The following is a 115,343-nucleotide window of genomic DNA, read 5'->3' on the forward strand; positions in this document are numbered from 1 at the left end:
GCTCGCTCACGCCACCGCTCACGCCACCGCTCCGCTTCGCTCCGCGCCGGCGCGAGCCGCCTCGCTGCTGAGCTTGATGGTTCGCTCGCTTCGCTCGCTCACGCCACGTCGGCGGGGGCGCCGGAGGTGATCCGCAGCAGCTCCGCGTACGTGGTGGGGAAGACCGCCTGCGGCACGCCGCCGGCCGCCCACACCTCGTCGTACGCCTGCAGGGCGGTGTCGACCAGGGTGCGCAGCGGCCGGGGGTGGCCGACCGGGGCGACCCCGCCGATCACCTGACCGGTGTGCCGCTTGACGAACTCCGGGGTGGCCCGGCGCAGCCGGGTGACCCCGAGGGACGCGGCCAGCCCGGCGGTGTCCACCCGGTGCGCGCCCGAGGTGAGTACCAGCAGCGGCTCTTCGTCCGCGTCGAAGATGAGCGAGTTGGCGATGGCGCCGACGCCGACGCCGAGCGCCTCGGCCGCCGCCGCGGCGGTGTGCACCGCCTCGGGGAGCAGGCGAACCTGGCTCGGTCCGCCGGAGCCGTCGCGGGCGCCCGCGTCGTCGAGCGTCCGCTGCACCGTCTGCACGTTCGGGTGTGGCTGCATGCCGGTCATTCTCCCTGCCGCGTCCCCTCAGGTGCCCTCGCCCCAGCCGTGCGGGTGGTGATGAGGGCCTGGATGCCGTCGAGGATGCGGGCGAGGCCGAAGTCGAGGGCCTGGTCGCCGGCGGCCTCGGCGGCGGCCGAGCGGAGCGCGACGTCCAGCGCCGGGAAGCGTTCCGCCCGGCCCTGCAGCAGCGTGGCGAACCCGGCCTCCCACGCCCGTCCGGGCGTCTCGGCGGTGCTCGCCGCCGAGTGCTGGGCCAGGTTGCGGGCGTGTCCGATCAGGAGCACCGCGACGTCGAGCTGTTCGCCGCCGGTCAGCCCGGTGCCGGTCAGGGCGGCGACCACCCGTTCCAGCCAGGCCAGCTCGTTGGGGCCGGGCAGCCGGGGGCCGATGGTCGCCGCGTTGGCCCAGGGGTGGTGGCGGAATCGGTCGAACATCTGCCGGGTCCAGTCGTCGAGCTGGCCGCGCCAGTCCACGCCCGCCCGGGGCGGGGGCGGCTCGCCCATCGCCGCCTCCAGCATCAGGGCGACCAGCTCCGCCTTACCGGGCACGTACCGGTAGAGCGCCATCTTGGTGACGTCCAGCGACTCGGCGACCCGCTGCATGGTCAGCCCGTCGAGCCCGTCGGCGTCGGCGATGGCGATGCCGGCCCGGGCGATCGCGGCCAGCGTGAGGGTGGGGCGGGGCCCGCGCCGGGGCCCGCTGGGCGTGACCCAGAGCAGCTCGTACAGCCGCCGCATGTCGGCGGTACCGGTTTCCACGGGGCATCCCTCCGAGCGGTCTTGTCCGGGACGGAAAACTGTGTCTACTATACTCTGTATCCGACGGACACAGTTTTGAATGCGGGGAACCCATGTCCCACACCCTTCCGTTGCGCGGTTTGCGCGTGCTCGTCTCCGGCGCCGGAGTGGCCGGCCCGGCCGTGGCCTGGTGGCTGGCCCGCTACGGGGCCGAGGTCACCGTCGTCGAGGCCGCCCCGGCGCTGCGGACCAGCGGCTTCGCGGTCGACTTCCGGGGGCCGACCCACCTCGGCGTGCTGGCCGCCATGGGCGTGCTCGACGAACTGCGCGCGGTGCAGACCCACGCCGGGGCGATGAGCCGGGTGGACGAGCAGGGCCGGGAAATCTTCCGGCTGCCGGCCGAGTTCGCGGGCGGCGAGCTGGAGGTGCTCCGCCGGGACCTGTCCCGGATCCTGTTCGAACACGGCGCCGACCGGGTGGAGTACCTGTTCGGCGACCGGATCACCGCGCTCACCGAGACCGCCGACGGAGTGCACGTCGAACTCGCCCGGGCCGGCTCCCGCACCGTCGACCTGGTGGTCGGCGCCGACGGGCTGCACTCGGGCGTACGCCGGCTCGTCCTCGGCCCGGAGTCGGCGTACGTCACCCACCTCGGCTACCACCTGGCCGGCTGGGACCTGCCCAACGACCGCGGCTTCGACGCCGTACCCCGGCACTACAACGTGCCAGGGCGGATGGCCAGCGTCGCCGCCGACCAGCGCGACCCGCACCGGGCAGGCGCCTTCGTCGTCTTCGCCTCGCCCCGGCTGGACCAGGACCGGCTCGACCTGGACCGGCAGAAGGCGGTGATCGCCGACGCCTTCGCCGGACTGGGCTGGCACGTGCCGCACCTGCTGGCCGGCCTGCGCGCCGCGCCGGAGCTCTACTTCGACGCCATCGCCAAGGTACGCGTACCCCACTGGCACACCGACCGGACCGTGCTGCTCGGCGACGCGGCGTGGGGGGTCACCCTCGGCGGGATGGGGGTCGGCACCGGCGTGGTCGGGGCGTACGTGCTCGCCGGCGAGCTGGCCCTGGCCGGCGGGGATCCCCGGGTGGCCCTGCCCGCGTACGAGCGGCAGATGCGCGGGTACGCCTCCCGCTGGCAGCGCGGCGCCAGCCCCGGCCACTTCCTCGCCCCGGCCACCGGGTGGGGACTGTGGCTGCGCGACCGGCTGCTGTCCGCCCGCCCGGTCCAGGCGATGCTGGTCCGCAGCACCGGCTCGCTAGCCACCGACGCGGGCCTGCCCGACTACGCGGCGCGGGTCTGAGTCCCCGCTCGGGTGCCGGGCCAGTTCGAGGTGGCCCGGACCCGACCGGCGGCGTCCACCACCAGGGCCGCGTAGCCGTCCAGGGTGGCCAGCCAGTCGAGCGCGTCCGCGCCCCGGGCGGCGGCCGCGGTCGCGTACACGTCGGCCCAGAGCAGCTCGGGGCCGACCACGGTGACCGACCGGACGGCCTCGGCGGGCCGGCCGGTGTGCGGGTCCAGGATGTGCGCCCCGCGCCGCGCGGTGCCCGAGGTGGCGACCGCGCCGCCCGCCCGCTCGACCACGTCGAGCATCCGTTCGGGGCGGTCGGGGTCCTCGATCCCGACCAGCCAGGCCGGCCGGCCCGGGGCGGTGCGCAGCAGCACGTCCCCGCCGGCGTTGAGGCAGAGGTCGTGCTCGGGCAGGTCGGCGAGGTGGCGCGCGGCCCGCTCCACCGCCCACCCCTTGACCAGGCCGGACGGGTCGAAGCCGGTGCCGCCGCCGGGCAGCGGCAGGTGCCGGGCGTCGAACCACCCGCCGGTGCGGGCGCGGGCCAGCTCGCAGAGCTCCACCACCTCGCGCACCACGGGCGCGGCGGTGGCCGGGTCGGGCACGGCGCCGCCGAGCCGGCCCAGCACGCTCTCCGGCCGGTACGTGCTGAACACCGCGTCCATCTCGCCCAGCTCGGCGAAGACCCGCTCCACCCGCTCCGCCACCGTGTCGGTGTGCACCTCCGGCCCGCGCAGGTGGACGCTGACCGGCAGCCCCATCACCTGCACCACCCAGGCCCGCCGGTCCAGTTCCGTCGTCAGGTTCATCGTCGCCACCCCGTTCACTTCAGGTGCGCCGCGTCGATCGCGGACTGGAGGGACTCGCGGTAGCCGTCGCTGGTGACGGTGGCCCCGGAGACGGTGTCGATCCGGGCGCTCTGCGCGGCCAGGGCCTCCTGCCGCAGGACCGGCACCGCGTAGTCGTTGATCTCCTGGTCCCGGTGGTTGCCGTCCGGCACCTGCACCGCGGTGACGTCGGTGATCTTCCCGCCGGAGACGGTGATCCGGACCTGCACCGGCCCCCACCGGGTCTGGGCCACCGCCCCGGTGGCCGTGCCGTTGCCGCTGCCGCTCGACGTGCCGCCACTGCCGCCCGACGTGCCGCCACTGCCGCCCGACGTGCCGCCACTGCCGCCCGACGTGTCGCCGCTCGACAAGCCCGAACCGGTGGAGCCGGCGTCCGTGCCGCTCCAGGAACTGCCGGTCGAGCCGTCCGAGCCGGAGGCGATCGCGCTGGTGTCCCCGCCCGCGCCCATGGTGCTGGTCTTGTAGCTGAACAGCAGCACCACGGTGGCCACCGTGGCGAGCAGCCAGAGGGTGATCCGTCGCACGGATCCTCCTTTCGCGCCTGTCACCAGGCGAAACGTTCGTGATGGGTGTGCGCGTCGGGGACCCCCGCCGCACGGGTCGCGGCGCGGGCGGCGTCGACCCAGCCGTCCGGTCCGCAGAGGAAGACGTCGTGACCGGCGATGCCGGGGGAGAGCCGGCGCAGCGCCTCCGCGTCGGACAGCCCCTCGGCGTACCCGGGCAGCCACGCCGGGCGCGCCGCCCGCGGGCCGATCAGGTAGTGCACCACCAACCCGCGCTCGGTGGCGAGTTGCTCCAGCTCCGCCCGGAAGGCCAGGTCGTCCGGGGTACGCGCGCGGTAGAGCAGCACCGCCTCGCCGGGGGCGTACGGCAGCTCCCAGAGCAGCGCCAGCAGCGGGGTGATCCCGACCCCGCAGGCGAACATGGTGATCCCGCCGCCGCGCCAGTGCTCCCCGGTCAGCCGCCCGTACGGCCCCTCGACCAGCACCCTGGTGCCGGGGCGCAGGGTGGCCACCCGGGCGGTGTCGTCACCCAGGTCCTTGACCGTGATCCGCATCAGGCCCCCGTTCGGCGGCGCCGACAGCGAGTACGGGTGCGCCCGGGACCAGCCGGGGCCGCCCAGGAACCGCCAGAGGAGGAACTGCCCGGCCCGGACGGGCAGCCGGTGCAGCTCGCGTCCGCGCAGCCAGACCGAGGTGACTCCGGGCGCCTCGGGGACCACCGCGGCCACCTCGATCCGGTGCCGCAGCGAGCGCCAGGCGGGCAGCCCGAGCCGGTAGACCAGCACGCTGGCCAGCGCCAGCAGGTAGACCGTCCACCAGTAGCCGCGGGCCGTCGCCGAGCCGACGAAGTCGGCGCCGGCCCAGAGCTGGTGCGGCAGCGCCAGCGCGATGCCGAGGTACGCGTACAGGTGCAGCAGGTGCCAGGACTCGTAGCGCAGCCGGCGCCGGGCCGCCCGGACCGAGGTCACCACCACCAGCACCAGCAGGGCCAGCGCCGCGGTGGCCAGCAGCATCCCCGGGTACGTGACGACCAGCTCCCAGGTCTCGGCCAGCACGCCCCGCCGGGCGGTGCCGGCGTACCCCAGGGTGGTCAGCACCACGTGGGCGAGCAGCAGGTGGAAGGAGGTGAAGCCGGCGAGCCGGTGCCAGCGGGCGATCCGGTCCTGACCGAAGCGCCGCTCGATCAGCGGTACCCGGGCCATCAGCACCACCTGGATGAGCATCAGGTCGGCGCTGACCAGACCGGCGAGCCGGCCGAGCGAGGTGAGACCGGTGGCGAGGCCGCCGAGCAGCTCCTGCACCCCGCGGCCGGCGGTCCAGAGGGCGGTGACGACCAGCAGGCTGAGCACCGCGGCGGTGCCGGCGACGTCGGCCCACCAGGCGGGGACCGCCGGCAGGGTACGGCGCGCGCTCCGCCGGTCGGCGACGGCGGCGGTCATGAGTGAGTTTCTTCGGTCCGGCTCACGTTCATGGGTCAACTCTGGGCCGGGGAACTCGGCGCGCCCTTTGCCGATGCTGTGGGCCGGCTGAGAATCCGGCTCGCCTCCGCGTGTCCCGGGCGACGCGCCGGGCCGGGAGGCGATCGGCACGCCGGGCGCGCACACGTTGCATTTTTGTCGGAGGGGAGGTGTACTGTCAGGGCAGTTAGAACGAATGTTCGATTCGCTCGTACGCTCGTTCCAACGCCCGGGAGAGGTGTTTCGCGGCGCCGGCTCCCGGGAGGTGCGGTTCCGCGGACCGCACCGGGCTCCGGACAGTCGCGAGTCCGGACCCGTCAGGCAGGATCGTCGCCCGCCGCCCACGACCCCCGGGCGGCGGGCGACGGACCCGCCGGTACGCCGGCCGGGTGTGGTGTGGGGAAGCGTCCACACCCGGCCGGCCCCCACCTGGTGCGTCTTCCTCCGCACCGCCTGCTCCGGGCGTCCCGCCGGCGGATCCGATCCGTCGCGTGACCGCCCGCCCCGGCCCACGCGGAGGAGAGACCATGCCGACCAGTCCGGCCCAGGCCCCGACGGTGCCCGCGCACGTGCTGCCGCACCGCACCCCCGCCCAGTTGCTCGCGGTGGCCCGCCACGGGCTGGCCGAGGCCGCCCGGACCCGCCCCGACGGCCTCCGGTACGCCGCCGCCCACCTCGCGGCGCTGCGCGCCGCCGCCGCGCTGCTGGCCGCCCGCGCCCGTCCCGCGCCCACCCGGCGCAACCGGATCACCAGCGTCTGGATCCTGCTCTCCACCGTCGCCCCCGAGCTCGACGAGTGGGCCGGCTACTTCGCCGCCGGGGCGAGCAAGCGGGCCGCCGCCGAGGCCGGCATCCCCCGGGTGGTCACCGCCCGGGAGGCCGACGACCTGCTCCGCGCCGCCGAGGAGTTCGTGGCCGTGGTGGAGACCGCGCTCGGCCTGGCGCACCAGCCGGCGCTCGACGGTCCGCACCGGCCACTCCGGCTCGGCGTGTCCGACGCCGCGCCGCGACCCGGAGCAGCCGCCGCCTGAGCCGGCGACGTCCGGCCACCCGACGGGGAGGCGGGTGGCCGGACGCCGCCGTGCCCGGTCCGGCGGCGTTGGCCGCAGTGGGAGATCCAGCACCACCACCACGGGTCCTATCCGTGGGCGACACACGACAGGGGGTAGGGCCGATGGCGGGCCGCATGGTGGTCGGTTCCGCCGCGCTGGCCGAGCTGGTGCGCCCGGCGAGCGCGCCCGACCCGGCGGGCGGCCACCGGGTGCTGCCCGTCCGGCCCGAACTCACCGGGCTGCTGCCCAACCGTGGGCTGCGCCGTGGCAGCACCATCGCGGTCGGCGTCGGGCAGCCCCGGCGCAGCGGCGGGACGTCGCTGATCCTCGCCCTGCTGGCCGAGGCGTCCCGGGCCGGCTCCTGGTGCGCCGTGGTCGGCGTGCCCACCTTCGGGGCCGGCGCGGCGGCCGAGGCCGGGATCGCCCTGGACCGGCTCGCTCTGGTGCCGCACCCCGGGCCCGAGTGGCCCACCGTGGTCGCCGCGCTCATCGACGGGGTCGACGTGGTGGTCACCGCCGTGCCGGCCACGGTCTCCGCCTCCGTCGCCAACCGGCTGGCCGCCCGGGCCCGGCAGCGCGGCAGCGTGCTCGTCCCGTACGGCCGGTGGGACGGCGCGGACGTCACGCTCCAGGTGGTCCGGGGGGTCTGGGAGGGGCTCGGCCCGGGCCGGGGGCGGCTGCGCCGCCGGGAGGTGACCGTCTCGGCCCGCGGGCGGGGCGCGGCCGCCCGCCCCAAGGAGATCAAGGTCTGGCTGCCCGGCGACGAGCTGACCCGGGTCATCCCGCGGGCGACCGGTGTCGCCGCCCGCACCGTCCCGCCCCGGCTCCGCGTGGTGGCGCCGCCCGCACCGACCGCCCGGTCCCTCACCGTGGTCGGCTCGGCATGAGCGAGCGCAGCGAGGCGGCCGCATGAGCGTTACGCCGGTGCGGACCCTGCTGCTCTGGTGCCCGGACTGGCCGGTCCTCGCCGCCGAGATCGTCGACGGGGTGCCCGCCACCGACCCGGTCGCGGTGCTGCACGCCAACCGGGTGGTCGCCTGCTCCGAGCGGGCCCGCGCCGAGGGCGTACGCCGGGGGCTGCGCAAGCGGGAGGCGCAGGGGCGCTGCCCGCAGCTCACCGTCGTCGAGCACGATCCCGGCCGGGACGCCCGGGCGTTCGAGTCGGTGGTGTCCGCCGTCGAGGAGGTGGCCGCCGGGGTCGAGGTGACCCGCCCCGGGGCCTGCGCGCTGGCCGCCCGGGGGCCGAGCCGCTACCTCGGCGGGGAGGAGGCGGCGGCCGAGCGGATCGTCGAGCACGTCGCCCAGACCTGCGCGGTGGAGAGCCAGGTCGGCATCGCCGACGGGGTATTCGCCGCCGGGCTGGCCGCCCGGGACGGGCGCATCGTGCCGCCCGGCGGGACCCCGGAGTTCCTGGCCGCCCTGCCCGTCGAGGCGCTCGGCCGGCCGGTCCTGGCCGATCTGCTGCGCCGGCTGGGAGTGCGTACCCTCGGGGACTTCGCCGCGCTGCCCGCCGGTGACGTGCTGGCCCGGTTCGGCTTCGACGGGGCGCTGGCCCACCGGCTCGCCGCCGGCCGGGACCACCGGCCGCTCGCGGTCCGGCAGCCGCCGGCCGACCTGGCCGTCACCGCCGAGTACGACGAGCCGATCGACCGGGTCGACGCCGCGGCGTTCGCCGCCCGGATGCTGGCCGAGCAGCTGCACGAGCGGCTCGCGGCGTACGGGCTGGCCTGCACCCGGCTCGGCATCGAGGCGGTCACCGCGCACGGCCAGGAGCTGCATCGGGTCTGGCGGCACGACGGGCTGCTCACCGCCGCGGCCATCGCCGATCGGGTCCGCTGGCAGTTGGACGGCTGGCTCTCCGGCAGCAACGGGCGGGGCGGGGCCCGTCCGGCCCGCCCCACTGCCGGCATCATCCGGCTGCGGCTGGTGCCGGACGGGGTGCTCGCCCAGGCCGGCCTGCAGCCCGGGCTGTGGGGGGAGACCGGCGAGGAGCGGGAGCGGGCGCACCGCGCGCTGAGCCGGGTGCAGGGCATCCTCGGCCCCGAGGCGGTGGTCACCCCGGTGCTCGGCGGCGGGCGCTCCCCGGCCGACCAGGTACGCCTGGTCCCGTGGGGCGACGAACGACTGCCCGCCCGCCCCGGCGAGCCACCCCTGCCGGCCGACCCGGCGGGCGGGCCGCCGCCAACCGGGGCGACGCGCTCCGGTGGGGCGACGCGGCCTGGTGGGACGGCACACTCCGGCGGGGCGGCGCGGTCGGGTGGGGCGGCGCACTCCGGCGGGGTGGCGCGGTCGGGTGGGGTGGCGCGGTCGGGTGGGGCGCCCGTCCCGCCGTGGCCGGGGCGGCTGCCGCCGCCCGCGCCGGCCGTGGTGCTGCCTACCCCGCTCCTCGCCACCGTGCACGACGCCGCCGGGGAGCCGGTCGTGGTCAGCGCCCGGCTGGCGGTGAGCGCCGCGCCGGCCCGGCTGGTCGTCGGCACCGGCCGGCCGGCCGAGATCGTCGGCTGGGCCGGTCCGTGGCCGGTGGACGAGCGCTGGTGGGCGCCGGCCGAGGCCCGGCGCCGGGCCCGGTTCCAGGTCTGCCTGGCCGACGGTGGCGCCCTGCTGCTCGCGGTCGAGGGCGGCCAGTGGCTGGTGGAGGCGATCTATGACTGAGCGCCGCGTGGTTGTGCCGTCCCGGGCCCGGCTTGTCGGGCGCCGCGTGGCTGTGCCGTCCCGGGCCCGGCTCGTCGGGCGCCGCGTGGCTGTGCCGTCCCGGGCCCGGCTCCTCGGGCGCTACGAACTTGATGACGTGAACGAATCGCCGCTCGGCCCCGCCCCTGGCCTCGGCCACCTGATTCATCTGCGTCATCAAGTTCGTAGGCGCCCACTGGCCATTCGCCCTGCGGTTCGAACGGCCAGGGCCGGATCGGATCTTGGAAGATTGCGGCCCCTGGAGGGGCCCGATCCTGCCAAGATCTCGGCGCCCTCCTGGCGCCGGCGAGGGAGCAGGCGAGGGAGCGGGCGAGGGGTGGAGCCGTGAGCTTCCACAACCCGAAGATGCCCTGGTCGGAGCTGGAACAGGTGCTCTCCGGGCGGCCCGGCGACGGTGGCGGGCGGTCCGGCAGGGGACGGTCCCGGGACGGACGGTCCCGGGACGAGCGGCACCTGCACGTGGTGGACCCGCTGGCGGTCGACGCCGACGGCGGCGACTCCCCGGCGTGGAGCCGCAAGCGGCAGCATTACGAGCCGCCCGAGCTGCCCCGCCCGGACGATCCGGTGCCCTACGCGGAGCTGCACGCGCACTCCAACTTCAGCTTCCTCGACGGCGCGAGCCACCCCGAGGAGCTGGCCGAGGAGGCCGCCCGGCTGGGGCTCACCGCGCTCGCCGTCACCGACCACGACGGTTTCTACGGCGTGGTGCGGTTCGCCGAGGCGGCCCGCGCGCTGCACCTGCCGACGGTCTTCGGCGCGGAGCTCTCCCTCGGGCTGCCCGGCCCGCAGAACGGCGAGCCCGACCCGCACGGGTCGCACCTGCTGGTGCTCGCCCACGGCCACGAGGGGTACGCCCGGCTGGCGACCGTCATCTCCCGCGCCCAGCTGCGCGGCGGCGAGAAGGGCCGCCCGGTCTATGGCGAGTTGGAGGAGGTCGCGGACGAGCTGCGCGACCACGTGCTGGTGCTCACCGGCTGCCGCAAGGGGCACGTGCCCGGCGCCCTGCTCACCGAGGGCGTCGACGCCGCCGCCCGGGAGCTGGACCGGCTCACCCAGCTCTTCGGGGCCGAGACGGTGGCGGTGGAGCTGACCGACCACGGCCACCCGGTCGACGCCGACCGCAACGACGCCCTGGCCGAGCTGGCCGCCGCGGCGGGGCTGCCCACGGTCGCCACGAACAACGTGCACTACGCCACCCCGGGGCGGCGTCGGCTGGCCACCACCCTGGCCGCGGTGCGCGCCCGGCGCAGCCTGGACGAGATCGACGGCTGGCTGCCCGCCGCCGCCACCGCCCACCTGCGCAGCGGCGCCGAGATGGCCGCGCGGTTCGCCGCGTACCCGGGCGCGGTGGCCCGGGCCGCCGAGTTCGGCGCGGAACTCGCCTTCGACCTGCAACTGGTCGCGCCGAAGCTGCCGGCGTACCCGGTGCCGCCCGGGCACACCGAGATGAGCTGGCTGCGCCGGCTGACCATGGACGGCGCCCGGGAACGCTACGGCCCGCCCGAGGCGCACCCGGAGGCGTACGCGCAGCTGGAGCACGAGCTGCGGATGATCGAGGACCTGGGCTTCCCCGGCTACTTCCTGGTGGTCTACGACATCGTCGCGTTCTGCCGCGAGCAGGACATCTACTGCCAGGGCCGGGGCTCGGCGGCCAACTCGGCGGTCTGCTACGCGCTGCGGATCACCAACGTGGACGCGGTGCGGCACCGGCTGCTCTTCGAGCGCTTCCTCGCCCCGGAACGCGACGGCCCACCCGACATCGACGTGGACATCGAGTCCGACCGCCGGGAGGAGGTGATCCAGCACGTCTACGCCCGGTACGGCCGGGAGCACACCGCCCAGGTCGCCAACGTCATCTCGTACCGGCCCCGGTCGGCGGTGCGGGACGTGGCCAAGGCGTTCGGCTTCTCGCCCGGGCAGCAGGACGCCTGGAGCAAGCAGATCGACCGGTGGGGCTCGGTCGCCGCGGTCGACGTGGCGGACATCCCCGAGCAGGTCATCGAGTACGCCAACGAGCTGCAGACCTTCCCCCGGCACCTGGGCATCCACTCCGGCGGCATGGTGATCTGCGACCGGCCGGTGATCGAGGTCTGCCCGGTCGAGTGGGGGCGGATGCCCGGCCGCAGCGTCCTGCAGTGGGACAAGGACGACTGCGCGGCGGTCAGCCTGGTCAAGTTCGACCTGCTCGGCCTCGGCATGCTCTCCGCGCTGCACTACGGCTACGACATGATCGGGATGAGCCTCGACCTGGGCGACATGACCCTGGAGGACCCCGAGGTCTACGACATGCTCTGCCGGGCCGACTCGGTCGGGGTGTTCCAGGTGGAGAGCCGGGCCCAGATGGCCACCCTGCCCCGGCTCAAGCCCCGCGCCTTCTACGACCTGGTGGTGGAGGTGGCGCTGATCCGTCCCGGCCCGATCCAGGGCGGCTCGGTGCACCCGTACATCCGGCGCAAGAACGGCCAGGAGCCGGTGACGTTCCCACATCCGCTGATGCGCAACGCGCTGGAGAAGACCCTCGGCGTGCCGCTGTTCCAGGAGCAGCTCATGCAGCTCGCCATCGACCTGGCCGGCTTCGACGCGGCCGGGGCCGACCAGCTGCGCCGAGCGATGGGGGCGAAGCGCTCGGCGGAACGAATGGCGCAGATCGCCGACCGGCTGTACGCCGGAATGGCCGAGCGGGGCATCACGGGGGAGTTGGCCGACGACGTCTACCGCAAGCTCACCGCCTTCGCCAGCTACGGCTTCCCGGAGAGCCACGCGATGAGCTTCGCCTACCTGGTGTACGCCAGCTCCTGGCTCAAGCGCTACCACCCGGGCCCGTTCCTGGCCGCCCTGCTCAACGCCCAGCCGATGGGCTTCTACTCGCCGCAGACCCTGGTCGACGACGCCCGGCGGCACGGCGTCGAGGTACGCCGGCCGGACATCAACGCCAGCGGCGCCAAGGCGGTGCTGGAGTCCACGCCGGAGACCCGGTGGGGGAGCCAGCCGGGGGAGCCGCCGCACACCTGGGGGCTGGGCGGCCCGGCGGTCCGGCTCGGGCTGGGCAGCGTACGCACCCTCGGTGACGACGTGGCCGAGCGGATCGAGGCGGAGCGGGCGGCGCACGGGCCGTACCGGGACATGCCCGACCTGGCCCGCCGGGTCGGGCTCACCGCCGCGCAGCTGGAGGCGCTGGCCACCGCGGACGCCTTCGCCTGCTTCGGGCTGACCCGGCGGCAGGCCCTCTGGGCCGCCGGTGCGGCGGCCCAGGACCGGCCGGGCCGGCTGCCCGGCACGGTGACCGGCGCGACCCCGCCCACCCTGCCCGGGATGGAGGCGGTGGACCGGCTGGTCGCCGACGTCTGGGCCACCGGCCTGTCCCCGGAGAGCCACCCGGCCCGGTTCATCCGGGACCGGCTGGACGCCCTGGGCGCGGTGCCGATCGCCCGGCTCGGCCGGGTGGAGCCCGGCCAGCGGATCCGGGTCGGCGGGATCGTCACCCACCGGCAGCGGCCGGCGACCGCGGGCGGGGTCACCTTCCTCAACCTCGAGGACGAGACCGGGATGCTCAACGTCACCTGCTCGCACGGGCTCTGGCAGCGCTACCGGCGGGTCGCCCGCACCAGCGGGGCGCTGGTGGTGCGGGGCCGGCTGCAGCGGCACGAGGGCGTCACCAGCCTCACCGCGGCCCGGCTGGACGCGATCGACCCGCCGGTCACCCCGGCCTCCCGCGACTTCCGCTGACGCGGTCAGGACCTGGCTGATGCCGGGCGCGGCCGGCGGACGACCGGCTCAGCCGGCGAGGGCGGCGAGGGCGGCGCCGGCGCTGCCGAGCAGCCCGACCAGCACGATCCGCCGGAACACCACCGGGTCGATCCGGTGGAACAGCCGGTTCCCCAGCCACCAGCCGAGCGGTACGGCGGGGAGCGCCACGAGGGCGATCCGCACCAGGTCGGCGTGCACCTGACCGGCGAGCAGGAACCCCACCAGCCCGACGAGCCCGGTGCCGGAGAAGGTCGCGGCGAGCGTCGCCCGGAAGGTACGCGGGTCGTAGCCGAGCGAGTGGAACGCGGCGACCAGCGGCGGCCCGTTGGTGCCGGTGGCCGCCGTGAGCACGCCGACCAGCACGCCGATCGCGCCGAGCCCGACCCGGCCGGTGCGGATCCGGGCACCGCGGGCGACCAGCGCGACGCAGCCGAGCACCACCACCGCGATCAGCCCGTTGAGCAGCCGGTCCGGCGCGTACGCGAGCACCAGCAGGCCGGCCGGCAGACCGAGCAGGGCGGTCGCGTTGAGCGCCGCCGCCACCCGCCACCGGGCGTACCCGCGCTCCCGGACCGCCACCGTGAGGGTCAGCCCGATGCCGGTCAGCGCGGAGAGCACGACCGCGCTGCGGGGGTCGATCGCGGCGGCCAGCAGCGGCACGGTCAGCAGCGCGTACCCGAAGCCGCTCACCGCCTGCGCGAACGCCCCGAGCAGCACGATGCCGAAGGCGCAGAGCAGGACGACCATCTGGTCAGCCTGATCCGGTCGGCGGTGGGTCGGCAACAGGCCCACGCCGTGGAGATCTTCGCCACACCGGCCCGGCAGCGGGCATGGCGTCGGCCACATCCCCGTTTCACGGACCGACGGGCCGGAGATACGGTCCGCCGGCGTGGGCAGAGCGGCCCACGCAGGAAAGGTGGAGAACGATGACGGGGAGCAACTCCTACCGCGGCGTCGCGAACGCCCGACGGACCCGACTCGGCGCGGACTGGGTCCCGGCGCACGACACCGAGGTGCACGAATACCCGGTGACCGACGGGCCGGTGGCCAACGCCCACCGCTCCCGCGCCGAGGAGGACCCGGCCGGAGGCGGCGAGTCCTGACCCCGCTGGCGCGGGTGACTAGGCTCGGCGGGGTGGAGCAGACCCGAACCCAGACCCCCCGTACCGCCGTGATCTGGGCGGTGCTCCGGGCCGAGCTGGATCGCCGCGCCGGCGAGCGGCTCACCGTGCTCGACGTCGGCGGCGGCACCGGCGGCTTCGCCGTCCCGCTCGCCGAGGCCGGCCACCACGTCACGGTGGTCGACGCCAGCCCCGACGCGCTCGCCGCGCTGACCCGCCGGGCCGCCGAGGCCGGGGTCGCCGATCGGGTACGCGCGGTGCAGGGCGACGGCGACGCGCTCTCGGCGTTGGTCCCGCCGGCCAGCATGGACCTGGTGCTCTGCCACTCCGTGCTGGAGGTCGTCGACGAACCGGCGTCGGTGATGTCGGCGCTGGTGGGCGCGCTGCGCCGGGGCGGCGCCGCCAGCGTCCTGGTCGCCGGGCGGGCCGCCGCCGTGCTCGGCCGCGCGATGAACGGCCACCTCGACGTCGCCGCCGCGCTCGCCGCCGACCCGGACGGCAGCGCCGGCCCGCGGGACACCCTGCGCCGGCGGTACGACGCCGACGGGGCGGCCGCCCTGCTTACGGCCGCTGGCCTCACCGTCGAGGAGATCCACGGCGTACGCGTCCTGGCCGACCTGCTGCCCGCCGCCGTGGCGGACGGTGGGTCGGCCGCGCTGGTCGAGCTGGAGCGGGCCCTGGCGGCCCGGCCGCCGTACCGGGACATCGCCGCCCAGCTGCACCTGTTCGCCCGCCGCCCGGCATGACCGACCCGGCGGTGGATCCGCTCGCCCCGGTCGCCCCCCGCTACGGCGGCGGCAGCCTCGCCGACGTGCTGCCCAGCGCGCTCGCGGTGCTCGGCGTGCCCGGCGCGGCCGACCTGCTCGGCCTGGCGCCCCGGCTGGCCGGGGTACGCCGGATCGCCGTCCTGCTCGTCGACGGGCTCGGCTGGCACCAGCTCCCCACCGCCGCCCCGTACGCGCCGACCCTGGCCGGGCTGGTCGCCACCGTCGGCACCCCGCTTACCTCCGGGTTTCCCTCCACCACCCCGACCAGCCTGGTCACCCTCGGCACCGGCGCGGCCGCCGGGGCGCACGGGGTGCTCGGCTTCAAGGTCCGGGTGCCGGACACCGACCGGGTGCTCAGCCACATCGAGTGGGCCGGCGACCCCGAGCCGCTGCGCTGGCAGCCCGTCCCCACCCAGTACGAGCGGGCCCGTGCCGCCGGGGTCGCGGTGACCGTGGTCAGCCGCCCCGAGTACGCCGGCAGCGGGCTGACCCTGGCCGCGAACCGGGGCGGCGACTACCGGGGCGCCTCCGACGTCGACGCGCTCGCCGGGCAGATGCTCGCCGCCCTCGCGTCCGGCGCCGGGCCGACCCTGGTCTCCGGGTACCACCCCGACCTGGACCGGCACGGGCACCTGAGCGGCGTCGACTCCGTGCCCTGGCGGCTGGCCGCCGCCGAGGTGGACCGGCTCCTCGTCCGGCTGGTCGACGGGCTGCCGCCGGACGCCGCGCTGCTGGTCACCGCCGACCACGGGCAGCTCAACGTGCCGGCGGACCACCGGATCGACCTGGACACCGATCCCCGGCTGCGGGCCGGGGTGCGGGTGGTCGCCGGTGAGCCCCGGGTCCGCTACCTGCACGTCGAGCCGGGCGCCACCGCCGACGTGGTGGCCGCCTGGTCGGCGGTGCTGGACGGCGCCGCGTGGGTGACCACCCGGGACGAGGCGGTGGCCACCGGCTGGTTCGGGCCGGTGGCCGAGGAGCACCTGCAGCGGATCGGCGACGTGGTGGTGGTCTGCCGGGGCACGTACGCCGTGGTCGCCACCCGATCGGAGAAGCCGATGGAGTCGCGGCTGGTGGCGTACCACGGCGCCGACACGGCCGCCGAGATGACCATCCCGCTCCTGCTCATCCGCGGCTGACCTGCCGTCCGCGCCCGCCCGAGCGGCGGGTTGTCGGACCGGGCGGTTAGCGTGCGGGGATGGGCCGCAGCCAGTCGTTGCCCCGAGGCGGTGATCCGCGTTTCGGGCCGGACGCCGACGACACCGGCTGTCCGATCCTGCACGTCGACATGGACGCGTTCTTCGCCTCCGTCGAGGTGCGCCGCCGGCCCGAGCTGCGCGGCCGGCCGGTCGTGGTGGGCGGGGTCGGGCCGCGCGGGGTGGTCAGCTCGGCCAGCTACGAGGCCCGCCGGTACGGCGTCCGCAGCGCCATGCCGACCGCACGGGCCCGGGCGCTCTGCCCGGACGCGGTCTACCTGCCGCCCGACTTCGCGCAATACTCGGCGGCCTCCCAGGCGGTGATGCGGGTCTTCCGGGATGTCACCCCGCTGGTCGAGCCGCTCTCCCTGGACGAGGCGTTCCTCGACGTCGCCGGCGCCCGCCGGCTCTTCGGCTCGCCGGCCGGGATCGCCCGGCTGATCCGCCGCCGGGTCGCCGAGGAGCAGGGGCTGACCTGCTCGGTCGGGGTGGCGCCGAGCAAGTTCGTGGCGAAGCTCGGCTCCACCCGGGCCAAGCCGGACGGGCTGCTCGTGGTGCCCGCCGCCCGGGTGCTCGACTTCCTGCACCCGCTGCCGGTGGGGGCGCTGTGGGGGGTGGGGGAGCGCTCCGCCGAGACGTTGCGCCGGCTCGGCCTGAACACCGTGGGCGACCTGGCCGAGGCGCCGCTCGGCCTGCTCCGGCGGGCAGTCGGCGAGGCGGCGGCGACCCACCTGCACGAGCTGGCCTGGGGGCGGGACCCACGCCGGGTCTCCCCGGAGCAGGTGGAGAAGTCGATCGGCGCGGAGGCCACCTTCGACGTCGACGTCACCGACCCGGCGCAGATCCGTCGCGCCCTGCTGGCCCTCGCCGAGAAGGTCGGCGCCCGGCTGCGCGCCGCCGGTCAGGTGGGCCGGACCGTGTCGCTCAAGGTCCGGCTGGCCGACTTCCGCACGGTCAGCCGGTCGCGCACCCTCACCGTGCCGACCGACACCGCCCGGGAGATGTTCGACACGGTCTGGGCCCTCTGGACCGCCCTCGCCGCCGGCGAGCCGGTCCGCCTGGTCGGCGTACGCATGGAGGGGCTCGCCGCCGCGGCGGAGACCCCGCGACAGCTCACCCTCGGCGCCCCGGAACGTGGCTGGCGGGAGGCGGAGGCGGCCGCCGACGCGGCCGCTGCCCGATTCGGGCGGTCCGTCATAGGTCCGGCCAGTCTGCTCGGGAAGCGTGATCAGCGACGAATCGAAAAACCGGCCCGGCCGTAGGTCGTCCCGCTTTCCGACGCGCGAGCCCCCTCGTAGACTTGCGGGTAAGCAGCCGGTTGGCTGCCACGGTCTGTCGGCCCGACCGGGCCGACCAACGTGACCGGGGAGGAGTGCCGTGCCGCTCTCGGAGCACGAGCAGCGGCTGTTCGAGCAGATCGAGCGGTCGCTTGCCGAGGACCCCAAATTCGCCTCGGCCGTGCGCGCCAGCGACCCGCGTTTCCACGCGCGGCGTCGCGTGCTCGTCGCTGCCGGCGTGGTCATCGCTGGTCTGGCCCTGTTGATCTACGGAGCCGTGATCAAGGCGCCCCCGGTGGCCGTGGCGGGCTTCGTCGTCATGCTGGCCTCACTCGGCTACGCGGTGCAGTCGCACCGGAGGTCCCAGTCGCCCGACCTGCACGTGGTGGGCGGCACGACGAGCCGGCGCCGTCCCCGGGGCCGGACCGGCCGGCGGGGATCCTTCCTCGACCGGATGGAGGACCGCTGGCGGCAGCGCCCGGAGGGGCACCGCTGACCGGCGTGCAACGACGCTGAGGACAGGCCCACCGGCGCGGCGTGCCGCCGGTCTCATTCTGGTGGCGCGCCGCGTCGCGGAAGTGGTGGCATCCGGTGAACCCGGACACCACCACTTCCAGGACGCAACGCGGTCGTGCCGCGGTGCCGGTCACCGGGCCGGGCGGCCCGCCAGCAGCCGGCGCGGGCTCCACCGGAGCAGCCGCTGCCGCACCTGCCCGCTCACGGTGACCAGTTGGGCGGAACGCTCCGACATCGTGGTCCGCCAGCGCAGCAGCACCGACGGCGGCAGCAGGGCCGCCATGATCCGGGTACGCCGGTCGGCCCGGGCGGCCAGCGCCCCGCGTACCGACCGCAGGGCCGGATGCAGCTCCTCGCCGGCCAGTGGGTCGCGGGCGTAGCGGGCCCGCTCCTCCGCCCGGCCGAGCAGCCGGGCGCCGGTCACCGCGCCGGCGTCCTCGACGAGGGTCTCCCGGACCAGCCGCTCGGCGGTCGCCCGGGGAGTCTCCGTCCGGTCCACGCGGACCTGGAAGTCCACCAGGGTGTCGAGCAGTTCGTCCCAGGCGGCGTGCGCGTCCGCGCGGGCGCGGTCGGCGTCCACCCCGACCACGATGTCGCGTACCTCACCGCGCGGGCCGGGAATGGTGGCCAGCGCGGTGGCCACCGGGGCCGCGACCCGGACCCGCCGGCGCCGGCGCAGCGCGGAGCGGCGCAGCGCCGGCACCGCGAGCAGCGCCAGCAGGGCGAGGGCCCCGGCCGCCCACCACGGCCAGACCGGCGACTGCCGGGCCGGGCCGCCGGCGCCGACGGAGAGGCCCTGGTCGGCGTCCTTGTCGAGCCGGTCCGGACTGTTCGGGCCGGCCGAGGGCTCGACCCCGCCCGGGGCGGCGGTGCTCCCCGGCGACGGGGTGGGCTCGTCGAGGGCCTCCGTGTCGGGGGCCCAGGCGGACCGGACCGACCCGGGGACGCTGGCCGCCGGGGTGGCGTCGAACGGCACCCAGCCGATCCCGCCGAAGTAGACCTCCGTCCAGGCGTGCAGGTTCTGGTTGGTCAGCACGTACGTGCCGCCGCCGGAGTTGTTGCCGTTGGTGAAGCCGAACGCCACCCGGGCCGGGATGCCGGCTTCCCGGACCAGCCAGGCCATCGCGCTGGCGTACTGCTGGCAGAAGCCCGCCTTGGTGGACAGGAAGTCGGTGATGTCGTCCCCGCTGGTGCCGCCCTTGGTCGAGAGCGAGTAGGTGAACCCGTTCTCCACCGAGAAGTAGTCGTAGATCGCCCGGACCTTGTCGTAGTCGGTCTGCTTGCCCTTAATCAGCCGATCGACCAGCTTGCGGACCGCCGGCACCTGCGGCGTGAAGACCTGCTTGCCCAGCACCTGGTCGTCGGCCGGCCGGGACGGCGCCGCGCGCAGCGCGGCCGGGCTGTACGTCGAGCGGACGTAGTCGAACGAGTAGCGCTTGCCCCGCGAGTTCTCCCGGTCCGAGAAGAGGACCTGCAGGTTCGGGTCGTAGCGCCAGCTGCGGCTGAGGTCCTCGGTCTTCACCGGCTCGGCGTAGACCGGCAGCAGCGGCATGTTGAGGTTCTTCGTCACCTCGACCGTGGCCCGGTAGCGCTGCCGCTCGACGTTGCGGCCGGCGCGCCCCGACGGGTCGGGCAGGTCCTGGTTCACCGCCTTCCCGACGGGGACCCGGTCCCGGAAGCCGCTCGGGGTCAGCTCGTCGGCCACGCCGAAGCGCAGGTAGAACGGGTTCGGCTCGTTGGTGGTGACCTTGACCAGCTCGGTCACCTCGGTCCGGTTGAGCTGACCGCTGAGCGCGGCGAACAGGTCGACCCGGCCGCCGCCGTGGCCCGACCGCCCGTTGCCGTCGCCCGTGCCGTTGCCGACGCTGTTCATCAGCCCGCTGGTCATCCCGGGCACAGCCAGCGGCAGCGCCACCGCGAGGGCGACCCCGACCACGGCCAGCCGGCGACCCGCCGCGGCCAGCGGCGAGGCCTCCCAGACGTCGACGTCGCGGCCCTCCCCGGTGAACCGGCGGCCGAACCGGCGTACCCGGTCGACGTTGTCGGTGACCAGCAGCCACAGGTAGCCGCAGGCGCCCACCACGAACGGGGTGGCGGGGACGTTGTCCACGTAGACCGCCACCGGCACCGAGTAGATGGCCAGCATGGGCAGCCCGGCCAGCGCCGGCCGGCGCAGCCCGACGGACAGCACGTCCACCACCACGGCGACGGCACCGATGCCCAGCACGGCGAGGAAGAGCAGCGAGTCGACGTCGTCGACCTTCACGCTGTACGTCCGCATGTCCTGCACCGAGGCACCCAGCAGCTCGCCGAAGTGGGCGAAGGTGCCCGGGGTGGGCAGGAACGCCAGCAACTCGGTGCCGCCCGGGAAGACCCAGGTCAGGCCCAGCGTGAGACCGGCGAGCATGGCGATGATCTGGCCCCACAGGGGTGCCCGGGCCAGCCGGCTCAGCGCGGCGGCGCCGGCCACCACGGCGACCACGATGGCCGCCTCGACCAGCCACGTCCAGTGCTGGAAGATCGCGGACAGCGGGGCCGCCGCCAGCAGGGTCGCCGCGGCGGCGACGAAGCCGAGGTTGCGGTGCGCGGTCACGCCACCGCCTCGCTTCGCTCGCCGGCGGCGCGACGCGCCCCGGTGCTGAGCCAAATGGTTCGCTTGCTCCGCTCCCTCACGAGACCACCCTTCCGGTCATCGCACGCCTCCGGCCACCGTCTCGGCCAGCGCCGCCCGCAGCGCGAAGCCCTGGGAGCCGCGGGCCGCCTGCGGCCAGAGCACGGGCAGCCGGTTGCCGTGCGCCACGCCGATCACCCGCCACCCGCTCTGCAGCAGGGCGAGCGCGGCGCTGCCGTGCGCGTGCTCCGCCTCGCTGCGGGCCTTCGCCGGCAGGTTGAGCCAGGTGGTGCTGTCGAGCAGGAAACCGACGCAGGTCGCGCCGTTGCCGCGCAGCCCGGCCAGCAGCTCCGCCTCGGCGGTGCTCAGCGTGCCGAACAGCGCGATGATCAGCCCGCCGTCGGCGCGCTGCCGGACCTGCTCCACCAGCGTGGTGATCTCGCCGCGCTTGTCGAGGCGTACCTCGGCGAGATGGTCGAGGAGCAGGCCGTCACCGGCCGCCTCGGTGGCGCCGACGTCCGCGCCGGAGCCGGTGACCAGGCGCAGCTTGTAGCCGGCCTGGCGCAGGTGCACGGCGATGCTGGCGGCGGCGGAGACGGACCACTCGAAGCTCGCCGTCGGGCCGTCGCCCCGGTGGCCGGCGGCGCGGGTGTCCAGGACCACCGTGGCGCGGCTCTCCCAGGGCTGCTCCTCCCGGCGCACCATCAGCTCGCCGGTGCGCGCGGTCGACTTCCAGTGCACCCGGCGCAGGTCGTCGCCGACCCGGTACTCCCGGGTGGCCGCGTCGTCCTCGCCGTGCACCGCGACCGAGCGGGCCCGGCTGTCGCCGCTGCCGGCGTATTCGCCGGGGAGGCGGACCGGGGGCAGCGGGGTGACCTGCGGGATCACGGTGAGGTGGTCGATGCTGGGAAAGGCCCGGCTGAGCTCGCAGAGCCCGAACGGGTCGGTCAGCCGGACCACCAGCGGACCCACCTCGTACCGGCCGCGCACGTCGGCCCGCACGGTGTAGGCCACCGAGCTGGCCTGGTGCGCGCCGAGCCGCTCCAGCACCACCCGGGGCCGGCTGCCCAGCGCGTACGGCAGCCGATCCTCCAGCAGCAGGGTGCCGGTCGGCAGGCGGGACAAATTCTGCAGCCGCAGCACCACCCGGGAACTGGCCCCGACCGGCACCCGGTGCGGTTCGAGGGACCGGCTGCAGGCCAGCTTGTAGCGGCTGCGACCCACGTACGCCGCCGCGAGCAGCGGCAGGACGGCGAGCAGGACGGCCACCCGGAGCAGGTCCTTCTCGCCGAGGATGCCGGCGGAGATCGCGGCGGCGACCGCGGCCGCCAGGAACGAGCGGCCGCGGGTGGTCAGCCCGCGCAGCCCGTCGCGCACCTCACGGCCTCCGCGGCTCGAACGGCCCGCGACCGGTGCCACCGGGGCGGGTGTCGTACGGGGAGCGCTTGCGGTCGTGCGGCAGCGGCAGCCGGTGCACCAGCTCGGCGACGATCGCGTCGGTGGTACGCCGGGCGAGCTGCGCGTCGGCGGTCGGGATGATCCGGTGCGCCAGCACCGGCACCGCGAGGGCCTGCAGGTCGTCGGGGAGGACGTAGTCCCGGCCCTCCAGGGCGGCCACCGCGCGGGCGGTGCGCAGCAGCTGGAGGGTGGCCCGCGGGGACGCGCCGAGCCGCAGGTCGGGGGCCTCGCGGGTGGCGGTGACCAGGTCGATCGCGTACTGCTTGACCGCGTCGGCGACGTGCACCTGCCGGACGTGGCCGATGAGCTGGCGGACGGTCGCCGCGTCGGAGACCGGGCGCAGCTCGGTCAGCGGGTCGGTGGCTCCGTGGCCGTCCAGCATGGCCAGCTCGGCGCCGGCGTCCGGGTAGCCCATCGCGATGCGGGCGGTGAACCGGTCGCGCTGCGCCTCGGGCAGCGGGTAGGTCCCCTCCATCTCGATCGGGTTCTGCGTCGCGATCACCATGAACGGCGTCTGCAGCTGGTAGGTGACCCCGTCGACGGTGACCTGCCGCTCCTCCATGCACTCCAGCAGGGCCGACTGGGTCTTCGGCGAGGCCCGGTTGATCTCGTCACCCACCACCAGGTTGGCGAAGACCGCGCCCGGCCGGAACTCGAAGTCGTGCGTCTCCTGGTTGTAGACGCTGACCCCGGTGACGTCGCTGGGCAGCAGGTCGGGGGTGAACTGGATCCGGCGCACCGAGCAGTCGATCGAACGGGCCAGGGCCTTGGCGAGCTTGGTCTTGCCGACGCCGGGCACGTCCTCGATGAGCAGGTGGCCCTCGGCGAGCAGCACGGCCAGGGCGAGCCGGACCGTGGCGGTCTTGCCCTCGATCACCTGCTCGATGTTGGCCACGATGGCCTCGCTGGCCGCGCGGAACTCGTCGTGCGGCAGCAGACCGCCCACCTCGTCCCAGGTCTGTTGTGTCACGGGCCTCCTCCTCGTCGCCTGGACGGCAGCGCTGAATAGAGCACCTGGACCCGCCGTTTGGTTCGCGACGTCGAGCCACGTCTGCCGCAGAAATCTCACTGGTCTCTCAGGCTAACCATGTTTGTCGTTGTCGCCGACCCCCGCAGCCGGTCGGTCGGTTACGCCCCAAATATTCGCCGAACCGGGGGATGAGTCCCCTCCCGTGGAGCGGGCGAGATAGTCGCTGGGCAGGCGGGGTACACTGCCGGACATGGCCGGAGTCTTCCTGCTTCTTACCGGGCCGTGCTGATGCGCTGACGCGCGACAGCACGGCGGCCCCTCCTGCGCGAGGGGCTTTTTTGTGCCCGCAGCAGACCTCCCCATCACCCGATCTGACCCGCGCCGAGGAGACGCCATGAGTGAGGCAGCCGCACCGGCGATCGACATCCCCCCGTTCCGGTACACCGCGGCCCTGGCCGAGGAGATCGAGCACCGCTGGCAGGACACCTGGGAGCGGGAGGGCACCTTCCACGCGCCGAACCCGACCGGGCCGCTGGCCGACCCCGACCACCCGCGGGCGGGCGCGGAGAAGCTGTACGTGCTGGACATGTTCCCCTACCCGTCGGGCGCCGGCCTGCACGTCGGCCACCCGCTGGGCTACATCGGCACCGACTGCTTCGCCCGCTACCAGCGGATGGCCGGGCGCAACGTGCTGCACGCCATGGGCTTCGACGCGTTCGGCCTGCCCGCCGAGCAGTACGCGGTGCAGACCGGCACCCACCCGCGGACCACCACCGTGGCGAACATCGAGCGGTACAAGGCGCAGCTGCGCCGGCTGGGGCTGGCCCACGACGAGCGGCGCTCGGTGGCCACCATCGACACCGACTTCTACCGCTGGACCCAGTGGATCTTCCTGCAGATCTTCAACTCCTGGTACGACCCGCAGGCGCGCAAGGCCCGCCCGATCGCCGAGCTGATCGCCGAGTTCGAGGGGGGCAACCGGCCCACCCCGGACGGCCGGTCGTGGGCCGAGCTGACCGTGGCCGAGCGGCGGAAGATCGTCGACGACCACCGGCTGGCGTACGTCTCGGAGGCGCCGGTCAACTGGTGCCCGGGGCTGGGCACCGTGCTGGCCAACGAGGAGGTCACCGCCGACGGCCGCTCCGAGCGGGGCAACTTCCCGGTCTTCAAGCGGAACCTGAAGCAGTGGATGATGCGGATCACCGCGTACGGCGACCGGCTGCTGGACGACCTGGACAAGCTGGACTGGCCGGAGCCGATCAAGCTGATGCAGCGCAACTGGATCGGCCGCTCGCAGGGCGCACACATCGACTTCCCCGCCGGCCGGGAGTCCATCCGGGTGTTCACGACCCGGCCGGACACCGTCTTCGGGGCCACCTACCTGGTGCTGGCACCCGAGCACGAGCTGGTCGACGGGCTGGTGCCGGCGACCTGGCCGGAGGGGACGAAGGAGGCCTGGACCGGCGGGCACGCCAGCCCGCGGGCGGCCGTCGAGGCGTACCGGAAGGCCGCCGCGGCGAAGACGGACGTGGAGCGGCAGGCGGAGACCCGGGAGAAGACCGGCGTCTTCGTCGGCGAGTACGCGATCAACCCGGTGAACGGGGCACGTGTCCCGATCTTCATCGCCGACTACGTGCTGGCCGGCTACGGCACCGGCGCGATCATGGCGGTGCCCGCCCAGGACGAGCGGGACTGGGACTTCGCCGAGGTGTTCGACCTGCCGATCGTGCGTACCGTGCAGCCGCCGGAGGGCTTCGCCGGCAAGGCGTACACCGGGGACGGCCCGGCGATCAACAGCGCCGCGCCCGACCGCGGCCTGGACCTGAACGGCCTGGGGGTGGCCGACGCCAAGGCCCGGATCATCGAGTGGCTGGAGGCGAACGGACACGGCACCGGCGCGGTGACCTGGCGGCTGCGGGACTGGCTGTTCAGCCGGCAGCGCTACTGGGGCGAGCCGTTCCCGATCGTGTACGACGAGACCGGCACGCCGATCGCGCTGCCCGAGTCGATGCTGCCGGTCGAGCTGCCCGAGGTGGACGACTTCTCCCCGCGGACCTACGACCCGGAGGACGCCGACAGCGACCCGGAGACCCCGCTGTCCCGGCGCCGGGACTGGGTGGAGGTGGAGCTGGACCTGGGTGACGGGCCGAAGCGCTACACCCGGGAGACCAACGTGATGCCGCAGTGGGCCGGCTCCTGCTGGTACGAGCTGCGCTACCTGGACCCGACCGACGGCGAGCGCTTCGTCGACCCGGAGAACGAGCGGTACTGGATGGGGCCGCGCGGCGCGGGCGACTGCGGCGGCACCGACCTGTACGTCGGCGGTGCCGAGCACGCCGTGCTGCACCTGCTGTACGCCCGGTTCTGGCACAAGGTCCTGTACGACCTGGGCCATGTCTCCAGCTTCGAGCCGTTCCGGAAGCTGTTCAACCAGGGCTACATCCAGGCATACGCCTACACCGACGCCCGCGGCGCGTACGTGCCCGCCGCCGACGTGGTGGACCGCGACGGCGGCTTCTACCTGGGCGACGTCCAGGTCAAGCGCGAGTACGGCAAGATGGGCAAGTCGCTGAAGAACGTGGTCACCCCGGACGAGATGTGCGCCGCGTACGGCGCGGACACCTTCCGGGTCTACGAGATGTCAATGGGCCCGCTGGAGGTGTCCCGGCCCTGGGAGACCCGGGCGGTGGTCGGCTCGTACCGGTTCCTGCAGCGGGTCTGGCGGGCGATCGTGGACGAGCAGACCGGCGAGGTGCGGGTCACCGACGCGCCGGCTGACGAGGAGACCCGCCGACTGCTGCACCGGGTCGTCGACGGTGTCCGCGGCGACATGGAGGGGATGCGGTTCAACACCGCGATCGCCAAGCTGATCGAGCTGACCAACGGGCTGACCCGGCTGTCCGCCACGCCTCGCGAGGTGGCCGAGCCGCTGGCGCTGATGCTGGCGCCGTTCGCCCCGCACGTCGCCGAGGAGCTGTGGCAGCGGCTGGGCCACGACACCTCCCTGGCGTACGCGGACTTCCCGACCGCCGACCCGGCGCTGCTGGTCGCCGAGACGGTGACCTACCCGGTGCAGGTCAACGGCAAGGTGCGGGGCCGGATCGAGGTCCCCGCCGACGCGTCCGAGGACGACGTCCGGGCGGCCGCGCTGGAGGCGGTGGCCGGTTCGCTGGCCGGCAAGGAACCCCGCAAGGTCATCGTGGTCAAGGGCCGGATGGTCTCCGTCGTCGCCTGACCCGCGCCGGGGCGCCCGCCCGGCGCGCAGCTTCCCGGAAAGCGTGGCCATCCCGCTGCGGATGGCCACTCTTTCCGGGAACGAGTGCGGATCGTGGCCGGTCAGCGGGCACGACCCGGCTCAGCTTGGGGCCACGCGGCGCCGCCGCTCGGCGCGCCACCAGCGGTGGACGATCACCACGGTGGCGATCAGCCCCAGGCCGGACGGGGCGGCGGCGTACCAGTTGACGGCGCCGGGGGAGCTGACCGCCGCGCCGAGCACCGCGTACCCGACGGCGGTCGGGGCGGCGGCGATCACGCTGCCCGCCAGGAACGGCAGCACCCGGGCACCGGTGGTGCCGTAGCCGTAGCTGACCAGCCCGAAGCCGGCGATCGGCAGCAGCCGGACGGTGATCACCCCGAGCACGCTCTGCCGGGCGAACCAGCCGTCCAGCCGGGCCAGCCGGCCCCGGACCCGCTCGGCCACGAACTCCCGGCCGAGCAGGCGGCCGACCGCGAAGCCGATCGCCGCCCCCAGCAGCGCCGCCCCGAGGGCGTACGCGGCACCCGCCACCGGGCCGAAGATCGCGCCCGCGGCGAGCGTCACGAAGGTACGCGGGACCAGCGCCACCAGCAGCAGCGCGCCACCCAGGACCGCCGCCACCGGGGCGTACCCGCCGAGGGAGTCGGCGAGCCGGGGCAGCTGGGCCGGGGCGGGCCGGGGCACCAGCAGCAGCGCCACGCCGAACCCGGCGAGCAGCAGGAGCAGCAGCCCGAACCGGCGCGTGGAGGGCTGCCGGAGCAACCGCGCCGACCGCGCGGACAGCCGCCGGAGCAGCCGCCGGGCGGCGGGGATCATGCCCGGGCGGCGGCGACCGCGGCGCGGCGCTCGGACCGGAGCCGCTCGGCCCAGGTGTCGTCCAGCGCGGGGAGCTGGTGGGCGCCGGTCGCCCAGCGCAGCAGCAGGTCGGCCAGGGCCGGGTTGCGGGCCAGGGCCGGGCCGTGCGAGTAGGTGCCGAGCAGCTTGCCCCGCCAGGCGCCCTCGGTCATCCCGTCGTTGCCGATTCCGGCGGTCACCCGGGCCAGCGGCGACACCCCGGGACCCAGATGGGTGCGCCCGCCGTGGTTCTCGAAGCCGGTCAGGTACGGGATGCCCAGTCGCGCGTCGACCTCGCCGGCCAGCTCGCCGACCGCCCGGGTGGGCCCCCGGTCGGAGGCGATGTCCAGCAGCTCCAGGCCGGCGTACTGGGCGCCCTTGGCGTAGAAGGAGGTGCCCAGGAGCTGGTAGCCGGCGCAGACGCCGAACACCACCGAGCCCTGCGCCACCGCCCGGTGCAGGCCGCCGTCGGCGATCAGCCGCTGGGCGCCCAGCGCCTGCGGGCCGTCCTCGCCGCCGCCGATCAGGTAGATGTCGGCGGTGGCGGGCAGCCTCTGGTCGGAGCGCACCTCCAGCACCTCGACCGGCATGCCGCGCAGCTGGGCCCGGCGGGCCAGGATCAGCGCGTTGCCCCGGTCTCCATAGGTGGAGAGCAGGTCGGGGTAGATCCAGACGATGCGCAGGCTCTCAGTTGACACGGTCCAGCTCCGCTCGGATGTCCTGGAAGGCGGTGTAGTTGGCGATGACCTCCAGCCGGCCTGGCGGCACCGACCGGACCGCCTCGTCGAAGCTGCGCACGTGCTGGAACGGCACGCCGTTGACGTCGAGCCGGACGGCGAGGTCGTACGCCCGGTCGCCGGTGATCAGCACCTGCCGGCCGCGCAGCGGGGCGAAGTCGACGTCGAAGAGCCAGGAGGTGTCCAGCCCGTCGGGGTCGCGCGCGTTGATGGAGAGCAGGGTCGGCGCCTCGTCGGCCATGTCGAACGCCTCCAGCCAACTGGCCGGGTTCTTCGCCAGCAGCAGCCGGATGTTGCGCCCGTCCCGGTCGACCTGGGCGTAGCGGCCGGCCACCGAGGTGACCGAGCCGAGCCGGGAGACCGCGTCCACCGGTCGTACGCCGAACTCGGCGGCGACCGCCAGGGCGGTGGCCGCGTTGCCCAGGTTGACCTTGCCGGGGAGCTGGAGCTGGATCTTGTGCCAGGCGCCGGTGGGGTCGAGCACCCCGTCGTCCTCGACGGTCCACTGCGGCTCGGGCCGGCGCAGCGGGCAGCCGGTGCACCACCACTGCTCACCTGAGCGCTGGATGGTGGCGCCGCACTCGGGGCAGACCCACGAGTCGTCGTGCCAGCGCTGGCCGGCGCTGAACCAGGTGACCTTGGGCGGGATGTGGCCCTGGGCCGGGTCGGCCGGCGGGGTGGCGGCCCAGACCACCATCGGGTCGTCGGCGTTGGCGACCACCCGGACGTCGGGGTGCCGGACCAGCGCGGCGCGCCAGAGCTGCGCCATCATGGCGACCTCCTTGGCCCGGTCGAGCTGGTCGCGGGAGAGGTTCAGCAGGGCCACCACGTGCGGCTCGGTGGCCTCCAGCACCTGGGCGAGGTAGTGCTCGTCGACCTCGAGCACCGCGTACGGGGTGCTGCCGGCCTTGGCCAGCGCCGAGGTGTGGCCGGTGGGCATGTTCGCGCCGAAGGAGTTGGTGGCGACCCGGCCGAGCACGCCGACGGCGGCGGTGGTGAGCCGGGTGGTGGTGGTCTTGCCGTTGGTGCCGGACACGAGCGCGATGGCGCGACCCGCCGACAGGTGCGCGAGCAGGTCAGGGTCGATCTTGAGGCCGATCCAGCCGCCGATCACCGAGCCGTCGCCGCGACCCGCGGCCCGCGACAGTGCCGCGGCGGTCCGCGACACGGAGCTGGCCACCTTCGCCCGCAGGGGCATCTTCGCGTCCGTCACCCGAGCGAGGTTACCGGACCCCGGGGCCCGCCAGATCGCCGCCGACCGCGATCCGTTCGGCCGGGGACGTCCGGCGGACGGCCAGCGGACGCTCGGCCGGATGGAGTCGATCAATGTCGGGTAGCGGACCCGCGCCCGGGGCCGCTCCCGCCCTCCACTCTGCCCCACCCCGTTTGACGTGCTCTTTTGCGCGTGGGCGCGACGCGCCACGCGGGCGATTCTGGTTGCAGGTGGAGGGAAGTGGAGTAGAGTGGGGCGCGATGGTGAGGCCGGGAGGGCCACACCGGCCCGGGGGGTCAGCGGCGCCGCGAACGCCGCTCAGGGCGAGGGGGTTGGGCCGATGTTCCTCGGCACCCACACCCCGCGCCTGGACGACAAAGGCCGGTTGATCCTGCCGGCGAAGTTCCGGGATGAGCTGGCGGGGGGTGTCGTGATCACCAAAGGGCAGGAGCGCTGCCTCTACGTCTTCCCGATGCCCGAGTTCCAGCGGATCGCCGATCAGTTGCGCGCGCAGCCGATGACCAGCAAGACGGCCCGGGCCTACAGCCGGGTCTTCTTCGCCAGCGCGCACGACGAGGTGCCGGACAAGCAGGGACGGGTCACCATCCCCGGGCATCTGCGCTCGTACGCGGCCCTCGACCGGGATCTGGTCGTGATCGGCGCGAGCACCCGGGTGGAGATCTGGGACAAGGCGGCCTGGGAGGCCTACCTCGCGGAGAGCGAAGACGACTTCGCCGACATCGAGGAGGGGGTGCTGCCCGGCGGTCTGTAGGGCGTGACGGCGCCCGACGTACTGCGAGATCTCCAGCCGCTTTCGAGTTCCTGGCACCCCTTCCCCGGTGCCAGGCGCACGATCCGTACCGGGGGACCACGGCCTCCGGCGGGCGAGAGCGGATGGGGATCTGGCGGTATGACGAGGCGTCGTGGCGACGACGGACGCGAGACGGACGGAAGGTTTCAACCAGTGGGGGTCGACATGGGGGAGCTACGCGGCACGCACGTGCCGGTGCTGCTCGAGCGGTGTCTCGAGTTGCTGGCCCCCGCGCTCGGGCGGACCGGCCGCACCGTGCACGTCGACGCCACGCTGGGGTTGGCCGGGCACGCCGAGGCGGTGCTGGCGGCGCACCCGAACACGGTGCTGATCGGCCTGGACCGGGACACCGAGGCCCTCGCCCACGCGCGGGTCCGGCTGGCCCGGTTCGCCGACCGGATCCACCTCGAACACGCCGTCTACGACGAGCTGCCCGAGGTGCTCGACCGGCTCGGCTACCCGGCGATCGACGGGGTCCTGTTCGATCTCGGCGTCTCGTCCCTGCAACTCGACGCGCCCGACCGCGGGTTCGCGTACGCGCAGGACGCGCCGCTGGACATGCGGATGGACCAGACCCGGGGGATGACCGCCGAGGAGGTGGTCAACACCTACGCCCATCCGGAGCTGGCCCGGGTGCTGCGGGTGTACGGCGAGGAGAAGTTCGCCGGGAAGATCGCCTCGGCGATCATCCGGGAGCGCGAGCGCGCCCCGATCACCTCTTCGGCGCGACTGGCCGAACTGGTCCGGGAGAGCATTCCGGCACCAGCCCGACGAACCGGGGGACACCCGGCAAAGAGAACGTTTCAGGCTTTACGCATCGAGGTAAACCGAGAACTGGCAGCGCTGGAATCGGCGCTGCCGGCCGCGCTCGACAAGCTCGCCGTGGGCGGCCGCATGGTGGTCCTGTCCTACCACTCGCTGGAGGACCGGCTCACCAAGCAGGCGCTCGCCGACCGGGTCCGCAGCAAGGGCCCGATCGACCTCCCGGTCGAACTGCCCGGATCGGGCCCGACGTTCCGGCTGCTCAGCCGGGGCGCCGAGCTCCCCGGGGAGGCGGAGGTCGCCGCGAACCCGCGCGCCGCCTCGGTGCGGCTGCGGGCAGCGGAGCGGCTCGACCCGGAGGCGGCCCGGCAGGGGCGTACCGACCGCGAACGGTACCGCCGCCGGGTGAAGGCGATGCACCAACCGGGGACGGGGTCACCAGGGTCCGCAACGGACCCGCGGTCGACCCCGAGGGACGGGAACGGGACGGACGAAGAGGGGGAGGGGACATGAACGTCAACACGCGCGACGGCCGGGACGCCGTCGGGCAGCGCGCACCGCGGTCGGGGGGCCGGATCGCGGCGCAGCGCACCACGCGGACCGCGACGGCGGAGGCCGACCGGCGCGACCGCCGGGAGGCGACCCGCGCCCGGGGGACGCGCGAGTTCCCCACCGACGGCGCCGCCGCGCTGCGGCCGGCCGAGCGGACCCGGAACACCGGTGCGGCGTCGCCGCGGCTGCGGGTCGCCCCGCCGCCGCCGGTGTCCGTGCCGCGGGCGCCGTTCGTCGGGCTGATCCTGGTGCTGGTGGTCGGTGGCGTGCTGGGCATCCTGGCGGTCAACACCAAGATCAACGAGAACGCGTTCAAGCTGGAGAAGCTCCAGCAGGAGCAGGCCAAGCTCGACGTCAACCAGGAGCAGCTGGAGAAGGAGATCGCCGACCAGGAGGCTCCCGGCAACCTCACCGCCAACGCGCGCAAGCTCGGCCTGGTCGAGTCCGGCGACCCGGCGTACATCCGGCTGCCCGACGGGAAGATGATCGGCGTGCCGCACCCGGCGCAGGGCGCGCCCGCCATCACCAGCCAGCAGGGCAACGGGGGCTGAGCAGTGTCGCCGAGATCGGAGGAACCGCGCCGGGACGCCACAGGCTCCCGGCGCGGCTCGTCCCGGGGCGGCCGGGGCGCCGACCCCCGCTCCGGGGAGCCGGGCGTCGGCGGGATCTCCGACGCCCGGGCGTACACGCCCCGGGGGCGGACCATCCGGGAGGGCGGCGGCGCCGCCCGCGCCGGCGGGGGCGCCGAGCAGCGGCGTACCCCGCGCAGCAGCCGCTCCGGTGACCCGTTCCGGCCGGCGCTGCAGGTGCTCGACGGCGGCCGCACCGGGGCGACCCGTGCCGGCCGCCGGCCGACCGCCGCGGGCGGCCGGGCCGGCGTGGTGCGGACCGTGTCCGCCCGTCCGGTCCGGGAGCCCTTCGACGACGACGAGCTACCGGCGCCGCGGCGCCGCCGGACGACCCCGCGCCGCCCGGCCCGGCCGGCCACCGCCCGCCGGCCGGCCCGCAAGCCGCGCCGGCCGCCGAAGCTGGCCGACCCGCGCCGCCGGCTGCGGCTCGGCACGCTGCTCGCCCTCGCGCTCTTCGCCACCATCGGCGTCCGGCTGGTCTTCCTGCAGACCGTGGACACCCCGGCGTACGCCGACGGCGGGCTCGCCAACCGGCTCGCCGTGGTCGAGCTGCCGGCCCCGCGCGGGGCCATCTACGACCGGACCGGCGCGCCGCTGGCGCACAGCATCGAGGCGCGCTACGTCTACGCGGACCCGACCAAGGTCAAGGACCCGGTGGCCACCGCGAAGCTGCTCTCCCCGCTGCTCGGGGTGTCGGCCTCCGAACTGGCCGAGAAGATGAAGGAGCGCATCCTCCCCGGCACCACCACCAAGTCCCAGTTCGAGTACCTGGCCCGCGGGGTCAAGATCGACAAGGCCAAGCAGATCATGGCGCTGGACCTGGCCGGCATCGGCGTGCACCGGGACGAGCGGCGCGAGGTGCCCGGCGGCGACCTGGCCGCCAACCTGATCGGCTTCGTCAGCCAGGACATGGTCGGGCTGGAGGGACTGGAGGCCAAGTACGACGACCTCCTGGAGGGCCAGCCCGGCAAGAAGACGTACGAGGTGGGGCAGGGCGACCTGGCCGCGCCCATCCCGGGCGGCTACAGCCAGACCACCCCGGCCGAGCCCGGCGGTTCGCTGACCCTCACCATCGACCGGGACCTGCAGTTCCAGGCCCAGCGGATCCTGTCCACCCAGATGGCCCAGACGCGGGGCAGCGTCGGCGCGGCGGTGATCATCGACGTCCGCACCGGCGAGGTGCTGGCCCAGGCGAGCTACCCCGGCTACAACGCGGCCGACCCGACGAAGGTCAACTCCCCGGCGGACCGGGAGGACGTCGCCACCAGCTTCGTGGTCGACCCGGGTTCGATCCACAAGGCGATCACCTACGGTGCCGCCCTCCAGGAGGGCGTGATCGCGCCGGACACCGCGTTCCCGGTGGCCAACGCGATCACCAGGGGCGGCGTCACCTACCGGGACACCCACCCGGCGAACGGGCGGCGGATGAGCATCCCCGGGATGTTGGCGTTCTCGTCCAATGTCGGGACGATCGAGATCGCCGACAAGCTGGGCAAGGACCGGCTCATCGACTACCAGAAGCGCTTCGGGCTGGGCCGGGCCACCGGCGAGGGGCTGCCGGGGGAGGCGTCCGGGCGGCTGCTCCCCGCCGACCAGTGGAGCGGGTCGGCGTACGGGTCGGTGCCGATCGGGCACAGCGTGGACGCCACCCCGTTGCAGATGGCCGCCGCGTACGCCGCGATCGCCAACGACGGGACCTACGTCCAGCCGCACCTGGTCAAGGAGGTGATCGGCCCGGACGGGAAGCGGACGCCGGGGCCGAAACCGATCACCCGCCCGGTGCTCAGCCCACGCAACGCCGCCGACCTGCGCACCATGCTGGAGGCGGTCACCACGGTCGACGGCCCCGACGGGCGGGCCACCGGCCTGGCCGCCGCCGTCCCCGGCTACCGGGTGGCCGGCAAGACCGGCACCGGCCTGCGCTACGTCGACGGCAAGCAGCAGCCCGGCGAGGTCGGCTCGTTCATCGGGATGGCCCCCGCCGAGAAGCCGCAGTATGTGGTGGCGGTCTTCGTCTGGAGCCCGGGCGGGGAGGGTGGCGCGGTGGCCGCGCCGGCCTTCCGGGAGATGATGGGCTTCACTCTCCGGCACTACCGGGTGCCGCCCTCGCTGACCAACAAGTCCCCCAAGTTCGAGGTCTTTCCACGCTGAGCGGGCACCGGCAGACATCATCGGTGGGTGGCGACGAACCACCGGGGCGGCTGTGCGGTCGGGACCGGACGACCGGGTAGGGTCTGACGCCGTGCCCGGCAATCCACGTCCCCGTACCGTGAATCCCGTCCGGCTCGGCGACCTCGCCGCCCGGGTGGCCGCTCTGGCGCCCGAGCCGGCCGCCGACGTGGCCGTCACCGGGGTGACCCACGCCAGCCAGGAGGTCCGCCCCGGCGACCTGTACGCGGCCCTGCCCGGCGCCCGCCGGCACGGCGGGGAGTTCGCCGCCGCCGCGGCCGAGGCCGGCGCGGTGGCCGTGCTGACCGACCCGGCCGGCGTCGAGCTGGCCGCCGGCGCGGGCCTGCCCACGCTGGTGGTGGACGATCCCCGGGCGGCGCTCGGCGAGGTCGCCGCCACGGTCTACGGCGATCCGACCGCCGGGCTGACCGTGATCGGGGTGACCGGCACCGCCGGCAAGACCTCCACCAGCTACCTGATCGAGTCCGGGCTGCGCGCCGCCGGGCACACCACCGGCCTGATCGGCACGGTGGAGACCCGGCTCGGCGACCTGGTGATCGACAGCGTCCGGACCACCCCGGAGGCGACCGACCTGCACGCCATGCTCGCCGTGGCCCGGGAGCGGGGGGTCGACGCGGTGGTCATGGAGGTGTCCAGCCACGCCCTGGCCATGGGGCGGGTCGGCGGGGTCCGGTTCACCGTCGGCGGCTACACCAACTTCGGCTCCGACCACCTGGACTTCCACGCCGACGAGGCGGACTACTTCGCCGCCAAGGCGAAGCTCTTCGACGGGCGCTGCCAGGTGGAGGTGCTCAACCACGACGACCCGGCGCTGCGCCCGTTGGTCAAGCCGGCGACCGTGACCTACTCGGCGGCCGGCGACCCGACCGCCACCTGGTGGGCCGACGGCGTCGACGGCGAGGGGTACGCCCAGCGCTTCACCGTGCACGGCCCGGACGGGCTGACCCTGCCGACCGGCGTGTCACTGCCCGGGCGGCACAACGTGGCCAACGCCCTGCTCGCCATCGCCATCCTGGTGGCCGCCGGCGTCGACCCGGCCACCGCGGCCCGCGGGGTGGCCGCCTGCGGCGGGGTGCCCGGGCGGCTGGAGCTGGTCAGCGGCGACGCCCCGGTGCTCGGGGTGGTCGACTACGCGCACAAGGCCAACGCCATCGAGGCGGTGCTGACCGCCCTGCGGGACCTGACCACCGGCCGGCTGATCTGCGTCCTGGGTGCCGGCGGCGACCGGGACCGGGGCAAGCGGCCGGTGATGGGGGCGGTCGCGGCGACCGGAGCCGACGTGGTGCTGGTGACCGACGACAACCCGCGCACCGAGGAGCCGGCCGCGATCCGGGCCGAGGTGCTCGCCGGGGCGTACGCGGCGAACACCGGCGCGCGGATCATCGAGGCGCCCGGCCGGCGGGCCGCGATCGAGGAGGCGGTCCGGTTGGCCGAACCGGGTGACATCGTGGCCCTGCTCGGCAAGGGCCAGGAACGCGGCCAGGAGATCAACGGCGAGGTGCTGCCGTTCGACGATCGGGTGGAGCTGGCGGAGGCGCTGCGCGTCCGCTTCGGTGACCGGGTGGGGCGGCCATGATCCCGCTGACCCTGGCCGAGGTCGCCGCGGCCGTCGACGGCCGGCTGGTGGCCGCCGACCCGGACGCCCGGGTCACCGGCACGGTGGAGTTCGACTCCCGCAAGATCGGCCCCGGCGGGCTCTTCGTCGCCTTCCCCGGCGAGAAGGTGGACGGGCACGACTACGCGGCGGCCGCGGTCGACTCCGGCGCGGTGGGCGTGCTCGGCACCCGCGAGGTGCCCGGCGTGCCGATGGTGCTGGTCGCCGACGCGCTCGACGCGATGGGGCGGCTGGCCCGCGCGGTGGTCGACCGGCTGCCCGAGCTGACCGTGATCGGGCTGACCGGCTCCTCTGGCAAGACCACCACCAAGGACCTGATCGCCCAGCTCGCCGTGCGGCTCGGCCCGACCGTGGCGCCGCCCGGCTCGTTCAACAACGAGCTGGGGCACCCGTACACCGCGTTGCAGGCTGGCCCGGAGACCCGATATCTGGTCATGGAGAAGGGTGCCCGCGGGGTGGGGCACGTGCGCTACCTGTGCGAGGTGGTGCCGCCCCGCATCTCGGTGGTGCTCAACGTCGGGGTCGCGCACATCGGCGAGTTCGGCTCGGTGGAGACCATCGCTCTGGCCAAGGGGGAGCTGGTCGAGGCGCTGCCCGCCGACGGGCTGGCCGTGCTGAACGCCGACGACCCGCTGGTCGACGCGATGGCGTCGCGTACCGGGGCGCGGGTGGTCCGGTACGGCGAGTCGGAGCGGGCCGACGTGCGGGCGGTGGACGTGACGCTGGACGGGCGGGGACGGCCGTCGTACACGCTGGTGACCCCGGAGGGGAGCGTGCCGGTGCGGCTGGGGCTGACCGGCCGGCACCAGGTCTCCAACTCGCTGGCCGCCGCGGCGGTCGCCCGCGAGCTGGGGATGCCGCTGGCCGAGCTGGCCGCCGCCCTGGGGGAACTGGGCCTGGTCTCCACCCGCCGGATGGACGTCTTCGAGCGTCCCGACGGGGTCACGGTGATCGACGACTCGTACAACGCCAACCCGGCCTCGATGGGCGTCGCGCTCCGGGCGCTGGCGAGCATGCGGGGGGAAGGGCGTACCCTCGCCGTGCTCGGCTACATGGCCGAGTTGGGCGACTTCGAACGGGAGGGACATCAGCAGGTCGGCCGGCTGGCGGCCGAGCTGGGCGTCGATCGGCTGCTCGTGGTGGGCGAGCCGGCGGCGCCGATCCACGAGGGCGCGACAGCGGTAGGCAACTGGGGAGGAGAGTCGGTGCTGCTCACCGATCAGGCGGCGGCCGTCGAGGTGCTGCGGAGCGAGCTACGTCCGGGTGACGTGGTCATGGTGAAGGGCTCCCGGTACCGCACCTGGGAGGTGGCCGACGCGCTGCGCGCGGACGCCACCGAGGGGGCTGCTTCATGAGGGCGGTGATCGTCGCCATCGGGGTCGCCTTCATCATTTCGCTCTTCGGCACCCCGATCGCGATCAAGGTGTTCACCCGGCTCAAGGCCGGCCAGCCGATCCGGGCCGAGGGCCCGGCCATGCACCAGGGCAAGAAGGGCACGCCGACGATGGGCGGCGTGGTCTTCATCCTGGCCACGGTGATCGCGTACGTCGCCGGCCACCTGGCCCTGACCACCCTGCCGGACGCCCAGATCGCCCAGGTCGAGCCGACCATCACCGCGCTGGTGCTGCTGGGGCTGATGGTGTTCTCCGGCGCGGTCGGCTTCATTGACGACTTTCTGAAGGTGCGCAAGCGGCACAGCGGCGGCCTCAACAAGCGGGGCAAGTTGGCCGGCCAGATCCTGGTCGGGGCGATCTTCGGCGTGGTCGCGCTCTACTTCCCGAGCACCATGTACGACGTCACCGGCAAGCGGACCAACGCCGAGACGGTGGGCAGCACCACGCTGAGCTTCATCCGGGACATCCCGGCGCTGGAGATCGGCAAGGTCGCCTCGGTGATCGTGATCGTCCTGGTGGTGATGGCCGCGACCAACGGCGTGAACCTCACCGACGGCCTCGACGGCCTGGCCACCGGCGCCTCGGTGATGGTGCTCGCCGCGTACGGGCTGATCGCGTTCTGGCAGTACCGGCACTGGTGCGCCGACCCGAACTACACCGAGGCGTACTGCTACACCGTCCGGGACCCGCTGGAGATCGCCCTGATCGCCGGGGCGGCGGCCGGCGCCTGTGTGGGCTTCCTGTGGTGGAACACCTCGCCGGCCCGGATCTTCATGGGCGACACCGGGGCGCTCGGCCTGGGCGGTCTGATCGCCGGCATGGCGATGTCCACCCGGACCATCCTGCTGCTGCCGATCGTCGGCGCGCTCTTCGTGATCATCACGATGTCCGTGGTGATCCAGATCATCTCGTTCCGGACCACCGGCAAGCGGGTGTTCCGGATGTCGCCGCTGCAGCACCACTTCGAGTTGGCCGGCTGGAGCGAGGTCAACATCGTGGTCCGGTTCTGGATCATCGCCGGCATCGGCGTGGCCATCGCGCTGGGCCTGTTCTACAGCGAGTTCCTCGCCGCGGTCAGCTGAGCGCAGCCGTGTAGGGCCCCGGCCGACGGCTGGGGCCCTCCCTCTTCCCGACCCCGACACGCCGACCGGGCGGTTGCGCCACGGGCGGGCGGGTCGAGCCGCGATGATGGGCGGGTGGGGGAGGGACGAGACACCGAGGGCACCACCAGCACGCAGACCAGACGGGCGCCGGCCGCGACCCGGCCGGCCGACCCGCCGGCCCCGCTGCTCGGGCTGGACGCTGCCGGCGGGCTGGCCGCGCTGCGCGGCCTGCTGGCCCGGCCGTTGGCCTCCTACTACCTGCTGCTCTCCAGCGCCGGCCTGCTGCTGCTGATCGGCCTCACCATGGTCTTCTCGGCGACCAGCGTCCGGGACTACGCGGAGGACGGCGACGCCTCGGCTTCGCTGGTCCGGCAGACCGTCTTCGCGGTGATCGGCATCGTGGCGTTCTGGGCCTGCCAGCGGCTGCCCGCCCGCACCTTCCGGGCGCTGGGCCGGCCGGCGCTCGGCGTGGCGGTGGTGCTGCTGCTTCTGCTCAACCTGCTGGTCGCGCTGGAGGCGCTGTTCCGGGTCAAGTCGATCGGTCCGCTGAAGGCCGAGTTGCTCTGGCTCTGGCTCGGCCCGATCTCGGTGCAGCCGGTCGAGGTGGCCAAGTTCGCGCTGGTGCTCTGGGGCGCGCACGTGCTGGCCCGCAAGGGCGCCGCGCTGGGCTGGTGGAAGGAGTTGGCCACCCCGCTCTTCCCGGTGGTCGGCCTGCTCTGCGTGCTGGTCGGCTACAACGACCTGGGCAGCATGCTCTGCCTGCTGGCCCTGGTGGTCGGCCTGCTCTGGGCGGCCGGCGTCCGGCGGCGGGTCTTCGCCGCCCTCTCCGCGGTCGGCCTGTTCGGCGTCGGCCTGCTGGTCGCCGCCGCCTCCCTGGGTGCCGGCTCGGGCTCGCGCGACGCCGCCAACTACCGGCTGACCCGGCTCACCTCGTTCCTCGACCCGCCCGACCCGAAGACCTGCTTCCAGCAGGAGTTGGAGGGCTGCTACCAGCTCATCCAGGCCCGCTACGCGATCGGGCACGGCGGCTGGTTCGGGGTCGGGCTGGGCAAGAGCACCTTCAAGTGGGCCTGGCTGCCCGAGGCGCACAACGACTTCATCTTCGCGATCATCGCCGAGGAACTGGGCGTGGTCGGCTGCACCGTGGTGCTGGTGCTCTTCGCCGTGCTGGCGTACACCGGGCTGCGGATCGCCCGGCGGGTGGAGGACCCGTTCCGCCGGCTCGCCGCGGCCGGCGTCACCGCCTGGCTGGTCGGCCAGGCGGTGATCAACGTCGGCGGGGTCACCGGGCTGCTGCCGCTGACCGGCGTGCCGCTGCCGTTCATCTCCGACGGCGGCAGCGCCCTGGTGGTCACCCTGGCGGCCGTCGGGATGCTCGCCTCCTTCGCCCGGGCCGAGCCGGACGCGGCCCGAGCCCTGCATGCCCGTCCGCCGGCCCGGTGGGTCCGACTACTCTGGGCCCCGTTGCCGCCGCTTCCCGGCCGACGCCGCCGCCCGGCGTCGCCACCGGCGGACCGTGGGTCCGTACCCCGGTCCCGGTCGCGGCGGGAGGACGACCAGGCCGCAGCCCGCGGCGCCCGGCGGGGCCGGATGCGCGCCGGGACGGCGAGCGAGAGGAGGCGCTGATGGGTCCGCTGCGTTCGGTGGTGCTCTGCGGAGGAGGCACGGGCGGGCATATCTACCCGTTGCTGGCCTTCGCCGACTGCCTGCGCCGACACGACCCCAGCGTCCGGATCACCTGCCTCGGCACACCCAAGGGGCTGGAGAACGAGCTGATCCCGCCGGCCGGCTACGACCTGCGGCAGATCCCGGCCTACCAGCTGCCCCGCTCGGTCAACATGAGCCTGGTCCGCACGCCGGACCGGATGTGGAAGGCGGCCCGCGCGGCGGGCAAGGTGATCGACGAGGTGCGGGCCGACGTCGTGGTCGGCTTCGGGGGGTACGTCTCGGTGCCCGGCTACCTGGCCGCGTGGCGGCGGGAGCTGCCGATCGTCATCCACGAGGTGAACGTGCCGCCGGGGGTGGCCAACCGGCTCGGGATGAAGTTCACCAAGCACGTCGCGGTGGGCTTCCCGCACCAGCCGAGCCAGGCCGAGTCGCTGCGCAACGCCCGCGTGGTCGGGGTGCCGTTGCGGCGCGGCATCGCCGGCCTGGACCGGGCCGCCATGCGCAACGCCGCCCGCGCCCACTTCGGACTCCGCCCGGACCTGCCGGTGCTCTTCGTCGCCGGTGGCTCGCAGGGCGCCCGCTCGATCAACCTGGCGGTCTCCGGGGCGGCCAAGGAGTTGGCCCGCCACGGCGTGCAGGTGCTGCACGTGATCGGGGCCCGCAACGAGCCGGTCTCCATCCCCACCGACCTGCCGGTGCCGTACGTGACCCTGCCCTACCTGTCCGAGATGGAGCTGGGCTACGCCGCCGCCGACCTGATGCTGGCCCGGGGCGGCGCGATGACCTGCGCCGAGGTGGCCGCCATCGGGCTGACCGCCATCTACGTGCCGTACCCGCACAGCAACCAGGAGCAGAAGCGCAACGCGCTGCCCGTGGTGGAGGCCGGCGGCGGGCTGCTCGTCGACGACGCCGAGCTGACCCCGGACTGGCTGGAGCGGACCGTCATCCCGCTGGTCCGCGACCCGCAGCGGCTCGCCGCGATGGGTGCCGCCGCGGCCGCGTACGGCCGGCGCGACGGCGACGTCGCCCTGCTGAACTTCGTCTACGAGGCGGTGGCTCGGTGAGCGCGAGGAGTGAGCTTGCGAGCCCCGCGGTCGCGAACAACGACGGCACTGTGACGGTCGCCAGCGCGACGGGAAGGTACCTCTCATGAACACCGCGCAGTTCACGCCCGCCGGCACGATGACCGCGGAGGACCTGGGCCGGATCCACCTGATCGGGGTGGGCGGGGTCGGCATGAGCGGCCTGGCCCGGCTGTTCCTCACCCGGGGCCTGCCGGTCTCCGGCAGCGAGCTGCGGGAGTGGCCGTCCCTGGCCGGCCTGCGGGCGCTGGGCGGCACCATCCACTCCACACACGAGGCGGCGAACCTCGACGGGGTGGACACCGTGGTCTACTCGTCGGCCATTCCGCAGGACCACCTGGAGATGGTCGAGGCGCGCCGGCGGGGCCTGCGGGTGCTGCACCGCTCGGAGGCCCTGGCCGCCGCGATGACCGGCCGCCGGACGGTGGCGGTCGCCGGCACCCACGGCAAGACCACCACCACCTCGATGGTCACCATGGTGCTCCAGCAGGCCGGCACCGACCCGTCCTTCGTGATCGGCGGGGAGATTTCCGAGGTGGGCTCGGGCGCGCACCACGGCACGGGTGAACACTTCGTGGTCGAGGCGGACGAGAGCGACCGCTCGTTCCTCATCTACCGCCCGTACGTCTCGATCATCACGAACATCGAGGCGGATCACCTCAACACGTACGGCGACCTGGCCAACCTGGAAGCGACGTTCGCCGACTTCGCCCGGCTCACCGACCCGGCGGGATTCATCATCACCTGCGCCGACGACCCGGGCGGCCGGCGGCTGGCCGAGACGCTGCGCGCCGAGGGGCGCCGGGTGTGGACGTACGGCGAGTCGCCCGACGCCGACCTGCGGCTGAGCGGGATGGCCTCCTCCGCACAGGGGGTGCGCTACCTGGCCGAGATCGACGGCCGGTCGCTGGGCGAGATCCGGCTGCCGATCCCGGGGCGGCACATGGGACTGAACAGCGCCTCGGCGGTGCTCGCCGCGTACCTGCTGGACCTGCCGATCGAGGCGGCCGAGGCGGCGCTGGGCGCGTTCCCTGGGGTCCGGCGGCGCTTCGAGCGCAAGGGCGTCGCGGACGACGTGCTGGTCTACGACGAGTACGCGTACCACCCGACGTCGATGACGCTGGCCCTGCAGACGCTGCGCGAGGTGGCCGGCGAGGGCCGGCTGATCGTGGTCTTCCAGCCGTACCGGCTCTATCGCACGCGCGACCTCCAGGCGGAGATCGCCGCCGCCCTCGGCATCGCCGACGAGCTGGTGCTGCTCGAGGTGTTCGGCCCGGGCGAGCTGCGCCAGCCGGGTGAGGGCTCGGTCGCGCTGCTCGCGGCGGTGCCGCTGCCGGCCGACCGGAAGGTCTTCGTCGAGGCCTGGGACGACGTGCCGGCCGAGGTGGCCCGCCGGGCCCGTCCCGGCGACGTCGTGGTGACCATGGGCGCGCCGCCGATCTCGCTGATGGGCGACCAGTTGCTCGACGCCCTGCTGGCCCGCACCGGGGCGGCGGGCGACGCGGCGGCGATCGGCACCGGCGTCGGTCCGGACGGCGCGGCGGCCACGACCGGATGAGCCCCGGCCCGGCGCGCGGCCGGACCCCGGGTCAGGACGGCGGGGCCGGCCGGCGCAACCCGGTGCGGCGGTGGCAGCTGGTCCGGGCCGGCGCCGACGCCGTCCCGCCGTCGACCCGACGGTTCATGGCCCGGGCCAGGCAGCGCCGGATGCGCGCGGCGCTGCCCTGGGCGGTCGCCGCCGGCGTGCTCGTGGTCGCCGGGCTGGTGGCCTGGACCCTGCTGGGCACCGGCCTGTTCGGCGTCCGCCAGGTCCGGGTGGTCGGGGCGAAGCTGGTCACCCCGGTCGAGGTGCGCGACGCCGTGGGGATCCCGGATGACACGCCGCTGGCCCGGGTGGACCTGGCGGCGGCGGCCCGGCGGGTGGGCGCCCTCGCGCCGGTGGAACAGGCCACGGTGGAGCGGGACTGGCCGGGCACCCTGGTGATCCGGGTGGTGGAGCGGAGCCCGGTGGCGGTGGTGCCGCAGGGCGACCGGTTCGCGGTGATCGACCGTGCGGGGGTCCCGTTCCAGGACGTGCCCCAGGCGCCGGACGGGTTGCCGGTGATCCGGGTGGGCCGGCCGGCCGCGGCCGACCCGGGCACCCGGGCCGGGCTGGAGGTGCTGGGCGCGCTCAGCCCGCAGCTGCGCGCCGAGCTGGTCTCGGTGGACGTGGCCGGGCTGGCCCGGATCACCGTGCGGCTGCACGAGGGCCGGACGGTGGTCTGGGGGGATGCGACCCGCAGCGCGGACAAGTCCAGGGTGGCCACCGCGCTGCTCGGTCGGAAGGCCGACACGATCGATGTCAGCGCCCCGGACGTGGTCACCTTCCGGTGATCCGCCGGTCAGCGGACGTGAGCCGCCCCGCTCCCGCCGGCGACACGCCGGAAAGGTCCTTGGCTCATCGCGCGGCGGCGCTTACGTTGCCCCGAAGAGATCAGTGGTTGACATAGCTCTAAGCCTCTAGTAGAGGGTGAGGGTTTCAGCCCTCACCCTCGCTGGGAACTGCTCCGCCGCTGATCTGGCCAAGCCGTGTGGGGTCGGCCCATGCCAATCTCGAAGGGAAAGGACCGGAGATGACACCTCCGCACAACTACCTGGCGGTCATCAAGGTCGTCGGCATCGGGGGCGGCGGCGTCAACGCCGTCAACCGGATGATCGAGGTTGGGCTCAAGGGCGTCGAGTTCATCGCGATCAACACCGATGCCCAGGCGCTGCTGATGAGCGACGCGGACGTCAAGCTCGACGTCGGCCGGGAACTGACCCGGGGGCTGGGCGCCGGCGCCAACCCGGACGTCGGCAAGAACGCCGCCGAGGACCACCGCGACGAGATCGAGGAGGTGCTCAAGGGCGCCGACATGGTCTTCGTGACCTGCGGCGAGGGCGGCGGCACGGGCACCGGCGGCGCGCCGGTGGTGGCGAACATCGCCCGCAAGCTCGGCGCGCTCACCATCGGCGTGGTCACCCGGCCGTTCTCGTTCGAGGGGAAGCGCCGCCAGGTGCAGGCCGAGGCTGGCATCGAGGAGCTGCGCAACCAGTGCGACACGCTCATCGTCATCCCGAACGACCGGCTGCTCGCGCTCGGCGACCGCAACATCTCCATGATGGACGCGTTCCGCACCGCCGACCAGGTGCTGCTCTCCGGTGTCCAGGGCATCACCGACCTGATCACCACGCCGGGTCTGATCAACCTGGACTTCGCCGACGTCAAGAGCGTGATGAGCGGCGCCGGCAGCGCGCTGATGGGCATCGGCAGCGCCCGCGGCGAGAACCGCGCGGTCGAGGCGGCCGAGGCGGCCATCTCCAGCCCGCTGCTGGAGCAGAGCATGGACGGAGCGCGCGGTGTGCTGCTCTCCATCGCCGGCGGCTCCGACCTGGGCCTGTTCGAGATCAACGACGCGGCGCAGCTGGTCACCGACGCGGCCCACCCGGACGCCAACATCATCTTTGGCGCGGTCATCGACGACGCGCTCGGCGACGAGGTGCGGGTGACCGTGATCGCGGCGGGCTTCGACGGGGGTGCGCCCGCGTACAAGGCGGTCGAGCCGGCCCGCAAGACCAACCAGAACCAGCCGACCCAGCCGAACACGCCGGTGACGCCGCCGACCACCATGCCGACCCCGCAGCAGTCGCCGCGCCGGGTGCTCTTCGACGACGTCGACGTGCCCGACTTCCTCAAGAACGGGTCCTGAGCCGCGCCGATGACCGACACACCAGCAACGGTGCGCCCGGACCGGCGCGCCGAGCTCGCGTCCGGGCTCGCCCGGATCCGGGCGCGTATCGCCGACGCCTGCGCGGCCGCCGGCCGGGACCGGAGCGAGGTCACCCTGGTCGCGGTGACCAAGACGTACCCGGCCGGCGACGTGGTGGCGCTGGCCGGGCTCGGCGTGACCGACGTCGGGGAGAACCGCGACCAGGAGGCGGCCCCGAAGGCCGCCGAGGTGGCGGCGGCCGGGGTGACCCCGCGGTGGCACTTCATCGGCCAGCTGCAGCGCAACAAGTGCCGTTCGGTGGTCCGGTACGCCGACGTCGTCCAGTCGGTCGACAGCGTGCGCCTGGCCGCCGCCCTCGACGCCGCCGCGGCGGCCGGCCGGGACCGGCCGCTGGACGTGCTGGTGCAGGTGAGCATCGACGGCGACGCGGCCCGGGGCGGGGCGCTGCCCGACGCGGCGGACCCCGACCGGGGGCTCGGTCCGGTGGCCGAGGCGGTGGCCGGGTCCGGGGCGCTGCGGCTGGGTGGGCTGATGGCGGTGGCGCCGCTGGGCTGGGAGCCGGAACGGGCGTTCGCCCGGCTGGCCGAGGTGGCGCAGCGGTTCCGCGTCCGGCATCCGGAGGCGACCGCGCTGTCGGCCGGCATGAGTGGGGATCTGGAAACCGCGATCGAATATGGCGCGACACATGTCCGCGTCGGCAGCGCGTTGCTCGGAATGCGCCCCACGCTGCGGTAGCCTGACCGCGAAAGAAGCAAATTACATCAGTGTTGTTTTCAGGAACGGCGTTCCCGTAGCCGGGGGCCGTGGCGGGCGGACCGCGAACCGCTCGTCCGGGGATTGCCGATCCGGTCCGGTGGGCATTTTGATGGCCCACTCGTGATCAAGCGACACGGCACGGGGGTGCGTGCCGCACGGCGGACGGAAGGGCGCGGGGATGGGTGCACTGCGCAAGGCGGGGGTCTGGCTCGGGCTCGTCGAGGAGGACGATGACCGGGCCTACGACGACGGTGGCTACGACAAGGGTGGCTACCGGGACTCGCGCTACCGGTCGAGCCGGTACTCGGAGGAGTTCGCCGACGAGGACGACGAGGAGCCCGAGGAGCCGCCGGCGACCCGTTCCCGGCTGGGCGACCGCGGCCGGCTGACCGAGCGCGTCTCGAGCCGCGGCGGGGACGCCGACCGGGCCGAGGTGGAGCGCCCGGAGCGGGCCGACCGGTCCAGCGTCCGGTCGATCACCCGCTCGGGCGCCGGGGAGACCTCCGGCGCGCTCACCTACCACACCCGGGACAACCTCGCCCTGGCCCCGCAGGTGCAGCCCCGCGAGCGGACGGTGGCGGCCGAGGAGGAGCAGCGCTACCAGATCACCACCCTGCACCCGACCACCTACCGGGAGGCGCGCACGATCGGCGAGCACTTCCGCGACGGGGTGCCGGTGATCATCAACCTCACCGAGATGGACGAGGCGGACGCGCGTCGGCTGGTCGACTTCGCCGCCGGGCTCGCGTTCGGGCTGCGCGGTACGATCGAGCGCGTGACCAACCGGGTGTTCCTGCTCTCACCGGCCAATGTCCAGGTCACCGCGGAGGACAAGGCCAAGATCGCTGAGGGCGGCTTTTTCAGCCTGAGCTAGCCCGACCGAGGGACGTCGCCTGCCGTGTTGTCGATTCTGTTCCAGGTGCTGTATCTGCTCCTTTACCTGTTCCTGCTTGTGCTTTTGGCCCGATTTGTCCTTGGCGCCGTTCTGGCCTACGGTCGCCGCTGGCAACCGAGGCGGGGAGCGGCGGCGGGACTGGAATCGGTGTGGAGCGTCACTGATCCGCCTCTGCGGGCGTTGAGGCGTGTGATCCCTCCGCTGCGAATTGGTACCGTGAGCATCGACCTGGCCTCCCTTGTGCTCCTGGTTATCCTGTTCGTGCTGATGGAGTTCGTGTTAGATCCGCTGATCAGGTCTTTCGCCTGACCAGCGCGCTTTCGCGGCCGCAACTGACCCGAGGAGTTTCGATGCCGCTGACCCCGGCCGACGTCCACAACGTCGCCTTCAAAAAGCCGCCGATCGGCAAGCGGGGGTATGACGAGGAGGAGGTCGACGCCTTCCTGGACGAGGTCGAGCGCGAGCTCGCCCGTCTGATCGAGGAGAACAACGAGCTGCGTGCCCAGGTGGAGCGCGGCGGCCGCGGCGGCGCTCCGGCCGGCCCCGGCGGCGACGCCCGACTCGCAGCCGAGCTCAACGACGTCAAGGCCCAGCTCGACCGGGTGCAGCGCGACAAGGCCGCCGCCGAGCAGGCCGCCCGCGCCATGCAGGCCGAGCTGGAGCAGGTGCGTGCCCAGGGCGGCCCGGCCGCCGGCGGCGACGGCGAGCAGCAGGCGCTGCGGGTGCTGATGATGGCCCAGCGGACCGCCGACGACCACGTGTCGGACGCCCGCCGCGAGGCCGACCAGCTGCTCTCCGAGGCCCGTACCAAGGCCGAGGAGGTCACCCGCGAGGCCCGTGCCAAGGCCGACGCCCTCGAGCGGGACGCCCGCCAGCGGCACCAGGAGGCCATGGGCGGCCTGGACGCCAAGCGCACCGCGCTGCAGAAGCACATCGAGGAGCTCAAGCAGTTCGAGCGCGAGTACCGCACCCGCCTCAAGGCCTACCTGGAGAGCCAGCTGCGCGACCTCGACGGTCGCGGCCAGGGCCTGGAGGCCGAGATGAACCGCACCGAGAGCGTCCGCTCCGGCGGGGGCAGCAACGGCCTCGCCACCGCCGGCCTCGCCGGCTCCTACGGCGGCGGCCGCGCGGGCTCCATCGAGTCCGGCCGCTGATCCGCCACCGGCGGCCGTCCGTACGACGGCCGCCGGACGCGCAGCCCGACACGACGCGGCGGGGGTGAGCCGTGATAGTCGCCAGCATCCTGCTCATCCTCGTCGCGGTCGTGCTCCTGGTGGCCGGGCTGGCCAACGGGTCCAGTCCGCTGCTGATCACCTCCATCGCGGTCAGCCTGCTGGCCGCCGTCGCCCTGGTCGCGGGCACCCGCCAGGCGGCCGCCACCCGGGGCACGGCGGATCGGGGGGCCGGGCCGCGCAACCGCGCCCGGACCGGGGCGGACGGCCCGCCGTACGACCCCCGGGTCGGTGAGCCGGAGATCCCGGTCCAGCACATCCCGTCTACGGTCGGCACCGGTGCACCCGGGTGGCGGCAACCACCCGAGCCGCCGGTGACCGACCGGGACGACCCGCCGCCGCAGGCGTACGCCCCGCGCGAGGGGTACCCGCCGCCCGGCCCGCGGGAGCCCTCCGCCGACCAGGTCGATCCGGTGCCGGACGCCCCGGCGCCCACCTCGCCGGCGGCCGACGGCCCGTTCGACGGCGACCCGCCGGCGCAGGACCTGTCGGCCCCGGACCTGGCCCGGCTGGCCCGGCTCGACGCCGAGGTTTGGGTGGTCGACGGCCACCCGCGCTTCCACCTGCCCGGCTGCCCCCACCTGGTCGGCCGGGACGACGAACCGCTGCCCGTCGCCGAGGCGGTCGGGCTCGGCTTCACCCCGTGCGCCCGCTGCGCGCCGGCCACCGTCCTGCTCGCCGACGCCCGGCCCGGCCGAGGATGACCATGGACGCCCCGCTCACCGTCGCCGTACGCGTGAAACCCGGCGCCGCCCGGGCCCGGGTCGGCGGGCGCTTCGACGGCCCGCACGGGCCGGCCCTGGTCATCGCCGTGCACGCCCCCGCCGTGGACGGGCGCGCCACCGAGGCGGCCCGCCGGGCCCTGGCCGACGCCCTCGGGGTCCGGCCGGCGGCGGTCTCCCTGCGCGCCGGCGCGGCCAGCCGGGACAAGCTCTTCCTGGTCGAGCGCCCGGCCGCCGGGCTGCCCGACGTGCTGCGCCGGCTGCGCGACGGATCGGCCGAGTGAGGACCGCCCGGGCCGGCCGCGGATGACCCCCGGGCTCGATCTCGCGCTGCTGCTCGGCGCGGCCGTCCTGCTGGTGGCCGTGGGCGCAGTGCGCTTCTCCACCCGGCTCGGCGTGCCCAGTCTGCTGGTCTACCTCGCGCTCGGGGTGGCGATCGGCGAGGCGGGGCTGGGCATCCGGTTCCACGACGTCGAGCTGACCCGGGTGCTCGGGTTCATGGCCCTCATCGTGATCATCGCGGAGGGTGGGCTGACCGCCCGATGGAGCACTCTGCGCCCGGTGCTCGGGATGGCCGCCGCGCTCTCCACGGTCGGCGTGCTGGTCAGCATCCTGGTGGTCGGGCTGGTGGTGCACCTCCTGCTCGGGCTGGACTGGCGGCTGGCCCTGCTCTACGGGGCGGTGCTCTCCTCGACCGACGCGGCGGCCGTCTTCGCCACCCTGCGCCGGCTGCGCCTGCCGCCCCGCCTGGTGGCCACCCTGGAGGCCGAGTCGGGCATGAACGACGCCCCGGTGGTGATCGTGGTGCTGCTGCTCTCCCGGGGGGTCACGGACGCCCACCCGTGGTGGTATGAGGTCCTCCTGGTTGGTTACGAGCTGGGAATGGGCGCGGCGGTCGGGGTGGCCGCCGGGATCACCGGCCGGTACGCGCTGCGCCGGGCCGCGCTCCCGTCGGCCGGGCTCTACCCGATCGCCGTGGTCGGCTTCACGGTGCTGGCGTACGCGGCCGGCGCGGTGCTGCACGCCTCCGGCTTCCTCGCCGTCTACGTCGCCGGGGTGCTGCTCGGCAACGCCCGGCTGCCGCACCGGCAGGCCATCCTCGGCTTCGCCGACGGGCTGGCCTGGTTGGCCCAGATCGGCCTGTTCGTCCTGCTGGGCCTGCTGGTCTCGCCGAGCCGGCTGGACGCGGCGGTGCTGCCGGCCGTGGTCACCGGGCTGGCCCTGCTGCTCCTGGCCCGCCCGCTGTCGGTGGCGGTCGCCGCGCTGCCGTTCCGGATCCGCCCGCGCGAGCAGCTCTTCCTGTCCTGGGCCGGGCTGCGCGGCGCGGTGCCCATCGTCCTGGCCACCATCCCGCTGTCGGCGCGGTTGCCGGGGGCGGAGCGGCTCTTCGACGCCGTCTTCGTGCTGGTGGTGATCTTCACGTTGCTCCAGGCCGGGACCCTCGCTCCGGCGGCCCGCCGGCTCGGGGTGACGGCGCCGGCCGAGGCGGCCGAGATCCGGGTGGAGACCGCCCCGCTGGAGCGGATGCGGGCCGACCTGCTCCAGGTGGAGGTCCCCCCGGGCTCGCGGCTGGGCGGGGTGCACGTGGACGAGCTGCGGCTGCCGGTGGGCGCCTCGGTGACCCTGGTGCTGCGCGACGGGGCGGGCTTCGTCCCCGGCCTGGACACCCGGCTGAAGGTCGGCGACAGCCTGCTCATCGTCGCCACGGCCGAGGTCCGCGACGAGGTGGAGCGGCGGCTGCGCGCGGTGAGCCGTCGCGGACGACTGGCCCGCTGGTTTGGCGAGTACGGCGAGGACCGGGACGGTTGATCTGCTAGCGTTCCTTTTGCCCCGATTGGTGGCTGTTCGGGGCTGAATCGCGGTGCGACGGTGCGGCACGTTGTCGGACGCCTGTACGTTCCGTATTCTTGCCACCCTCCGGAGTGCACGGCCCTCGTCGCCGTGCGCCCGTTTTTGCACTGGGGGACACCCGCGGCGGCGTCCCCTCCCAGGCACCGCCGACCGCCGCGGCACGCGGCCAAGGGAGCTGACGATGGCGAAGCCAGCCGACACCAAAACCGCCGGCCGCAAGCCGGTGGCGAAGGCCACCCGCAGCGCGGCGGAGACCGAGAAGATCCGGGCCGCTCTGGCGGCGCGGCGGGACGAGCTCAACGCCGAGTACGATCAGACGCTGAGCGAGATCACCGAGCTGCAGCGCGATCGGCTGACCGACTCGGCCGGGGACGACCAGGCCGACACCGGCACCAAGACGTTCGAGCGGGAGCAGGAGATCTCTCTCGCCAACAGCATCAAGGAGCGGATCACGCAGGTCGAGCGCGCACTGGAGCGCCTCGACGAGGGTGGGTACGGCTGGTGCGAGCGGTGCGGCAACCCGATCCCGGTGGAGCGGCTCGCCGCGTTCCCGTCGGCCACCCTCTGCGTGACCTGCAAGCAGCTGGAGGAGCGGCGCTGAGGTCCGCTCCCCGGCGGCTGGTCGGAGACGGTGGGAGCCACCGTCGGGAGCGTCGATGGGGAGCAGATGACCGCAGCACCGCCCGCCGGGTCCGGCACCGCTGAGTCGCGCGCCGGGGCGTCCCGCCGCAGGGCGACCGGGCTTCTCCTCGGCGTCGCCCTGTTCGCGCTGCTCGCCGACCTGGCCACCAAGCAGCTCGCCCTCTCGTCGCTGACCGGCCGGGGCCCGGTGTCCCTGCTCGGCGGCACCGTCTACCTCACCCTCACCCGCAACAGCGGCGCGGCCTGGAGCATCGGCTCCGGCCACACCTGGGTCTTCCCGCTGGTCACCATCGGCGTGATCGCCTGGATCGGCTGGATGGCGCTGCGGCTGCGCTCGCTGCCCTGGGCCGTCTCGCTCGGCCTGGTGCTCGGTGGCGCGCTCGGCAACCTGACCGACCGGATCTTCCGGGCCCCCGGGCACTTCGTCGGCCACGTGGTCGACATGATCAGCCTCTTCGACCCGTACGGGCAGGTCTGGCCGGTGTTCAACCTGGCCGACAGCTCCCTGGTCTGCGGGGTGGTGTTGGCCGTGGTGCTGGAGCTGACCGGCCGGCAGCGCGACGGCAGCCGGTCCGGCGCCGGGTCGGCGGAGGAGGCGGACGCCACCGCGGCGGCCACCGGCGAGCAGCGGGAGCGGGCGTGACCTCCGTCTTCGCCGCCGGCGGCGACCACCGGTCGCTGCCCGTCCCGGACGGTCTCGAGGGCCTGCGGCTGGACCAGGCCGTGTCCCGACTGTTCGGGCTCTCCCGGACCGCCGCGGCGGCCCTGGTCGACGCCGGGGACGCGCTGGTCGACGGCGCCGTACGGCCCAACTCGCACAAGGTCAAGGCGGGCTCCTGGCTGGAGGTGACGCTGCCCGCGCCGGTCGCCCCGCCCACCGTGGTGCCGCAGGCCGTGCCGGGCCTGACCGTCGTCCACGCCGACGACGACATCGTGGTGGTGGACAAGCCGGTCGGGGTGGCCGCCCACCCGAGCCCCGGCTGGACCGGGCCGACCGTCATCGGCGGGCTGGCCGCGATCGGCCACCGGATCTCCACCAGCGGCGCCGCCGAGCGGCAGGGCGTGGTGCACCGGCTCGACGTGGGCACCACCGGGATCATGGTGGTGGCCAAGAGCGAGCAGGCGTACACCGCGTTGAAGCGGGCCTTCAAGTACCGCGAGGTGGAGAAGCGCTACCACGCCGTCGTGCAGGGCCACCCGGACCCGCTGCGCGGCACCATCGACGCGCCGATCGACCGGCACCCGCACCACGACTACCGCTGGGCGGTGGTCTCCGGCGGCAAGCCGAGCGTCACCCACTACGACACGCTGGAGGCGTTCCCGGCGGCCAGTCTGCTCGACGTCAGGCTGGAGACCGGGCGGACCCACCAGATCCGGGTGCACTTCTCCACCCTGCGGCACCCCTGCGTGGGCGACCTCACCTACGGCGCCGACCCGACCCTGGCGGCCCGCCTCGGGCTGGCCCGGCAGTGGCTGCACGCCCGCTCGCTGAGCTTCCTGCACCCGCGGACGGGCGAGGAGGTCACCTTCGTCAGCGACTACCCGGACGACCTGGCCCGGGCGCTGGAGATCCTCCGCGACTGACCCGCCCCATGGACCATCCGGACAGCACCCCACCCGCCGACGTACCGCCGCGCCCGACCCGGCGCGGACGGTCGCGGTCCGGCCCGCTCACCTGGATCGCGCTGGCCTGCGCGCTGGCGGTGCTGGTCGCCGCCGCCTGGGACCGCCGCCGGGAGCCGGTGAGCGACCGTACCGTCGGCGAGGTCACCCGGGTCGGGGTGGCCGACGGCGACGCCATCCCGGCCTACCTGCGCGCCAGCGCCGCCGAACTGGCCGCGCTGACCGGGTCGGCCGGTCCCGGGCCGGGCGACTACGCCCTGGTCTCGTTCGCGTCGTACCTGACGCCGGCGCAGCTGGCCACCGCGCTCGGCGCGACCCCGGTCTCGGCGGTGGTCGCCCGGGTGCCGCTGCCCGGGCGGCAGACCGAGATCGTCCGGATCGCCACCCTGCGGGTCCCCGACGACGTGGTCGCCGGGATGGCCGAGGTGGCCGCCCGCAAGGACCGGGAGGCCGCCGACTACCGGTCGCGCGCCATCGCCCCGGCCGCCACCGCCGATCCCGAGCTGCGGCGGGTGTACGACACGGGCGCGACGGTCTCGGCCGAGGAGGCGGCCGCCTACCGGTCGGCCTGCGCCTGCGTCTACGCCGCGGTGGTCCGGGACGCCCCGGCGGCGCTGCGGGCCCTGGCCACCCGCCCCGGCGTACGGGGGGTCGACCCGGCGCCGGAGGTGCGCCGCCTGGACCGCACGGTGTTCACGCCACCGCTGCCGGAGCAGGAGGACGTGGCCCGGCCGCCGGTCGACACCGGGCTGGCCGGGCCGACCCCGGGCGCCACCGGCGTGGGCGATTCGTCGGAAGCCGCGCCGACGGTGCGCGGATCCGCACCGTCCTCCGGCGGCCCGGCGGCCGGTCCGGGACCCCCGATTCCCGCTCCCACCTCGTGAGACGTGTCGGCGACGGGTCGTCGGCCGATGCGACGGTGAGGAGGGCCACCGGGGGGATGTGCGCACCGGGGTGTGGTTTGAATAGGGTTTCGTTCGTAGCCTGTCAGGCGGAGATCGACGGCTGGGGAGGACGAAGCCTTGGACGGCAGCGAAACCGGCTGGGGTCGGCAGGCTGAGCCGGCACCGCGGTGGCGGGCGCTGCTCGACCGGGCCCGGCACGGCCCCCGCGGCGCGGAACAGATCGACGCCGACCACCGTCCAGCCGGGCCCCCGCCCCCTGCCGATCCGCTGCCGCGGCGCACCGCCGGCACCGGCTGGACCGGCCGCGCGCAGGCCGTCGGGCGTCCCGCCGAGCCGCCGTACGGCGCCGAGCAGCCGCCCTACCGGGTCGAGGCGACCTACCGGGTGGAGCCGGCCCACCGGCTCGAACCGGGATACGGCGGCGAGCCGGTGGGCCGGGCGGAGCCCCCGTACCGCGCCGAGCCGGACCATCGCTCCGAACCCTCCTGGCGGGCCGAGCCGACGTATCGCGCCGAGCCGGAGTCGGGTCACCCGGGCGGTGCCGAGCCGTCCTGGCGGGCCGAGGCGACGTATCGCGCCGAGCCGGAGCCGGGTCACCCGGGCGGCTCCGAGCCCTCCTGGCGGGCCGAGCCGTACCGCGCCGAGCCGGAGTCGGGTCACCCGGGCGGTGCCGAGCCGTCCTGGCGGGCCGAGCCGACGTACCGCGCCGAGCCGGAGCCGGGCCACCGGGACCCGGAGCCGCGCGGCCGGGGCACCGCCCCCGTCGAGTCCCGGTACGGGTTGCAGGAGCTCGGCCACCGACCCGACCCGCCGCCGGTGGAGTCCCGGTACGCGCTGCTGGACCGGGGCCGCTACCGGCCGGAGAACCATCAGCCGGCGGCGCCGGTCCCACCCGTCCCCGTGCAGCGGCCGCCAGCGGACGGCTACCCGGCCCGGGTCGAGCCGGCCCGGGTCGAGTGGCGGGCCCCGAAGCCGGAGGACGAGGTGGAGCGGGCCGTCGGCGTGCTCCGCCGCGAGCTGGGCCGCCCCCGGGTGCTCGCCTTCGCCAACCCCAAGGGCGGGGTGCACAAGACCACCGCGACCGTGCTCGCCGCGGCCACCGTGGGCAGCGTCCGCGGCCGTGGGGTGCTCGCCTGGGACGACAACGAGCTGCGTGGCACCCTCGGCCTGCGCGCCGGCAGCGCCCGGCACGCCCGGACCATCCGGCACCTGATCCACGATCTCGCCCAGATCGAGATCCTGGAGGGCGCCGCCCTGCTGGAGCACCTCGACGACTACCTGCGGCACGCCTCCGACGGCTCGTACGACGTGCTGGCCGGTGAGGAGAGCCCCCGGTTCGCCCAGCGGCTGGACCAGTTCACCGTCAAGCGGGTGCTGGAGCTGCTGCGGCGTACCCACGAGGTGGTCTGCGTGGACACCGGCAACAACGTGGAGAGCCCGAACTGGCGTACCGTCATGCAGGCCGCCGACCAGCTCGTGGTGACCACCGTGCCCCGCGAGGACGCCGCGTTCAGCGCCGACTGGATGCTCGACCTGCTGCATGAGGTGGGGATGGGCGAGCTGGCCGACAACGCGGTGACCCTGATCTCCTGCCCGACGCCGGGGCGCACCTCGATCCAGGACGACCTGGAACGGCACTTCGCCACCCGGACCCGGGCGGTCACCGTGGTGCCCTACGACCCGGCGCTGGAGACCGGCTCCTCGATCGACCACCACCAGCTCCAAGCGGAGACCCGGCAGGCGTGGCTCAAGGCGGCCGCGGTGATGCTGGAGCCGTTCGCCCGCTGACCGCCACCGCCGCCCCGCGCCGGCCCGCCGCCTGAGAGGATCACCGGGTGAGTCCGGACACCCCTGATCCCGAGCGGGCCGCCGACCGTCCCGGCGCGCCCGACGCCGCCGCCCGCCCGTCCGGCGGCCCGGAGCCTTCCCCCCGGCCCGACCCGGCCGGCACGTCCGACGCGGCCGACCCGGCCGGTGACCGACCGGCCGGCACGTCTGACGCGGGGCAGTCCGGCGCCGACCGGCCGTTCGTCGGGTCCGGCGCCGACGTGCCGGCCGACGGCGACGGGCGGGCGACGGCCGACGCCGGCCGGCCGGAAGGGGCCGACGCCGGGGTCGACGCGGCCGGGACCGCCGGGCGCGCCGAGGCGCGCGAGATTCCGGAGTGGCCCGCCGGCCTGCCGGTGCCCGCCGGCACCCCGGTGACGGCGCCGGGCGCGGACCCGCTCGCCGGGCATCCGGAGGTGGTCGGCGCGGTGCCCGGGGGGACACCCGCCCGCGCCGGCGGCCGGCTCCGGATGGTCGGGGCCACCCTGGTCGGCGCGGTCCTGCTGGCCGTGCTGGGCGCGCCCCTCGGGCTGCTCTGGGCGGGCGTGGCCCCCGGCACCCCCGTGCAGAAGACCGCCGAGGGGGCGATCTACGCCACCCCGCAGCCGGAGCAGCCGATCGCCGCGGACGGCTGGTTCAGCCTGCTCGGGCTCGGCTTCGGGGTGCTCGCCGCGGTCGCCCTGTGGCTCCTGGCCCGCCGCCGGCGCGGCCCGGCCGGGCTGCTCGCCGGGACGCTGGGCGGCCTCGGCGCCGCGGTGGTGGCCTGGCAGGTCGGCCGCCGGATCGGGCTCGGCGCCTACCACCGGCTGCTGGCCACCGCGCCGGACGGGACGCTGTTCACCAAGCCGGCCGACCTGCGGGCCGGCGGAGTGGACTGGCTGCTCGGGCTGCTGCCCGTGCCGTACGGCAACCTGCTGCTGCCCGCGTTCGGCGCGGCCGTCACGTACACCCTGCTGGCCGGCTGGTCGCGGTGGCCGTCGCTGCGGCCGGAGCCGGAGCTGGACGGCGGCTGGCCGCCCGCCGGCCCGGAGGTCAGTTCGGCGCCGGGGGACCCGCCAGCTCGCTGAGCGGCACGGGTACCGCCCGGACCTCGCGCAGCAACGCCGTCTCGCGGTGGAGCAGCCGCAGCTCGGCCCGGAGCCGGGCGGCGGTGTCGTCGATGGCGAGCAGCCGCTGCCGGTCGGCGACGGTCAGCGCGGCGGTCGCGGCGACCAGGTGCGACAGCACCGTGGGATCCTCCGGCAGTTGCTCGGAGATCTCCTGTGGGTCCGGCCGGACCAGGCCGAGATATTGCCGGAAGACCGAGATGACCCGGGCGGCCAGCAGGTCGGCCACCTCGTCGGTGCCGGCCGGCTCGGGCAGCCATTCCACCTCGGCGGTCAGGTACGGCGCGGCGCCCGCGTCGACGTCGGCGATGCGGAACCGCCGCCGGCCCACGGTGACGATGTCGAACCCGCCGTCGGCCAGCTCGGTGACCTGCCGCAGCTCCGCGGTGCAGCCCACCTCGTGCAGCGTGACCTGCCCGCCGCCGAGGGTCGGCTGGCCTGGCGGCCCGGCGGCGACCTCCCAGCCGGCCTGGATCGCCACCACCCCGAACTCCCGGGGTGCGCCCTCCGGCAACCCGACCAGGTGGCGCACCAGTGCCCGGTAGCGCTCCTCGAAGATGTGCAGCGGCAGGACCAGCCCGGGGAACAGGACCGTCCCGAGGGGGAACACCGGCAGCCGTGCGGTCACCCGTCCGAGCGTAGTCGGACCGGGCTCGATCCCGCGTGTCCCGGCTCACCGTCCCGGCCTGCGGGCGGCGCGGGTCGGCACCGGGCCGGCGGCCTAGACTCGCAAGGGTGCTGAACCGGATCGACCTGCGCGGCGGCGCGCGTGACCCGCGCCGCCTGCTGCCCCGTGCCCAGCTCGACGTGTCGGTGGCCGTCGAGAGGATCCGCCCCCTGGTGGAGGCGGTCCGGGAGCATGGCTACCCGGCGATCCGGGAGGCCAGCGAGCGGTTCGACGGCATCTCCCCGGAGCGCCTGCGGGTGCCGGTGGAGACGATCCGCGCGGCCGAGGGCAGCCTCGACCCCCAGGTGCGCGCCGCCCTGCTGGAGTCGATCACCCGGGCCCGCAAGGTCCACGCCGACCAGCGCCGCGCCGACCACACCACCCAGGTGGTGCCGGGCGGCACGGTGACCGAGCGCTGGGTGCCGGTCGACCGGGTCGGCCTGTACGTGCCCGGCGGCCTGGCCATGTATCCGTCGACCGTGGTGATGAACGTGGTCCCCGCCCAGGCGGCCGGGGTGCGCTCGCTGGTGGTGGTGAGCCCGCCGCAGAAGGACAACGGCGGCCTGCCCGACCAGCGAGTCCTCGCGGCCTGCGCGCTGCTCGGCGTCGACGAGGTCTACGCGGTCGGCGGCGCCCAGGCGGTGGCCATGCTCGCCTACGGCGCCACCGTCGACCCGGACGGCGCCGAGCGCTGCACGCCGGTCGACATGATCACCGGCCCGGGCAACATCTGGGTCACCGCCGCGAAGCGGCTGCTGCGCGGCGTGGTCGGCATCGACGCCGAGGCCGGCCCGACCGAGATCGCCATCCTGGCCGACGACACCGCCGACCCGGCGCACGTCGCCGCCGACCTGATCAGCCAGGCCGAGCACGACCCCCTGGCGGCGAGCGTGCTGGTCACCCCGTCCGTGGCGCTCGCCGACGCGGTCGACGCGGAGCTGGCCCGGCAGGTGCCGGCGGCCAAGCACGCCGAGCGGATCGGCACCGCGCTGCGCGGGGAGCAGAGCGGGGTGGTCCTCGTCGACGATCTGGAGGCGGGGCTGCGGGTGGTCGACGCGTACGCGGCGGAGCACCTGGAGATCCAGACCGAGGACGCCCGCGAGTGGGCGATGCGGGTACGCAACGCCGGGGCGATCTTCGTCGGCGCGTGGTCGCCGGTGTCGCTCGGCGACTACTGCGCCGGTTCCAACCATGTGCTGCCCACCGGCGGCTGCGCCCGGCATTCGTCCGGGCTGTCGGTGCAGTCCTTCCTGCGCGGCATCCACCTCGTGGAATACAGCCAGGAGGCGCTGCGCGAGGTGGCCCCGCACGTGGTCACCCTGGCCACCGTGGAGGACCTGCCGGCCCACGGCCAGGCGGTCAGCGCGCGCTTCCCGGGGGAGAGCTCGTGAGCGAGCGGAGCGAGCGAACCAGCAAGCTCAGCCCTTACCGGCCTCCGGCCGGCACCGAGCGAAGCGAGGTGGCGGCATGACCACACTCGACGAGCTGCCGATCCGGGACGATCTGCGGGGCCTGCGGCCGTACGGCGCGCCGCAGCTCGACGTGCCCGTCCGGCTGAACACCAACGAGAACTCCTACCCGGTGCCCGAGCCGGTGGTGGACGCCATCGCCAAGGCCCTCGCGGCCGAGCTACGCGACCTCAACCGCTACCCGGACCGGGACGCCGTGGCGCTCCGCGCCGACCTGGCGGCATACCTGGGCCACGGGCTCACCGTCGACCACCTCTGGGCGGCCAACGGCTCCAACGAGATCCAGCAGCAGCTGCTCCAGGCGTTCGGCGGTCCCGGGCGGACCGCGCTCGGCTTCACCCCGGCGTACTCGATGCATCCGCTGCTCGCGCTCGGCACCGGCACCGGCTGGATCCCCGCCGCCCGCGGTGCCGACTTCGGCCTCACCGCGGCCGACGCGGTCGCCCAGGTCCGCGCGCACCGGCCCGACGTGGTCTTCCTCTGCTCGCCGAACAACCCGACCGGCACCGCGCTCGACCCGGCCGTGGTCGCCGCCGTGCTCGACGAGGCGCCCGGCATGGTGATCGTGGACGAGGCGTACGCCGAGTTCGCCCGGCCGGGCACGGTGAGCGCGCTGGCCGTGCTGCCCGACCACCCGCGGCTGGTGGTCACCCGGACCATGAGCAAGGCGTTCGGGTTCGCCGGCGGGCGGCTCGGCTACCTGGCCGCCGACCCGGCCGTGGTGCGGGCGGTGCAGCTCGTCCGGCTGCCGTACCACCTCTCCGCGCTCACCCAGGCCGCCGCCCGGGCGGCCCTGGCGCACCGCGACGCGCTGCTCGGCACGGTCGCCGCGATCATGGAGCAGCGCGACCGGATCGTCGCGGAGCTGCGCGGCCGCGGCCACCGGGTCGCCGACAGCGACGCCAACTTCGTCCTCTTCGAGGTCGGCGGCGACCAGGCCGCGGCCTGGCGCACCCTGCTCGACGCCGGTGTGCTGGTCCGCGACGTCGGCCTGCCCGGCTGGCTGCGGGTCACCGCCGGCACCCCCGCCGAGACCGACGCCTTCCTGGCTGCGATGGAGAAGGTCCGTGAGCGCGAGGAGTGAGCCGCTCTTGCGAGCCCCGCAGTCGCGAACGAAAGGTTGCCCTGTATGAGCCGGACCGCCCGGGTGGAGCGGATCACCAAGGAGACCAAGGTCCTCGTCGAGATCGACCTCGACGGCACCGGCAAGGCTGACATCGAGACCGGCGTCGGCTTCTACGACCACATGCTCCACCAGATCGCCCGGCACGGCGGCTTCGACCTGACCGTGCACACCGTCGGCGATCTGGAGATCGACGCCCACCACACGATGGAGGACACCGCGCTCGCCCTGGGCGCCGCGGTCGACCAGGCGCTGGGCGACAAGGCCGGCATCCGGCGGTACGGCTCGGCCACCGTCCCGATGGACGAGGTCCTGGTCCGGGCCGCGGTCGACCTGTCCGGCCGGCCGTACGTGGTGCACGACGAGCCGCCGCTCGCGCCGTACATCGGGCCGGTCTACCCGACCAGCATGACCCGGCACATCTGGGAGTCGTTCGGCCAGGCGGCCCGGATCACCCTGCACGTGGACGTGCTGCGGGCGGCCCGCCCCGGTGGCCACCCGGACGCCCACCACGTGGTCGAGGCCCAGTTCAAGGCGGTCTCCCGCGCGTTGCGCGAGGCCACCGCGCTCGACCCGCGCAACGCCGGGGCGATCCCGAGCACCAAGGGTGCGCTCTGATGAGCGCGAGGAACGGGGCGCGGCGGAGTACCGCAGCCGCGCATGAAGGGCGGATCTGATGGGGGCGGCGCTGCCGACGTTGCTGCTGATCCTGGCCGGGGTGCTGGTCGGCGGGACGTGGTCGCTGTACCGGCAGGGCGCGCCGCGCGGCGCGGTGCTGATCACGGGGCTGCTCGCCGCGCTGGCCACCGCCGGTGGGCTGCTCTGGCTGCTACCGGGGGAGGGCTCATGAGCGAGCGCAGCGGAGTGCCGGCATGAGCAAGCGGATCGTGGTGCTCGACTACGGCTCGGGCAACCTGCGGTCGGCCGAGCGCGCCCTGGCGCGGGCCGGTGCGGACGTCACCGTGACCGACGACCTGACCGCCGCCGCCGAGGCGGAGGGCCTGGTGGTGCCGGGCGTCGGCGCGTACGCCGCCTGCATGGCCGGGATCGAGGCGCTCGGCGCCGGCCCGGTCATCGCCGAGCGGGTCGCCGCGGGCCGTCCGGTGCTCGGCATCTGCGTGGGGATGCAGGTGCTCTTCGAGCACGGCGACGAGCACGGGGTGGTCACCAAGGGGCTCGGGCTGCTGCCCGGCGGGGTGACCCGGTTGCCCGCCGAGCGGTTGCCGCACATGGGCTGGAACACCGTGCACGCGCCGGCGGGCTCGGTGCTCTTCGCCGGGCTGCCGGTCGACGCCCGGTTCTACTTCGTCCACTCGTACGGGGTGACGGATGCTGCCGGGCTGGCCGCGTCCGGGGCGACGGTGACCACCGCCGAGCACGGGACCGAGTTCGTCGCGGCCGTGGAGCGGGGCCCGCTGTCGGCGGCCCAGTTCCACCCGGAGAAGTCGGCCGACACCGGCGCCACGCTGCTCCGCAACTGGTTGGCGACACTGTGAGCGCGAGGAGTGAGCCGGGTTTGCGAGCCCCGCAGCCGCGAACCAAGCACGACACTGTGAGCGCGAGGAGTGAGCCGGGCCTGCGAGCCCCGCAGTCGCGAGCGACGGTGGACCGGTGAGCAAGGAGCGGGCCCGCCGCCGGGAGGCCCGCCAGGCGCAACTGGAGGCCGAGCGCGCCGTCCGCCGCCGCCGGGTGGCGCGCCGGGAGCGGCGGCGGGCCCTGGTACGCCGGTTGACGCCGCAGCTGCGGCGCGGCCGCACGGGCCGGCTGCGGCGGCACACCCGGGGCGAGCGCGCGGCGATCGTGCTGCTCACCGGGGCGGCGCTGGCCGCCATCTGGAGTTTGGTGGACGACCTGGCGCTGCGGCTGGCGCTGGTCGTGTTGTTGCTGCTGGTCCTGCCGGCGATCGTGGTGCTCGCCCTGGACCGTCGTACCTGATGCGAGGAGAAGAACGTTGAGCCTCACCCTGTTGCCCGCCGTGGACGTCGCCGACGGTCAGGCCGTCCGGCTCGTGCAGGGCGCCGCCGGCAGCGCGACCGCGTACGGCGATCCGCTGGAGGCGGCCCTCGCCTGGCAGTCCGACGGTGCCGAGTGGATCCACCTGGTCGACCTGGACGCCGCCTTCGGCCGGGGCTCGAACGCCCACCTGCTGGCCGAGGTGGTCCGGCAGCTCGATGTGAAGGTGGAGCTCTCCGGCGGCATCCGGGACGACGAGTCGCTGGAGGCGGCGCTGGGCACCGGGGCGGCCCGGGTCAACATCGGCACCGCCGCACTGGAGGACCCGCAGTGGTGCGACCGGGTCTGCGGTGAGTACGGCGACCGGGTGGCGATCGGGCTGGACGTGCGCGGCCGTACCCTCTCCGCCCGGGGCTGGACCCGCGACGGCGGTGACCTGTGGGAGGTGCTGGAGCGGCTGGACAAGGCCGGCGCCTCCCGGTATGTGGTCACCGACATCACCAAGGACGGCACCATGCGCGGGCCGAACCTGGAGCTGCTGCGCGAGGTCTGCTCTCGCACCGACGCGCCGGTGATCGCCTCCGGCGGGGTCTCCACCCTGGACGACCTGCGCGCCCTGGCCGGCCTGGAGCCGGTGGGCGTGGAGGGCGTGATCGCCGGCAAGGCGCTCTACGCCGGGGCGTTCACCGTCGCCGAGGCGCTCGCCACGCTGCGGGCCGCGGCGTGACCTCCCCGGTCGTCACCCGCCTTGGCTCCGGCGGGCCGTGGGAGGCCCGGTTCGGCTACTCGCGGGTGGTGCGGGTCGGGAACCTGGCGATCACCGCCGGCTGCACCTCGACGGTGGACGGGCGGGTGGCGCACGTGGGGGATGCCGGTGCCCAGACCGCGCAGGCGCTGCGCATCGGCCTGGACGCACTCGCCGAGGTGGGTGTCGAGCCGGCCGACGTGATCCGGACCCGGATGTACGTGACGGACCGGAGTCACGCCGACGAGGTCGGACGGGCGCACAACGCGGTGTTCGGGGCGGTCCGCCCGGTGGCGACGATGGTCGTGGTGGCCGGGCTGATCGACCCGGAGCATCTGGTTGAGGTGGAGCTGGAGGCGTACCTGCCGGACCGCTGAGTCGGCGGCCCCGGCGGGGTGCCGGCGCCCTGCAGTGGGCGTGGTCACGTCGGGCCAAATAAGTTGTGCGCAACTTAATTGGGCACTACTGTTCGAGGCGTGACCGACGATCTGGTGCTGCGCCGGCAGGTGTGCTTCGCCCTCTACGCGGCGTCACGCGCCCTCACCGACGTCTACCGGCCCCTCCTCGACGCGCACGGGCTGACCTACCCGCAGTACCTGGTGCTGCTGGTGCTGTGGGAGCGCGACGACGAGCCGCCCACCGTCTCCGAGCTCGGCGCCCGGCTGCGACTGGACTCCGGCACGCTCTCCCCGCTGCTCAGGCGGCTGGAGGCGGCCGGTCTGGTGGTGCGTACCCGCTCGGCGCGGGACGAGCGCCGGGTCGAGGTGGGCCTCACCGCGCAGGGCCGGGCCCTGCGGCAGCGGATGGACGAGGTGCCCCGGCGGGTGGCCCGAGCCACGGGCCTCACCGACGCCGAGCTGGTCGCCCTGCGCGACACCCTCACCCGGGTCACTGAGACGATCCACCGACAGAAGGAGCAGTGACCACCATGCAGGTGCTCTACACCGCGTCCGCGCGGGCGACCGGGGACGGCCGGGACGGCCACGTCTGCACCTCGGACGGCACCCTCGACCTGAACCTGGCGATCCCCAAGGAGATGGGGGGCGCCGGCGGCGCGGCCAACCCGGAGCAGCTCTTCGCCGCCGGCTACGCGGCCTGCTTCCACTCCGCGCTGCGGCTCGTCGCGCGCCGGACCAGGGCGGACGTCTCCGGGTCGGTCGTCGAGGCCGAGGTGGGCATCGGCCCGAACGGCAGCGGTGGCTACGGCCTTGCCGTCACCCTGCTGGTCGATCTGCCCGCCGTCGCGCGGGCCACTGCCGAGCAGCTCGTCGCGCAGGCCCACGAGGTCTGCCCGTACTCCGCCGCGACCCGGGGCAACGTCGCGGTCGCCCTCACCGTCCGTGAGACGCGATGAGCACCAACCGCGAGATCCACCTGGCCGCCCGCCCGCAGGGCTGGCCCAGCGCCGACAACTTCCGCCTCGTGGCGACCGAGGTGCCGACCCCGGGGCCGGGGCAGATCGTGGTCCGCAACCGGTTCATGTCGGTCGACCCGTACATGCGCGGCCGGATGAACGACGTCAAGTCGTACGTGCCGCCGTTCGCGCTCGACGCCCCGCTCGACGGCGGCGCGGTCGGCGAGGTGGTGGCCAGCGCGGCCGACGGGTTCGCGCCCGGCGACACCGTGCTGCACGGCCTCGGCTGGCGCGAGTACGCGCTGGTCGACGCGAAGGCCGCCCGCCAGGTCGACCCGGACCTCGCCCCGGTGAGCGCCTACCTGGGTGTGCTCGGCATGACCGGGCTGACCGCGTACGCCGGCCTGCTCGACGTGGCCGCCATGAAGCCCGGCGAGACCGTCTTCGTCTCCGGCGCGGCCGGCGCGGTGGGCAGCATGGTCGGCCAGATCGCCAAGCTGCGCGGCGCGGCCCGGGTGGTCGGCAGCGCCGGCTCACCGGCCAAGGTCGAGCGGCTCCTGGGGCTCGGCTTCGACGCCGCCTTCGACTACCACGACGGCCCGGTGTACGACGCGCTCAAGGCCGTCGCGCCCGACGGCGTCGACGTGTACTTCGACAACGTCGGCGGCGAGCACCTGGAGGCCGCGATCGGGGCGATGAACCTGCACGGCCGGGCCGCCATCTGCGGCATGATCGCCCAGTACAACGCCACCGAGCCGCCCGCCGCGCCGCGCAACCTGGCGCTGCTGATCGGCAAGCGGCTCACCCTGCGCGGCTTCCTGGTCGGCGACCACGGCCACCTGCGCGGGCAGTTCGTCGAGGAGATGGCCGGCTGGCTGCGCGACGGGAAGATCGCGTACGACGAGACGGTGGTGGACGGCATCGAGAACGCCCCGGCGGCGTTCCTCGGCATGCTGCGCGGCGAGAACCTGGGCAAGATGCTCGTCCGGCTGTGACGCGGGGGAGGGGCCCTGTCTTGACGCTTGCGATAGAGGAGGGCCCCTGCTCACCCCGTGGCCGGGCTCACAGGCGGACGGCCGGTGGGGAACGGTTGGATAGGCTCGCGACATGACGGTGGCGGTACGGGTGATCCCCTGTCTCGACGTGGACGCCGGACGGGTGGTCAAGGGGGTCAACTTCCTCGACCTGCGGGACGCCGGTGACCCGGTCGAGCTGGCGGCGGCGTACGACCGGGCCGGGGCGGACGAGCTGACCTTCCTCGACGTCACCGCGTCCGCCAGCGACCGGGGGACCATGCTCGACGTGGTCCGGCGCACCGCCGAGTCGGTCTTCATCCCGCTCACCGTCGGCGGCGGCGTACGCACGGTCGCCGACGTCGACACCCTGCTGCGCGCCGGCGCGGACAAGGTCGGGGTGAACACCGCCGCGATCGCCCGGCCGGAGCTGATCGCCGAGATCGCCGACCGGTTCGGCCGGCAGGTGCTGGTGCTCTCCCTCGACGTGCGGCGCGCGCCGGACGGCAGCACGCCGAGCGGCTTCGAGGTGACCACCCACGGCGGCCGCCGTGGCACCGGCCTCGACGCGGTCGAGTGGGCCCGGCGCGGCGCCGAACTGGGCGCGGGGGAGATCCTGCTCAACTCGATGGACGCCGACGGCACCAAGGCCGGCTTCGACCTGCCGCTGATCCAGGCCGTCCGGGAGGCCGTCGACGTGCCGGTGATCGCCAGTGGCGGCGCCGGCGCGGTGGCGCACTTCCCCCCGGCGATCGGCGCGGGCGCCGACGCGGTGCTCGCGGCCAGCGTCTTCCACTTCGGCGAGCTGACCGTCGGCGAGGTCAAGGACGCCCTGCGCGCCGCCGGTCACCCGGTCCGCTGATCCGTCCGCCGGTGCCGCGCTGACCGGCCACTGACTCGCCGATCCGGCGGTGTCGCTCGGGCCGGGACAAAGGCGTGGTCAACGGCCCGGCACCGCCCCCGCCGGGCCCGCGAGCCGGTCGGGGAGAGGCGCTCAGGAGCGGCCGGAGTGGCCCTCTGGGGAGCGGCGCGGCATCGGGATCGACCGGACCACGTACTCCTGGACGGCGGCGGCGTGGTCGTCCTCGTCGAGGCTCCAGTCGGACGTGCCCGGCGTGTGCCGGCGGGTCAGCACGCCCTGCACGCTGTCCACCGTGGTCCCCACCCCGGCGCTCGGCCGGGTGCGCCACAGCCGCTCGCCGTCCGGGGTGATCCGGAACCAGCCGTCGGTGACCGTGACCAGACCCGCGCCGAGGAGCCGGCGGACAGCGCCCTCGACCTCGTGCCGCTCGGGGATGGCCCGGTTGAGGTGGTCGGCGGTGGAGAGGACATCAGCGAGGCGGACGCCCTCCGGGCGCCGGGTGGTGGCCGCGCGGCGATGCCGGCCGGCACCGCTCGCGATCACCAGCGAGACGAAGATCCAGGCGTCGGTCCAGCGCCATCCGTTCTCCCCCATGGACGAATGATGCCCGGCGTTGCCGGCGGAGAAAACACCCGGTTTCGACGCCGGCCGTTTACGCAGCTCAGCGCTGGTGCGGGCCGTCCCACCCGGTGGCCGTGAGCGGGCCCGGAGGGACGGTGCGGGGTGGACGCCGGATCACGCCGTCTCGCCGGCCGGGCGTGGCGCGCCGGCCGCTGACGGCGCCAGGACGGACTCCGTGGGCTGCCGCGGGGGCACCGCGAAGAGCGGGATGAACAGTTGGGCGAGCGGCCCGATGGCGAGCGCGTACGCGACCGTGCCGACGCCGACCGTGCCGCCGAGAAGCCAGCCCAGCGCCAGCACGGTCACCTCGATGACGGTCCGCACCAGCCGGATCGAGCGACCGGGACGGCGGGCGACGTATCCGGTCATCAGACCGTCGCGCGGGCCGGGGCCGAACGCCGCCCCCAGGTAGAGCCCGGTGGCCGCCCCGTTGGCGACGATCCCGACGACCAGCAGGCCGATCCGGACCGGCAGGCCGCCGCCGGGTGGCAGCAGGGCCAGGGTGCCGTCCACCACCAGTCCGATCACCACCACGTTGCTGACCGTGCCGAGGCCGGGGCGTTGCCGCAGCGGGATCCAGAGCAGCAGCACGAGGGCGCCGACCGCGATGGTGACCGTGCCGAAGGAGAGCCCGGTCTGCCGGGCGAGGCCCTGGTGGAACACGTCCCACGGGTCGAGGCCGAGGTCGGACCGGATCATCAGGGCCATGCTGACGCCGTAGAGCGCGAGCCCGGCGTAGAGCTGGGTCAGCCGCCGGGCCGGCCGGTACCGGAAATTGCCAATCGGTGCCATGCATGCCACTCTAGGGGCCAATCTTCCCCACAACAGAGCCAATTTCGGAGGTGTGGCCATGACGAGTCAGGTGCGTGGCGTCCAATTGGCTCGGCTCCTCGGCCAGTGGCACGCACTGCCCGGCCGTCGGCGCAGCCCCGACTACGCCGCGCTCGCCGCCGCGGTCCGCGGCCTGCTCGCCGACGGCCGGCTCCCCCTCGGGGTACGCCTGCCCGCCGAGCGCGAGCTGGCCGAGGCGCTGCGGATCAGCCGCACCACGGTCACCGCCGCTTACCGGGAGCTGCGCGAGAGCGGCCACCTGGCCAGCCGCCGCGGGGCCGGCAGCTGGACCATGCTGCCCGGCACGCACCGGGTGGCCAGCACCGGGCTGTGGACCCCGCTGGACGACCGCGACATGATCGACCTCGGGGTGGCCGCGCTGGCCGCCCCGCCGCAGCTCGTCCCGGCCACCCGGGCGGCCGCCGAGGACCTGCCCCGCTACCTGTGCGGGGCCGGCTACCACCCGACCGGCATCATCGAGCTGCGCGAGGCGGTGGCCCGGGCGTACACCGAGCGGGGGCTGCCGACCAGCCCGGAGCAGATCATGGTCACCAGCGGCACCCAGCACGCGCTGGACCTGGTGCTGCGGCTGGCCCTGTCGCCCGGCGGCGGGGTGCTGGTGGAGTCCCCGACCTACCCCAACGCGCTCGCCGCGCTGTCGGCCCGCCGGGCCCGGATCAGCACCCACGGCCTCGCCACGGACGACGTCGGCTGGGACGCCGACCTGCTGCTGGGCAGCATCCGGCAGGCCCGGCCGAAGCTGGCGTACCTGATCCCCGAGTTCCAGAACCCGACCGGTCACCTGATGGCGACCGAGCTGCGCGAGCGGCTGGTCGGCGCCGCCCACGCCGCCGGGACCGATCTGGTGATCGACGAGTCCTTCGTGGACCTGCCGCTGGACGGCACACCGCTGCCGCCGCCCGTGGCGACCTTCGACCGCCACTCCCGGGTGATCAGCATCGGCGGGATGAGCAAGCCGTACTGGGGCGGCCTGCGGATCGGCTGGGTCCGGGCGTCCGCGCCGCAGGTGCAGCGGCTGGCCGCCGCCCGGGTCGGCGTCGACATGGCCAGCCCGGTGCTCGACCAGCTCGTCGCGGTGCACCTGCTCGCCGAGGCGGCCACCATCGTGGCCGCGCGGCGGGCGCAGCTCGCCGCGCAGCGGGACGCGCTGGTCGGCGCGCTGGCCGAGCGGCTGCCCGACTGGCGGGTCGCCGTGCCGCGCGGCGGCGTCACGCTCTGGGTCGAGCTGGACGGCCCGATCTCCAGCGCCCTGGCCCGGGCCGCCGAGGAGGTCGGCGTACGCCTGGCGCCCGGCCCCCGGTTCGGCCTGGACGGCACCCTGGAGCGGTTCCTGCGGCTGCCGTTCACGCTGCCCGCCGCCGACCTGGTGGAGGCCGTCGGCCGGCTCGCGGCGGTCCGCTACGACCTGGACCGCACCGGTCGCCCGCAGTGGCGGGAGCCGTCCGTCATCGCCTGATTCCCTATCGAGGGTCTGCTGTCAAGGTGGTGGCTGGCTTGACCTTGGTGGTGGAGTGGTTGGACGATCGTGGGTGGGGAAGGTCGCCTCGTTTGTCGGCGCTTCGCGCGTCTGACCTGACATGTCCCGCGAGGACTCGTTGAGGGGCCTTCCCCGCCTTCGTGGTGGTGGTTTTGGTGCTGCGCCGGTGGGTGCGGACGTCGGTGGGGACGGTCCACTGCTCGGCGATGATCTTCTTCGCGTCGGCGGGGTCGATGGGTGTGCCGTCGGTGTCGCAGATGACGTAGGGCATGCCGCGGCGCATGACGGTCCAGGCGCGTTCGGCGAGGCGGCCAGCGACCACGCAGAGGGCTTTGAGATGCTCCGCGCCGTGTTCGACCATCTGCGTGTAGTAGATCTTGGCCAGTTGCGGGTCTTGTTTGCGGGCGTGGTCGGCGGCGCGGATCAACGCGGCGCGGGCCAGCCGGGATCCCGCCTTTGACATGGGCTGGCCTTTGCGGTCGGTGTTGCCGGTCTCCGACGCGCGGGGCGCCAGGCCGAGGTAGGACTTGAAGTGCGCGCCGGAGGGGAACCGGGCGGCGTCGCCGATGACCGTGGCCAGGACCGGGCCGCCGACGGTGGCCAGACCGGGCAGACTGCGGGCCAACTGCCCAGGGTCAGCCCATCGGTAGGCGTCCTCCCTGGCGGTGGCGTGGGCGGCCAGCTCGGCGTCTGTCGCGGCCAACAGGCGGACTTCGGTGGCGACTTCCGCGGCCAGGTCAGCCAATGCGACCGCGGGGTGCTCGGCGTAGAGGTCGACCGCGGCGCGGGCTGAGGCCAGCCACTGTTCAGCCCGGGCGGCGCCTTGCTGATGGCGTGACGCCTTAACGATCACCGCGGTCAGCCGGACGGGCCCGGCCTTGAGCAGGGCCCGAGGGTCGGCCCAGCGGGCCAGCACCGCCAGGTCGGCCTTGCCCAGGTCCCCCGTCAACGGAGTCAACGGCATCAACTGCCGGACCAGGTCCTTGATCCGCACCTTGTGCTCCGAGGCCGCCTGCGTCAGCCGGTCACACGCCCGCACCCGCCGGTCCAACGCCGCCTGCTCGGCTGCCGGCAGCCGCAGCGGCCGAACCCCGTCCGGATCAACCAACGGCAGGCGAGCCAACGTGTCGGCGTCGATACCGTTGGACTTGGCGTGCCGGGACAGGAACCGACGCAGGTCCGCCGCACGCGCCGAGGACACCCGGAACACCGTGTGCCCCCAGGCGGTGAAGAACACCGCGACGGGCAGCCACGCCGGACCCGTCGGCTCGATCACCACCTCCAACCGGGTCCCGTCCGCCGCCCCAGCCAACGCCGCCTGCTCGATCGCCGTCAAGCTCTCCACGGTGGGCTCACACCGCCGGCGACACACCTGCCGGCCCGCCTCGTCCAGCACCCGCACCGTATGCGCCGAGGCGATACCCAGATCAATGCCCACCAGCCGCCGCTGCACCATCCCTACCTCCTGTTCACCGGCCACCGCCGACTCCGGCGGCCCGAGCAAGGGCGCCCCTTCACCGCCACGGTCCCAAGGAGGCAGAGCGTCCCGACGACGGCTCCCACTCATGTGCTGCAACCGGACCCGACCTCGACAGGGTCGGCCCACTTCCCTCATCCGGGGCATCCGTGGCCAGGCCAGCAGTGGCAATCAGTCGAACGAGGCGAAGCCCTCAGAGCCCTACTCGACGCCACCCACCGAACCAACCGGGATGCTCATGCAACCCCAGAACCACCGGGCTGATCAAGCACCGGAGTCCTCTACATGAGCCGGGCCGGCTTGCCGGATGCCCCGCGCCGGGCATCGCCGCCCGGGCAGACTCAAGCGGTGGCCAGCGGTAGGTCGAGGGGACTGTCCGATCGGTTCCAGATGGTCGCCGAGAGCGGCGGGGTGACCCGGCTGGAACTCTTCCTCGACCTTGTCTTCGTCTACGCCTTCCTCAACGTGACCAGCCTGGCCGCTGCCCGTCCCGACCTCTTCGGGATCGTGCGCGGTCTGCTGCTGCTCGCGCTGCTGTGGTGGTGCTGGGCCTCCTACGCCTGGCTCAGCAACTCCATCCGGTTGGACCGAGGGATCATGCCGCTGGTCGCCTTCGGCCTCATCGCGATCATCTTCGTGGTGGGGGTGGCGATCCAGGAGGCATTCGTCGACCGGTCCGGTGGGCTGCCCGGCCCGCTCATCTTCGTGCTGGGCTACCTCGCCGCGCGGGCCGGCGCCCTGCTGGTCGCGATGCTCTTCGCGAGGTCCGACCCGGTCTCCCGGCGGCGGATCCGGCGCGGCTGGCTGCCCCTGGCCGGTGCCGCCCCGCTGCTGTTGCTCGCGGGGGTGCTGGCCAGCCGGTTGATCGACGTCGATATCCATCCGTGGGCCCGCCTGGGGCTGGTGCTCCTGGCGATCCTCATCGAGTACAGCGGTGGGGTGCTCACCGGCGCGGTGGGTGGGCGCGACATCCCGGTCCGGCACTGGGTCGAGCGGCATTCCCTGATCGTCATGGTCGCGTTCGGCGGGACCATCATCTCCGTCGGGGTCAGCCGGGGCATCGGCTCCACAAAACCGGTCACCTGGCCGCTGATCGTCGCCATCCTGCTCAGCATGAGCGTCGTGGGCGTGCTCTGGTGGACCTACTTCGACCTCGCCCGGTTCGCCGCCGAACTCGCCCTTGAGCGGGTGTCCGGGGCGGCCCGGGTACGGCTAGCCCGCAACGCGTACACCTTCCTGCACCTGCCGATGATCGGCGGCCTGATCCTGCTCTCCCTCGGCCTGCGGAAGGCGGTGGGGGCCGTCGGCGAATCGGCGCCGCTGCCCGGGCTGTCCCTGCTCGCACTGTACGGCGGCGTGATCCTCTACCTGGGCGGGCTGCTCGCCTTCGAAGGGCGCACGATGCACATCGTGGGCCGCGGGCCGCTGCTCGGCCTCGTCCTGCTCGCCCTCGGCATACCGGTGGCGGCCCAGGTGCCGGCGCTGGCCGCGCTCGCGATTCTCGCCGGTCTGGTGGCCGTGCTCGTGCTCGCCGACCGTACCGTCTTCCGGGGCCGGCACCAGGTCCTGCACCGCGCGATCCAGCCCGCCGTCCAGCGGGCCGTCGGTGTCGCCCCGAAGGAACTCTTCTTCGATCTGGTCTTCGTCTACGCGTTCATCCAGGTCACCAGCCTGATCGCCGCCGACCCGACCTGGCACGGGCTGGTCCGCGGGCTGGCGGCGCTGGCCGTGCTCTGGTGGGCCTGGAACGTGTTCGCGTGGCTGTCCACCGCACTGCGCACCGACGAGCCGGGAGCTCGCCTGGTTTACGTCGCTGTCGCGGCGAACATCCTCATCATCGCGATCACGATCCCGGTGGCGTTCTACGACCCGTCGCGGGTCGGGCTGTACGGGCCGCTGGTCTTCGCGACCTGCTACGGCGTCGTCCGACTGCTGCACCTGGGCTCGTTCTGGGTGGTCGCGCGCGGCAATCCCGGCTTACGCCGCCAACTGCTGCTGCTCGCCCTCGCGGCCGGGCTGGCGGTGCTTCTGCTGCTGAGCGCCGCGCTGCTGCCCGAACTGGTCGGCGTGCGCGGACCCTACAGCCCGCTGCGGATCGCCCTGTGGCTGGCCGCCGTAGCTGTGGACTACGGCAGCCGGTACCTGGTGAACGTCAGGCAGTGGCGGATCAGTTCGGCCAGTCACTGGGCGGAGCGGTACGGCCTGATCGTCATCGTCGCGCTCGGCGAGGCGATCATCTCCACCGGACGTGCGGTGGCCGACGCACCGATATCCGGGCTGGTGGTCGTCGGGGCGGTCCTCGGCACGGTGCTGGTGGCGACGTTGTGGTGGGCGTACTTCGACGTCGACGCCATCGCCGGGGAACGCGCCGTGGAAGCCGCCGCGGGAGGCGACCGCAGCCGGCTGGCCGCCGACGCGTACACCTTGCTGCACCTGGTGATGGTGGCCGGCGTCGTGCTGGTCGCGCTCGGTCTGGGCCTGACGCTCGCGCTGGTGCACCGCAAGCCCGGGCTGGACACGGGGTTGGCGGCCCTGGCCCACTTCGCCCTCTACGGCGGGGTGATCCTCTATCTGATCGGCGATCAGGCCTTCTGGTGGCGGACCCAGCACAACGTCCGGCGGATCCGCGGCATCACGACCCTGGTGTTCGTCGCGCTGGTCCCGCTGACCGCCCCGTTGCCCGGGCTGCTGGGTCTCGCGGTCCTCGTCGCCGTCTCGATCATCTTCTTGATCGTCGAAGCGGCGCGTACGGCGCAGCTCAGACGGGTGCTGCGCGAACCGCTGGTCTCCGAGACGGGCCCGTAGCGGGTGCCGGTGCACCTGACCGCCCGGCACCCGCAACCGGGCCGGACGGCGGGCGTCTGATCGCCGCCGGCACCCGCGCCGACCTGCCCGGATCTCGGTCACCGGGCCCGGCGCGGCTGGGACACTGCGCAGGTGGCGAACCGAGGCGGCGGCACCCGATGGGCGAGCGTGGTCCTGCCCGGCGCCCCGGGCTCCCGGGTGACGCGGCTGGAGCTCTTCTACGACCTGGTCTTCGTCTTCGCGTTCCTCACCGTCACCGGGCTGACCGCGAGCCGGCCCAGCTGGAACAGCCTGTTCCAGGCCCTGCTCGTGCTGGCGCTGCTCTGGTGGTGCTGGCAAGGGTTCGCCGGCCTCGGCAACCTGGTCCGCGCCGACCAGGGCGTGCTGCCGGTGGTCGGCTTCGTCATGGTGGCCGCCATCTTCCTGCTGGTGCTGAGCATCCCGAGCGCGTTCGTCGACCAGCCCGGCGGGTTCAACGGCCCGCTCGTCTTCGCCGTCTGCTACTTCCTGGTCCGTGCCCCGCAGCTCGCGGTCTTCGGCTGGGTGGCCCGGTCCGATCCGGCCCAGTTCCGGCTCTGGCTGCGGCTCGCCGCCCTGCCGGTGGTCGCCACGGCGCTGCTGGTCGCTGCCGGGCAGGTGCCGCCCCGGGTCACCTCCGGTGCCCTGGCGACCGGGCTGCAGCTCGGTCTCTGGGCGGCGGCGGTGCTGGTGGAGTACGTGGCGGGCATCATCCTGGGCGGCTCCTACTGGGTGGTGACCTCCGCCGGACACTGGGCGGAGCGGCACGCCCTGATGGTCCTGCTCGCGCTCGGTGAGTCGATCATCGCGCTCGGGCTCGGTTCGAAGTTCGGCAACGCGCTGCCGCTGACCGGGCCGGTGATGACCACCGCGGTGCTCGGCATCGCGATCGCCGCGGTGCTCTGGTGGGCGTACTTCGACACCCTCGCGATCGGCATCGAGCACCGGCTGCACGCCGCCCGGGAGCCGGGCGCCCGGGCCCGGCTGGCCCGGAACGCATACACCTACCTGCACCTGCCCATGGTCGCCGGCGTCATCTTCTTCGCCCTCGGGCTCAAGGACCTGCTCGCCGAGTCGGCGTCGCCCAGCACGCCGCCCTGGGGCGAGGCCATCGGCGCCTTCTGGATCACCGTCCTCTACGGCGGGGTCGCCGTCTACCTGCTCAGCCTCGCGGCCTGCGTGCTGCTGGCGCTGCGCACCGTGCGCTGGCCGCTGCTGGTGGCGGTGGTGGCGATCGTCGCGGTGGCCCCGGCGGCGGCCAGGCTGCCGGAGCTGGTGGCGGTGGTGCTGCTGTCGGTGCTCTGCGCGGCCGCCGTCGTCGTCGAGACGCTGCGCGAGGACGGCCGGCGGCGCCAGATCCGGCAGCTCGCGCTGGAGGAGGAGGTCGCCGCCGAAGCGGAGCGGAGCCGGTGGCGCCAGCACCACCTGTGACCGCCGTGGCCGACCGCCGAAAGGGCCGGCGGCCGTGCCCCGGGACGGTGGGGCACGGCCGCCGGACGGTACGGGCGACTACAGCTCGGCGAGGCTGCCCGCGTACATCTTCTCGATCTCGGCGGCGAAGTTGCTCTCCACGCCCCGGCGCTTGATCTTCAGCGACGGGGTGACCTCACCGTCCTCGATGGTGAGGTCGCGCGGGAGGATGGTCACCTTCTTGATCGTCTCCCAGCGGTTGAGCTTGGCGTTCAGCTCCGCCACGTAGCCGTCGACCATCGCCTGCGCCTCCGGCGAGGTGACGATCTCGGGGTAGTCGCGGCCCTCGAGCGGGCCGCCGGCCGCCCAGCCCTTGATCGCGTCCGGGTCGAGGGTGACCAGCATGGTGCAGTAGTTGCGGGCCTGCCCGATCACCACCGCCTGCGAGGTGTACGGGCAGATGGCCTTGAACATGCCCTCGATGTGCGACGGCGCGATGTACTTTCCGCCCGAGGTCTTGACCAGGTCCTTCTTCCGGTCGGTGATCCGCAGGTAGCCGTCGTCGTCCAGGCTGCCGATGTCGCCGGTGCGGAAGAAGCCGTCCTCGGTGAACGCGGCGGCGGTCTCCTCGGGCAGGTTGTGGTAGCCGCGCATCACCGGCCGGCCCCGGACCAGGATCTCGCCGTCGCTGTCGATCCGGCACTCCAGGTCGCCCATGGCCTTGCCGACCGTGCCGATCCGCAGCCCGTCCGGCGGGTTGACGAAGTTGCCCGCGCTGGTCTCGGTGAGGCCGTACCCCTCGGAGATGGGCAGGTTGGCGGCGGCGAAGAAGGTGCCGATCTCCTTGCTCAGCGGGGCCGCGCCGGAGACGAGCACCCGGATCCGGCCGCCGAGCCGGGCCTGGAGCTTGCTGAAGACCAGCTTCTCGGCCACCGCGTAGCGCAGCTTCAGGCCAAACGGGAGCGGCTTGCCGGCCTGCTCCCGCGCGACCTTCTCCTTGCCCACCGCGACGCCCCAGGCGAAGATCTTCGCCTTCGCGCCCCCGGCGTCCTGGGCCGTGGTGACCACCTTGTTGTAGACCTTCTCGAAGATCCGGGGCGCGCCGCACATCAGCGTCGGCCGGACCACCCCGAGCATCTCGACCAGCTTGTCCACCCGCCCGTCGACGTACGTGGGCAGGCCGACGTGGGTGACGCCGCAGAGCAACGTCTTGCCGAACGAGTGCGACAGCGGCAGCCAGAGGTACTGGAGGTCGTCGTCGCGCAGCAGCCCCAGCTCGGCCTGGGCGACCCCCTCCCAGCACCAGCCGCCGTGCAGCAGCTCGACACCCTTGGGCCGGCCGGTGGTGCCGGAGGTGTAGATCAGCGTGGCCAGGTGGTCCGGGCCGATGCCGGCGACCAGCATGTCGATCAGGTCCGGCTCGTTCTCCAGCGCCCGCTCTCCCCGCGCCTCCAGCTCCGCCAGGGTGAGCTGCGGGACCGCGGCGGCCGGGTCGGGCTCGCCGTCGAAGAGCACCACGTGGGTCAGCGCCGGCAGGTCGCTGCCGGCGATCTTCGCGGCCTGGGCCGGGTTCTCGGCGAAGAGCACCCGCGACCCGGAGTCGGCGATGATGTAGGTGGCGTCCTCCGGCTCGGTGGTCGGGTAGACGGTGGTGGTGGCCCCGCCGGCGCACATGATGCCGAAGTCGGCGAGCACCCACTCGAGCCGGGTGTTCGCCAGGATCGCCACCGGGTCCTCCAGGCCGACCCCGAGCCCGTGCAGCCCGGCCGCGACCGCCTTGGCGCGCCGCCCGACCTGCTCCCAGTTCAGCCACACCGGCCCCGAGTCGTCCGCGGCGGCATGGGCGAACGCGGGCCGCTCGGGGGTGGCCGCCACGCGCTTGAGGAACATGTCGGGGATGGAGCGGTACGGTACATCGAGAGCCATCGCTGTAGCCGCCTTCGGGTGGAGGGACGTGACGGGGGTCACGCCATTCTGCGGTTACCGAAGAGTATTGCCTCCACCGGGGCGGCGGCTAGCCCTGGCGGACTGCGCCGAGCCGCGTCCCGGAACGCGGAACGGCCCGGTCAGGCGTACCGGGACGCGGCGAGCGACCAGTCGTAGGTGGCCCGGATCCAGTTCCGCCGGGTGGTCAGGAAGGCGAGGACCGCCTCGTCGCCGGCCCCGGCCAGCGCCGACTCCCGCTCCTCGTACGCCGCCAGCGCCGCGTTGAACCGGGCGGCCGCCGCGCGCAGCGCCGCCTCCTCGTCCTGCCCGGTCTCGCCGACGATCGTGGTGACCAGGTTGTGCGCGCTGCTGCGCTCCTTGCCGTACGAGAAGAGGTCGTTGCACCAGCAGACCAGGTCGGCGGCGAGGTCGTCCACGGCGGCCAGCGCCGGATCCGCCCGCCGCCCGGGCTCGGGCACCGCGTCGTACGCCAGGTCGGTGAGGGTGAAGCTGGGCCGGGCCCCGCCGGTGTGCCGGCGCATCTGCACGTACTCGGCCACCCCGGGCACCCGCCGGTGCTCCCGGTTGGCCGCCTCCCAGAGCAGCGCCAGCAGGTACTCCCGCAACTGGCTGACCAACCGCAGCAGCAGGGCCGGCCGCTGCCGGGCGCGGACCCGCCGGCACAGGTCGTGCAGCGCGACGCCGAGCGGCCCGACGCCGGCCGGCACCGGCCCGTCCGGGTCGCCGTGCCGGTCGAGCACCGCCAGCAGCCCCGCCACGGTGGGCGCGAGCCGGGTCGGGCTGGCGCCCAGGCCGTCCTCGTCGCAGGCGTCGTCCATCACGAACAGCCAGGAGATCAGGTCGGTCAGCAGGCGCAACCGGTCCACCGGCGCGCCCGGGCAGGCCCGGCCGGCCAACTCCGCCGGGCTGGCGCCGGCCAGCCGGCGCAGTCCGGCGGGATCCTCGATCAGGCCCAGCTCGCGTACCCACCCGGCGCTCTCCCCGGCGGCCAACTCGACGGCGGTGTGCCGGCGCACCGGGAAGGGGGGTTCGCGCAGTGCCGAGACCGCGAAGCTCCGCATCCGTCCCCCTGTCCCGCCGCCCTCGGTAATGGGCGGGTGGCCGAGAGCGTACGGCAGGAATGATCAGCCGTGGTGATCGGGCCGAGGGCTGCTTCACACTTCGCGGCGACCGTTTCCGCCCAGCCGTCAGAAGCCCAGGCTGGCCGCCCGCAGCCGCTCGGCCGACGCCGCCGGGCCGTCCACCTGCACCCGCGCCACCCGTTGCCGCCCGGAGAGGAAGAGCGCCAGTTCGCCGGGCGCGCCCACCACCCGCAGCCGGTCGCCGCCGCGGCCGACGGTGCGCTCGCCGAACCCGGGCGCCTGGACCAGCAGATCCGCCGGGAAGCGGCGCAGCGCCAACCGGGCCATCGCCGCGGCCCGCTTCCAGAGCACCGCCTGCAACCCCGCCGGCAGGTCCCGCGGCAGCCACCCCGGCTGCGCCCGGCGGACGTCCTCATGGTGGATGAAGAACTCCAGGGTGTTGGCCAGCTCGTCGGTCAGCGGGTTGCTGACCGGGCTCCACACCGGCGGGCGGCGCACCCGCGCCACCAGCTCCGCGTACGGTCCCGCGGCCGTCCGTCGCCGGACCGCCTCGCCGTAGCGGCGCAGCGGCCGCAGCAGGATGCCGGCGGCGGCGTCCGGCCGGCGCTCCCGCACCGCCAGGTGCGCCGCGAGGTCGCGGGTGCGCCACCCCGCGTCGATCGTCGGCGCGTCCGGTCCCAGGTCCAGCAGCAGATCGGCGAGCGCCTCGCGCTCCGATCGGGCGTACCGCGGCATGGCCCGATCGTAGGCCGGTGGTGGCCCGGCGGCCGGGACGGGCGCGCCACGGTGCCGCCGCGCCCGCGACCGGCGGGCGGTCGGCGTGACGAACCGCCCTGGTCAGCCCGGTCGGCGCGGAAAGGTGACGGCGGACATATGCCCGCCGGGTCGGCGGATCTGGCACCGAGCGGTAAGGATGAGGGAGAAAATTGCGGCTTACGGCGGGGGAGAGCGTGGCGAGCGGGACAAGTCGGGACGTGCTCGGCAGGGGACTGCGGGTACTCGGCCGGGCCATCCGGGAACAACCCCGGATCTTCGCGATCGCGGTGGCCGGCAGCGTGCTCTTCGGCCTCATGGTGATCGCCAGCGCGTACGTCGTCGGTGGGGTGGTCGGCAAGGTGGTGGTCCCGGCCATCGCCCGCGGCTCGGTGGCCACCGGCACGCTCGCGCTGGCCGCGGCGGCGCTGTTCGGGATCAGCGTGCTGCGGGTGGTCGGCATCTTCGGCCGCCGGCTCGGCGCCGGCTACATGCAGTACCGGCTCCAGGCCGCCTACCGCCGTCGGGTCACCCGCCGTTACCTCGACCTGCCGCTGGCCTGGCACCACCGCAACGCCACCGGCACCCTGCTCTCCAACGCCAACTCCGACGTCGAGGCGGCCTGGTATCCGATTGCGCCGCTGCCGTTCGCGGTCGGCACCCTGGTGATGCTGGTCGGCGCGGTGATCTCGCTGTTCCTCACCGACTGGGCGCTCGCCCTGGTCGGCCTCGCCGTCTTCCCGGCGCTGTTCGCCCTCAACGTGGTCTACTCCCGCCGGATGGCCCCCCGCCAGGCCCGCGCTCAGCGGCTGCGGGCCGAGGTCAGCGGCATCGCCCACGAGAGCTTCGACGGCGCGCTGGTGGTCAAGACGATGGGCCGCGAGGCGCAGGAGACCGCCCGGTTCGCCGCCCGCGCCGGGGAGCTGCGCGACGCGCTGATCTCCGTCGGCAAGCTGCGCGGCGTCTTCGACCCGATGCTGGAGACCCTGCCCAGCCTCGGTACCCTCGCCGTGCTGGTGGTCGGCGCGATCCGGCTCCGGCAGGGTGCGATCACCGTCACCGAGCTGGTCAGCGTCGCCTTCCTGTTCACCGTGCTGGCCTTCCCGGTCCGGGCCATCGGCTGGGTGCTGGCCGAGCTGCCGCGCAGCGTCGCCGGCTGGGACCGGGTGCGCCGGGTCCTCGACGCCACCGGCGAGATGCCGTACGGCGAGGTGACGCTCGACCCGGCCACGCCGGCGCCGGCCACCCTCGCCTTCCACGACGTCCATTTCGGATACGAGCCGGCCGAGGCGCACCTGCCCGGCACGGAGGTGCTCGGCGAGGTGACCTTCACCGTGCCGGCTGGCAAGACGGTCGCCCTGGTCGGGCCGACCGGGGCCGGCAAGTCCACCATCGCCTCCCTGGCCGTACGCCTGGTCGACCCGCGCACCGGCACGGTCACCCTGGACGGCGTCGACGTCCGCGACCTCACCGCCGCCTCGCTCGCCGGGAACGTGGCCCTGGTCGCCCAGATCCCGTTCGTCTTCGACGACACCGTCCGGGCCAACATCACCCTGGACCGGCCCGGCATCGGCGACGACGAGGTCTGGGCGGCGCTGCGGCTGGCCGAGGCGGACGGCTTCGTCGCCGCGCTCCCGGACGGGCTGGACACCATGGTCGGCGAGCGGGGCACCTCGCTCTCCGGCGGCCAGCGGCAGCGGCTCACCCTGGCCCGGGCCCTCGCGGGCCGGCCGCGGCTGCTGGTGCTCGACGACGCCACCAGCGCCGTCGACCCCCGGGTGGAGGCGGCCATCCTGGCCGGGCTGCGCGCCCCGGCCGACCGGCCGTCATTCGGTCCGGAGCGCCGCCCAACGGCGCAGAGGCCGAATCATGGCCACAGCGCGGCCGCGTCGATCCTGGTGGTCGCGTACCGCCGGGCCACCATCGCGCTCGCCGACGAGGTGATCTACGTCGAGCACGGGCGGGTGGTCGCCCGCGGCACGCACCCCGAACTGCTCGCCACCGTGCCCGGCTACGCCGACCTGGTCACCGCGTACGAGCAGGCCGAGCAGGAACGCGAGCAGCCCCGCCCGTACGACCAGGTCACCCCGCTGACCTCCGGCCTGGAAGTCGAGGTTGACCGGTGAGCGCGAGGAGTGCAGCGGAGCGGAGCCCCGCGGTCGCGAACGAGAGGCAGGACTGGTGAGCACGACTGTGGAGGCCGAGCGGCCGGCCGAGGCGACCGAGTCGACCTGGCGTACGCTGCGCCGCGGATTGGCGCTCTCCCCGGAGCTGAAGACCGGGCTGGCCGGCACGCTCGGGCTGGCGCTGGTCTACATGATCGGCCGGGTGGCCGTGCCGGTGGCCGTGCAGCGTGGCATCGACCACGGCATCGTCGGCGGCCTCGACGTGGACGTGGTCGCGCTGACCGTGGTCGCCGCCGCCGCCGTGCTGGTGGTCACCACCACCTGCGGCTACCTGATGATGCGCCGGCTGTTCACGGTCAGCGAGACCGCCCTGGCCGGGGTGCGGACCCGGGCCTTCCGGCACGTGCACGACCTGTCCATGCTGCACCAGCAGTCCGAGCGGCGCGGCTCGCTGGTCTCCCGGGTTACCAGCGACGTCGACCAGATCACCCAGTTCCTCCAGTGGGGCGGGGTGATCCTGATCGTCAACCTGGGCCAGCTGGTGGTCACCACGGCCGTGATGCTGGCGTACTCCTGGCAGCTCACCCTGGTGGTGCTCTGCGCGTTCGCCCCGGCGGTGCTGGTGATCCGGCTGCTGCAGCGCCGGCTGGGCGTCGCGTACGGCCTGGTCCGCCAGCGGATGGGCACCCTGCTCGGCACCATCGGCGAGAGCGTGGTGGGCGCCCCGGTGATCCGCGCGTACGGGATCGCCGGACGGACCGCCCGGCGGCTGGACACGGCGATCGAGGGGCAGCGGCAGGCCCAGCAGCGGGCCATCCGGATCAGCATCATGGGCAGCTCGGTGGGGGAGCTGGCGGCCGGCCTGGCGCTGGCCGGAGTGGTGGTGGTCGGGGTCAACCTCGGCGTGGACCGCACCCTGTCCATCGGCCAGCTCACCGCGTTCCTCTTCCTGGTGACGCTCTTCATCCAGCCGGTGCAGATCGCCACCGAGGTGCTCAACGAGGCGCAGAACGCGATCGCCGGCTGGCGCCGGGTGCTCGACGTGCTGGACGTCGCGCCGGACGTGGCCGACCCCGGCAGGCAGGGGCGGGACCTGCCACCCGGCCCGCTGGACATCCGCTTCGCCGGGGTGACCTTCGCCTACCCGGGCGGGCCGCCGGTGCTGCACGACGTGACCCTGGACATCCCCGCGAAGAGCCGGGTGGCCGTGGTCGGGGAGACCGGCAGCGGCAAGACCACCTTCGCCAAGCTGCTCACCCGGCTGATGGACCCCACTGACGGGGAGGTGCTGCTCTCCGGCGTGTCGCTGCGCCAGGTGCGCTTCGACTCGCTGCGCTCCCGGGTGGTGATGGTGCCGCAGGACGGCTTCCTGTTCGACGCCACGGTGGGGGAGAACGTCCGCTTCGCCCGCCCCGAGCTGACCGACGCCCAGCTCACCGCCGCCTTCTCCGAGCTGGGCCTGGCCGACTGGCTGGACGGGTTGCCGGCCGGGCTGGACACCCCGGTGGGGGAGCGCGGGGAGGCGCTCAGCGTCGGCGAGCGGCAGCTGGTCGCGCTGGCCCGGGCGTACGTGGCCGACCCCGACCTGCTGGTGCTGGACGAGGCGACCAGCGCCGTCGACCCGGCCACCGAGGTGCGCCTGTCGCGCACCCTGGACGCGGTCACCCGGGGGCGGACCACGCTCGCCATCGCGCACCGGCTCTCCACCGCCCAGGCCGCCGACGAGGTGATCGTGGTGGACCGGGGCCGCGTCGTCCAGCGCGGCCCCCACGACGAGCTGGTCAAGGACCCCGATTCGGTCTACGCCCTGCTCTACGCCTCCTGGCTCGAACAGACCCGCTGACCCCGCCCCACCACTCGCACCGACCCGCGTTGATCAAGAAGTTCGCGTCTCCGGTCGGCCGGATCCCGACGCGAACTTCTTGGTCAACCTGCTGGGGGTGGGGTGGACAGGTCGCCGGTGAGGTAGCGCTGGACGGTGGGGGCGATCGCGGTGACCAGGGTCTCCGGGGCGGCGGAGGCGACCGGTTCGAGCCTGATGACGTACCGCATCATGGCCAGGCCGGCCAGCTGGCTGCCGACCAGCGCGCCGCGCAGCGGCAGCTCGGCCGGGTCGACGTCGAGCTGGTCGAGCACCCGGCGCAGCACCTGGGTGACCAGGAACTCGCGCAGCAGCCGGGCCGTCCACTCGTTGCTGACCGCCGAGCGGAGCAGGGCCACCGCCGCCCCGCCGACCGGGGAGTCCCACACCGACAGGAAGGTGCGGATCAGCCGCTCACCGGCCCGGTCCGGGCCGGCGGCCAGCACGGCCGGCAGCAGTTCGGCCGGGTCGATCGGGATCGCCACGGTGGCCCGGAACAGCTCCTCCTTGGTCCCGAAGTAGTGGTGCACCAGGGCCGGATCCACCCCCGCGGCGGTGGCGATGGCCCGGATCGAGGCGGCGTCGAAACCGCGCTCGGCGAACGCCGTCCGGGCCGCCGCGAGGATCGCCTCCCGGGTGTCCGGGTTGCCGGGCCGGCGGCCGGTGCGCCGCGCCCTCATCCGCTCCGCCGGCGCAGCGTGGCCGCGGCGAGCACCAGCGCCAGCAGCGCCGCCCCGGTGACGATCGCCACGTCCCGCCACATCGTCGTGGTCGGCTTGGCGTGCGCGCCGACCTCCTGCAGCGCCTCCACGGCGTACGACAGGGGCAGCGCGTCGCTGATCGCCTGGAGCCAGCCGGCCATCTGGCCCCGGGGCACGAAGAGCCCGCAGAGCAGCAGTTGCGGGGCGACCACCACCGGCATGAACTGCACGGCCTGGAACTCGGTCCGGGCGAAGGCGGAACAGAGCAGCCCGAGCGCGACGGCGAGTACCGCGTTGATCGCGGCGATCATGATCACGAGCGCGCTGCTGCCGGCCGTGGTCAGGCCGAACACCCAGTACGCCACGGCCGAGGCGATGGTGGCCTGCACCACGCCGGCCAGCCCGAACGCGATGCCGTAGCCGAAGAGCAGGTCGAGCTTGCCCAGCGGGGTGGTGAGCAGCCGCTCCAGGGTGCCGGTGGTGCGCTCCCGCAGCATGGCGATGCTGGTCACCAGGAACATGATGATGAACGGGAAGAAGCCCAGCATGATCAGCGCCACCCGGTCGAAGACGGTGGGCCGCCCCGGCGGGTGGGGTTGGTCGACGTACATGAAGTAGACCAGGGTGAGCAGCACGGCCGGCACCACCACGAGCAGCGCCACGGTGCGCCGGTCGTGCCGCAGCTGACGCAGGATGCGCCCGATGGTCGCGGCCAGGATCCGGGGATTCATCACGACACCTCTCCGGGCTGGCCGGCGTGACCCGCCTCGCTCGCTCGGATCAGCCGCAGGAACGCCTCTTCGAGGTCGTCGACGCCGGTGGCGGCGCGGACCGCGTCCGGCGTGTCGTCGGCGATCAGCCGACCCTCCCGGATGAGCAGCAGCCGGTCGCAGCGGGCCGCCTCGTCCATCACGTGGCTGGACACCAGCAGCGTGGTGCCGGCGGCGGCCATGGCGTGGAACCGGGCCCACAGGTCGGCCCGCAGCACCGGGTCCTGGCCGACGGTGGGCTCGTCCAGGATGACCAGCTCCGGGTCGCCGACCAGGGCGCAGGCCAGCGAGGCGCGGCTGCGCTGGCCGCCGGAGAGCGTGCCGACTAGTTGGTCGGCGGCCTGGGTCAGGCCCACGTCGGCCACCGCGCCATCCGCCTCGGCCCGGCCGCGCCCGTGCAGCGCGGCGAAGTAGCGCGCGTTCTCCCGGACGGTCAGGTCGGCGTAGACGCTGGGTGCCTGGGTGAGGTAGCCGACCCGGTGGCGCAGCTCCGCGGTGCCGGCGGGCCGGCCGAGCACGGTGACCGTGCCCGAGGTGACGGTCTGCACCCCGACGATCGCGCGCATCAGGGTGGTCTTGCCGCTGCCGCTGGGCCCGAGCAGCCCGGTGACCGCGCCGCGGGGCACCGCGCAGGAGATGCCCTGGAGCACCCGCCGCCGGCCCCGGTCGACCACCAGGTCACGGACCACGACCGCGTCGTCCATGCCCGCCTCCAAAACTCATCAGACGTTGAAATAGACGCTAGTTGAGTTGTGCCGCGCGGCACAAGAGTTGACTTCGAGTGCGCTCGAACTGGAAGCCTGGGGTGCGTGGACATCAGCACGCGGGAGATGAGCCTCACCGTGGGTGAGGCGGCGGAACGGGTCGGCCTGACCACCTACACGCTGCGCTGGTACGAGCAGGAGGGCCTGGTCGCCCCGGTGGGGCGGGACTCCTCGGGGCGTCGGCGCTACACCGAGGCCGACGTCAACTGGCTGTTCCTGCTCACCCGGCTGCGGCGGACCGGGATGCCGGTGCGGGACATGCGCCGCTACGCCGAGCTCGCCCGGCAGGGTGACCGGACGCTCGGCGCCCGGCGGGCGCTGTTCGAGGCGCACCGCGCCCGGGTGCTGGCCCGGATGGCCGAGCTGGAGGAGGACCTCAAGGTGCTCGACTACAAGATCGACGCGTATCGCAGGGCGGAGGAGGAACTGGCGTGATCCGGCGACGAGTGGGCGCGACCGGGCCGGAGGTCTCGGCGATCGGCCTGGGCTGCATGGGCATGAGCTTCGCGTACGGGGGCGCCGACGACGCCGAGTCGACGCGCACCCTGCACCGGGCCCTCGACCTGGGCGTCAACCACCTGGACACCGCCGACATGTACGGCTTCGGGGCGAACGAGCGGCTGCTCGCCCCGGTGGTGCGGGCCCGCCGGGACGAGGTGTTCCTGGCCACCAAGTTCGGCAACCGCACCACCGGCGACAGCTTCGCCGGCACCGGCACCCCCGGCGCGTACGTGGACAGCAGCGCGGCCTGGGCGAGGCAGGCGTGCGACGCGTCGCTGGACCGGCTCGGGGTGGACACCATCGACCTGTACTACCTGCACCGGCGCAACCCGGAGACGCCGATCGAGGAGACCGTCGGCGCGATGGCCGAGCTCGTCCGGGCCGGCAAGGTCCGGCTGATCGGCCTGTCCGAGGTCAGTCCGGCCACCCTGCGCGCCGCCCACGCGGTGCACCCGATCGCCGCCGTGCAGATCGAGTACTCCCTGTTCAGCCGGGACGTCGAGGGGGAGATGCTGGCCACCTGCCGGGAGCTGGGCGTGTCCCTGGTGGCGTACTCGCCGGTCGGGCGGGGGCTGCTCACCGGGACGATCACCAGCCGGGAGCAACTCGCCGGCGACGACTGGCGGGCCGGGGCGCCGCGGTTCGCCGAGGGCAACCTGGGCGCCAACCTCAAGCTGGTCGACCAGGTGCGGGCGATCGCCGGGGAGGTCGGTGCCACGCCGGCCCAGGTGGCGCTGGCCTGGCTGCTCGCCGAGGGGGACGACATCCTGCCCATCCCCGGCACCAAGCGGGTCCGCTACCTCGAGGAGAACGCGGCGGCGGCCGACCTTCGGCTCACCCCGGAGCAGTTGGCCCGGCTCGGCGAGGCGGTGCCGCCGGGCGCGGTCGCCGGAGAAAGGTACCCCGAGGCAGCAATGAGATTCATCGGTCGATAACTATCGCACCGGACATCCGGTCAGGCAGCGGTCATTGCGCCGAAGATCGGACGTCCGGCACCATGTCGCCGTGGGTCCCGCTCCGCTGCCCGAGTCCGGATTCCTCGACGACTGGGCCGTCCGCCTTCGGCAGGCCGCCGACCGGCCGGTCGTCGGCATCATGCTGCGCGGCAGTCACGCCCGCCGGGCCGCCACCGAGCACAGCGACGTGGACGTGGACGTGCTGGTCGTGGCCGACGGGGAGCGGACCGGCGACGAATCGGCGCGGCCGGCGGCCCCGGCGGCGGACCCGCCCGGGTCCGCCGCCGTCCCGTACGTGGCGCACCAGGCGTACCTGGCCGAGTTCGACGGTCGCCTCGTGCACGTGTCGGTGGCCACCCGGGACGTCCGGTCCTGGGTGCGCCGGCTCGGCCAGCCGGCGGACTGGGCGTTCGGGCTGCCGGTCACCGCGCCGGCCCGGCTGATCTGGGCGGTGCCGGAGTGGCGGCGCCGGATCGACCTGCCGGTGCTCTGCCAGCCCGCCGACGAGCCGCGGCTGGAGGAACTGATCGCCACCCTCGGCAAGGTCGCCGCCGCCCGGTCGGCCGACGACCCGTTGGGCGTCCGGCTCGCCGCCGCCGACCTGGCCCGGCTCTGCCCGTCCGTGCTGCGGCTGGTCAACCCGTCGGTCCGGGTGGTCTCCCGCCGGGACGCGCTCGACGCCGTGCTGGACCTCCCGGTCGCCCCGCCCGGCTACCGCGACGACATGCTGCTCTGTCTCGGGCTGCGCCCGGGTGCCGTCGGCGAGATCGGCGCGGCGGCCGGCCGGCTGGTCACCGGCATCGTCCCGCTGGTCCGCCCGTACGCCGGGGAGATCGCCGCGGCGGCCGGCGCGGACCTGGCGGACGCCCTGGCGGACGGCCGGCTGGACCGCTACCTGGGGCAGTTGACCCGGGCCCTCGGCGGGCCCGCGCCCGCCTCCCGGGACACGTCGACGGTGCCGGTGCCGCGTGCGGGACAATGGCTCACTGTGCCCGCCTCTGACGCGCCGGTGACCGGCGCCCCCGCCAACTCCGGCGGCGCCGTGGCCCCCGGCCCGGCCCGACCGTCCCGGCTCGACCCGGCGATCGCCGCCCGGCTGCGCCGTACCCCCGACGGCCTGGTGGCCGCGGTGGTCCGCCAGTACGACTCGGGCGAGGTGCTGATGGTCGCCTGGATGGACGACGAGGCGCTGCACCGCACGCTGACCACCGGCCGGGCCACCTACTGGTCGCGCAGCCGCCAGGAATACTGGGTCAAGGGCGCCACCTCCGGCCACCACCAGTACGTCCGCTCCGTGGCGCTGGACTGTGACGGGGACGCCCTGCTGGTCAGCGTCGACCAGGTCGGCGCCGCCTGCCACACCGGCCACCGGACCTGCTTCTTCACCGAGCTGCCGGTCAGCTCCCCGGAGGCGACCTCATGACCGACGGCGCGGTCAGCCCCGACCCGGCCGCCTTCGCCGACCTGGCGGCCCGCTGGCGGGTCGTCCCGGTCACCCGCCGGCTGCTCGCCGACGCGGAGACCCCGGTCGGTGTCTACCGCAAGCTGGCCGGCGGCCCGGGCACGTTCCTGCTGGAATCCGCCGAGCAGGGCGTCGGCTCGGCCGGCATGGCCTGGTCCCGCTACTCGTTCATCGGCGTACGCAGCAGCGCCACGCTGACCGAGCGGGGCGGCGCGGCGCTCTGGGCCGGCGAGCCCCCGGCCGGTGTGCCGGCGTCCGGCGACCCGGTGACGGTGCTCCGCGAGACCGTCGCCGCCCTGGCCGGCCCGGCCTGGGACCCGGCCAGCGGCATGCCGCCGCTCACCGGTGGCATGGTCGGCTACCTCGGCTACGACCTGGTCCGCCGCTTCGAGCGGCTGCCCGAGCTGACCGAGGACGACCTCGACGTGCCCGAGCTGGGCATGATGCTCGCCACCGACCTGGTGGTGCTCGACCACTATGACGGCTCGGCGATCCTGGTCGCCAACGCGGTGCTGCCTCCGCTCGACGCGCCCGACCGGGAGGCCCTGGTGGCGGCGGCGTACCACCACGCGGTGGGGCGGCTGGACGCGATGACCACCGCGCTGTCCCGACCGATTCCGCCCATGATCTCGACGGTCGCCCGGCCGCCGGTCGGGGACGTGGTCAGCCGGACGGCCGAGGGCGGCTACCCGAAGGCGGTGGCGGCGGCCAAGGAGGCGATCCGGGCCGGCGAGTGCTTCCAGATCGTGCTCAGCCAGCGCTTCGAGCGGCCCACCCACGCCGACCCGCTGGACGTCTACCGGGTGCTGCGCACCACCAACCCCAGCCCGTACATGTACCTGCTGCGCTTCGACGGCTTCGACATCGTCGGCTCCTCGCCGGAGGCGCACCTCAAGGTGAGCACCGGCGCGGACGGGCGGCGGCGGGCGCTGCTGCACCCGATCGCCGGCACCCGGCCGCGCGGCGGCTCCCCGGAGGCGGACGCCCGGCTCGCCGCCGAGCTGCTCGCCGACCCGAAGGAGCGGGCCGAGCACGTCATGCTCGTCGACCTGGGCCGCAACGACCTGGGCCGGGTCTGCCGCCCGGGCACGGTCGAGGTGCCGGAGTTCGCCACCATCGAGCGGTACAGCCACGTCATGCACATCGTCTCCACGGTGGTGGGTGAGCTGCGCGCGGACCGCACCGCCTTCGACGCGCTCGCCGCGACCTTCCCCGCCGGCACCCTCTCCGGCGCGCCGAAGGTGCGGGCCATGGAGATCATCGAGGAGCTGGAGCCGGTCCGCCGGGCCCTCTACGGCGGCACCGTCGGCTACTTCGGCTTCGGCGGCGACCTGGACATGGCCATCGCCATCCGCACCGCGCTGATCCGCGAGGGCCGGGCGTACGTGCAGGCCGGGGCGGGGGTGGTGGCCGATTCTGATCCGGCCGCCGAGGAGCAGGAGACCCGGAACAAGGCCGCCGCCGTGCTCGCCGCGATCGCCGCCGCCGAGACCCTCCGGCCGGCCCGATGACCGCGCCGACCACCGGGTCGCCCACCGCGCGGGGGCGGCGCGAGCTGACGTACGCGGTGCTGCTCTGCCTGGCCGGGGCGGGCCTGGCCTTCTGGGCGGTGACCCGGACCTGGTCGGTCGAGCTGACCGCGCGGGGTTCGCTGCCGCCCACGCGGCACACCCGGACCGGTGCCGAGCTGCTGCCGTGGGCCTCGGCGCTGGCCCTGGTCACGTTGGCCGGCGGTGGCGCGGTGCTGGCCACCCGGGGCCGGGTCCGGCGGCTGCTGGGCGGCCTGCTGGCCCTGGTCGGGCTGGCAGTGGCGGCCGGCGGCGGCTACGGCCTGACCGCGCTGGCCGGGGTGAGTCGGCAGTGGCCCGCGCTGGTGCTGGTCGGTGGGCTGGTCGCGGCCGCCGGCGGGGTGCTCACCGCGGCGCGGGGCGCGGGGTGGCCGGCAATGGGCGCCCGCTACGAGCGGCCGGTCCGTTCGGCGGAACCGTCCGGCCCGGAGCGGCCGGCGGTCGAGCGGGGCACCCGGGACGCCTGGGAGGCGCTGGACCGGGGCGAGGACCCGACGGTCAGCTGATCGGCTGGGCGTCCCGCGCGCCGCGCCGCTGGGTGGCCGCGGCGCGGGCGGCGGCCAGCTCGGCCACCAGGCGGTCCAGCTCCCGGCGCTGCGCGGCCCGGGCCCGGTCGGCGCAGACCGCCTCCCAGGCGTTGCCCCGGGCGGTCCGCATCCGGGCGTCGCCGATCACGGCGCGTTCCAGGGTGTGCACCACGCCGACGGCGAGCGAGGCGACGGTCCGGGAGATGGTGGTGAACCCGATGGTCTGGTGCGGCCCGTTGGCGCTCATGGTCACCCCGTACGAGATCGTTGGCGACGATTGGCAGCCGCCTCATCGAGTCTGCCCGAGGACGATGCTGCCGGGCCCACGTTTCGCCGTCGTGACGCCCGGGTCAACTGTCCGGCAGCCGGGGCGACCAGGGCAGGGTCGTCCGTCCTTGAGCTTGGTCACAGCATCGACGACCGTCACGGCCTGGCGGGTCAGTCGGTCGCGGTGGGACGAGGCATGGGCGACAATCGATGGGTGGGGGTGGCACAGCGTGACATCGCGTTCACCGGAAGTCGGCCATCATGCCACAGCCCATTTCGTGAGGAGCGCCATACCCCCGGGACTTGTCTCCAGGTGGCGCCCCCTAGCATCGGCCCATGACACCCGGAGAGGGGAGTCCGTTGGTGACTGCTGAGCATGCGCACGCGGAGGGGGACGAAGCCGGTCCGGCGGCGCCCGCAAGCGTGCTCGACGAGATCCTGGCCGGCGTCCGCGAGGACGTGGCGCGGCGACAGGAGCAGGTTCCGCTGGAGCGCATCCGCGAGCTGGCCGCCGCCGCGCCGCCACCGCTGGACGCGTACGCGGCCCTGCGCCGGCCCGGCGTGGCGGTGATCGCCGAGGTGAAGCGCTCGTCGCCGTCCAAGGGGCGGCTGGCCGAGATCGCCGATCCCGCCGACCTGGCCGGCGAGTACGCGGCCGGCGGCGCCCGGGCGATCAGCGTGCTCACCGAGGGCCGCTGGTTCGGCGGGTCGCTGGACGACCTGGCCGCCGTGCGGGCCGCGGTGAACATCCCGGTGCTCCGCAAGGACTTCGTGGTCTCCAGCTACCAGGTGCACGAGGCGCGCGCGCACGGCGCCGACCTGGTGCTGCTGATCGTCGCCGCGCTGGAGCAGAACGTCCTCGTCGGGCTGCTGGAGCGGATCGAGTCGCTCGGCATGACCGCCCTGGTGGAGGTGCACACCGAGGAAGAGGCCGACCGGGCTCTGGAGGCCGGCGCGCAGGTGATCGGCGTCAACGCCCGTGACCTGCGTACCCTGGAGGTCGACCGCTCCGTCTTCGAGCGGATCGCGCCCGGTCTGCCGAGCAGCGTCGTCAAGATCGCCGAGTCCGGCGTGCGCGGCCCGCACGACCTCATCCGGTACGCCTCGGCCGGCGCCGACGCGGTCCTGGTCGGCGAGGGCCTGGTCACCCAAAAGAGCCCCCGCGAGGCGGTGGCCGAGCTGGTCAACGCCGGTAACCACCCGGCCACGCCCCGCCCGGTCCGCTGACCCGCCGGGCCCCCCGACACGCAGCGAGAGGACACGCCATGAGCGAGCGCAGCGAGCGAATCGTCAGGCGCAGCGCCACGGAGCCTCAGGACGCCGCCGACCAGCGGGAGGTGGCGGCATGAGCGTCGACGCCGCAGACCCCGCCGCGCAGGTACCCGACGCCGCCGGTCACTTCGGCCGGTTCGGCGGCCGGTTCGTCCCGGAGGCGCTGGTCGCGGCGCTCGACGAGCTGGACGCGGCGTACCGGAAGGCGATGACCGACGAGGCCTTCCGGGCCGAGTTCGACGGTCTGCTGCGGGGCTACGCGGGCACCCCGTCGCTGCTCTACCCGGCCACCCGGCTCTCCGCCCGGGCCGGGGCGCGGATCCTGCTCAAGCGGGAGGACCTCAACCACACCGGCGCGCACAAGGTCCGCAACGTGCTCGGCCAGGCACTGCTCACCAAGCGGATGGGCAAGACCCGGGTGATCGCCGAGACCGGCGCCGGGCAGCACGGCGTGGCCACCGCCACCGCCGCCGCGCTGTTCGACCTCGAGTGCGTGGTCTACATGGGCGAGGTCGACACCCAGCGGCAGGCGCTCAACGTGGCCCGGATGCGGATGCTCGGCGCCACGGTCGTCCCGGTCACCACCGGGTCGCGGACGCTGAAGGACGCGATGAACGAGGCGATGCGGGACTGGGTCGCCAACGTCGACACCACGCACTACCTGATCGGCACCGCCGCCGGCCCGCACCCGTTCCCGGAGCTGGTCCGGGACTTCGTGCGCGGCATCGGCGAGGAGGCCCGCCAGCAGTGCCTCGACCTGACCGGCGCGCTGCCGGACGCGGTCGCCGCCTGCGTCGGCGGCGGTTCCAACGCGCTCGGCATCTTCCACGCCTTCGTGCCCGACACCGGGGTGCGGCTGTACGGCTTCGAGGCCGGCGGCGAGGGCGTGGCGACCGGCCGGCACGCGGCCAGCATCACCGGCGGCTCCGCCGGGGTGCTGCACGGCACCCGGACGTACGTGCTGCAGGACGAGGACGGGCAGACGATCGAGTCGCACTCGATCTCGGCGGGCCTGGACTACCCGGGCGTCGGGCCGGAGCACGCGTGGCTGCACGACCAGGGCCGGGCCACGTACCTGCCGGTCGACGACGACGAGGCGATGGCCGCATTCGAGCTGCTCTGCCGCACCGAGGGGATCATCCCGGCGATCGAGAGCTCGCACGCGCTCGCCGGCGCCCTGAAGATCGCTCCGCAGCTCGCCGCCGAGCTGGGCCGGGAGCCGGTCATCGTGGTCAACCTTTCCGGCCGGGGCGACAAGGACGTGCACACCGCCGGCCAGTACTTCGGCATCCTCGACAAGGAGTGAGAGCCATGAGCCGCATCGGGGTCGCCTTCGACAAGGCCCGCGCCGACGGGCGGGCCGTGCTGGTCGGCTGCATGCCGGCCGGGTTCCCGACCGTCGAGGGCAGCATCGCCGCGATGAAGGCCATGGTCGAGGCGGGCGTGGACGTCATCGAGGTGGAGATCCCGTACTCCGACCCGGTGATGGACGGCCCGGTCATCCAGCGGGCCAGCGACCTGGCCCTCGCCGGCGGGGTGCGCACCGCCGACACCCTGCGCATCATCGAGGCCGTCGCGGCGACCGGCGCGCAGGTGGTCACCATGACCTACTGGAATCCGATCGAGCAGTACGGGGTCGACGCCTTCGCCCGTGACCTGGCCGCCGCCGGCGGCACCGGCCTGATCACCCCAGATCTCATCCCCGAGGAGGCCGGCGAGTGGCTGGCCGCCTCCGACGCGTACGGCCTGGACCGGACGTTCCTGGTCTCCCCCTCGTCCACGGACGCGCGGCTCAAGATGACCGTCGAGCACTGCCGCGGCTTCGTCTACGCCACGGCGTTGATGGGGGTCACCGGCGCCCGGTCGCAGACCTCCGCGGCGGCGCCGATCCTGGTTTCCCGGCTGCGCGAGGTCACCGACCTGCCGGTCGGCGTCGGGCTGGGCGTGGGGACCGGGGCGCAGGCCGGGACCGTCGCCGGGTACGCCGACGGGGTCATCGTCGGCAGCGCGCTGATCCGCTGCCTGCTCGACGCCCAGGACCAGGCCACCGGGCTCGCCGCGCTGCGGGCGCTCAGCGCCGAACTCGCCGAGGGCGTTCGCAACCCGGCGCGCTGAACCCCGCTGACCCGCCCCACCCGCGCCAGCGTCGGTGACGGTGAGTTCGTGCTGCGCCGGTGGTTTGCGGGTGTCGTTCGTGACATGAGATTCGCCCCGGATCCGGGCAAGGTGTCAGGTTTCTCGCCGCTGCCAGGGTGAGCTCGAGAGGCCGGCGGGCGGCGCGACGGCATGTTCGCCGTCGACCAGCGCGCCCCCCGGTGCGCCTCGGGGGCCGGGCGGGACCCCGTCCGGCCGCGCCTCCCGCAGCACCCCCGACCGCCCGGCGAGGGCGTCCGCCACGGCGGCCCGGGTGGTCGGGGTCAGCGCCTCGGGCAGCCCCTCCGGCGGATACCAGCACAGGTCGCCGCCGACCGGAGTGGCGGCCGGGGCGTCGCCGCGTACCCGGGCGCGGAACACGTGCACCAGCACGTCCGGCAGGGCACCGCAGCGGCCGGCCGGCGGCCGGGGCACGCCGGGCTCGCCGAGCCGGTAGAGGCCCACCAGGTCCACCAGGTCGACCGCCCAGCCGGTCTCCGCGCGGATCTCGCGTACTGCGGCGGCGAGTGGGCTCTCGTCGCGTCGGGGGCGGCCACCGGGCAGCGCCCAGCGCCGGCCGGGCCCGGACCGGCGGCAGAGCAGCACCCGGCCGGCCTGGTCGGTGACGACCGCGGCGACCGCCCAGGTGAGCGCGCTCATGGACAGAGAGCCTACGACCGGGCAAAGCAGAAGTCACCCGAGCCGTCAAGCCGACGAACCGGGGTGCCGGGAGCGCGGTCCGCAGCGGTACCGTGTTCTCCCGTGACCCTCGCCCCGATGACCCCACTGGCGGCCCTGCCCAGCCCCAGCACCGCCGTCTGGCAGTTCGGACCGGTTCCGGTCCGGGCGTACGCGCTCTGCATCATTGTCGGCATCGTGCTGGCCTGCGTGGTTACCGAGCTCCGGCTGCGCCGGCGCGGCGTCGCCCCCGGCGCGGTGCTCGACATCGCCGTCTGGGCGGTGCCGACCGGCATCATCGGCGCCCGGATCTACCACGTGATCACCTCGCCGGAGAAATACTTCGGCGCCGGCGGTGAGCCGCTCAAGGCGTTCGCCATCTGGGAGGGCGGCCTCGGCATCTGGGGCGCCGTCGCCGGCGGCGCGCTCGGCGCCTGGATCGCCGCCCGGCAGCTCGGCATCCCGTTGACGGTGGTGGCCGACGCGTTGGCGCCGGGCCTGCCGCTGGCCCAGGCCGTCGGCCGGCTCGGCAACTGGTTCAACAACGAGCTCTACGGCGGCCGGACCAGCCTGCCCTGGGGGCTGGAGGTCCACGTGATGGACCCGGACCACCCCGGGCACGCGCTGCGCGACGACGCGGGCAACCCGGTCCTGCTGCCGGGGCTCTACCAGCCGACCTTCCTGTACGAGGCGCTCTGGAACATCGGCGTCGCCGCCCTGGTCTTCCTCCTCGACCGGAAGCTGCGGTTCGGCCGGGGCCGGGCCTTCGCGCTCTACGTGATGGGCTACACGGCCGGCCGGTTCTGGATCGAGCTGATGCGCACCGACGAGGCCAACCACATCCTCGGCCTGCGGCTCAACGTCTGGACCGCGGCGCTGGTCTTCCTCGGCGCGCTGATCTACTCCGTCCGCGTCCGCGGGCCCCGCGATTACCTGGTCCCGATCGGTGTCGCCGCCGCCCCGGAGCCGTCCACGGGTGGCGACGTGTCGCAGGTCGACCTCTCCGCGCGGGAGGCCGGCCCGCGGCAGGTCGCGCCGGAAGGCTACCGGGTGGTCAGCGAGCAGCAGTTCCGGGCGTACCAGGAGACCGGCGTCGTGCCGGAGGAGGAACCCGGCGGAGAGCCGGCAGCCGACGAGACCGCGGAGCCGGTCGCGGCCGGGGACGTTGCCGAAGTGACCGCCGCCGGGTCGGACGATGCCGCCGGTGACGCGGACCGGGCCGGTGCCACGGGCGCCCGCCCCGCCGACCGGGACAGCTGAGCGGGGGAGTCATGCGTACCGCGGTGGTGGTCGGCGCCGGCCTCGGCGGGCTGGCGGTGGCCGGCGTGCTGGCCCGCTCCGGGTGGCGGGTCACCCTCCTCGAACGGTCCGACCGGGTCCGTCCGGAGCCGACCGCCGTCGTGCTCTGGCCCAACGGGGTACGCGCGCTGCGTGCCCTCGGGCTCGGCGCCGGGCTGGACGCCATCGCCACCCCGCTGCCCGACGGTGGGATCCGCCGTCCCGACGGGCAGTGGCTGGTGCAGCCCCGCCCCACCCCGGCCGAGCGGATGCCGGTCGTGGTGCACCGGGAGGACCTGCACGACGCGCTCATCGCCGGCCTCGGTGACCAGGTGGAGCTGCGCACCGGGGTGACCGTGCGGACGGTGCGGGCGGTTCGCGGGGAGCGCCCGGCGGTCGGCGACGGCCGGCAGACCGTGACCGCGGACCTGGTGGTGGCCGCCGACGGCACCGACAGCGAGATCCGCCGGCAGCTCGCCCCGGAGTCGGCGGTGGTGAGTTCCGGCTGCGCCGCCTGGCGGGCCGTGATCCCCTGGTACCGCGCCCCGAAGCTGCCCGACGACCTGCCGGTGCCCGGGGAGACGCTGGGCGCGGGCTACCGCTTCGTGGCCGCCTCGCTCGGCGACCGGGGCGCCGCGGGCGCCTCCCGCCGGGGCGGCATCTACTGGGTGGCCACCGCCGCGGGGGCGCCCCGCCCGGAGCCGGCGGAGACCCAGCTCGCCCTGCTCAAGCGCTGGTACGCGGGCTGGCCGGCGCCGATCGCTGAGCTGCTCGACGCCACCGAGCCGGTCGATCTGGTGCAGCAGGAGATCCGCGAGCTGCGGCCGCTGCCCCGGGCGTACGGCTTCCCGGCCGGGCCGGGCGGCCTGGTGCTGCTCGGCGACGCCGCGCACGCCATGCCTCCGCACCTCGGGCAGGGCGCCTGCCTCGCCTTCGAGGACGCGGCCACCCTCTCCGCGCTGCTGCGCGAGTCCCGGCTGCCCGACGCGGTGGCCGCGTACGACCGGCTGCGCCGGCCCCGCGCGGCGACCATGGTGCGGCAGACCCGCCGGATGTCGGCGGTCCTGCAGACCCGGGGCCGCCTGGCGCTGCGCGCCCGCGACGCGGCCCTCGGCACGATCAGCCCCCGGCTGCGCAACACGGCCGCCTCCGCCGCCGCCTCCTGGCACCCACCCGCCTGATCTCCCGGCGCACGGCCGGCCCGGGTCAGCCGATCAGAGCGGCGGGCTCGGCGATGCAGGCGGTGCCGATGCGGCGGAAGCCGACCCGCAGGTAGACCCGGGCGATGTCCTCGCTGCCGGCGGAGAGGAAGATCAGGTCGGTGCCGGCGGCGCGCAGCTCGTGGGCGAGCGTGGCGGTCACCGCCGCGCCGAGGCCGCGCCGACGGGCCGCCGGCAGGGTGGCCACCCCGGCGATCTCCGCCACGTCGTCGACGCGCATCGCCATCCCGCTGGCCAACGCCCCCTGCTCGGGGCTCTCGGCGAGCACCGAGATCCGCCGGCCGTCGGCGATCCGGGTGGCGTCCTCCTCCAGCGTGGCCACGTCCAGCCGGGAGACCGCGGCGTCCCGCTCGGCCGGGCCGGCATCACCGCGTGTGGTGCCGCCGTTGGAGAAGCCAACCGCCGCGACGGCCCGGCGCACCGCCACGTCCGCCGCGAAGCCCGGGTCCGCCGGGTCGAGGACCCGCACCGGTACGTCGCTGAGCGTGGCCGGGTCGGGCAGGCGCGCCGGGTCGAGCACCATCAGCGGCGCCTCCAGCACGGTCAGCCCCGCCGAGCGGGCCACCGCGAGCAGGTCCGGGGTGATCTCGTGCACCCACTCGAACGCCTCGGGCAGGCCCAGCTCCCGTTGCCGGGCCCGGACCGCGGTCACGTCGGCGAGCGACGGCGGCGCGGTGGCGTCGAGCCGCGGGCGGGCGTAGAACGGCCATCCGGCGCCGTCCCGGACGAAGAGCACCAGAGCGCCGAATTCCTCGGTACGCGCCCCGTCCCGGGGCACCGCGTCGTAGAACCGCTCCAACCGGTCGAGCACGTCAGTGCGTACGACATCCACCGCGCGAGACTACACGTCCCACAGTCTGGAAGTGTGATCAATCTGAACTGGCCTTGCGCCGGAAGCCCTAACGTAGACTCAATAAAACCCAGTAGGGCCGACGTCGTCCCGACCATGATCCAACCTGAGTGACGACAGGAGGCCCGGTGGCCTTTCCGTACCCGCACACCCCGCAGCCGGCCCCCCACGCGACGGGGCTCTATGACCCCGCGTACGAGCACGACGCGTGCGGCGTGGCTTTCGTGGCCGACCTGCACGGACGCCGGTCGCACCAGGTCGTCGCCAACGGCCTCGGCGCGCTCTGTCGGCTGGACCACCGGGGCGCCCGAGGCGCGGAGCACAACACCGGTGACGGCGCCGGCATCATGATCCAGGTGCCGGACGCGTTCCTGCGCGCGGTCGTCGACTTCCCGCTGCCGCCCGCCGGCCAGTACGCCACCGGTCTGGTCTTCCTGCCGGACGACGACGCGGCCGAGGCCCGGGCCCGCCAGGTGGTGGAGAAGTACGCCCTGGTCGAGGGGGCCGTCGTCCTCGGTTGGCGGGACGTCCCCACCGACCCGAGCGGCCTCGGCGAGACCGCCCTCGCCGCGCTGCCCCGGATCCGGCAGGTCTTCCTCGCCGCGCACCGGCTCACCGACTCGCCCGCCGGCCCGGCCGGGTCCCCGCTGACCGGGCTGGACCTGGACCGGGTGGCGTTCTGCGTCCGCAAGCAGGCCGAGCGGGAGAGCGCCGAGCGGGGTGTGCCGGCCTACTTCCCGTCGCTGTCCGCGCGGACCATGGTCTGGAAGGGCATGCTCACCCCCGACCAGCTGCCGGCGTTCTACCCGGAGCTGACCGACGAACGGGTGGTCAGCGCGGTCGCCCTGGTGCACTCGCGGTTCTCCACCAACACCTTCCCGTCGTGGCCGCTGGCCCACCCGTACCGGTTCATCGCGCACAACGGCGAGATCAACACGATCCGCGGCAACCGGAACTGGATGCAGGCCCGGGAGGCGCTGCTGCGCAGCGAGAACCTTCCCGGCAACATCCGCCGGGTCTTCCCGGTCTGCACCCCCGGCGCCTCCGACTCGGCCAACTTCGACGAGGTGCTCGAACTGCTGCACCTGGCCGGGCGGAGCCTGCCGCACGCGGTGCTCATGATGATCCCCGAGGCGTGGGAGAACGACCCGGACATGCGCGCCGACAAGCGCGCCTTCTACCGCTTCCACGCCAGCCTGATGGAGCCGTGGGACGGCCCCGCCTCGGTCGCCTTCACCGACGGCGAGATCGTCGGCGCGGTGCTGGACCGCAACGGGCTGCGCCCCGGCCGCTGGTGGCGCACCGCCGCCGGCCTGGTCGTGCTGGGCAGCGAGGCCGGCGTGCTCGACCTCGACCCGGCCACCGTGGTCGCCAAGGGCCGCCTCCAGCCGGGGAAGATGTTCCTGGTCGACACGGTCAACGGCCGCATCGTCCAGGACGACGAGATCAAGGCCGAGCTGGCCGCCGCCCAGCCGTACGACGAGTGGCTGCACGCCGGCCTGATCGAGCTGGACGAGCTGCCGCCGCGCGAGCACATCGTCTACACCCACGACTCGGTCCGCCGCCGGCAGCAGACCTTCGGCTACACCGAGGAGGAGCTGAAGATCCTGCTCGGCCCGATGGCCCGCGCCGGCGCGGAGCCGATCGGCTCGATGGGCACGGACACCCCCATCTCGCCGCTGTCCACCCGGCCGCGGCTGCTCTACGACTACTTCCACCAGCTCTTCGCCCAGGTCACCAACCCGCCGCTGGACGCCATCCGGGAGGAACTGGTGACCAGCCTGGCGTCCACCATCGGCCCGGAGGGCAACCTGCTCGACCCGGGCCCGGCGAGCTGCCGGCAGATCGTGCTGCCCTACCCGGTGATCGACAACGACGAGCTGGCCAAGATCCTCTCCATCGACGAGGACGGCGACCTGCCCGGGTTCAAGGCGGTCCGGGTCTCCGGCCTGTACCGGGTCCGCGACGGTGGCGCCGGCATCAAGGCCCGGCTGACCGAGATCTGCAGGCACGTCTCCGAGGCGATCGAGGACGGCGTCCGCATCCTGGTGCTCTCCGACCGGGACTCCAACGCCGACCTGGCCCCGATCCCGTCGCTGCTGCTCACCGCGGCGGTGCACCAGCACCTGGTACGCGAGCAGACGCGTACCCAGGTGGCGCTGATCGTGGAGTCCGGCGACTGCCGCGAGGTGCACCACGCGGCCGTGCTGATCGGCTACGGCGCGGCGGCGGTCAACCCGTACCTGGCCTTCGAGTCGGTGGAGGACATGATCTCCACGGGCGCGCTGGTCGGCGTCGACCCGGAGAAGGCGGTCCGCAACTACGTCAAGGCGCTCGGCAAGGGCGTCCTGAAGATCATGTCGAAGATGGGCATCTCGACGGTGTCGTCGTACTGCGGCGCCCAGGTGTTCGAGGCCGTCGGCCTGGACACCCGCCTGGTCGAGCGCTACTTCCGGGGCACCCCGAGCACGATCAGCGGCATCGGGCTGCACGAGATCCACGCCGAGGTGGCCGCCCGGCACGCCCTGGCCTGGCCGGCCCCCGGCGCGCAGCCGTCCGACCGGCTGGAGGTCGGCGGCGAGTACCAGTGGCGCCGCGAGGGCGAGCTGCACCTGTTCAACCCGGAGACGGTCTTCCTGCTGCAGCACGCCACCCGCAGCCGCCAGTACGACGTCTTCCGGCGGTACACCGCCAAGGTCGACGAGTTGGCCGCCCAGGCGGGCTCGCTGCGCGGCCTGTTCACCCTGCGCACCGGCGTACGCCCGCCGGTGCCGCTGGACGAGGTGGAGCCGGCCAGCGAGATCGTCAAGCGGTTCGCCACCGGCGCGATGTCGTACGGGTCGATCTCGGCGGAGGCGCACGAGACCCTCGCCATCGCGATGAACCGGCTCGGCGGCAAGTCCAACACCGGCGAGGGCGGCGAGGACGTCGACCGGCTGCACGACCCGCGGCGCCGCTCGGCGGTCAAGCAGATCGCCAGCGGGCGCTTCGGCGTGACGAGTGAATACCTGGTCAACGCCGACGACCTCCAGATCAAGATGGCCCAGGGGGCGAAGCCGGGCGAGGGCGGCCAGCTCCCCGGCAACAAGGTCTGGCCGTGGATCGCGCGTACCCGGCACGCCACCCCGGGCGTCGGCCTGATCTCCCCGCCGCCGCACCACGACATCTACTCCATCGAGGACCTGGCCCAACTGGTGCACGACCTCAAGTGCGTCAACCCGGCCGCCCGGGTGCACGTCAAGCTGGTCAGCGAGGTCGGGGTGGGCACGGTCGCAGCCGGCGTGGCCAAGCTCAAGGCCGACGTCATCCTGATCTCCGGTCACGACGGCGGCACCGGCGCGTCCCCGCTCAATTCGCTCAAGCACGCCGGCACCCCGTGGGAGCTGGGGCTGGCCGAGGCGCAGCAGACGCTGCTGCTCAACAAGCTCCGCGACCGGGTCACCGTGCAGGTCGACGGCCAGCTCAAGACCGGCCGGGACGTGCTGATCGCGGCGCTGCTCGGCGCGGAGGAGTTCGGCTTCGCCACCGCCCCGCTGATCGTCGAGGGCTGCGTGATGATGCGGGTCTGCCACCTGGACACCTGCCCGGTGGGCATCGCCACCCAGAACCCGGTGCTGCGCGAGCGCTTCACCGGCAAGCCGGAGTTCGTGGAGAACTTCTTCCTCTTCCTCGCCGAGGAGGTCCGGGGATACCTTGCCGAGCTGGGCTTCCGCAGCATCGACGAGGCGATCGGGCACACCGAGCTGCTCGACGTCACCGGCGCCATCGACCACTGGAAGGGACACGGGCTCGATCTCAGCCGCGTCCTGCACCTGCCCGAGCTGCCCGAGGGCGCGGCCCGGCGGGGCGTCCGGGCCCAGGACCACGGCCTGGCGGCGGCCCTGGACAACCAGCTCATCGCCCTGGCCGAGCCGGCGCTGCGGGCGGAGGCGGCCGGCGCCGAGGCGCGGGACTCCGGCGTCACGCCGGTCCGGGTCGAGGTGGCGGTCCGCAACGAGCACCGGAGCGTCGGCGCGATGCTGGGCGGCGAGGTGACCCGCCGGTTCGGCGGGGCGGGCCTGCCCACCGACACCATCGAGTTCCTGCTGCGCGGCACCGCCGGCCAGTCGTTCGGCGCGTTCCTGCCGCGCGGGGTCACCCTGCGCCTGCACGGCGACGCCAACGACTACCTCGGCAAGGGCCTCTCCGGCGGCCGGATCATCGTCCGCCCGGATGCGGCGGCGCCGTTCGTGGACGACGCGGCCAGGCCGGGAGAGCGGGCCGAGGACCAGATCATCGCCGGCAACACCCTGCTCTACGGGGCCACCGACGGCGAGGTGTTCCTGCGCGGCCGGGTTGGCGAGCGGTTCGCGGTGCGCAACTCGGGCGCGGTCGCGGTCGTCGAGGGCGTCGGCGACCACGGCTGCGAGTACATGACCGGCGGCACGGTGGTGGTGCTCGGCCCGACCGGCCGTAACTTCGCCGCCGGCATGTCCGGGGGCACCGCGTTCGTGCACCGGCTCGACCGGCGGCTGGTCAACCCGGAGCTGGTCGACCTGTCGCCGCTGCGCGACGACGAGCGGCACCTGCTGCACGAACTGGTGCAGCGGCACTTCGCGGAGACCGACTCGGCGGTCGCGGCGGAGCTGCTCAAGCGCTGGCCGGAGGCGGTGGAGGAGTTCACCGCGGTGGTGCCCCGGGACTACCGCCGGGTGCTGGAGATCATGCGGGCCGCCGAAGCCGCCGGCCGTGACGTCGACGACGCGGTGATGAGTGCCCTCGCCGCGCCGGTGCCGCCCGCCCCGCGGGCGGCCGCCCAGGAGGTGGCTCGTGCCTGACCCGAACGGTTTCCTGCGCTACGACCGGCGGCTGCCCGCCCGCCGCCCGGTGCCGGTGCGGATCATGGACTGGCGGGAGGTGTACCCGCCGGCCGGCGAGGAGCTGATCCGCGAGCAGGCGACCCGGTGCATGGACTGCGGCATCCCGTTCTGCCACGACGGCTGCCCGCTGGGCAACCGCATCCCGGACTGGAACGACCTGGTCCGGACCGGCAACTGGGACGCCGCGGTGGAGTCGCTGCACGCCACCAACAACTTCCCCGAGTTCACCGGACGGCTCTGCCCGGCGCCGTGCGAGGCGGCGTGCGTGCTCGGCCTCGGCGGCCAGCAGCCGGTCACCATCAAGCAGGTCGAGGTGGAGATCGCCGACGCGGCGGCCCGCGGCGGGCTGCGCCCGCGGCCGGTACCGGCGCCGACCGGGAAGTCGGTCGCCGTGGTCGGCTCCGGGCCCGCCGGGCTCGCCGCCGCCCAGCAGCTCGCCCGCGCCGGGCACGCCGTCACCGTGTACGAGCGGGACGACGCGCTGGGCGGCCTGCTCCGGTACGGCATCCCCGACTTCAAGCTGGAGAAGCAGCACATCGACCGGCGGCTGGCCCAACTCGTCGCCGAGGGGGTGCGCTTCCGCGCCGGGGTGAACGTCGGCGTCGACGTGACCGCCGAGCAGCTGCGCGCCGAGCACGACGCGGTGCTGCTCGCCTGCGGCGCGCTCCAGGGCCGGGACACCCCCGAGACCCCGGGCCGGCAGCTGCGCGGCGTACACCAGGCGATGGCGCACCTGGTGGCGGCCAACCGGGTGGTGGCGGCGGCGGGCGAGGGACGGCCGGCGCCGGCCACGCTGCCGGACGGCACCCCGATCGACGCGGCCGGCAAGCACGTGGTGATCATCGGCGGCGGCGACACCGCCGCGGACTGCCTCGGCGTGGCGCACCGGCAGGGGGCGGCCGGCGTGCACCAGCTCGACCTCTACCCGGAGCCCCCGGCCAGCCGGGACGCCGCCCGGGACCCGTGGCCCACCTGGCCGTGGATCCTGCGCAACTACCCGGCGCACGAGGAGGGCGGGGAGCGGGTCTTCGCGGTGGCGGTGCAGGAGTTCGTCGACGACGGCACCGGCCAGGTCAGGGCGGTACGGATCGCCGAGGTGACCGTGGAGAAGCGGGACGGCCGGCGGATCGTCACCGTGCTGCCCGGCTCCGAGCGGGAACTGCCGGCCGACCTGGTGCTGCTCGCCATCGGCTTCGAAGGGACCGAGGAGCAGCCGCTGCTGGCCCAGCTCGACGTGACCCGCAACGCCCGGGGCGCGGTCGACGCCCGCCCCGACTGGCAGACCGACGCCGACGGGGTCTTCGTGGCCGGGGACATGCACCGGGGCGCCTCGCTGATCGTCTGGGCGATCGCCGAGGGGCGGGCCGCCGCCGCGGCGATCCACGCGTACCTCGGCGGGGTCGGCGAGCTGCCCGCGCCGGTGGATCCGGCCCGGCAGCCGCTCGCCGCACGCTGAAACGCGGCGCGGGGCGCGACCCGTCCGGATCCCGAACCCGAACCGCCCCCCGGTCAGGCTGACTGGGGGGCGGTGGGAGATAGTCAGGTCTAGGAGAACTTGACCGAACTTGCCCGGTTGCTCCAACCGCCGCCGATCGCCCCCAGGTTCGCCGACTGGTCGATCCACACCGAGGAAGCGCCGGTGAAGTTCGTGCCGTCATAGAGCTTGACGTCGCACTGGTTGTAGGTGTGCACCGAGCTGACCCGGTTGTTCCAGCCGAGGCTGGCAAGGTCGCCCCACTGCCACTCGCTGTCGTAGCTGGGGGTGCACTGACGGGATTGAACCCAGGTGAAGGTGGCCCCGGTGTAGCTGGTGCCGTCGTAGAAGATGGCGATCGTCAGCGAAGCCAGCGTTGCATCGCTGAGTTGCCGAGCCTGCTGCGGACTGCTGGCGCAGGTGGTCCGGCCAGTGTCGAGATTTCTGATGCAGTGCTGCTGCGTGGCGGTCTGCCGGCCGGCGGAGGCGACGGCAGGTGTCGCGGCGCCCACCATGGCGAATCCCAACAGCGCGGCAAACGTGACGACCAACTTTCTCATTCATGCCTCCTCAGGCACACATCGTTGGGCTACGGGACGTGCTCGACACCGAGGAAACCGGGTCGTCGTCGGGCCCCGGTAGTGATTCGAGTCAGTTCGAATGCCGACAGCACATCGACATGGATGCCCGTACGCTCCGGGCTGTGATCGTGGCGCATCTGGACGGGGCGACCCTGGCCCGCGTCCGCCTGGCCCTCTCCCCGGCGTCCGAGGCGGTGTCCTGGATCCGGGCGGCGACGTCCCGATTCGGGCACCCGGTGCACGGCGATCCCGGTCCGGCCGCCCGGGCCGCGGTGCGCCACCCCGACGTGGCCCTGGTCGCCCAGTTGATCTCGCCGGCCGGCCGCCCCGGCTACACCCCCGACCTGCTCACCCCGAAGTCGCCGCTCGGCCCGGTCGACCGTCTCTTTGAGCGGCAGGTGGCGGCCGCCGAGGCGACCCCGACCGAGGAGGTGGCCGTCCAGGTCGGCGGCCGCTTTCCGTCCGGAGCGGTGCCGGCCGTCGTACGGGCGGCGGTGGACAGCGGCACCCTGGCCCGGCGGGCGGCCGCCGGGCTGCGCCGGTTCTGGCGGGTGGCGCTCGCCGACGAGTGGCCGGCGCTGCGCCGCACCCTGGAGGCGGAGCTGGCTGGGCGGGCCACCACCATGGCCACCACCGGAGTGGGCTCGCTGCTGGCCGGGTTGCACCCCGCGGTCGGGTGGACCGGGCGGCTGCTCACCGTCGACCTGCCGCAGCGGGTGACCACCACGATGGCCGATTCGGAGCTGGTTCTGACTCCGTCGGCGCTGGGCTGGCCCCGGGTGGAGGCGCAACTCTGTGACTCAGGGAACGCGGTGCTCTTCTACCCGCTCGGCGCCGCCCGGCCGACCGCCCGGACCGGCGACCTGCTGGGCCCGTTGGTGGGCACGAGCCGGGCGAGCATCCTCGCCGACCTCGACGTGCCCCGATCCACGCACGAGCTGAGCGACCGGCAGGACCTCGCCCCGGCGACCGTCTCCTATCACCTGGGCGTCCTGCTACGCGCGGGGCTGGTAATGCGCCAGCGCAAGGGGCATCGGGTGCTCTACCACCGGTCCCCGCACGGCCAGGACCTCCTGGAGTGCCGGTCGGCCGGGTGAGTCGCCTCACGAACAGCAGCGATGAGGTTTAGTCGGGGTCAGACTTGGCGACTGGCCGGACCTGCGGGGTCCGGCTTTCGTCGTGTCACCCACTGGACGGGAACTACTCATGGCACTCGGCGCCACGTTCGTCGCGCTACGCCACCGCAACTACCGGATCTGGGCCGCCGCCGGGTTCGTGTCAGTCATCGGGACCTGGATGCAGGTTCTGGGCGTCAACTGGTACGTGCTGGCGGAGACCCGATCCGCCACCTCGATGGGGCTCACCGTCCTGCTGCAGGCGCTGCCCAGCCTGGTGCTCAGTGTCTGGGGCGGCGCGCTGGCCGACCGGCTGCCCGCCAAGCCGCTGCTGATCGGCGCCCAGGCGGCCCACGCGCTGCTCGCCGCCGGGCTGGCCCTGGTCGCCGTCACCGGCACCGGCGGCCTGCCGGCCATCTACGCGATCTCCCTGGTCACCGGCGCGGTGTCGGCGATCGAGGGTCCGGTGATGGGCCGCTGGTGCTCGACCCTGGTGGACCGGGAGAGCCTCGGCAACGCGCTCGCCCTCGGCTCGCTGACCAACTCCGCCGGCCGCATCCTCGGCATGAGCGTCGGTGCCGTCGTGGTCGCCGCCGTCGGCCCCGCGCTGCTCTTCGCGATCAACTCCGCCAGCTTCGTCGCGGTCGTGGCGGCCCTGTTCGCCGTACGCGAGGGGGAGCGGCACACCGGTGCGGCGGACGACGGTTCCAGGTCGCGGCGCGGCGCAGGACGCGCCGAGCTGGAGTTGTCGGAGGCCGACGCGCCGCCGGCGGACGGCGGCATCCGGGCCGGTTTCCGGTATCTGCTGCGGCAGCCGGTGGTGCTGGTGGCCCTGGCGCTGTCCTTCGTACTCGGCAGCCTGGGCCGCAACTACCAGGTGACCATGGCCGCGATGAGCGACGGGCCGCTGCGCGGCGGCGCCTCCGGCTACGGCTTCCTCTCCACCGTCTTCGCGGTCGGGACGGTGCTCGGCGCGCTGGTCGCGGCCCGCCGCCGGGAGCTCGGCTACCGGGTGCTGGTGGGGGCCGGCCTGCTGGCCAGCGCCCTGCAGATCGTCGCCGGGCTGGCCCCCGGCACGCTGAGCTTCGCCGCGGTGATCCTGCCGGTGGCAGCGGCGGCCGTGGTCATCGACACCACGGTCGGCGCCCGCGCGCAGCTCGACACCGACTACGCCATGCGGGGCCGGGTGCTGGCCGCCCTCGCGGTCACCGGCTCGATCTCGGCGGCCGTCGGCGCGCCCCTGCTCGGCTGGCTCTCCGAGCACGCCGGACCCCGGCAGACCCTGGTGCTGGCCGGCGCCCTCACCACCGTCGCCACCCTCGCGGCCGGGGTGGCCCTCGACCGGCTCCGGGAGCGGCGACTGCGCCGTCGGCTCACCCTGGTGCTCGCCGCGCCGGCCGTGCGCCGCCGGGTCGCGGCCACCGCCGCCCGCGTCGTCCGCCCGGCGGGCGTCGCAGCCGGTGCCGTGTCCTCGACGGGTGCTGCGGCCGGCGGGTCCCCGGCGGGTGCCGTGGTCGGTGCCGTGTCCTCGACGGGTGCTGCGGCGGGCGGGTCGCTGGCGGGTGCCGTGGTCGGCGCCGTGTCCCCCACGGGCGCTGCGGCCGGCGTGTCCCCGGGTGCCGAACGCCCGCTGGCCGCCGACGTCCCGCGCCCGGTCCCGGTGCCCCGCCCGGCGGGGCTGCGCCTGGGCGGTACGCGGTTCGCCCGACTGCGCCCCGCCGGGCGGCTCGCGGCCGGCGGGGCGCTCCGCCCGGCCCGCGAGTGCGCGGCCTGCGCGCCGCACCGGTCGCGGCGCCGGTCCCGGGCGACGGTCCACGCGGCCGACTGCGCCCTCGCCGGCTGACCCGGCCCGCGCGGCCCCGCCGACCGGCCGGTGAAGGTCGCGCTCGATCCGGGAAGTAGTGGCCCACCGCGCACCGGGAGGCCACTACTTCCGCGATCGAGCACGATCACGGCCGGCGGGCGGCCCGCAGCTCGACCAGGGTGAGCGAGGTCATGCGCGCAGGAGGGCGTCCGGGACCTCGGCGGCACGAAGATCGTCACTACGCTGCCGTCATGGACGTCGAGGAACGCCTGCGGCGGGTCCGCCGGTGGCTGTGGGTCGTGGTGGTGGGGCTGTTTCTCAGCGGGGTGACCGCGTTCCCGTTGGAGCTGGAGGTGCGCTGGCTGCTCCGGGTGCTCGACCCGCTCGCCGGGCAGTTCCCGGCGCTGGTCGCCTGGATCGAGCGGGTCCACACCGGGCTCGTCGAGACCGGCGACCGCTACCCGTTCATGCTGTACGGCACGGACTGGCTCGCCTTCGCCCATCTGGTGCTCGCGGTGGCGTTCTGGGGGCCGCTGCGGGATCCGGTCCGCAACGTCTGGGTGGTGCAGCTCGGGATGATCGCCTGCGCCGGGATCGTGCCGCTGGCGCTGATCTGCGGGCCGGTGCGGGACATTCCCTGGTTCTGGACGCTGGTCGACCTCTCCTTCGCGGTCGGCGCGTTCCCGCCGCTGTGGTTCGCGTACCGGCACATCCGGGCGGTCGAGGCCGCCGACCGGTTGGCGTCGGCGCAGGTCTCGGCCGCCGGTACGCGCTGACCGCCCTCGTCGGCCGCCTCCGCGCGGCTGAGTCGTTCGTGAGGTCAGCTCCACAGCCGCCGGAGCCGGCGCCCGCGCGACCAGCCGCCGGAGCCGGCGCCCGCGCGGTCCGCGTGACCGGCAGCGGGCGCCGGCACCCGGCCGGGCAGATCAGCGTCCCGCTGCCGCGAGTTCGCCGGTCAGCTTCGGCTCGGCGCTCCGCGGCGACCGCTCCTCGCGCCGTTCCTGCACCGCCTGGCGGCCGGAGGGAACGACCAGGGCGGCCATCGCGGCGGCCAGCGCGATCCCGGTGAGCACCAGGAAGCCCATGGTGAACCCGGCCTCGCGGGGCAGCCCGCTCGCCTGCGGGTGGGCGGTGATCACCCCGCTCACCACCGCGGCGCCGATCGCGCCGCCGATGGTGCGGATGTTGGCGTTCATGCCGGTCGCCACGCCGGTCTGCGCGGGCGGCACGTTGGCCACGATCAGGTTGGCCATCGAGGCGAACGCCAACCCGATGCCCAGGCCCACCAGCCCGCCGGCCACGCCGATCTCCCAGCGGGTGTCGTGGGCGACGGTCAGCATCGCCGACGCGAGCACGTTGCACACCGCGCCGGTCGCCAGCTGCGCCTTGGCGCTGAACCGGGCCTGCAGCCGGCCGGCGGCGAGGCCGGCGACGAACATGGCGACCAGCATCGGCAGCATCAGCAGCCCGGCCTGGGTCACGCTGGCGCCGAAGCCGTAGCCGGCGCTGGTCGGGATCTGCACGAACTGCGGCAGGAAGGCGTAGACCGCGAACATCGAACCGCCGTAGAGCAGGGCGACCAGGTTGGTCGTCCAGACCCCGGGCCGGCGCATCATCCGCATGTCGATCAGCGGGTTCGCCGAGCGGGCCTCGGCCACCAGCCAGCCGGCCAGGAGCACGCCGGCGAGCGCCAGCAGGCCGGTCACCCGACCGGAGGTCCAGCCCCAGCTGGCGCCTTTGCTGACCGGCAGCAGCAGCGCCACCAGCCAGCCGGAGAGCAGCAGGGTGGCCGCCCAGTTGATCCGGCCGGGCGTACGGACCGGCGACTGCGGCACGAACCGGTGCGCCGCGAGCGCGGTGAGCCCGACGACGACCAGCGGGATCCAGAACAGCCAGCGGTAGCCCAGGGTGGCGACGATCGGGCCGGCCAGGACGACGCCGAGGCCACCACCGGCGGCGACGATCGCCGAGATCGCCGCGACGGCCGAGCTCACCCGCGCGGCGGGGAACTCGTCGCGGATGATGCCGAACGCGAGCGGGAAGACCGCGCCACCGACGCCCTGGACGACGCGGGCGACGATGAGCACGCCGATGCTCGGCGCGATGGCCGCCAGCAGGCAGCCGAGCGCGAGCGCGGCGAGGGAGACGACCAGCGTCCGCTCCTTGCCGACCATGTCGCCGACCCGGCCGAGGACCGGGGTGAAGATCGACGCGGAGAGCAGGTAGGCGGTCAGCACCCAGGTCACGGTGTTCTGGGAGGTGTGCAGGTCGTGCTGGATGGTGGGCAGCACCGGGGTGATCAGCGACTGGAGCATCGCGAAGAAGCCGGTGCCGGCGGCGAGGACGAGGAAGGTCAACCGACGCGAGCCGCGTCGGGTGGTTTCGATCACGGAGAGAACTCCCGTTCACGTACGAATGGAACGTCTGCCGGGATTGCCGGCGGGGGCGGAGCCGGTGGTCAGCCGAAGGTGGGCATGGCGGGACCTCCTGGGTCCGGTGTCTGGGTGGGCCGACCGCGCCAGGTGGGATCGGCCCGAGAATCCGGAGTAAGCTATCCGGAGGCATGGCTCCGGTAGGTTCCGGAGGGGTGCCTCCGGATAGCTTAGCGGAGGGGTGCCTCCGGTTGCAAGGCAGGAGAGGTGACGCGCGTCATGGCCAGCGGCGACCAGCTGGGGGAGGTCCTTGCGCGGCGCCCGAAGCGGGCGGATGCCCGGCGCAACTACGACGCCTTGATCGCCGCCGCGCGAGAGGTGTTCGGGGAGTGCGGCGCGGGGGCCTCGCTGGAGGAGGTCGCCCGCCGGGCCGAGGTCGGCATCGGGACGCTCTACCGGAACTTCCCCAACCGGCGTGACCTGTTCGAGGCGGTCTACGTCGAGGAGGTGCGCGCGCTCAGCCGGTCGGCGGCCGACCTGGCGGACCTGCCCCCGTGGGACGCCCTGGTCGCCTGGCTGCACCGATTCGTCGCCTACGTCGGCACCAAGCGGGCACTCGCCGAGGAGCTGGTGCACGACTCCGAGGTTTTCCGCAACTGCCGCACCGAGATCTACGCGGCGGGCGAGCCGTTGCTGCGCCGCGCCCAGGATGCCGGGGTGGCCCGGCCGGACGCCGGCTTCGACGACGTGGTGCGACTGATCAGCGGGATCATGGCGTACCAGTTCCCGGAGCCGGCCCAACGCGACCGGGTGCTGGCCATCGCCCTGGACGGCCTGCGCTACCCGGCCGCGCGCCCCTGACCCCCGCGAGCCCGCGCCGGAGCCTCGGCCAAAGCCGGGACGGCCGGCGGTCCCTGGGGAACCGCCGGCCGTCGGACGTGCTCAGGAGTGGTCAGCAGCCAGGTCGGCGTTGCTCGGCCGGCCCCACGGGCCGGTGATCGCGAAGACGTAGCCGGGAGACTGGATGTTGGCGAACAGGATCTTCCCGTCCGCGCTGAACGTCGGCCCGGTGAACTCACTTTCATTGAGCTCGTTGCGGGCCAGCGGGTACGCCTTGCCCTGCTCGGTCACGCCGACCAGGTGCGACAGGCCCTCGCCGTCCTCGGCCAGGATCACCCCGCCGTACGGCGACACGGTGATGTTGTCCGGCCCGTCGAAGTTGCCGGCCTCCTCGTCCGGGTTCTGGTTCACCCCGAAGATGGTCTTCAGGGTCACCGTCTCGGTCCGCGGGTCGTAGAACCAGACCTGACCGTCGTGCTCGTTGACGCTGCCGTCGTCGTGCCGGGCGAAGCTGGCCACGAAGTACGCGCCGCCGTCGGCCCACCAGGCGCCCTCCAGCTTGCGGCTGCGGGTTACCTGCTCGTCGGTGAACTGCTTGCGCACCGAGACGGTCTTCGCGTCCCGGTCCGGCACGTCCACCCACTCCACCTTGTACCGGGTGCCCGGCGTGGTGGCCTCGGACAGGTCCGCGACGTGCTGGCTGCCCAGGAAGCACTTCATCGCCTGGAGGCTGCCCGCGGTGTCCCCGTCGGGACGCTGCGCGAGCGCACGCAGGGCGCCCTTGCCGCCCCGGAAGCCGGCCGGCGGCGTCCACCGGAAGTAGAGCCCGTTCGGCCCGCCGGCGTCCTCGGTCAGGTAGATCGCGTGGGTGTACGGGTCGACCGCCACCGCCTCGTGCGCGTACCGGCCGAGGAACTTCAGCGGCACCGGGTTCTGGTTGGCGGACCGGTCGTGCGGGTCGACCTCGAAGGTGTACCCGTGGTCGTAGAGGTACTTCCCGCCCTTGCGCTGCTCGGTCTCCTCGCAGGTCAGCCAGGTGCCCCACGGGGTGATGCCGCCGGCGCAGTTGTTGTGCGTCCCGGCCACGCTGACGTACTCGCGCAGCCGCCGGCCCTGCGCGTCCACCTCGATGGTGGTGGTGCCGCCCCGGGCGCCCGGGTCGTAGGTGAGGCCGGCCAGCGCGGGCACCGGGAAGGGCTCACTGCCGCCGATCTCGTGGTTGTTGACCAGCACCGAGCCCTCGCGGCCGAGGAAGCAACCGGTGCCGTCGGCGTCGCTCGGGGTCGGCTGCCCCGACTCCAGCAGGGTCACCCCGGCCTGCGCCACGATGGTGTACGAGAAACCGGGCGGCAGCGCCAGCAGGCCGGCCGGATCCGGAACGAGTTCGCCGTAGCCGACCGCCGGACGAGCGGCGGCCCGCGCCGCCGCCGGTCCCGCGATCACGTCCAGGTTGCCGGCCACCACGATGCCGAGGGCGCCGGCCGCACCGCCGCGCAGCATGGCCCGGCGGGAGATGGGAGAGGGGCTCACGTCGTCGCCTTTCCTGTTCAGGATGGTTCCGTCCAGCAGGCAAACGGGGCTGGTGGAACGCCGCCGACGCGGCCGAGGTCCGCCAGGTGAACAGTAGACAAATCCTGCGGGCGCGTGCGTCCTGTGCCGGGTCGCCCCGCGTCCGTTAGGGTTCCCTCGATCAGACTGCGGCGGCGTCGGAGGGGCGGACGGTGGGCAGGCTCGCGACCGCGTACGGGCAGGCGCTCGCCTTCCACCGGCAGGCCGTACGCCGGTGGGAGGCCGGGCGGCGGGCGCTCGCGGCGGCCGGGCCGGTCGCCCCGGGCAGCCCCGAGCTGGTCGCCCGGCTGGCCCGGCTCGGCGCCGAACTGGCCGCCGCCGCACCGGGCTCCGCCCGCCCGGCCACGACTCCCGTACCGGTCCGGGTCGGCGAGGCGACCACCCTGGACGGTGGCTTCCCGGTGCTGGTGCCGCTGGCCGGTGGCACGCATCTGGCGGTCGACGCCGACGCTCGCGATCCCCGGGTCGGTGAGCTGCTGCGGGCCGTGGTGGTGCGGCTGCTCACCGCCGCGCCGGCCGGCACGGTCCGGGTCGCCGGCATCGACCCCGCCGCGTTCGGCGCCGCGTTCCTGCCGCTGCGCCCGCTGCAGGACGCCGGGGTGCTCGGCCCCGCCGCCACCACCGCCGCCGAGGTGACCGCCCTGCTCGACGAGGCGGAACGGCACGCCCGCGCCGCCCAGCACGCCGGCCGCGACGACCAGGAGCTGCTGCTGGTGATCGCCGCGTCCGCCCCGCCGCCCCGCGAGCTGGCCCGGCTCGCCGCGCTCACCCACGCCGGTCCGGCCGCGGCGGTCTGCGTGCTGCTCGCCGGCTACCCGGCCGCCGGCCCCGGCGACCCGCCACCGCCGCTCGGCGCCACCACCCAGCTCCGGCTGGGCGACCGGTACGCCCTGGTCGGCGACCCGCCCGGGCAGCCGTTCAGCGCCGACGGCAGCGGCCTGCCCGCCCCGGTGGTGCTCGACGGCGACCCGACCCACGCCACCGTCACCGGGCTGGCCCGGCAGCTCGCCACGGCCACCCGCCGGGCCGAGGCGGTGACCTTCGCCGACCTGCTCCCCGCCCGGCGCTGGGCCGAGTCGTCCGCCACCGGGCTGCGTACCGTGCTCGGCCGGTCCGGGCGGGAACTGGTCCCGGTCACCTTCGACGACGCCACCCCGCACTGGCTGGTCGGCGGGCGGACCGGCGCCGGCAAGACGGTGTTCCTGCTCGACGTGCTCTACGGCCTGGCCGCCCGGTACGCCCCCACCGAGCTCCAGCTCCTCCTGCTCGACTTCAAGGAGGGGGTCAGCTTCACCGAGTTCGTGCCCACCGAGCGCGACCCGTCCTGGCTGCCGCACGCCCGCGCCGTCGGCATCGAGTCCGACCGCGAGTACGGCGTCGCCGTGCTGCGCGAGCTGCGCGCGGAGCTGACCCGCCGGGCAGACCTGCTCAAGCGGCACGGGGTCACCAAGCTCGCCGACCTGCCGGCCGCGCACCGGCCACCCCGGATCGTCACCGTGGTCGACGAGTTCCACGTGCTGTTCGCCGGCAACGACGCCCTCGCCCGGCAGGCCGTCGACCTGCTCGAGGAGTTGGCCCGCAAGGGCCGCTCGTACGGCCTGCACCTGGTGCTGGCCAGCCAGAGCACCACCGGCATCGAGGCCCTCTACGGCCGGGCCGAAGCCATCTTCGGCCAGTTCCCGTTGCGGGTCGCGCTCCCCGGCGGGGGTGGCGTGCTCGACCCGCTCAACGACGCCGCGCGGGCGCTGCGGGTGGGGACGGCCGTGGTCAACACCGCCGGGGGCGCGCCCGGCGCGAACACCGAGGTCCGTTTTCCCGACGCGCACACCGCCGGCGCCGACCTGGCCACCCTCCGGCACGAGCTGTTCCAGGCCCGGCCGGCGGACGCGCGTCCGCCCACCGTCTTCCGGGGGTACGAGACGCCGCGGCTGGCCGACGACCCCACCTGGGCCGGCCTGCGGCCGGGCACCGAGCCGCCGCTCGCCCTGGTCGGCCGGACCGTCGACGTGGCCGGCAGCACGGCGGCGTTCCGCCTGGACGCCACCCCCGGCCGGCACGTCGCCGTGGTCGGCACCGCGGCGGCCGGGATGGACGTGCTCCGCGCGGCCACCCTCGGCCTGGCCCGCCAGCACGCCGCCGGCACGGCCCGCTTCCTGCTCGCCCCGCTGGCGCCCGGCACCACCGACGCCGCCGACGACCTGGCGATGACCCTGGCCGCCGCCGGCCACCCGGTCCGCCGCATCGACGCGCCGGAGCTGCGCGCCCAGCTCGCCGAGATGGCCGCCCCACCGGCGGGTACGCGACCGGGCGACCAGCCCGGTGGCGGTTCCGGACCCGGCGGCGTGTCGGCCGCGCCCGCCCCGGTCGGCGGCCGGACCTATCTGGTGGTGTTCGGCATGGACGCCGCCGCAGGCGTGCTCGCCGCCACCGAACCGGCCACCTTCCGCTCCGGGTACGACGACCTGCGGGCCGTGCTGCGCCAGGGACCGGCGCACGGGGTGCACCTGCTCGGCTGGTGGCGCGGGCTGCGCCGGCTCGGCGAGGATCTCGGCGGTACGCAGAACCGCGACGACCTGGCCTGCCTGGTCGCGCTGAACGTGCCCGGCGCCGACCTCGGCCTGCACCTCGGGGCGCACGACCTCGGCTACGCCCCGCGCGCCGGGCGGGCCCTGCTGGTGGACCGGCACGACCAGCGGACCGCCCTGATCGTGCCCTTCGTCGGCGACGGAGACGACGCGTGAGCGAGCGAACCACCCGGCTCGACGGCGTGGCGCCTCGCGCCGCCGTGGAGCGGAGCGAGGCGGCGGCGTGAGCGGATTCGAGGAGTACGCGGCCCTGGCCCGGGAGCTGTCCGCACGGCAGCGCGGCGGGGAGCAGGCCGTCGCCGCCGAGGCGGAACGCCGCCGGTCCCTGCAGGCCGCCGTTGACCAGCTCGGCCAGCGGCTCGCCGCCCAGGGGCGGCGCCTCGACCAGCTCGGCCGGGCCGCCGGCCTCTCGCCGGCACCGGCGACGGACGCGCCGGACCCCGCTGCGGCCGCGTCCTCGGGCGCACCGGTGGCGGCCCCGATCGGGCCACCGGGGTCCGGGCTGCCGGCGCCCGCACCGGGCCCAGCCGGGGCACCCGGGACCGTGCCCGGGACCGGGACGGGAGCGGCACCGGGCAGCGCGCCGGGCGCGAACCGGGCGCCCGCCAACCCGCCGGGGACCGGGGCGGTGGCGACCGGCGGCGCAGCCGCCGCGCCGGGGCGGGCGGGCGTCGGGGCGTACCCCGAAGGGATGGTGCCCGGGCCCCGCGAGGGTGACGCGGCGGCGGAGCTGGCCGCGGCGCGGCAGCTGGTCGACGAGGCCGACCGGTACGGGCAGCAGGCCGAGGCGATCGCGCACCGGCCCGCGCTGCTGCCCACCTGGTCGCCGCCCGCGCGGGCCGTCGCGGTCTACGCCGCCTGCGCGCTGGCCGGCTCCGTGCTGATGCTGGTGGCGCTGGTGGGCTCGCCGATTCCGGCGACCGGGCTGTCGCTGGTGGCCGCCGCCTCGTGCGCGGGCGTTCCGCTGCTGTCGTTCCTCGCCGGGCACCTGGTGCTCGGCCGGTGGGGCCGGCCGCCGATCAGCACCGACCTGCCGTCGTCGCGGTACGTCCCGCTCGGCTTCGTGATCTGTGCGCTGTTCTCGCCGTCGCTGTTCTGCGTGTATCTCCTGGTGTTCCGCCTGATGCGCTGACCGCGACCCCGGGCCGGTGCGCCGCCATCCGTGGCGCGGCACGCCACTGCGGTCATCCGGGCGCGTGATCGGGTGGTCGCGGGGCATGCGGCGATCTCGTAGGCTCCTCTGTGTCCCGAGCGGGCGGGGAGGGCGCGTGAGCGAGCGAAGCGGGGCGGTGGCGTGAGCGCGGCGCAGATCATCGCGAGGCTGGCGGCGGCGGCCCAGAAGCTGGACGAGGCGAAGGCCAAGACGGCGGCCGCGGCGCAGGACGCCGCGGAGGCGCGGGCGCTGGTGGCCGGCGCGCTGGAGGGGGTGGCCGCCGGGCCGTTGCTCGGCGTGATCGACGCCTACCGGCAGGCCCTGGCCCAGGCCGCCCAGGGCGGCGAGCCCGCCCGGCAGCACGTCCAGGAGACGATCGCCAAGGTCCAGGCGCTGGGAAACTGACCGCCGATGAGCGACCTCAACGAGTCCGCCCGCA

The 115,343-nt window shown here is 74.6% G+C and carries 100 protein-coding genes and 3 pseudogenes (1 of these 103 running past the window's edge); 75 read left to right on the plus strand and 28 right to left on the minus strand.

The features are described 5' to 3' along the window. Positions 1-98 precede the first annotated feature (98 nt). Together FXF52_RS12095 and FXF52_RS12100 are read right to left on the minus strand one after the other, a co-directional pair. Entirely contained in the window at positions 99-587 is a 489-nt protein-coding gene (locus FXF52_RS12095) for a YbaK/EbsC family protein (RefSeq protein ID WP_148796505.1), read from the minus strand. Positions 588-592: 5 nt separating this feature from the next. Continuing rightward, complete coding sequence (locus FXF52_RS12100; protein WP_255471864.1) at positions 593-1,348, minus strand: TetR/AcrR family transcriptional regulator; 756 nt, start codon at positions 1,346-1,348, stop codon at positions 593-595. Positions 1,349-1,440: 92 nt separating this feature from the next. Here FXF52_RS12100 and FXF52_RS12105 point away from each other — a divergent pair, with 92 nt between their 5' ends. Then, positions 1,441-2,637 carry an FAD-dependent monooxygenase gene (locus tag FXF52_RS12105; RefSeq protein WP_148796507.1) on the plus strand — a complete coding sequence of 399 codons (1,197 nt, stop codon included), beginning with the start codon at positions 1,441-1,443 and terminating at the stop codon, positions 2,635-2,637. Here the strand turns inward: FXF52_RS12105 and FXF52_RS12110 are convergent. The 3 genes from FXF52_RS12110 to FXF52_RS12120 are packed head-to-tail and all read right to left on the minus strand — an operon-like array spanning position 2,619 to position 5,412. Further along, positions 2,619-3,431, minus strand: a complete 813-nt coding sequence (locus tag FXF52_RS12110) for an FAD:protein FMN transferase (protein ID WP_148796509.1) — start codon at positions 3,429-3,431, stop codon at positions 2,619-2,621. The genes FXF52_RS12105 and FXF52_RS12110 overlap by 19 nt on opposite strands. A 14-nt stretch (positions 3,432-3,445) precedes the next feature. Continuing rightward, positions 3,446-3,994, minus strand: a complete 549-nt coding sequence (locus FXF52_RS12115; RefSeq protein ID WP_148796511.1) for an FMN-binding protein — start codon at positions 3,992-3,994, stop codon at positions 3,446-3,448. A gap of 20 nt (positions 3,995-4,014) precedes the next feature. Further along, positions 4,015-5,412: a ferric reductase-like transmembrane domain-containing protein gene (locus tag FXF52_RS12120; protein ID WP_148796513.1), complete on the minus strand. Its 1,398-nt coding sequence runs from the start codon at positions 5,410-5,412 to the stop codon at positions 4,015-4,017. 545 nt (positions 5,413-5,957) lie between these two features. Between FXF52_RS12120 and FXF52_RS12125 the strand changes: the two genes are divergently transcribed. The 5 genes and pseudogenes from FXF52_RS12125 (at position 5,958) to FXF52_RS12140 (ending at position 12,899) form a co-directional block, all read left to right on the plus strand. After that, positions 5,958-6,461: an SAV_6107 family HEPN domain-containing protein gene (locus FXF52_RS12125; protein WP_148796516.1), complete on the plus strand. Its 504-nt coding sequence runs from the start codon at positions 5,958-5,960 to the stop codon at positions 6,459-6,461. A 143-nt stretch (positions 6,462-6,604) separates the two neighbouring features. Continuing rightward, positions 6,605-7,369: a hypothetical protein gene (locus FXF52_RS12130; RefSeq protein WP_148796518.1), complete on the plus strand. Its 765-nt coding sequence runs from the start codon at positions 6,605-6,607 to the stop codon at positions 7,367-7,369. 22 nt (positions 7,370-7,391) lie between these two features. After that, a pseudogene (locus FXF52_RS12135) lies at positions 7,392-8,687 on the plus strand (DNA polymerase Y family protein); the annotation flags it as partial. Positions 8,688-8,804: 117 nt separating this feature from the next. After that, positions 8,805-9,134 (plus strand): annotated as a pseudogene (locus FXF52_RS44030) (DNA polymerase Y family protein); the annotation flags it as partial. A gap of 363 nt (positions 9,135-9,497) precedes the next feature. Further along, positions 9,498-12,899, plus strand: a complete 3,402-nt coding sequence (locus FXF52_RS12140; RefSeq protein ID WP_148796522.1) for an error-prone DNA polymerase — start codon at positions 9,498-9,500, stop codon at positions 12,897-12,899. 48 nt (positions 12,900-12,947) lie between these two features. On the opposite strand, the gene FXF52_RS12145 is transcribed toward FXF52_RS12140, so the two are convergent. Then, the gene (locus FXF52_RS12145; protein ID WP_187413460.1) at positions 12,948-13,667 is read right to left on the minus strand and encodes a sulfite exporter TauE/SafE family protein; all 720 of its coding nucleotides are present in this window, start codon (positions 13,665-13,667) and stop codon (positions 12,948-12,950) included. Between the two features lie 179 nt (positions 13,668-13,846). On the opposite strand from FXF52_RS12145, the gene FXF52_RS41585 reads away from it, so the two are divergent. The 5 genes from FXF52_RS41585 to FXF52_RS12165 all read left to right on the plus strand — a co-directional run bounded on the left by FXF52_RS41585 (position 13,847) and on the right by FXF52_RS12165 (position 17,777). Continuing rightward, positions 13,847-14,023 carry a hypothetical protein gene (locus FXF52_RS41585; protein ID WP_187413461.1) on the plus strand — a complete coding sequence of 59 codons (177 nt, stop codon included), beginning with the start codon at positions 13,847-13,849 and terminating at the stop codon, positions 14,021-14,023. A 14-nt stretch (positions 14,024-14,037) separates the two neighbouring features. After that, positions 14,038-14,787 carry a methyltransferase domain-containing protein gene (locus FXF52_RS12150; protein ID WP_187413462.1) on the plus strand — a complete coding sequence of 250 codons (750 nt, stop codon included), beginning with the start codon at positions 14,038-14,040 and terminating at the stop codon, positions 14,785-14,787. After that, the gene (locus FXF52_RS12155; RefSeq protein ID WP_148796528.1) at positions 14,784-15,947 is read left to right on the plus strand and encodes an alkaline phosphatase family protein; all 1,164 of its coding nucleotides are present in this window, start codon (positions 14,784-14,786) and stop codon (positions 15,945-15,947) included. Before FXF52_RS12150 ends, FXF52_RS12155 begins: the two co-directional genes overlap by 4 nt. Positions 15,948-16,006: 59 nt before the next feature. Continuing rightward, complete coding sequence (locus FXF52_RS12160) at positions 16,007-17,266, plus strand: DNA polymerase IV (RefSeq protein WP_148796530.1); 1,260 nt, start codon at positions 16,007-16,009, stop codon at positions 17,264-17,266. A 115-nt stretch (positions 17,267-17,381) separates the two neighbouring features. Continuing rightward, a complete protein-coding gene (locus FXF52_RS12165) occupies positions 17,382-17,777 on the plus strand; it encodes a DUF3040 domain-containing protein (protein ID WP_148796532.1) in 396 nt (131 codons plus the stop codon). 150 nt (positions 17,778-17,927) lie between these two features. Here the strand turns inward: FXF52_RS12165 and FXF52_RS12170 are convergent, their stop codons facing one another. From FXF52_RS12170 to FXF52_RS12180, 3 genes are all read right to left on the minus strand, one after another. Then, positions 17,928-20,390: a DUF3488 and transglutaminase-like domain-containing protein gene (locus tag FXF52_RS12170; RefSeq protein ID WP_148796535.1), complete on the minus strand. Its 2,463-nt coding sequence runs from the start codon at positions 20,388-20,390 to the stop codon at positions 17,928-17,930. Between the two features lie 96 nt (positions 20,391-20,486). Next, the gene (locus tag FXF52_RS12175) at positions 20,487-21,785 is read right to left on the minus strand and encodes a DUF58 domain-containing protein (protein WP_148796537.1); all 1,299 of its coding nucleotides are present in this window, start codon (positions 21,783-21,785) and stop codon (positions 20,487-20,489) included. A gap of 1 nt (position 21,786) precedes the next feature. Next, a complete protein-coding gene (locus FXF52_RS12180; protein WP_148796539.1) occupies positions 21,787-22,836 on the minus strand; it encodes a MoxR family ATPase in 1,050 nt (349 codons plus the stop codon). A 394-nt stretch (positions 22,837-23,230) separates the two neighbouring features. Between FXF52_RS12180 and leuS the strand changes: the two genes are divergently transcribed. Next, positions 23,231-26,071, plus strand: coding sequence for a leucine--tRNA ligase (gene leuS / locus FXF52_RS12185; RefSeq protein WP_148796540.1), 2,841 nt, complete (start codon positions 23,231-23,233; stop codon positions 26,069-26,071). A 120-nt stretch (positions 26,072-26,191) separates the two neighbouring features. Here leuS and FXF52_RS12190 read toward each other — a convergent pair whose 3' ends face one another. The 3 genes from FXF52_RS12190 to FXF52_RS12200 are packed head-to-tail and all read right to left on the minus strand — an operon-like array spanning position 26,192 to position 28,861. Then, positions 26,192-26,908: a TVP38/TMEM64 family protein gene (locus tag FXF52_RS12190; protein ID WP_148796542.1), complete on the minus strand. Its 717-nt coding sequence runs from the start codon at positions 26,906-26,908 to the stop codon at positions 26,192-26,194. Next, entirely contained in the window at positions 26,905-27,624 is a 720-nt protein-coding gene (locus FXF52_RS12195) for a type 1 glutamine amidotransferase (RefSeq protein ID WP_148796544.1), read from the minus strand. Before FXF52_RS12195 ends, FXF52_RS12190 begins: the two co-directional genes overlap by 4 nt. Beyond that, complete coding sequence (locus FXF52_RS12200; RefSeq protein WP_148796702.1) at positions 27,614-28,861, minus strand: MurT ligase domain-containing protein; 1,248 nt, start codon at positions 28,859-28,861, stop codon at positions 27,614-27,616. The genes FXF52_RS12195 and FXF52_RS12200 overlap by 11 nt, the downstream gene beginning before the upstream one ends. Before the next feature lie 355 nt (positions 28,862-29,216). On the opposite strand from FXF52_RS12200, the gene mraZ reads away from it, so the two are divergent. The 25 genes from mraZ (at position 29,217) to FXF52_RS12325 (ending at position 55,951) form a co-directional block, all read left to right on the plus strand. Continuing rightward, on the plus strand, positions 29,217-29,648 hold the full coding sequence (gene mraZ, locus FXF52_RS12205) for a division/cell wall cluster transcriptional repressor MraZ (RefSeq protein WP_148796546.1): 432 nt from the start codon (positions 29,217-29,219) through the stop codon (positions 29,646-29,648). A gap of 204 nt (positions 29,649-29,852) precedes the next feature. Then, positions 29,853-30,962, plus strand: a complete 1,110-nt coding sequence (gene rsmH, locus FXF52_RS12210) for a 16S rRNA (cytosine(1402)-N(4))-methyltransferase RsmH (RefSeq protein ID WP_148796704.1) — start codon at positions 29,853-29,855, stop codon at positions 30,960-30,962. Continuing rightward, the gene (locus tag FXF52_RS12215) at positions 30,959-31,552 is read left to right on the plus strand and encodes a hypothetical protein (protein ID WP_148796548.1); all 594 of its coding nucleotides are present in this window, start codon (positions 30,959-30,961) and stop codon (positions 31,550-31,552) included. The genes rsmH and FXF52_RS12215 overlap by 4 nt, the downstream gene beginning before the upstream one ends. Before the next feature lie 3 nt (positions 31,553-31,555). Next, positions 31,556-33,781 (plus strand): penicillin-binding protein 2, encoded by a 2,226-nt coding sequence (locus tag FXF52_RS12220; protein WP_148796550.1) that lies wholly within the window; start codon positions 31,556-31,558, stop codon positions 33,779-33,781. A gap of 52 nt (positions 33,782-33,833) precedes the next feature. Next, positions 33,834-35,396, plus strand: coding sequence for a UDP-N-acetylmuramoyl-L-alanyl-D-glutamate--2,6-diaminopimelate ligase (locus FXF52_RS12225; protein ID WP_187413463.1), 1,563 nt, complete (start codon positions 33,834-33,836; stop codon positions 35,394-35,396). After that, a complete protein-coding gene (murF, locus tag FXF52_RS12230) occupies positions 35,393-36,790 on the plus strand; it encodes a UDP-N-acetylmuramoyl-tripeptide--D-alanyl-D-alanine ligase (RefSeq protein ID WP_148796555.1) in 1,398 nt (465 codons plus the stop codon). Before FXF52_RS12225 ends, murF begins: the two co-directional genes overlap by 4 nt. After that, positions 36,787-37,911, plus strand: a complete 1,125-nt coding sequence (mraY, locus tag FXF52_RS12235) for a phospho-N-acetylmuramoyl-pentapeptide-transferase (RefSeq protein WP_148796557.1) — start codon at positions 36,787-36,789, stop codon at positions 37,909-37,911. Before murF ends, mraY begins: the two co-directional genes overlap by 4 nt. Positions 37,912-38,115: 204 nt before the next feature. Beyond that, entirely contained in the window at positions 38,116-39,558 is a 1,443-nt protein-coding gene (locus FXF52_RS12240) for an FtsW/RodA/SpoVE family cell cycle protein (RefSeq protein WP_187413469.1), read from the plus strand. Next, positions 39,558-40,664, plus strand: a complete 1,107-nt coding sequence (gene murG, locus FXF52_RS12245) for an undecaprenyldiphospho-muramoylpentapeptide beta-N-acetylglucosaminyltransferase (RefSeq protein ID WP_148796561.1) — start codon at positions 39,558-39,560, stop codon at positions 40,662-40,664. The genes FXF52_RS12240 and murG overlap by 1 nt, the downstream gene beginning before the upstream one ends. An 85-nt stretch (positions 40,665-40,749) precedes the next feature. Beyond that, the gene (gene murC / locus FXF52_RS12250) at positions 40,750-42,240 is read left to right on the plus strand and encodes a UDP-N-acetylmuramate--L-alanine ligase (protein WP_148796563.1); all 1,491 of its coding nucleotides are present in this window, start codon (positions 40,750-40,752) and stop codon (positions 42,238-42,240) included. Beyond that, on the plus strand, positions 42,237-43,055 hold the full coding sequence (locus FXF52_RS12255; RefSeq protein ID WP_148796565.1) for a cell division protein FtsQ/DivIB: 819 nt from the start codon (positions 42,237-42,239) through the stop codon (positions 43,053-43,055). The genes murC and FXF52_RS12255 overlap by 4 nt, the downstream gene beginning before the upstream one ends. A 239-nt stretch (positions 43,056-43,294) precedes the next feature. Next, a complete protein-coding gene (gene ftsZ / locus FXF52_RS12260) occupies positions 43,295-44,410 on the plus strand; it encodes a cell division protein FtsZ (RefSeq protein WP_148796566.1) in 1,116 nt (371 codons plus the stop codon). A gap of 9 nt (positions 44,411-44,419) precedes the next feature. Further along, the gene (locus FXF52_RS12265) at positions 44,420-45,166 is read left to right on the plus strand and encodes a YggS family pyridoxal phosphate-dependent enzyme (RefSeq protein WP_148796568.1); all 747 of its coding nucleotides are present in this window, start codon (positions 44,420-44,422) and stop codon (positions 45,164-45,166) included. Between the two features lie 199 nt (positions 45,167-45,365). Further along, positions 45,366-46,061 carry a cell division protein SepF gene (locus tag FXF52_RS12270; protein WP_148796570.1) on the plus strand — a complete coding sequence of 232 codons (696 nt, stop codon included), beginning with the start codon at positions 45,366-45,368 and terminating at the stop codon, positions 46,059-46,061. Between the two features lie 24 nt (positions 46,062-46,085). Further along, on the plus strand, positions 46,086-46,391 hold the full coding sequence (locus FXF52_RS12275) for a YggT family protein (RefSeq protein WP_148796572.1): 306 nt from the start codon (positions 46,086-46,088) through the stop codon (positions 46,389-46,391). 41 nt (positions 46,392-46,432) lie between these two features. Beyond that, positions 46,433-47,236, plus strand: coding sequence for a DivIVA domain-containing protein (locus FXF52_RS12280; RefSeq protein ID WP_148796574.1), 804 nt, complete (start codon positions 46,433-46,435; stop codon positions 47,234-47,236). 71 nt (positions 47,237-47,307) lie between these two features. After that, positions 47,308-48,018 carry a hypothetical protein gene (locus FXF52_RS12285; protein WP_148796576.1) on the plus strand — a complete coding sequence of 237 codons (711 nt, stop codon included), beginning with the start codon at positions 47,308-47,310 and terminating at the stop codon, positions 48,016-48,018. Further along, a complete protein-coding gene (locus FXF52_RS12290) occupies positions 48,015-48,320 on the plus strand; it encodes a DUF167 domain-containing protein (protein ID WP_148796578.1) in 306 nt (101 codons plus the stop codon). The genes FXF52_RS12285 and FXF52_RS12290 overlap by 4 nt, the downstream gene beginning before the upstream one ends. A 22-nt stretch (positions 48,321-48,342) precedes the next feature. Next, a complete protein-coding gene (locus FXF52_RS12295; protein WP_148796580.1) occupies positions 48,343-49,845 on the plus strand; it encodes a potassium/proton antiporter in 1,503 nt (500 codons plus the stop codon). A gap of 223 nt (positions 49,846-50,068) precedes the next feature. After that, on the plus strand, positions 50,069-50,488 hold the full coding sequence (locus FXF52_RS12300) for a TraR/DksA C4-type zinc finger protein (RefSeq protein ID WP_046569752.1): 420 nt from the start codon (positions 50,069-50,071) through the stop codon (positions 50,486-50,488). A gap of 66 nt (positions 50,489-50,554) precedes the next feature. Further along, positions 50,555-51,172 (plus strand): signal peptidase II, encoded by a 618-nt coding sequence (gene lspA / locus FXF52_RS12305; protein WP_148796582.1) that lies wholly within the window; start codon positions 50,555-50,557, stop codon positions 51,170-51,172. Next, positions 51,169-52,113: an RluA family pseudouridine synthase gene (locus tag FXF52_RS12310; RefSeq protein ID WP_148796584.1), complete on the plus strand. Its 945-nt coding sequence runs from the start codon at positions 51,169-51,171 to the stop codon at positions 52,111-52,113. Before lspA ends, FXF52_RS12310 begins: the two co-directional genes overlap by 4 nt. Before the next feature lie 8 nt (positions 52,114-52,121). Next, positions 52,122-53,036: a hypothetical protein gene (locus FXF52_RS12315; RefSeq protein ID WP_148796586.1), complete on the plus strand. Its 915-nt coding sequence runs from the start codon at positions 52,122-52,124 to the stop codon at positions 53,034-53,036. A gap of 138 nt (positions 53,037-53,174) precedes the next feature. After that, positions 53,175-54,845 (plus strand): ATPase, encoded by a 1,671-nt coding sequence (locus tag FXF52_RS12320; protein WP_148796588.1) that lies wholly within the window; start codon positions 53,175-53,177, stop codon positions 54,843-54,845. Between the two features lie 260 nt (positions 54,846-55,105). Further along, positions 55,106-55,951: a DUF2567 domain-containing protein gene (locus FXF52_RS12325; protein ID WP_370517949.1), complete on the plus strand. Its 846-nt coding sequence runs from the start codon at positions 55,106-55,108 to the stop codon at positions 55,949-55,951. On the opposite strand, the gene FXF52_RS12330 is transcribed toward FXF52_RS12325, so the two are convergent. Further along, the gene (locus FXF52_RS12330) at positions 55,917-56,618 is read right to left on the minus strand and encodes an LON peptidase substrate-binding domain-containing protein (RefSeq protein WP_148796590.1); all 702 of its coding nucleotides are present in this window, start codon (positions 56,616-56,618) and stop codon (positions 55,917-55,919) included. The two genes, FXF52_RS12325 and FXF52_RS12330, sit on opposite strands and share 35 nt — an antisense overlap. Before the next feature lie 107 nt (positions 56,619-56,725). Between FXF52_RS12330 and hisD the strand changes: the two genes are divergently transcribed. From hisD to hisF, 12 genes are all read left to right on the plus strand, one after another. After that, entirely contained in the window at positions 56,726-58,048 is a 1,323-nt protein-coding gene (gene hisD, locus FXF52_RS12335) for a histidinol dehydrogenase (protein WP_148796592.1), read from the plus strand. Between the two features lie 76 nt (positions 58,049-58,124). Beyond that, positions 58,125-59,210: a histidinol-phosphate transaminase gene (locus tag FXF52_RS12340; protein WP_148796594.1), complete on the plus strand. Its 1,086-nt coding sequence runs from the start codon at positions 58,125-58,127 to the stop codon at positions 59,208-59,210. Positions 59,211-59,255: 45 nt separating this feature from the next. Further along, positions 59,256-59,867 (plus strand): imidazoleglycerol-phosphate dehydratase HisB, encoded by a 612-nt coding sequence (gene hisB, locus FXF52_RS12345; RefSeq protein ID WP_148796596.1) that lies wholly within the window; start codon positions 59,256-59,258, stop codon positions 59,865-59,867. Between the two features lie 58 nt (positions 59,868-59,925). Next, entirely contained in the window at positions 59,926-60,099 is a 174-nt protein-coding gene (locus tag FXF52_RS41590) for a hypothetical protein (protein ID WP_187413464.1), read from the plus strand. A 22-nt stretch (positions 60,100-60,121) separates the two neighbouring features. Beyond that, the gene (gene hisH, locus FXF52_RS12350; protein ID WP_148796598.1) at positions 60,122-60,745 is read left to right on the plus strand and encodes an imidazole glycerol phosphate synthase subunit HisH; all 624 of its coding nucleotides are present in this window, start codon (positions 60,122-60,124) and stop codon (positions 60,743-60,745) included. 115 nt (positions 60,746-60,860) lie between these two features. Then, a complete protein-coding gene (locus FXF52_RS12355; protein ID WP_148796600.1) occupies positions 60,861-61,184 on the plus strand; it encodes a hypothetical protein in 324 nt (107 codons plus the stop codon). Between the two features lie 16 nt (positions 61,185-61,200). Continuing rightward, the gene (priA, locus tag FXF52_RS12360; protein ID WP_148796602.1) at positions 61,201-61,929 is read left to right on the plus strand and encodes a bifunctional 1-(5-phosphoribosyl)-5-((5-phosphoribosylamino)methylideneamino)imidazole-4-carboxamide isomerase/phosphoribosylanthranilate isomerase PriA; all 729 of its coding nucleotides are present in this window, start codon (positions 61,201-61,203) and stop codon (positions 61,927-61,929) included. Beyond that, complete coding sequence (locus tag FXF52_RS12365) at positions 61,926-62,324, plus strand: RidA family protein (protein WP_148796603.1); 399 nt, start codon at positions 61,926-61,928, stop codon at positions 62,322-62,324. The genes priA and FXF52_RS12365 overlap by 4 nt, the downstream gene beginning before the upstream one ends. 99 nt (positions 62,325-62,423) lie before the next feature. Further along, entirely contained in the window at positions 62,424-62,870 is a 447-nt protein-coding gene (locus tag FXF52_RS12370) for a MarR family winged helix-turn-helix transcriptional regulator (RefSeq protein WP_148796605.1), read from the plus strand. A gap of 5 nt (positions 62,871-62,875) precedes the next feature. Beyond that, on the plus strand, positions 62,876-63,301 hold the full coding sequence (locus FXF52_RS12375) for an organic hydroperoxide resistance protein (RefSeq protein WP_148796707.1): 426 nt from the start codon (positions 62,876-62,878) through the stop codon (positions 63,299-63,301). Continuing rightward, positions 63,298-64,296 carry an NADP-dependent oxidoreductase gene (locus tag FXF52_RS12380; RefSeq protein ID WP_148796608.1) on the plus strand — a complete coding sequence of 333 codons (999 nt, stop codon included), beginning with the start codon at positions 63,298-63,300 and terminating at the stop codon, positions 64,294-64,296. Before FXF52_RS12375 ends, FXF52_RS12380 begins: the two co-directional genes overlap by 4 nt. Positions 64,297-64,408: 112 nt before the next feature. Continuing rightward, on the plus strand, positions 64,409-65,176 hold the full coding sequence (gene hisF, locus FXF52_RS12385) for an imidazole glycerol phosphate synthase subunit HisF (protein ID WP_148796610.1): 768 nt from the start codon (positions 64,409-64,411) through the stop codon (positions 65,174-65,176). Between the two features lie 132 nt (positions 65,177-65,308). Here the strand turns inward: hisF and FXF52_RS12390 are convergent, their stop codons facing one another. Both FXF52_RS12390 and FXF52_RS12395 read right to left on the minus strand, forming a co-directional pair. Then, positions 65,309-65,770: a hypothetical protein gene (locus FXF52_RS12390; protein WP_148796612.1), complete on the minus strand. Its 462-nt coding sequence runs from the start codon at positions 65,768-65,770 to the stop codon at positions 65,309-65,311. A 141-nt stretch (positions 65,771-65,911) separates the two neighbouring features. Continuing rightward, positions 65,912-66,589: a YitT family protein gene (locus FXF52_RS12395; protein WP_148796614.1), complete on the minus strand. Its 678-nt coding sequence runs from the start codon at positions 66,587-66,589 to the stop codon at positions 65,912-65,914. A 58-nt stretch (positions 66,590-66,647) separates the two neighbouring features. On the opposite strand from FXF52_RS12395, the gene FXF52_RS12400 reads away from it, so the two are divergent. Then, complete coding sequence (locus FXF52_RS12400) at positions 66,648-68,105, plus strand: PLP-dependent aminotransferase family protein (protein ID WP_148796616.1); 1,458 nt, start codon at positions 66,648-66,650, stop codon at positions 68,103-68,105. Positions 68,106-68,109: 4 nt separating this feature from the next. Here the strand turns inward: FXF52_RS12400 and FXF52_RS12405 are convergent, their stop codons facing one another. Beyond that, positions 68,110-69,582, minus strand: coding sequence for an IS110 family transposase (locus FXF52_RS12405; protein WP_187413465.1), 1,473 nt, complete (start codon positions 69,580-69,582; stop codon positions 68,110-68,112). A gap of 369 nt (positions 69,583-69,951) precedes the next feature. On the opposite strand from FXF52_RS12405, the gene FXF52_RS12410 reads away from it, so the two are divergent. Together FXF52_RS12410 and FXF52_RS12415 are read left to right on the plus strand one after the other, a co-directional pair. Further along, positions 69,952-72,408 carry a low temperature requirement protein A gene (locus FXF52_RS12410; protein ID WP_187413466.1) on the plus strand — a complete coding sequence of 819 codons (2,457 nt, stop codon included), beginning with the start codon at positions 69,952-69,954 and terminating at the stop codon, positions 72,406-72,408. 132 nt (positions 72,409-72,540) lie between these two features. After that, positions 72,541-73,857 (plus strand): low temperature requirement protein A, encoded by a 1,317-nt coding sequence (locus FXF52_RS12415; protein WP_148796623.1) that lies wholly within the window; start codon positions 72,541-72,543, stop codon positions 73,855-73,857. A gap of 78 nt (positions 73,858-73,935) precedes the next feature. Here FXF52_RS12415 and FXF52_RS12420 read toward each other — a convergent pair whose 3' ends face one another. The 3 genes from FXF52_RS12420 to FXF52_RS12430 form a co-directional block, all read right to left on the minus strand. Continuing rightward, complete coding sequence (locus tag FXF52_RS12420) at positions 73,936-75,762, minus strand: long-chain fatty acid--CoA ligase (protein ID WP_148796624.1); 1,827 nt, start codon at positions 75,760-75,762, stop codon at positions 73,936-73,938. 140 nt (positions 75,763-75,902) lie between these two features. After that, a complete protein-coding gene (locus FXF52_RS12425) occupies positions 75,903-76,844 on the minus strand; it encodes a terpene synthase (RefSeq protein WP_148796626.1) in 942 nt (313 codons plus the stop codon). A gap of 126 nt (positions 76,845-76,970) precedes the next feature. After that, entirely contained in the window at positions 76,971-77,600 is a 630-nt protein-coding gene (locus FXF52_RS12430) for a TIGR03085 family metal-binding protein (RefSeq protein ID WP_148796628.1), read from the minus strand. Between the two features lie 215 nt (positions 77,601-77,815). Here FXF52_RS12430 and FXF52_RS12435 point away from each other — a divergent pair, with 215 nt between their 5' ends. Next, positions 77,816-79,744 (plus strand): ABC transporter ATP-binding protein, encoded by a 1,929-nt coding sequence (locus tag FXF52_RS12435; RefSeq protein ID WP_148796630.1) that lies wholly within the window; start codon positions 77,816-77,818, stop codon positions 79,742-79,744. Between the two features lie 52 nt (positions 79,745-79,796). Further along, on the plus strand, positions 79,797-81,587 hold the full coding sequence (locus FXF52_RS12440; protein WP_370517950.1) for an ABC transporter ATP-binding protein: 1,791 nt from the start codon (positions 79,797-79,799) through the stop codon (positions 81,585-81,587). An 83-nt stretch (positions 81,588-81,670) separates the two neighbouring features. Here FXF52_RS12440 and FXF52_RS12445 read toward each other — a convergent pair whose 3' ends face one another. Genes FXF52_RS12445 through FXF52_RS12455 form a run of 3 tightly spaced genes read right to left on the minus strand, consistent with a single transcriptional unit; the run spans position 81,671 to position 83,780 of the window. Beyond that, positions 81,671-82,285, minus strand: coding sequence for a TetR/AcrR family transcriptional regulator (locus FXF52_RS12445; RefSeq protein ID WP_148796633.1), 615 nt, complete (start codon positions 82,283-82,285; stop codon positions 81,671-81,673). Then, a complete protein-coding gene (locus FXF52_RS12450) occupies positions 82,282-83,037 on the minus strand; it encodes an ABC transporter permease (protein ID WP_148796635.1) in 756 nt (251 codons plus the stop codon). The genes FXF52_RS12445 and FXF52_RS12450 overlap by 4 nt, the downstream gene beginning before the upstream one ends. After that, positions 83,037-83,780, minus strand: coding sequence for an ABC transporter ATP-binding protein (locus FXF52_RS12455; RefSeq protein ID WP_148796637.1), 744 nt, complete (start codon positions 83,778-83,780; stop codon positions 83,037-83,039). The genes FXF52_RS12450 and FXF52_RS12455 overlap by 1 nt, the downstream gene beginning before the upstream one ends. A 105-nt stretch (positions 83,781-83,885) precedes the next feature. Between FXF52_RS12455 and FXF52_RS12460 the strand changes: the two genes are divergently transcribed. From FXF52_RS12460 to FXF52_RS12480, 6 genes and pseudogenes are all read left to right on the plus strand, one after another. Continuing rightward, entirely contained in the window at positions 83,886-84,275 is a 390-nt protein-coding gene (locus FXF52_RS12460) for a MerR family transcriptional regulator (RefSeq protein WP_148796639.1), read from the plus strand. Further along, the gene (locus FXF52_RS12465; protein ID WP_148796641.1) at positions 84,272-85,276 is read left to right on the plus strand and encodes an aldo/keto reductase; all 1,005 of its coding nucleotides are present in this window, start codon (positions 84,272-84,274) and stop codon (positions 85,274-85,276) included. Before FXF52_RS12460 ends, FXF52_RS12465 begins: the two co-directional genes overlap by 4 nt. A gap of 160 nt (positions 85,277-85,436) precedes the next feature. Beyond that, positions 85,437-86,105: pseudogene (locus FXF52_RS42975) on the plus strand (phosphoribosyl-AMP cyclohydrolase); the annotation flags it as partial. A gap of 180 nt (positions 86,106-86,285) precedes the next feature. Next, positions 86,286-86,720 carry a phosphoribosyl-AMP cyclohydrolase gene (gene hisI / locus FXF52_RS42980; RefSeq protein WP_370517951.1) on the plus strand — a complete coding sequence of 145 codons (435 nt, stop codon included), beginning with the start codon at positions 86,286-86,288 and terminating at the stop codon, positions 86,718-86,720. After that, entirely contained in the window at positions 86,717-88,270 is a 1,554-nt protein-coding gene (locus FXF52_RS12475) for an anthranilate synthase component I (protein WP_148796643.1), read from the plus strand. Before hisI ends, FXF52_RS12475 begins: the two co-directional genes overlap by 4 nt. Next, a complete protein-coding gene (locus FXF52_RS12480) occupies positions 88,267-88,833 on the plus strand; it encodes a Trp biosynthesis-associated membrane protein (RefSeq protein WP_148796645.1) in 567 nt (188 codons plus the stop codon). Before FXF52_RS12475 ends, FXF52_RS12480 begins: the two co-directional genes overlap by 4 nt. Here the strand turns inward: FXF52_RS12480 and FXF52_RS12485 are convergent. Next, positions 88,826-89,101, minus strand: coding sequence for a hypothetical protein (locus FXF52_RS12485; RefSeq protein WP_148796647.1), 276 nt, complete (start codon positions 89,099-89,101; stop codon positions 88,826-88,828). The genes FXF52_RS12480 and FXF52_RS12485 overlap by 8 nt on opposite strands. Before the next feature lie 443 nt (positions 89,102-89,544). Between FXF52_RS12485 and trpC the strand changes: the two genes are divergently transcribed. From trpC to trpA, 3 genes are all read left to right on the plus strand, one after another. Beyond that, positions 89,545-90,348: an indole-3-glycerol phosphate synthase TrpC gene (trpC, locus tag FXF52_RS12490; protein WP_187413470.1), complete on the plus strand. Its 804-nt coding sequence runs from the start codon at positions 89,545-89,547 to the stop codon at positions 90,346-90,348. 118 nt (positions 90,349-90,466) lie between these two features. After that, positions 90,467-91,699: a tryptophan synthase subunit beta gene (gene trpB, locus FXF52_RS12495; protein WP_148796651.1), complete on the plus strand. Its 1,233-nt coding sequence runs from the start codon at positions 90,467-90,469 to the stop codon at positions 91,697-91,699. A gap of 5 nt (positions 91,700-91,704) precedes the next feature. After that, entirely contained in the window at positions 91,705-92,508 is an 804-nt protein-coding gene (gene trpA / locus FXF52_RS12500; RefSeq protein WP_148796653.1) for a tryptophan synthase subunit alpha, read from the plus strand. A 114-nt stretch (positions 92,509-92,622) separates the two neighbouring features. Here the strand turns inward: trpA and FXF52_RS12505 are convergent, their stop codons facing one another. Further along, on the minus strand, positions 92,623-93,186 hold the full coding sequence (locus tag FXF52_RS12505; RefSeq protein ID WP_148796655.1) for an NUDIX hydrolase: 564 nt from the start codon (positions 93,184-93,186) through the stop codon (positions 92,623-92,625). Between the two features lie 102 nt (positions 93,187-93,288). Here FXF52_RS12505 and lgt point away from each other — a divergent pair, with 102 nt between their 5' ends. Next, a complete protein-coding gene (gene lgt, locus FXF52_RS12510) occupies positions 93,289-94,464 on the plus strand; it encodes a prolipoprotein diacylglyceryl transferase (protein ID WP_148796657.1) in 1,176 nt (391 codons plus the stop codon). Positions 94,465-94,475: 11 nt separating this feature from the next. After that, positions 94,476-95,663 carry an NAD(P)/FAD-dependent oxidoreductase gene (locus FXF52_RS12515; protein WP_148796661.1) on the plus strand — a complete coding sequence of 396 codons (1,188 nt, stop codon included), beginning with the start codon at positions 94,476-94,478 and terminating at the stop codon, positions 95,661-95,663. A 25-nt stretch (positions 95,664-95,688) separates the two neighbouring features. On the opposite strand, the gene FXF52_RS12520 is transcribed toward FXF52_RS12515, so the two are convergent. Further along, positions 95,689-96,534, minus strand: coding sequence for a GNAT family N-acetyltransferase (locus FXF52_RS12520; protein ID WP_148796663.1), 846 nt, complete (start codon positions 96,532-96,534; stop codon positions 95,689-95,691). A 146-nt stretch (positions 96,535-96,680) separates the two neighbouring features. On the opposite strand from FXF52_RS12520, the gene gltB reads away from it, so the two are divergent. Together gltB and FXF52_RS12530 are read left to right on the plus strand one after the other, a co-directional pair. Then, positions 96,681-101,369: a glutamate synthase large subunit gene (gene gltB, locus FXF52_RS12525; protein WP_148796665.1), complete on the plus strand. Its 4,689-nt coding sequence runs from the start codon at positions 96,681-96,683 to the stop codon at positions 101,367-101,369. Next, entirely contained in the window at positions 101,362-102,867 is a 1,506-nt protein-coding gene (locus FXF52_RS12530) for a glutamate synthase subunit beta (RefSeq protein WP_148796667.1), read from the plus strand. Before gltB ends, FXF52_RS12530 begins: the two co-directional genes overlap by 8 nt. A gap of 89 nt (positions 102,868-102,956) precedes the next feature. On the opposite strand, the gene FXF52_RS12535 is transcribed toward FXF52_RS12530, so the two are convergent. After that, entirely contained in the window at positions 102,957-103,436 is a 480-nt protein-coding gene (locus tag FXF52_RS12535; protein WP_187413468.1) for a peptidase inhibitor family I36 protein, read from the minus strand. Between the two features lie 152 nt (positions 103,437-103,588). Here FXF52_RS12535 and FXF52_RS12540 point away from each other — a divergent pair, with 152 nt between their 5' ends. From FXF52_RS12540 to FXF52_RS12550, 3 genes are all read left to right on the plus strand, one after another. After that, positions 103,589-104,563: a DUF5937 family protein gene (locus FXF52_RS12540; protein ID WP_148796671.1), complete on the plus strand. Its 975-nt coding sequence runs from the start codon at positions 103,589-103,591 to the stop codon at positions 104,561-104,563. A 109-nt stretch (positions 104,564-104,672) separates the two neighbouring features. Then, complete coding sequence (locus FXF52_RS12545) at positions 104,673-106,424, plus strand: MFS transporter (RefSeq protein WP_255471866.1); 1,752 nt, start codon at positions 104,673-104,675, stop codon at positions 106,422-106,424. Positions 106,425-106,636: 212 nt separating this feature from the next. Next, positions 106,637-107,161: a hypothetical protein gene (locus FXF52_RS12550; RefSeq protein WP_148796673.1), complete on the plus strand. Its 525-nt coding sequence runs from the start codon at positions 106,637-106,639 to the stop codon at positions 107,159-107,161. A gap of 150 nt (positions 107,162-107,311) precedes the next feature. On the opposite strand, the gene FXF52_RS12555 is transcribed toward FXF52_RS12550, so the two are convergent. Next, complete coding sequence (locus FXF52_RS12555; protein ID WP_148796674.1) at positions 107,312-108,775, minus strand: MFS transporter; 1,464 nt, start codon at positions 108,773-108,775, stop codon at positions 107,312-107,314. A 249-nt stretch (positions 108,776-109,024) separates the two neighbouring features. Between FXF52_RS12555 and FXF52_RS12560 the strand changes: the two genes are divergently transcribed. Next, positions 109,025-109,618 carry a TetR/AcrR family transcriptional regulator gene (locus FXF52_RS12560; protein WP_148796676.1) on the plus strand — a complete coding sequence of 198 codons (594 nt, stop codon included), beginning with the start codon at positions 109,025-109,027 and terminating at the stop codon, positions 109,616-109,618. An 81-nt stretch (positions 109,619-109,699) separates the two neighbouring features. On the opposite strand, the gene FXF52_RS12565 is transcribed toward FXF52_RS12560, so the two are convergent. After that, positions 109,700-111,127: an alkaline phosphatase PhoX gene (locus tag FXF52_RS12565; protein WP_148796678.1), complete on the minus strand. Its 1,428-nt coding sequence runs from the start codon at positions 111,125-111,127 to the stop codon at positions 109,700-109,702. Between the two features lie 191 nt (positions 111,128-111,318). Here FXF52_RS12565 and FXF52_RS12570 point away from each other — a divergent pair, with 191 nt between their 5' ends. The 4 genes from FXF52_RS12570 to FXF52_RS12585 all read left to right on the plus strand — a co-directional run. Continuing rightward, positions 111,319-113,907, plus strand: coding sequence for an FtsK/SpoIIIE domain-containing protein (locus FXF52_RS12570; RefSeq protein WP_148796680.1), 2,589 nt, complete (start codon positions 111,319-111,321; stop codon positions 113,905-113,907). A gap of 67 nt (positions 113,908-113,974) precedes the next feature. After that, complete coding sequence (locus tag FXF52_RS12575; RefSeq protein WP_148796682.1) at positions 113,975-114,883, plus strand: hypothetical protein; 909 nt, start codon at positions 113,975-113,977, stop codon at positions 114,881-114,883. A 162-nt stretch (positions 114,884-115,045) separates the two neighbouring features. Beyond that, a complete protein-coding gene (locus FXF52_RS12580) occupies positions 115,046-115,309 on the plus strand; it encodes a DUF6244 family protein (protein ID WP_148796684.1) in 264 nt (87 codons plus the stop codon). A gap of 6 nt (positions 115,310-115,315) precedes the next feature. Further along, positions 115,316-115,343, plus strand: the beginning of a protein-coding gene (locus tag FXF52_RS12585; RefSeq protein ID WP_148796686.1) for a hypothetical protein. 419 nt of this gene lie beyond the right edge of the window; 28 of the gene's 447 nt are visible here — the first part of the coding sequence; its start codon is at positions 115,316-115,318; the stop codon falls past the right edge of the window.

The sequence above is a fragment of the Micromonospora sp. MP36 genome (genome assembly GCF_008119785.1).
In the GTDB taxonomy this organism is placed as follows: domain Bacteria; phylum Actinomycetota; class Actinomycetes; order Mycobacteriales; family Micromonosporaceae; genus Micromonospora.

Excerpts from the sequence above, each read along its gene's own strand:
- FXF52_RS12095 (WP_148796505.1), bottom strand. The coding sequence starts at position 587 with ATGCAGCCACACCCGAACGTGCAGACGGTGCAGCGGACGCTCGACGAC.
- FXF52_RS12105 (WP_148796507.1), top strand. The coding sequence starts at position 1,441 with ATGTCCCACACCCTTCCGTTGCGCGGTTTGCGCGTGCTCGTCTCCGGC.
- FXF52_RS12110 (WP_148796509.1), bottom strand. The coding sequence starts at position 3,431 with ATGAACCTGACGACGGAACTGGACCGGCGGGCCTGGGTGGTGCAGGTG.
- FXF52_RS12120 (WP_148796513.1), bottom strand. The coding sequence starts at position 5,412 with ATGACCGCCGCCGTCGCCGACCGGCGGAGCGCGCGCCGTACCCTGCCG.
- FXF52_RS12125 (WP_148796516.1), top strand. The coding sequence starts at position 5,958 with ATGCCGACCAGTCCGGCCCAGGCCCCGACGGTGCCCGCGCACGTGCTG.
- FXF52_RS12130 (WP_148796518.1), top strand. The coding sequence starts at position 6,605 with ATGGCGGGCCGCATGGTGGTCGGTTCCGCCGCGCTGGCCGAGCTGGTG.
- FXF52_RS12145 (WP_187413460.1), bottom strand. The coding sequence starts at position 13,667 with ATGGTCGTCCTGCTCTGCGCCTTCGGCATCGTGCTGCTCGGGGCGTTC.
- FXF52_RS41585 (WP_187413461.1), top strand. The coding sequence starts at position 13,847 with ATGACGGGGAGCAACTCCTACCGCGGCGTCGCGAACGCCCGACGGACC.
- FXF52_RS12155 (WP_148796528.1), top strand. The coding sequence starts at position 14,784 with ATGACCGACCCGGCGGTGGATCCGCTCGCCCCGGTCGCCCCCCGCTAC.
- FXF52_RS12160 (WP_148796530.1), top strand. The coding sequence starts at position 16,007 with ATGGGCCGCAGCCAGTCGTTGCCCCGAGGCGGTGATCCGCGTTTCGGG.
- leuS (WP_148796540.1), top strand. The coding sequence starts at position 23,231 with ATGAGTGAGGCAGCCGCACCGGCGATCGACATCCCCCCGTTCCGGTAC.
- FXF52_RS12190 (WP_148796542.1), bottom strand. The coding sequence starts at position 26,908 with ATGATCCCCGCCGCCCGGCGGCTGCTCCGGCGGCTGTCCGCGCGGTCG.
- FXF52_RS12200 (WP_148796702.1), bottom strand. The coding sequence starts at position 28,861 with ATGCCCCTGCGGGCGAAGGTGGCCAGCTCCGTGTCGCGGACCGCCGCG.
- mraZ (WP_148796546.1), top strand. The coding sequence starts at position 29,217 with ATGTTCCTCGGCACCCACACCCCGCGCCTGGACGACAAAGGCCGGTTG.
- rsmH (WP_148796704.1), top strand. The coding sequence starts at position 29,853 with ATGGGGGAGCTACGCGGCACGCACGTGCCGGTGCTGCTCGAGCGGTGT.
- FXF52_RS12215 (WP_148796548.1), top strand. The coding sequence starts at position 30,959 with ATGAACGTCAACACGCGCGACGGCCGGGACGCCGTCGGGCAGCGCGCA.
- murF (WP_148796555.1), top strand. The coding sequence starts at position 35,393 with ATGATCCCGCTGACCCTGGCCGAGGTCGCCGCGGCCGTCGACGGCCGG.
- mraY (WP_148796557.1), top strand. The coding sequence starts at position 36,787 with ATGAGGGCGGTGATCGTCGCCATCGGGGTCGCCTTCATCATTTCGCTC.
- murG (WP_148796561.1), top strand. The coding sequence starts at position 39,558 with ATGGGTCCGCTGCGTTCGGTGGTGCTCTGCGGAGGAGGCACGGGCGGG.
- murC (WP_148796563.1), top strand. The coding sequence starts at position 40,750 with ATGAACACCGCGCAGTTCACGCCCGCCGGCACGATGACCGCGGAGGAC.
- FXF52_RS12255 (WP_148796565.1), top strand. The coding sequence starts at position 42,237 with ATGAGCCCCGGCCCGGCGCGCGGCCGGACCCCGGGTCAGGACGGCGGG.
- ftsZ (WP_148796566.1), top strand. The coding sequence starts at position 43,295 with ATGACACCTCCGCACAACTACCTGGCGGTCATCAAGGTCGTCGGCATC.
- FXF52_RS12265 (WP_148796568.1), top strand. The coding sequence starts at position 44,420 with ATGACCGACACACCAGCAACGGTGCGCCCGGACCGGCGCGCCGAGCTC.
- FXF52_RS12270 (WP_148796570.1), top strand. The coding sequence starts at position 45,366 with ATGGGTGCACTGCGCAAGGCGGGGGTCTGGCTCGGGCTCGTCGAGGAG.
- FXF52_RS12280 (WP_148796574.1), top strand. The coding sequence starts at position 46,433 with ATGCCGCTGACCCCGGCCGACGTCCACAACGTCGCCTTCAAAAAGCCG.
- FXF52_RS12290 (WP_148796578.1), top strand. The coding sequence starts at position 48,015 with ATGACCATGGACGCCCCGCTCACCGTCGCCGTACGCGTGAAACCCGGC.
- FXF52_RS12295 (WP_148796580.1), top strand. The coding sequence starts at position 48,343 with ATGACCCCCGGGCTCGATCTCGCGCTGCTGCTCGGCGCGGCCGTCCTG.
- FXF52_RS12300 (WP_046569752.1), top strand. The coding sequence starts at position 50,069 with ATGGCGAAGCCAGCCGACACCAAAACCGCCGGCCGCAAGCCGGTGGCG.
- lspA (WP_148796582.1), top strand. The coding sequence starts at position 50,555 with ATGACCGCAGCACCGCCCGCCGGGTCCGGCACCGCTGAGTCGCGCGCC.
- FXF52_RS12315 (WP_148796586.1), top strand. The coding sequence starts at position 52,122 with ATGGACCATCCGGACAGCACCCCACCCGCCGACGTACCGCCGCGCCCG.
- FXF52_RS12340 (WP_148796594.1), top strand. The coding sequence starts at position 58,125 with ATGACCACACTCGACGAGCTGCCGATCCGGGACGATCTGCGGGGCCTG.
- hisB (WP_148796596.1), top strand. The coding sequence starts at position 59,256 with ATGAGCCGGACCGCCCGGGTGGAGCGGATCACCAAGGAGACCAAGGTC.
- FXF52_RS41590 (WP_187413464.1), top strand. The coding sequence starts at position 59,926 with ATGGGGGCGGCGCTGCCGACGTTGCTGCTGATCCTGGCCGGGGTGCTG.
- hisH (WP_148796598.1), top strand. The coding sequence starts at position 60,122 with ATGAGCAAGCGGATCGTGGTGCTCGACTACGGCTCGGGCAACCTGCGG.
- FXF52_RS12375 (WP_148796707.1), top strand. The coding sequence starts at position 62,876 with ATGCAGGTGCTCTACACCGCGTCCGCGCGGGCGACCGGGGACGGCCGG.
- FXF52_RS12380 (WP_148796608.1), top strand. The coding sequence starts at position 63,298 with ATGAGCACCAACCGCGAGATCCACCTGGCCGCCCGCCCGCAGGGCTGG.
- hisF (WP_148796610.1), top strand. The coding sequence starts at position 64,409 with ATGACGGTGGCGGTACGGGTGATCCCCTGTCTCGACGTGGACGCCGGA.
- FXF52_RS12390 (WP_148796612.1), bottom strand. The coding sequence starts at position 65,770 with ATGGGGGAGAACGGATGGCGCTGGACCGACGCCTGGATCTTCGTCTCG.
- FXF52_RS12395 (WP_148796614.1), bottom strand. The coding sequence starts at position 66,589 with ATGGCACCGATTGGCAATTTCCGGTACCGGCCGGCCCGGCGGCTGACC.
- FXF52_RS12400 (WP_148796616.1), top strand. The coding sequence starts at position 66,648 with ATGACGAGTCAGGTGCGTGGCGTCCAATTGGCTCGGCTCCTCGGCCAG.
- FXF52_RS12405 (WP_187413465.1), bottom strand. The coding sequence starts at position 69,582 with ATGGTGCAGCGGCGGCTGGTGGGCATTGATCTGGGTATCGCCTCGGCG.
- FXF52_RS12420 (WP_148796624.1), bottom strand. The coding sequence starts at position 75,762 with ATGGCTCTCGATGTACCGTACCGCTCCATCCCCGACATGTTCCTCAAG.
- FXF52_RS12425 (WP_148796626.1), bottom strand. The coding sequence starts at position 76,844 with ATGCGGAGCTTCGCGGTCTCGGCACTGCGCGAACCCCCCTTCCCGGTG.
- FXF52_RS12430 (WP_148796628.1), bottom strand. The coding sequence starts at position 77,600 with ATGCCGCGGTACGCCCGATCGGAGCGCGAGGCGCTCGCCGATCTGCTG.
- FXF52_RS12445 (WP_148796633.1), bottom strand. The coding sequence starts at position 82,285 with ATGAGGGCGCGGCGCACCGGCCGCCGGCCCGGCAACCCGGACACCCGG.
- FXF52_RS12450 (WP_148796635.1), bottom strand. The coding sequence starts at position 83,037 with ATGAATCCCCGGATCCTGGCCGCGACCATCGGGCGCATCCTGCGTCAG.
- FXF52_RS12455 (WP_148796637.1), bottom strand. The coding sequence starts at position 83,780 with ATGGACGACGCGGTCGTGGTCCGTGACCTGGTGGTCGACCGGGGCCGG.
- FXF52_RS12475 (WP_148796643.1), top strand. The coding sequence starts at position 86,717 with ATGACCGACGGCGCGGTCAGCCCCGACCCGGCCGCCTTCGCCGACCTG.
- FXF52_RS12480 (WP_148796645.1), top strand. The coding sequence starts at position 88,267 with ATGACCGCGCCGACCACCGGGTCGCCCACCGCGCGGGGGCGGCGCGAG.
- FXF52_RS12485 (WP_148796647.1), bottom strand. The coding sequence starts at position 89,101 with ATGAGCGCCAACGGGCCGCACCAGACCATCGGGTTCACCACCATCTCC.
- trpB (WP_148796651.1), top strand. The coding sequence starts at position 90,467 with ATGAGCGTCGACGCCGCAGACCCCGCCGCGCAGGTACCCGACGCCGCC.
- trpA (WP_148796653.1), top strand. The coding sequence starts at position 91,705 with ATGAGCCGCATCGGGGTCGCCTTCGACAAGGCCCGCGCCGACGGGCGG.
- FXF52_RS12505 (WP_148796655.1), bottom strand. The coding sequence starts at position 93,186 with ATGAGCGCGCTCACCTGGGCGGTCGCCGCGGTCGTCACCGACCAGGCC.
- FXF52_RS12515 (WP_148796661.1), top strand. The coding sequence starts at position 94,476 with ATGCGTACCGCGGTGGTGGTCGGCGCCGGCCTCGGCGGGCTGGCGGTG.
- FXF52_RS12545 (WP_255471866.1), top strand. The coding sequence starts at position 104,673 with ATGGCACTCGGCGCCACGTTCGTCGCGCTACGCCACCGCAACTACCGG.
- FXF52_RS12550 (WP_148796673.1), top strand. The coding sequence starts at position 106,637 with ATGGACGTCGAGGAACGCCTGCGGCGGGTCCGCCGGTGGCTGTGGGTC.